At 61.7% G+C, this 111704-nt stretch carries 118 protein-coding genes and 4 tRNA genes (1 of these 122 running past the window's edge); 89 read left to right on the forward strand and 33 right to left on the reverse strand.

Annotated elements, in window-relative coordinates:
* Positions 1-416, forward strand: a 416-nt coding sequence (locus JT360_RS15065) for a DUF2155 domain-containing protein (RefSeq protein ID WP_214472460.1), incomplete at its 5' end; no start/stop codon positions are given.
* Positions 417-491: 75 nt separating this feature from the next.
* Positions 492-875 (forward strand): hypothetical protein, encoded by a 384-nt coding sequence (locus tag JT360_RS15070; RefSeq protein ID WP_214472461.1) that lies wholly within the window; start codon positions 492-494, stop codon positions 873-875.
* Between the two features lie 10 nt (positions 876-885).
* Here JT360_RS15070 and aat read toward each other — a convergent pair whose 3' ends face one another.
* From aat to JT360_RS15100, 6 genes are all read right to left on the reverse strand, one after another.
* Complete coding sequence (gene aat, locus JT360_RS15075) at positions 886-1503, reverse strand: leucyl/phenylalanyl-tRNA--protein transferase (RefSeq protein WP_214472462.1); 618 nt, start codon at positions 1501-1503, stop codon at positions 886-888.
* A 12-nt stretch (positions 1504-1515) separates the two neighbouring features.
* On the reverse strand, positions 1516-2859 hold the full coding sequence (gene accC / locus JT360_RS15080) for an acetyl-CoA carboxylase biotin carboxylase subunit (RefSeq protein ID WP_214472463.1): 1344 nt from the start codon (positions 2857-2859) through the stop codon (positions 1516-1518).
* A gap of 10 nt (positions 2860-2869) precedes the next feature.
* The gene (gene accB, locus JT360_RS15085; RefSeq protein WP_214472464.1) at positions 2870-3331 is read right to left on the reverse strand and encodes an acetyl-CoA carboxylase biotin carboxyl carrier protein; all 462 of its coding nucleotides are present in this window, start codon (positions 3329-3331) and stop codon (positions 2870-2872) included.
* A gap of 26 nt (positions 3332-3357) precedes the next feature.
* The gene (aroQ, locus tag JT360_RS15090; protein ID WP_214472465.1) at positions 3358-3792 is read right to left on the reverse strand and encodes a type II 3-dehydroquinate dehydratase; all 435 of its coding nucleotides are present in this window, start codon (positions 3790-3792) and stop codon (positions 3358-3360) included.
* A 145-nt stretch (positions 3793-3937) separates the two neighbouring features.
* Positions 3938-4741, reverse strand: a complete 804-nt coding sequence (locus JT360_RS15095; protein WP_214472466.1) for a DsbA family protein — start codon at positions 4739-4741, stop codon at positions 3938-3940.
* Positions 4742-4805: 64 nt separating this feature from the next.
* Positions 4806-6197, reverse strand: coding sequence for a tetratricopeptide repeat protein (locus tag JT360_RS15100; protein ID WP_214472467.1), 1392 nt, complete (start codon positions 6195-6197; stop codon positions 4806-4808).
* A 148-nt stretch (positions 6198-6345) separates the two neighbouring features.
* On the opposite strand from JT360_RS15100, the gene JT360_RS15105 reads away from it, so the two are divergent.
* Together JT360_RS15105 and JT360_RS15110 are read left to right on the forward strand one after the other, a co-directional pair.
* Positions 6346-7494, forward strand: coding sequence for a pyridoxal phosphate-dependent aminotransferase (locus JT360_RS15105; RefSeq protein WP_214472468.1), 1149 nt, complete (start codon positions 6346-6348; stop codon positions 7492-7494).
* 4 nt (positions 7495-7498) lie between these two features.
* Entirely contained in the window at positions 7499-8428 is a 930-nt protein-coding gene (locus JT360_RS15110) for a glutaminase (RefSeq protein ID WP_214472469.1), read from the forward strand.
* A gap of 106 nt (positions 8429-8534) precedes the next feature.
* Here JT360_RS15110 and JT360_RS15115 read toward each other — a convergent pair whose 3' ends face one another.
* Complete coding sequence (locus JT360_RS15115) at positions 8535-11510, reverse strand: Rne/Rng family ribonuclease (protein ID WP_214472470.1); 2976 nt, start codon at positions 11508-11510, stop codon at positions 8535-8537.
* A gap of 652 nt (positions 11511-12162) precedes the next feature.
* Between JT360_RS15115 and JT360_RS15120 the strand changes: the two genes are divergently transcribed.
* The 7 genes from JT360_RS15120 to JT360_RS15150 all read left to right on the forward strand — a co-directional run bounded on the left by JT360_RS15120 (position 12163) and on the right by JT360_RS15150 (position 20300).
* Complete coding sequence (locus JT360_RS15120) at positions 12163-13422, forward strand: N-acetylmuramoyl-L-alanine amidase (RefSeq protein ID WP_214472471.1); 1260 nt, start codon at positions 12163-12165, stop codon at positions 13420-13422.
* A gap of 213 nt (positions 13423-13635) precedes the next feature.
* Entirely contained in the window at positions 13636-16092 is a 2457-nt protein-coding gene (locus JT360_RS15125; protein ID WP_214472472.1) for a penicillin-binding protein 1A, read from the forward strand.
* A gap of 124 nt (positions 16093-16216) precedes the next feature.
* Positions 16217-17348 (forward strand): peptide chain release factor 2 gene (gene prfB / locus JT360_RS15130; RefSeq protein WP_214472473.1). Its coding sequence is split into 2 segments (ribosomal slippage): positions 16217-16282 and positions 16284-17348, totalling 1131 coding nucleotides; the frame shifts between segments, so codons are not numbered across the junction.
* 431 nt (positions 17349-17779) lie between these two features.
* Positions 17780-18157 carry a hypothetical protein gene (locus JT360_RS15135; protein ID WP_214472474.1) on the forward strand — a complete coding sequence of 126 codons (378 nt, stop codon included), beginning with the start codon at positions 17780-17782 and terminating at the stop codon, positions 18155-18157.
* 119 nt (positions 18158-18276) lie between these two features.
* Entirely contained in the window at positions 18277-18645 is a 369-nt protein-coding gene (locus tag JT360_RS15140; protein ID WP_214472596.1) for a GFA family protein, read from the forward strand.
* A gap of 149 nt (positions 18646-18794) precedes the next feature.
* Entirely contained in the window at positions 18795-19445 is a 651-nt protein-coding gene (locus tag JT360_RS15145; RefSeq protein WP_214472475.1) for a YiaD family glycine zipper/OmpA-like lipoprotein, read from the forward strand.
* Between the two features lie 249 nt (positions 19446-19694).
* On the forward strand, positions 19695-20300 hold the full coding sequence (locus JT360_RS15150; RefSeq protein ID WP_214472476.1) for a hypothetical protein: 606 nt from the start codon (positions 19695-19697) through the stop codon (positions 20298-20300).
* Positions 20301-20382: 82 nt separating this feature from the next.
* On the opposite strand, the gene JT360_RS15155 is transcribed toward JT360_RS15150, so the two are convergent.
* Both JT360_RS15155 and JT360_RS15160 read right to left on the reverse strand, forming a co-directional pair.
* The gene (locus JT360_RS15155; RefSeq protein WP_214472477.1) at positions 20383-21984 is read right to left on the reverse strand and encodes a DEAD/DEAH box helicase; all 1602 of its coding nucleotides are present in this window, start codon (positions 21982-21984) and stop codon (positions 20383-20385) included.
* Between the two features lie 192 nt (positions 21985-22176).
* Positions 22177-22950, reverse strand: a complete 774-nt coding sequence (locus tag JT360_RS15160; protein ID WP_214472478.1) for an NAD kinase — start codon at positions 22948-22950, stop codon at positions 22177-22179.
* 329 nt (positions 22951-23279) lie between these two features.
* Between JT360_RS15160 and JT360_RS15165 the strand changes: the two genes are divergently transcribed.
* The 4 genes from JT360_RS15165 (at position 23280) to JT360_RS15180 (ending at position 27161) form a co-directional block, all read left to right on the forward strand.
* Positions 23280-23483: a hypothetical protein gene (locus tag JT360_RS15165; RefSeq protein ID WP_214472479.1), complete on the forward strand. Its 204-nt coding sequence runs from the start codon at positions 23280-23282 to the stop codon at positions 23481-23483.
* 334 nt (positions 23484-23817) lie between these two features.
* On the forward strand, positions 23818-24852 hold the full coding sequence (locus tag JT360_RS15170; RefSeq protein ID WP_214472480.1) for an extracellular solute-binding protein: 1035 nt from the start codon (positions 23818-23820) through the stop codon (positions 24850-24852).
* 95 nt (positions 24853-24947) lie between these two features.
* Positions 24948-26375 carry an amidase gene (locus tag JT360_RS15175; RefSeq protein WP_214472481.1) on the forward strand — a complete coding sequence of 476 codons (1428 nt, stop codon included), beginning with the start codon at positions 24948-24950 and terminating at the stop codon, positions 26373-26375.
* 87 nt (positions 26376-26462) lie between these two features.
* On the forward strand, positions 26463-27161 hold the full coding sequence (locus JT360_RS15180) for a TetR/AcrR family transcriptional regulator (RefSeq protein WP_214472482.1): 699 nt from the start codon (positions 26463-26465) through the stop codon (positions 27159-27161).
* Positions 27162-27166: 5 nt separating this feature from the next.
* On the opposite strand, the gene JT360_RS15185 is transcribed toward JT360_RS15180, so the two are convergent.
* The 5 genes from JT360_RS15185 to JT360_RS15205 are packed head-to-tail and all read right to left on the reverse strand — an operon-like array spanning position 27167 to position 31747.
* Positions 27167-27928, reverse strand: a complete 762-nt coding sequence (locus tag JT360_RS15185) for an MBL fold metallo-hydrolase (protein ID WP_214472483.1) — start codon at positions 27926-27928, stop codon at positions 27167-27169.
* Complete coding sequence (locus JT360_RS15190) at positions 27925-28995, reverse strand: ABC transporter ATP-binding protein (protein WP_214472484.1); 1071 nt, start codon at positions 28993-28995, stop codon at positions 27925-27927. The genes JT360_RS15185 and JT360_RS15190 overlap by 4 nt, the downstream gene beginning before the upstream one ends.
* Positions 28992-29774, reverse strand: coding sequence for an ABC transporter permease (locus JT360_RS15195; RefSeq protein ID WP_214472485.1), 783 nt, complete (start codon positions 29772-29774; stop codon positions 28992-28994). Before JT360_RS15195 ends, JT360_RS15190 begins: the two co-directional genes overlap by 4 nt.
* A gap of 2 nt (positions 29775-29776) precedes the next feature.
* A complete protein-coding gene (locus JT360_RS15200; RefSeq protein ID WP_214472486.1) occupies positions 29777-30643 on the reverse strand; it encodes an ABC transporter permease in 867 nt (288 codons plus the stop codon).
* A 12-nt stretch (positions 30644-30655) separates the two neighbouring features.
* Positions 30656-31747, reverse strand: a complete 1092-nt coding sequence (locus JT360_RS15205) for a polyamine ABC transporter substrate-binding protein (RefSeq protein WP_214472487.1) — start codon at positions 31745-31747, stop codon at positions 30656-30658.
* A 92-nt stretch (positions 31748-31839) separates the two neighbouring features.
* On the opposite strand from JT360_RS15205, the gene JT360_RS15210 reads away from it, so the two are divergent.
* The 3 genes from JT360_RS15210 (at position 31840) to JT360_RS15220 (ending at position 33718) form a co-directional block, all read left to right on the forward strand.
* Positions 31840-32454, forward strand: coding sequence for a TetR/AcrR family transcriptional regulator (locus tag JT360_RS15210; protein WP_214472488.1), 615 nt, complete (start codon positions 31840-31842; stop codon positions 32452-32454).
* A 288-nt stretch (positions 32455-32742) separates the two neighbouring features.
* Entirely contained in the window at positions 32743-33099 is a 357-nt protein-coding gene (locus JT360_RS15215; protein WP_214472489.1) for a hypothetical protein, read from the forward strand.
* Positions 33100-33148: 49 nt separating this feature from the next.
* Complete coding sequence (locus tag JT360_RS15220; RefSeq protein ID WP_214472490.1) at positions 33149-33718, forward strand: DUF2569 family protein; 570 nt, start codon at positions 33149-33151, stop codon at positions 33716-33718.
* A 61-nt stretch (positions 33719-33779) separates the two neighbouring features.
* Here the strand turns inward: JT360_RS15220 and JT360_RS15225 are convergent.
* A tRNA-Thr gene (locus JT360_RS15225) sits at positions 33780-33855 on the reverse strand.
* A gap of 157 nt (positions 33856-34012) precedes the next feature.
* Here JT360_RS15225 and JT360_RS15230 point away from each other — a divergent pair.
* The 4 genes from JT360_RS15230 to JT360_RS15245 all read left to right on the forward strand — a co-directional run bounded on the left by JT360_RS15230 (position 34013) and on the right by JT360_RS15245 (position 35469).
* Positions 34013-34183: a hypothetical protein gene (locus JT360_RS15230; protein WP_214472491.1), complete on the forward strand. Its 171-nt coding sequence runs from the start codon at positions 34013-34015 to the stop codon at positions 34181-34183.
* Positions 34184-34398: 215 nt separating this feature from the next.
* Entirely contained in the window at positions 34399-34611 is a 213-nt protein-coding gene (locus JT360_RS15235; protein WP_214472492.1) for a hypothetical protein, read from the forward strand.
* A gap of 187 nt (positions 34612-34798) precedes the next feature.
* On the forward strand, positions 34799-35104 hold the full coding sequence (locus JT360_RS15240; protein WP_214472493.1) for a BA14K family protein: 306 nt from the start codon (positions 34799-34801) through the stop codon (positions 35102-35104).
* An 86-nt stretch (positions 35105-35190) separates the two neighbouring features.
* On the forward strand, positions 35191-35469 hold the full coding sequence (locus tag JT360_RS15245) for a hypothetical protein (protein ID WP_214472494.1): 279 nt from the start codon (positions 35191-35193) through the stop codon (positions 35467-35469).
* 16 nt (positions 35470-35485) lie between these two features.
* On the opposite strand, the gene bhcR is transcribed toward JT360_RS15245, so the two are convergent.
* Positions 35486-36307 (reverse strand): HTH-type transcriptional regulator BhcR, encoded by an 822-nt coding sequence (gene bhcR, locus JT360_RS15250; protein ID WP_214472495.1) that lies wholly within the window; start codon positions 36305-36307, stop codon positions 35486-35488.
* 214 nt (positions 36308-36521) lie between these two features.
* Between bhcR and gcl the strand changes: the two genes are divergently transcribed.
* The 3 genes from gcl (at position 36522) to JT360_RS15265 (ending at position 40223) form a co-directional block, all read left to right on the forward strand.
* Positions 36522-38303 (forward strand): glyoxylate carboligase, encoded by a 1782-nt coding sequence (gene gcl, locus JT360_RS15255; RefSeq protein WP_214472496.1) that lies wholly within the window; start codon positions 36522-36524, stop codon positions 38301-38303.
* Positions 38304-38313: 10 nt separating this feature from the next.
* Positions 38314-39111, forward strand: a complete 798-nt coding sequence (otnI, locus tag JT360_RS15260) for a 2-oxo-tetronate isomerase (protein ID WP_214472497.1) — start codon at positions 38314-38316, stop codon at positions 39109-39111.
* Between the two features lie 104 nt (positions 39112-39215).
* The gene (locus JT360_RS15265) at positions 39216-40223 is read left to right on the forward strand and encodes a 2-hydroxy-3-oxopropionate reductase (protein ID WP_284731713.1); all 1008 of its coding nucleotides are present in this window, start codon (positions 39216-39218) and stop codon (positions 40221-40223) included.
* Positions 40224-40317: 94 nt separating this feature from the next.
* Here the strand turns inward: JT360_RS15265 and JT360_RS15270 are convergent, their stop codons facing one another.
* On the reverse strand, positions 40318-41169 hold the full coding sequence (locus JT360_RS15270; RefSeq protein WP_214472499.1) for a TrmH family RNA methyltransferase: 852 nt from the start codon (positions 41167-41169) through the stop codon (positions 40318-40320).
* 201 nt (positions 41170-41370) lie between these two features.
* Between JT360_RS15270 and JT360_RS15275 the strand changes: the two genes are divergently transcribed.
* Positions 41371-41455: transfer RNA gene (locus tag JT360_RS15275), tRNA-Tyr, on the forward strand.
* 92 nt (positions 41456-41547) lie between these two features.
* A tRNA-Gly gene (locus JT360_RS15280) sits at positions 41548-41621 on the forward strand.
* A gap of 73 nt (positions 41622-41694) precedes the next feature.
* On the opposite strand, the gene JT360_RS15285 is transcribed toward JT360_RS15280, so the two are convergent.
* Positions 41695-42153, reverse strand: a complete 459-nt coding sequence (locus JT360_RS15285; RefSeq protein ID WP_214472500.1) for a YidB family protein — start codon at positions 42151-42153, stop codon at positions 41695-41697.
* Between the two features lie 129 nt (positions 42154-42282).
* Here JT360_RS15285 and JT360_RS15290 point away from each other — a divergent pair, with 129 nt between their 5' ends.
* Positions 42283-42540 carry a GlsB/YeaQ/YmgE family stress response membrane protein gene (locus tag JT360_RS15290; protein ID WP_214472501.1) on the forward strand — a complete coding sequence of 86 codons (258 nt, stop codon included), beginning with the start codon at positions 42283-42285 and terminating at the stop codon, positions 42538-42540.
* Positions 42541-42627: 87 nt separating this feature from the next.
* On the opposite strand, the gene JT360_RS15295 is transcribed toward JT360_RS15290, so the two are convergent.
* Entirely contained in the window at positions 42628-43515 is an 888-nt protein-coding gene (locus tag JT360_RS15295) for a DMT family transporter (RefSeq protein ID WP_214472502.1), read from the reverse strand.
* Positions 43516-43808: 293 nt separating this feature from the next.
* Between JT360_RS15295 and tuf (JT360_RS15300) the strand changes: the two genes are divergently transcribed.
* The 12 genes from tuf (JT360_RS15300) to rpoC all read left to right on the forward strand — a co-directional run bounded on the left by tuf (JT360_RS15300) (position 43809) and on the right by rpoC (position 60181).
* Entirely contained in the window at positions 43809-44984 is a 1176-nt protein-coding gene (gene tuf / locus JT360_RS15300) for an elongation factor Tu (protein WP_214472503.1), read from the forward strand.
* A gap of 165 nt (positions 44985-45149) precedes the next feature.
* Positions 45150-46802, forward strand: coding sequence for a hypothetical protein (locus JT360_RS15305; protein WP_214472504.1), 1653 nt, complete (start codon positions 45150-45152; stop codon positions 46800-46802).
* 93 nt (positions 46803-46895) lie between these two features.
* Complete coding sequence (locus tag JT360_RS15310) at positions 46896-47378, forward strand: group II truncated hemoglobin (RefSeq protein ID WP_214472505.1); 483 nt, start codon at positions 46896-46898, stop codon at positions 47376-47378.
* 230 nt (positions 47379-47608) lie between these two features.
* Positions 47609-47684: transfer RNA gene (locus tag JT360_RS15315), tRNA-Trp, on the forward strand.
* A 361-nt stretch (positions 47685-48045) separates the two neighbouring features.
* Positions 48046-48249 (forward strand): preprotein translocase subunit SecE, encoded by a 204-nt coding sequence (secE, locus tag JT360_RS15320; RefSeq protein ID WP_027146633.1) that lies wholly within the window; start codon positions 48046-48048, stop codon positions 48247-48249.
* Between the two features lie 27 nt (positions 48250-48276).
* The gene (nusG, locus tag JT360_RS15325) at positions 48277-48804 is read left to right on the forward strand and encodes a transcription termination/antitermination protein NusG (protein WP_013895710.1); all 528 of its coding nucleotides are present in this window, start codon (positions 48277-48279) and stop codon (positions 48802-48804) included.
* 189 nt (positions 48805-48993) lie between these two features.
* Positions 48994-49422, forward strand: a complete 429-nt coding sequence (gene rplK, locus JT360_RS15330) for a 50S ribosomal protein L11 (RefSeq protein WP_006333334.1) — start codon at positions 48994-48996, stop codon at positions 49420-49422.
* Between the two features lie 4 nt (positions 49423-49426).
* A complete protein-coding gene (gene rplA / locus JT360_RS15335; protein WP_214472506.1) occupies positions 49427-50125 on the forward strand; it encodes a 50S ribosomal protein L1 in 699 nt (232 codons plus the stop codon).
* Positions 50126-50518: 393 nt separating this feature from the next.
* Positions 50519-51037 carry a 50S ribosomal protein L10 gene (rplJ, locus tag JT360_RS15340; RefSeq protein ID WP_027146631.1) on the forward strand — a complete coding sequence of 173 codons (519 nt, stop codon included), beginning with the start codon at positions 50519-50521 and terminating at the stop codon, positions 51035-51037.
* A gap of 54 nt (positions 51038-51091) precedes the next feature.
* Positions 51092-51469, forward strand: a complete 378-nt coding sequence (gene rplL, locus JT360_RS15345) for a 50S ribosomal protein L7/L12 (RefSeq protein WP_214472507.1) — start codon at positions 51092-51094, stop codon at positions 51467-51469.
* A 250-nt stretch (positions 51470-51719) separates the two neighbouring features.
* On the forward strand, positions 51720-55856 hold the full coding sequence (gene rpoB / locus JT360_RS15350; protein ID WP_214472508.1) for a DNA-directed RNA polymerase subunit beta: 4137 nt from the start codon (positions 51720-51722) through the stop codon (positions 55854-55856).
* 128 nt (positions 55857-55984) lie between these two features.
* The gene (gene rpoC, locus JT360_RS15355) at positions 55985-60181 is read left to right on the forward strand and encodes a DNA-directed RNA polymerase subunit beta' (RefSeq protein WP_214472509.1); all 4197 of its coding nucleotides are present in this window, start codon (positions 55985-55987) and stop codon (positions 60179-60181) included.
* Positions 60182-60242: 61 nt separating this feature from the next.
* Here rpoC and JT360_RS15360 read toward each other — a convergent pair whose 3' ends face one another.
* Positions 60243-60455: a helix-turn-helix domain-containing protein gene (locus tag JT360_RS15360; RefSeq protein ID WP_214472510.1), complete on the reverse strand. Its 213-nt coding sequence runs from the start codon at positions 60453-60455 to the stop codon at positions 60243-60245.
* A 13-nt stretch (positions 60456-60468) separates the two neighbouring features.
* The gene (locus JT360_RS15365; RefSeq protein ID WP_214472511.1) at positions 60469-61035 is read right to left on the reverse strand and encodes a DUF2975 domain-containing protein; all 567 of its coding nucleotides are present in this window, start codon (positions 61033-61035) and stop codon (positions 60469-60471) included.
* Between the two features lie 75 nt (positions 61036-61110).
* Here JT360_RS15365 and JT360_RS15370 point away from each other — a divergent pair, with 75 nt between their 5' ends.
* Positions 61111-61533, forward strand: coding sequence for a chlorophyllide reductase (locus JT360_RS15370; RefSeq protein WP_250888832.1), 423 nt, complete (start codon positions 61111-61113; stop codon positions 61531-61533).
* 54 nt (positions 61534-61587) lie between these two features.
* On the opposite strand, the gene JT360_RS15375 is transcribed toward JT360_RS15370, so the two are convergent.
* Both JT360_RS15375 and JT360_RS15380 read right to left on the reverse strand, forming a co-directional pair.
* A complete protein-coding gene (locus tag JT360_RS15375; RefSeq protein WP_214472512.1) occupies positions 61588-62514 on the reverse strand; it encodes a Gfo/Idh/MocA family protein in 927 nt (308 codons plus the stop codon).
* Positions 62515-62680: 166 nt separating this feature from the next.
* Positions 62681-62962 (reverse strand): transcriptional regulator, encoded by a 282-nt coding sequence (locus JT360_RS15380; protein WP_214472513.1) that lies wholly within the window; start codon positions 62960-62962, stop codon positions 62681-62683.
* Positions 62963-63434: 472 nt separating this feature from the next.
* Here JT360_RS15380 and rpsL point away from each other — a divergent pair, with 472 nt between their 5' ends.
* The 42 genes from rpsL (at position 63435) to JT360_RS15590 (ending at position 94051) form a co-directional block, all read left to right on the forward strand.
* Positions 63435-63806, forward strand: coding sequence for a 30S ribosomal protein S12 (rpsL, locus tag JT360_RS15385; RefSeq protein ID WP_006333356.1), 372 nt, complete (start codon positions 63435-63437; stop codon positions 63804-63806).
* Between the two features lie 63 nt (positions 63807-63869).
* Positions 63870-64340 carry a 30S ribosomal protein S7 gene (gene rpsG, locus JT360_RS15390; protein ID WP_008875664.1) on the forward strand — a complete coding sequence of 157 codons (471 nt, stop codon included), beginning with the start codon at positions 63870-63872 and terminating at the stop codon, positions 64338-64340.
* A 29-nt stretch (positions 64341-64369) separates the two neighbouring features.
* Entirely contained in the window at positions 64370-66460 is a 2091-nt protein-coding gene (gene fusA / locus JT360_RS15395; RefSeq protein ID WP_214472514.1) for an elongation factor G, read from the forward strand.
* A 67-nt stretch (positions 66461-66527) separates the two neighbouring features.
* On the forward strand, positions 66528-67703 hold the full coding sequence (gene tuf / locus JT360_RS15400; protein WP_214472503.1) for an elongation factor Tu: 1176 nt from the start codon (positions 66528-66530) through the stop codon (positions 67701-67703).
* Positions 67704-67773: 70 nt separating this feature from the next.
* Positions 67774-68082 (forward strand): 30S ribosomal protein S10, encoded by a 309-nt coding sequence (gene rpsJ / locus JT360_RS15405; protein WP_010909272.1) that lies wholly within the window; start codon positions 67774-67776, stop codon positions 68080-68082.
* 61 nt (positions 68083-68143) lie between these two features.
* Complete coding sequence (gene rplC / locus JT360_RS15410; RefSeq protein WP_027026957.1) at positions 68144-68857, forward strand: 50S ribosomal protein L3; 714 nt, start codon at positions 68144-68146, stop codon at positions 68855-68857.
* A complete protein-coding gene (gene rplD, locus JT360_RS15415; RefSeq protein ID WP_214472515.1) occupies positions 68857-69477 on the forward strand; it encodes a 50S ribosomal protein L4 in 621 nt (206 codons plus the stop codon). Before rplC ends, rplD begins: the two co-directional genes overlap by 1 nt.
* Entirely contained in the window at positions 69474-69767 is a 294-nt protein-coding gene (locus JT360_RS15420; protein WP_006205465.1) for a 50S ribosomal protein L23, read from the forward strand. Before rplD ends, JT360_RS15420 begins: the two co-directional genes overlap by 4 nt.
* Before the next feature lie 23 nt (positions 69768-69790).
* Positions 69791-70624, forward strand: a complete 834-nt coding sequence (gene rplB / locus JT360_RS15425; RefSeq protein WP_010909276.1) for a 50S ribosomal protein L2 — start codon at positions 69791-69793, stop codon at positions 70622-70624.
* Between the two features lie 16 nt (positions 70625-70640).
* Positions 70641-70919 carry a 30S ribosomal protein S19 gene (gene rpsS, locus JT360_RS15430; protein WP_006205463.1) on the forward strand — a complete coding sequence of 93 codons (279 nt, stop codon included), beginning with the start codon at positions 70641-70643 and terminating at the stop codon, positions 70917-70919.
* 2 nt (positions 70920-70921) lie between these two features.
* Positions 70922-71311: a 50S ribosomal protein L22 gene (rplV, locus tag JT360_RS15435; protein ID WP_006205462.1), complete on the forward strand. Its 390-nt coding sequence runs from the start codon at positions 70922-70924 to the stop codon at positions 71309-71311.
* Positions 71311-72036, forward strand: coding sequence for a 30S ribosomal protein S3 (gene rpsC, locus JT360_RS15440; protein ID WP_027028840.1), 726 nt, complete (start codon positions 71311-71313; stop codon positions 72034-72036). Before rplV ends, rpsC begins: the two co-directional genes overlap by 1 nt.
* 27 nt (positions 72037-72063) lie before the next feature.
* Positions 72064-72477, forward strand: coding sequence for a 50S ribosomal protein L16 (gene rplP / locus JT360_RS15445; RefSeq protein ID WP_027026963.1), 414 nt, complete (start codon positions 72064-72066; stop codon positions 72475-72477).
* A gap of 13 nt (positions 72478-72490) precedes the next feature.
* On the forward strand, positions 72491-72691 hold the full coding sequence (gene rpmC, locus JT360_RS15450) for a 50S ribosomal protein L29 (protein WP_006205459.1): 201 nt from the start codon (positions 72491-72493) through the stop codon (positions 72689-72691).
* A gap of 11 nt (positions 72692-72702) precedes the next feature.
* Positions 72703-72942 (forward strand): 30S ribosomal protein S17, encoded by a 240-nt coding sequence (rpsQ, locus tag JT360_RS15455; protein ID WP_010909280.1) that lies wholly within the window; start codon positions 72703-72705, stop codon positions 72940-72942.
* A gap of 73 nt (positions 72943-73015) precedes the next feature.
* A complete protein-coding gene (rplN, locus tag JT360_RS15460) occupies positions 73016-73384 on the forward strand; it encodes a 50S ribosomal protein L14 (protein WP_006205457.1) in 369 nt (122 codons plus the stop codon).
* 12 nt (positions 73385-73396) lie between these two features.
* A complete protein-coding gene (gene rplX / locus JT360_RS15465; RefSeq protein ID WP_006205456.1) occupies positions 73397-73711 on the forward strand; it encodes a 50S ribosomal protein L24 in 315 nt (104 codons plus the stop codon).
* Positions 73704-74282, forward strand: a complete 579-nt coding sequence (gene rplE / locus JT360_RS15470; RefSeq protein ID WP_135880289.1) for a 50S ribosomal protein L5 — start codon at positions 73704-73706, stop codon at positions 74280-74282. Before rplX ends, rplE begins: the two co-directional genes overlap by 8 nt.
* Before the next feature lie 27 nt (positions 74283-74309).
* The gene (rpsN, locus tag JT360_RS15475) at positions 74310-74615 is read left to right on the forward strand and encodes a 30S ribosomal protein S14 (RefSeq protein WP_010909282.1); all 306 of its coding nucleotides are present in this window, start codon (positions 74310-74312) and stop codon (positions 74613-74615) included.
* Positions 74616-74627: 12 nt separating this feature from the next.
* Positions 74628-75026 (forward strand): 30S ribosomal protein S8, encoded by a 399-nt coding sequence (gene rpsH, locus JT360_RS15480; protein ID WP_006205453.1) that lies wholly within the window; start codon positions 74628-74630, stop codon positions 75024-75026.
* An 89-nt stretch (positions 75027-75115) separates the two neighbouring features.
* Complete coding sequence (gene rplF / locus JT360_RS15485; RefSeq protein WP_027051776.1) at positions 75116-75649, forward strand: 50S ribosomal protein L6; 534 nt, start codon at positions 75116-75118, stop codon at positions 75647-75649.
* A gap of 140 nt (positions 75650-75789) precedes the next feature.
* Positions 75790-76149, forward strand: coding sequence for a 50S ribosomal protein L18 (gene rplR / locus JT360_RS15490; RefSeq protein ID WP_123167957.1), 360 nt, complete (start codon positions 75790-75792; stop codon positions 76147-76149).
* A gap of 87 nt (positions 76150-76236) precedes the next feature.
* Positions 76237-76800, forward strand: coding sequence for a 30S ribosomal protein S5 (gene rpsE, locus JT360_RS15495; RefSeq protein ID WP_036260404.1), 564 nt, complete (start codon positions 76237-76239; stop codon positions 76798-76800).
* 24 nt (positions 76801-76824) lie between these two features.
* On the forward strand, positions 76825-77022 hold the full coding sequence (gene rpmD, locus JT360_RS15500) for a 50S ribosomal protein L30 (protein ID WP_006205449.1): 198 nt from the start codon (positions 76825-76827) through the stop codon (positions 77020-77022).
* 22 nt (positions 77023-77044) lie between these two features.
* Positions 77045-77518: a 50S ribosomal protein L15 gene (gene rplO, locus JT360_RS15505; protein ID WP_214472516.1), complete on the forward strand. Its 474-nt coding sequence runs from the start codon at positions 77045-77047 to the stop codon at positions 77516-77518.
* Positions 77519-77712: 194 nt separating this feature from the next.
* Complete coding sequence (gene secY / locus JT360_RS15510) at positions 77713-79053, forward strand: preprotein translocase subunit SecY (protein WP_214472517.1); 1341 nt, start codon at positions 77713-77715, stop codon at positions 79051-79053.
* Positions 79050-79646, forward strand: a complete 597-nt coding sequence (locus JT360_RS15515; RefSeq protein ID WP_214472518.1) for an adenylate kinase — start codon at positions 79050-79052, stop codon at positions 79644-79646. Before secY ends, JT360_RS15515 begins: the two co-directional genes overlap by 4 nt.
* Before the next feature lie 219 nt (positions 79647-79865).
* Complete coding sequence (rpsM, locus tag JT360_RS15520; RefSeq protein WP_006205445.1) at positions 79866-80234, forward strand: 30S ribosomal protein S13; 369 nt, start codon at positions 79866-79868, stop codon at positions 80232-80234.
* 127 nt (positions 80235-80361) lie between these two features.
* The gene (rpsK, locus tag JT360_RS15525) at positions 80362-80751 is read left to right on the forward strand and encodes a 30S ribosomal protein S11 (RefSeq protein ID WP_006205444.1); all 390 of its coding nucleotides are present in this window, start codon (positions 80362-80364) and stop codon (positions 80749-80751) included.
* Between the two features lie 99 nt (positions 80752-80850).
* Entirely contained in the window at positions 80851-81861 is a 1011-nt protein-coding gene (locus JT360_RS15530; protein WP_006205443.1) for a DNA-directed RNA polymerase subunit alpha, read from the forward strand.
* 144 nt (positions 81862-82005) lie between these two features.
* A complete protein-coding gene (rplQ, locus tag JT360_RS15535) occupies positions 82006-82437 on the forward strand; it encodes a 50S ribosomal protein L17 (RefSeq protein WP_214472519.1) in 432 nt (143 codons plus the stop codon).
* Between the two features lie 177 nt (positions 82438-82614).
* A complete protein-coding gene (locus JT360_RS15540) occupies positions 82615-84108 on the forward strand; it encodes a DegQ family serine endoprotease (RefSeq protein WP_214472520.1) in 1494 nt (497 codons plus the stop codon).
* A gap of 39 nt (positions 84109-84147) precedes the next feature.
* On the forward strand, positions 84148-85455 hold the full coding sequence (locus tag JT360_RS15545; protein WP_214472521.1) for a replication-associated recombination protein A: 1308 nt from the start codon (positions 84148-84150) through the stop codon (positions 85453-85455).
* Between the two features lie 5 nt (positions 85456-85460).
* Positions 85461-85631 (forward strand): hypothetical protein, encoded by a 171-nt coding sequence (locus tag JT360_RS15550; RefSeq protein WP_214472522.1) that lies wholly within the window; start codon positions 85461-85463, stop codon positions 85629-85631.
* Positions 85632-85784: 153 nt separating this feature from the next.
* Entirely contained in the window at positions 85785-86615 is an 831-nt protein-coding gene (locus JT360_RS15555) for an aspartyl/asparaginyl beta-hydroxylase domain-containing protein (protein WP_214472523.1), read from the forward strand.
* Between the two features lie 268 nt (positions 86616-86883).
* The gene (locus tag JT360_RS15560; protein WP_214472524.1) at positions 86884-88542 is read left to right on the forward strand and encodes a hypothetical protein; all 1659 of its coding nucleotides are present in this window, start codon (positions 86884-86886) and stop codon (positions 88540-88542) included.
* A gap of 110 nt (positions 88543-88652) precedes the next feature.
* Positions 88653-89027, forward strand: a complete 375-nt coding sequence (crcB, locus tag JT360_RS15565; protein WP_214472525.1) for a fluoride efflux transporter CrcB — start codon at positions 88653-88655, stop codon at positions 89025-89027.
* Between the two features lie 60 nt (positions 89028-89087).
* A complete protein-coding gene (locus JT360_RS15570; protein WP_214472526.1) occupies positions 89088-90068 on the forward strand; it encodes an RluA family pseudouridine synthase in 981 nt (326 codons plus the stop codon).
* A complete protein-coding gene (locus JT360_RS15575) occupies positions 90069-90269 on the forward strand; it encodes a hypothetical protein (protein WP_214472527.1) in 201 nt (66 codons plus the stop codon).
* On the forward strand, positions 90266-91177 hold the full coding sequence (locus JT360_RS15580) for a DMT family transporter (RefSeq protein ID WP_214472528.1): 912 nt from the start codon (positions 90266-90268) through the stop codon (positions 91175-91177). Before JT360_RS15575 ends, JT360_RS15580 begins: the two co-directional genes overlap by 4 nt.
* Before the next feature lie 12 nt (positions 91178-91189).
* Entirely contained in the window at positions 91190-91981 is a 792-nt protein-coding gene (locus JT360_RS15585) for an ATP12 family chaperone protein (protein ID WP_214472529.1), read from the forward strand.
* A 180-nt stretch (positions 91982-92161) separates the two neighbouring features.
* Positions 92162-94051, forward strand: a complete 1890-nt coding sequence (locus tag JT360_RS15590) for an MFS transporter (RefSeq protein WP_214472530.1) — start codon at positions 92162-92164, stop codon at positions 94049-94051.
* Positions 94052-94130: 79 nt separating this feature from the next.
* Here the strand turns inward: JT360_RS15590 and JT360_RS15595 are convergent, their stop codons facing one another.
* The gene (locus tag JT360_RS15595; protein ID WP_214472531.1) at positions 94131-94322 is read right to left on the reverse strand and encodes a DUF2735 domain-containing protein; all 192 of its coding nucleotides are present in this window, start codon (positions 94320-94322) and stop codon (positions 94131-94133) included.
* Positions 94323-94638: 316 nt separating this feature from the next.
* On the opposite strand from JT360_RS15595, the gene JT360_RS15600 reads away from it, so the two are divergent.
* Positions 94639-95679: a glutamine synthetase beta-grasp domain-containing protein gene (locus JT360_RS15600; protein WP_214472532.1), complete on the forward strand. Its 1041-nt coding sequence runs from the start codon at positions 94639-94641 to the stop codon at positions 95677-95679.
* Positions 95680-95823: 144 nt separating this feature from the next.
* On the opposite strand, the gene JT360_RS15605 is transcribed toward JT360_RS15600, so the two are convergent.
* The 3 genes from JT360_RS15605 to JT360_RS15615 form a co-directional block, all read right to left on the reverse strand.
* Positions 95824-95970: a hypothetical protein gene (locus JT360_RS15605; protein WP_214472533.1), complete on the reverse strand. Its 147-nt coding sequence runs from the start codon at positions 95968-95970 to the stop codon at positions 95824-95826.
* A gap of 648 nt (positions 95971-96618) precedes the next feature.
* Positions 96619-98028, reverse strand: coding sequence for a type I glutamate--ammonia ligase (glnA, locus tag JT360_RS15610; protein ID WP_006205431.1), 1410 nt, complete (start codon positions 98026-98028; stop codon positions 96619-96621).
* 61 nt (positions 98029-98089) lie between these two features.
* Positions 98090-98428, reverse strand: a complete 339-nt coding sequence (locus JT360_RS15615) for a P-II family nitrogen regulator (protein WP_006205430.1) — start codon at positions 98426-98428, stop codon at positions 98090-98092.
* A gap of 357 nt (positions 98429-98785) precedes the next feature.
* Between JT360_RS15615 and JT360_RS15620 the strand changes: the two genes are divergently transcribed.
* Entirely contained in the window at positions 98786-100315 is a 1530-nt protein-coding gene (locus tag JT360_RS15620) for an NAD(P)H-hydrate dehydratase (protein WP_214472534.1), read from the forward strand.
* Between the two features lie 13 nt (positions 100316-100328).
* Here JT360_RS15620 and JT360_RS15625 read toward each other — a convergent pair whose 3' ends face one another.
* Complete coding sequence (locus JT360_RS15625) at positions 100329-101861, reverse strand: acyl-CoA carboxylase subunit beta (RefSeq protein ID WP_214472535.1); 1533 nt, start codon at positions 101859-101861, stop codon at positions 100329-100331.
* Positions 101862-102265: 404 nt separating this feature from the next.
* Here JT360_RS15625 and JT360_RS15630 point away from each other — a divergent pair, with 404 nt between their 5' ends.
* On the forward strand, positions 102266-103690 hold the full coding sequence (locus JT360_RS15630) for a DEAD/DEAH box helicase (RefSeq protein WP_214472536.1): 1425 nt from the start codon (positions 102266-102268) through the stop codon (positions 103688-103690).
* 105 nt (positions 103691-103795) lie between these two features.
* Here the strand turns inward: JT360_RS15630 and JT360_RS15635 are convergent, their stop codons facing one another.
* Complete coding sequence (locus JT360_RS15635) at positions 103796-104770, reverse strand: alpha/beta hydrolase (RefSeq protein ID WP_214472537.1); 975 nt, start codon at positions 104768-104770, stop codon at positions 103796-103798.
* Positions 104771-104863: 93 nt separating this feature from the next.
* On the reverse strand, positions 104864-105685 hold the full coding sequence (locus JT360_RS15640) for an SDR family oxidoreductase (RefSeq protein WP_214472538.1): 822 nt from the start codon (positions 105683-105685) through the stop codon (positions 104864-104866).
* Between the two features lie 222 nt (positions 105686-105907).
* Between JT360_RS15640 and JT360_RS15645 the strand changes: the two genes are divergently transcribed.
* Positions 105908-106942, forward strand: a complete 1035-nt coding sequence (locus JT360_RS15645) for a cysteine synthase A (RefSeq protein WP_214472539.1) — start codon at positions 105908-105910, stop codon at positions 106940-106942.
* A complete protein-coding gene (locus JT360_RS15650) occupies positions 106942-107685 on the forward strand; it encodes an alanyl-tRNA editing protein (RefSeq protein ID WP_214472540.1) in 744 nt (247 codons plus the stop codon). Before JT360_RS15645 ends, JT360_RS15650 begins: the two co-directional genes overlap by 1 nt.
* 65 nt (positions 107686-107750) lie before the next feature.
* Here the strand turns inward: JT360_RS15650 and JT360_RS15655 are convergent, their stop codons facing one another.
* A complete protein-coding gene (locus tag JT360_RS15655; protein ID WP_214472541.1) occupies positions 107751-108551 on the reverse strand; it encodes an alpha/beta fold hydrolase in 801 nt (266 codons plus the stop codon).
* 70 nt (positions 108552-108621) lie between these two features.
* On the reverse strand, positions 108622-109521 hold the full coding sequence (locus JT360_RS15660) for an Lpg1974 family pore-forming outer membrane protein (protein WP_214472542.1): 900 nt from the start codon (positions 109519-109521) through the stop codon (positions 108622-108624).
* 218 nt (positions 109522-109739) lie between these two features.
* Here JT360_RS15660 and JT360_RS34080 point away from each other — a divergent pair, with 218 nt between their 5' ends.
* Complete coding sequence (locus tag JT360_RS34080; RefSeq protein ID WP_214472543.1) at positions 109740-110942, forward strand: cytochrome P450; 1203 nt, start codon at positions 109740-109742, stop codon at positions 110940-110942.
* Positions 110943-110951: 9 nt separating this feature from the next.
* On the opposite strand, the gene JT360_RS15670 is transcribed toward JT360_RS34080, so the two are convergent.
* On the reverse strand, positions 110952-111704 hold the 3' portion of the coding sequence (locus tag JT360_RS15670; protein ID WP_214472544.1) for a Stf0 family sulfotransferase. It continues 36 nt past the right edge of the window; the window shows 753 of its 789 coding nt (coding positions 37-789); the start codon falls outside the window, past its right edge — the gene reads right to left on this strand; its stop codon occupies positions 110952-110954.

Genomic DNA, 111704 nt, shown 5'->3' on the forward strand with positions numbered 1-111704 from the left:
GCCGCATCATCACCTTCGATGTCTATATCGATGAAACGGTGCAGTTCGGCGCTTTGCAGGTGACGCCGCGCGTCTGCTATTCACGGCCGCAGAACGAGGAGCCGAAGACCGATTCTTTCGTCGAAGTCGACGAGATCACGCTCGACCGCAAGATCCGCCGCATCTTCACCGGCTGGATGTTTGCCGAAAGCCCTGGTCTCAACGCTGTCGAACATGCCGTCTATGACGTCTGGCTGAAGGAATGCAAGCAGAAGTCCGATGTGCCGGCCCCCGGCGCCAGCAAGGCTGACGCAACCAAGGCCGACGCTTCGGAGCCGGCCGCGACCAAGCCCACCGCTGCCAAGCCGAACGCTGCAGCCAGCCCCGATGTGGAACAATCCGACCCCACAGAACCCGACGCCACCGACGCCAACTGATCCCTGGGAACCGTTGCAGCCATCATGCGTTGGGCCACTGACGGCCGCCCCTCGATGCGCAGGGAGGATTTGCCGATGTCGGACAGTAAGCGGATCACGGCCAACAAGGAGGAACTTCTGGAACTCGAAAAAGGGTTCTGGACCGGCGACGCGGCATACTACGCGGCCAATGCCGACACTGAATGCCTAGTCGCTTTCCCGCAAATGGCACAGGCGATGGACAATGCCGATCTCGCCAAGACCGCGACCAAGCCCAACCGCTGGCGCGACCTGAAGATCGACCTCAAGGGAATAATCGAACCGGGCAGCGACATCATCATGCTGACCTACGAGGCGCATGCGACGCGCGAGAATGGTGAACCCTATGCCGCGCTGGTCAGCACCGGCTATGTCCATCGCGTCAACGGCTGGAAGATGATGTTCCATTCGCAGACGCCGATAGGGACTGAGGCCCAATAGGGCTTGATTCCTAGGGAAAAAAGACCGCTTCGCCTTTCAGCGCGTCCGCCAGCATCTTCTCATATTTGCCCCGCGGCACGTCGACAGCCCCAAAGCGCTTGAGGTGCTCAGTGGTGAATTGCGTATCAAGGAGAGCGAAGCCGCGCACCTTCAGGCGCTCGACGAGATGCACGAGGCAGATCTTCGACGCATCCTTCTCCTTGGAAAACATGCTTTCGCCGAAGAACACCCGTCCGAGCGACACACCATAGAGGCCGCCGACCAGCCGGCCCTCGCGCCAGGCCTCGACAGAATGGCAATGGCCCATGCGGTGCAATTGCACATAGGCCTCGCGGATCGGTGCGTTGATCCAGGTCGAGCGGCGCTCCTCGCGCTTTTCGGCGCAGCCGTCGATCGTCGCCTCGAAATCGAAATCGAAACGGATGTCGAACAGGTTTTTGCGGATCGTCTTCCTCAGGCTTTTCGGCGTGTGGAAGCGGTCGAGCGGGATGATGCCTCGCGTCTCCGGCCGCACCCAGAACACCTCCGGGTCACCGGCACTTTCGGCCATCGGGAAGACGCCCGAGGCATAGGCCTTGAGCAGAAGGTCGGTGGGGATGCGATAGCCAGGCGCGTAAGGGCGGGTCATCGCGTCCCCGGACTACTCTTCCTTGGCCAGGTATTTTTCCAGCCAGTGGATGTCATAATCGCCATTGGCGATGTCGGCATTGCCGACCAGATCGCGAAACAGCGGCAGTGTCGTTTTGATGCCGTCGACAACGAACTCATCCAGCGCCCGGCGCAGCCGCATCATGCACTCGACGCGGTTGCGTCCATGCACGATCAGCTTGCCGATCAGGCTATCGTAATATGGCGGGATCTTATAGCCGGAATAGACGCCGGAATCGACACGGATACCGAGACCGCCCGGCGTGTGAAAATGCGTGATGGTGCCGGGCGAGGGCGTAAAGGTGCGCGGATCCTCGGCATTGATGCGGCACTCGATGGCGTGGCCATTGAACTTGATGTCTTCCTGCTTGACCGAAAGGCCGCCGCCGGAAGCGACGCGGATCTGCTCGTGCACCAGATCGATGCCGGTGATCGCTTCCGTCACCGGATGCTCGACCTGCAGGCGCGTGTTCATCTCGATGAAATAGAACTCGCCGTTCTCGTACAAGAACTCGATCGTGCCGGCACCCGAATAGCCGAGATCGGCAATGGCCTTGGCGCAGATGCCGCCGATGCGTGACCGCTCCTCGGCGTTGAGCGCCGGCGAATTGGCCTCTTCCCAGACCTTCTGGTGGCGCCGTTGCAGCGAGCAGTCGCGCTCGCCGAAATGCACGCCGCGGCCAAAGCCGTCGCCGAACACCTGCACCTCGATATGGCGCGGCTTCTGCAGGAACTTTTCGATATAGACGGCGTCGTCCCCGAACGCGGCGCCCGCTTCCGAGCGCGCTGTCTGCAGGGCGACCTCAAGATCGGCCTCGCTACGCGCGACCTTCATGCCGCGCCCACCACCGCCGGCCGATGCCTTGATGATCACGGGATAGCCGATCTCGGCGGCGATCCGCTTGGCTTCCTTTTCCTCGGTCACCGCGCCGTCGGAACCGGGCACCACTGGGATGCCGAGCCGCTTGGCGGTGCGCTTGGCCTCGATCTTGTCGCCCATGATGCGGATATGGTCGCCGGTCGGGCCGATGAAGGTGATGTTGTGCGCGGCGAGGATGTCGGCGAACTTGGCGTTCTCCGACAGGAAGCCGTAGCCCGGATGCACGGCGTCGGCACCGGTGATCTCGCAGGCCGCGACAATCTGGTGGATGTTGAGATAGCTGTCGCGCGACGGCGGCGGGCCGATGCACACGCTCTCGTCGGCAAGCCGCACATGCATGGCGTCGGCGTCGGCGGTCGAATGCACCACCACCGTCTGGATGCCGAGTTCCTTGCAGGCGCGCAGCACCCGAAGCGCGATTTCGCCGCGATTGGCGATGAGGATCTTCTGGAACATCCGGCCCGCTCTACTCGATCACGACGAGCGGCATGCCGTATTCGACCGGCGTCGCATCCTCGAACAGGATCGCCGTCACGGTGCCGGCGCGCGGGGAGGGAATCTGGTTCATCGTCTTCATCGCTTCGATGATCAGCAGGGTCTGGCCTTCCTTGACCTTCTGGCCGATCTCGATGAACGGCTTGGCGTCGGGCGAGGGCGCCAGATAGGCGGTGCCGACCATAGGCGAAGCCACCGCGTTCTTCGACACGTCGGCCGCTGCCGGGGCGGATGCCGCCGCCGCCTGGGCGGCTGCCGCCGGCGCATAGGCCGGTTGCTGCGCCGCGATCGCATGCACCGCCGGTGCATGCCGCGACACGCGCACCTTCAGGTCACCCAGTTCAACCTCGATCTCGGTGAGGTTGGTGTCGTTCAGTATGCCCGCGAGATCGCGGATCAGCTGCTGGTCAACACCGTTCTTCTTTATCGACATTTTCGAGCCTTCTGTTTGTTGGCCGGTCATAGGCGTGCGGCCAGCGCCTGCAGCGCCAGCGTATAGCCGAGCGGCCCAAAGCCACAGATCATGCCGACGGCGACCGGCGCGACCATGGAGACGTGGCGGAACGGTTCCCGCGCATGGATGTTGGAAAGATGAACTTCGGCGACCGGCAGCGGCGCGACCGAACGGATGGCGTCGTGGATCGCGATCGAGGTGTGGCTGTAGGCGCCTGGATTGATGACGATGCCGGCAGCCTTGTCGCCGGCTTCCTGGATCCAGTCGACAAGATCGCCCTCGTGGTTCGACTGGCGGAAGTCGATCTCGAGCCCGAGCGCCTTGCCGGCCTGCTTGCAGTCGTCGGCGATGGCGGCGAGCGTCTTGCCGCCATAGATGCCCGGCTCACGCTTGCCAAGCGCGTTGAGATTGGGACCGTTCAGGACGAAAACCGTTTTCAAAAAAGTCGACCTTTTCCGGCGCCGGTATCAAACCGGCGCGCTGGGCCTCTATACCGGGCATAGACGCCCGCGAAAAGAGCGCAAGTGCGATCTTTCACTGTCCACAACAGGCCGAAATGCGCCCGTGAGGAAAAGCCCCGTCGGATCAAAGCGCGGCTTTCGCCGCCTCGATCTTTTCGGCAAGCACGTCCTGCCCGAGCGCCCCGAACACGACCTCATTGCCGACGACGTAGGACGGCGTTCCGGTGATCGCCAGCTTGTTGGCAAGATCATAGGTCTTGGAGAAGGCCTCGGGGATCGACGGATCCTTCATCTTCTCGCGCAGCGTCGCCTCGTCGGCGCCCAGCGAAAGCGCGATCTTGATCGCGGCCGCCTCGGTGGCGCGTCCCTGGCCACCGAGCAGCGCATTGTGGAATTCGCCGTACTTTTCCGGCTTCATCAGATGGAAGGCCATCGAGACGACACTCGCCTTCTGCGAATCCGGGCCGAGGATCGGAAATTCCTTGAGCACGAAGCGCAGGTCCGGATCGGACTTGGTCAGCGCCCGCATGTCCTCGATGGCGCGTTTGCAGAAGCCGCAATTGTAGTCGTAGAACTCGACGATCGTCACTTTGCCGTTGGGGTTGCCGACGACGCCGTCAAAGGCGGAGTTGAAGATCTGGTCCTTGGCGTTCTTGATGACGCCGAGATGGGCAATGCGCTGCTCTTCCTTCTGTTTGGCCTCGAGCGCGTCCTGCACTTCAAGCAGCACTTCCGGGTTCTTCAAGAGATAATCGCGGATGATGCCTTCGACCTCGGTGCGGTCGATCTTGGTATCGGCCGCCGCCATCTGGACAGGCTGAGCGGTACCGGCCTTCGCAACCTGTGGGTTGCCGGCCACGAAACCGACAGCCAGCATGGCAAGGGCTACAGCGATCCCCGTGGTGCCCAGCAGCAGTGCCTTTTTCATCGTTCTCGTTCCTTTTGCCTGTTTCCCGGTCCGGCTGTGTCGCAGCCCATGGCCGGGAGGTTCACTAGATCTTGCCTGACGATTTGTAGTTTATGATATCCTGGGCGCGTATCCAGCGCGGCTCGCCGCGCTTCATCTGCTGCTGCGCCCGCATGGCGAAAATTTTCGCATCCTTGTAGCTGCCGGAATAGAAATGACCTTCGGCCGTGGCAAGTTCCGCGCCCGGTATGTCTCCCAATTCGCCGTAGGCCTGCGCCAGGTAGCGATACCCGACGGCATTCTCCTTGTCGCGGCTCAGACCATTGTTGATCTGCACGACAGCCTTCTTAAGCGAGTCAGGCGTGCCGACCGCCATCAGCGCCTGACCAAGCGAGACAGGAAGGAGGCCGGACCGCGCCGGATCGAGGCTGACCGCCTTGGCGTAGGCTTCGGCTGCATCGCCAGGCTTGTTCGCTTTCATCAATATGTCGCCGCGCAGCTCCTGGAAGTAGGCATTCTTGGGCTGCGCTTTGATCAGGGCGTTGGTCTTGGCGAGCCCCGCGGCAATGTTGCCGTACAGGTAGGTCGACTGGGCATCGCCATACAGCGCGGCAAGGCTGCCCCGCATCTTCTGCATCAGCCGCGCCGCGGTGGCCTGACCTTCCATATAAACGGCAATCTTCACCCGCATCATGTCATGGCGCTGCTGCAACGCCGGCGGGTCGACCTTGTCGACATTGGGGCTCTGCTTGACCAGCACTTCGAGATTGGCGATGCGCTCCTGCGGCATCGGATGGCTGATCCGATAGGGATCGACCTGCGTGCCGGACAGGGACAGCGCGCTTTGGAAACGGGCGAAAGTCTTCAGCATGCCCATGCCGGACTGGCCGGTGGCATTGAGATAGGTGATCGCCGAGCGGTCGGCGGTCGTCTCTTCGGTGCGCTGATAGGCAAGGATGCTGCGCTGTGCCATCTCGCCGCCACCGGCGGCCACGCCCATGCCGGCGCCGGCAAGGCCGCGGCTGTTGGTGGTCGCACCGGCAACGATCGCGCCGGCGCCAAGCAAAGTGGCGATGACGGCCATCGTCTTGGCGCGCTCGAGCTGCTCGCGCAGTTTCTGCTGGTGGCCGCCGGCGATATGGCCGGCCTCGTGCGCGATGACGCCGATGATCTCGTTGGGCGTCTCGGCCGTCATCAGCGCGCCGGTGTTGATGAACAGCCGGCGCCCGGTGACGAAAGCGTTGAAGCTGGAATCGTTGACCAGCACGATGTCGATGCCGTCATTCGCCAGCCCTGCCGCCTTGAAGATCGGCCGCGCGTAGTCGCGCACCAGAGCTTCGATCTCGGCATCGCGTATGACCGGCACGTTTTGGGCAAAGGCGGTGACCGAACTCGCCACGGCAACCGCGAAGCCAAGCGCAAGCGTCGTGAAGACGCGCGCAACCTGGGCTATCGTCGATCTGGGTCGGCTCAACATGATGGGTCCACTGGTAGACGAGCGGGCGAAAGATGAAAAGTCGGCACAGGAAAAACTTCCTCAACTTGTGATCCTCACATCAATCGGGCATTTGTGCGGCGCATGCACCAAGGGCACGGGCGTGCTCAACTGTTGGGATAAGGATAAAATGGTCGTTTCGCTCTCACGCCGTGGCAATGTCGAGCCGTTCCACGCTATGGATGTGCTGGCCGAAGCCAACCGGCTGAAGGCCCAGGGCGTGCCGGTGATCTCCATGGCGGTCGGCCAGCCGTCCGATCCGGCGCCCGCACGGGTCCGCGCCGCCGCGGCCAAAGCACTGGAGCATGGCCGCATTGGCTACACCGATACGCTGGGGCTGGCGGATTTGCGCAAGGCTATCGCCGCGCACTACGCGGATCATTATGGGCTTGAAGTCGAGCCCGGGCGGATCGCGGTGACCACGGGATCCTCGGCTGCCTTCAATCTCGCTTTCCTGGCGATGTTCGACCCAGGCGACCGCGTTGCCATCGCCGCGCCCGGCTACCCGGCCTATCGCAACATCATGACGGCGCTCGGCATCGATGTGGTCGAGATCGAACTCGGCGACGCGGCTTACCTGCATGCCGGACATCTGGAGGCGGCGCATCGCGAGAAGCCGCTGAAAGGTGTTCTTTTCGCAAGCCCGGCCAATCCGACCGGCGCGGTCATACCAGCCGATGAACTGTCGGTGCTGGTCAATACGGCGGAGACGCTCGGCATCGCCGTGATTTCCGACGAGATCTACCACCGGCTGGCCTATGGCGCTCCCGACACCACGGCACTCGCCTTCGGGAGCAGCGTGACGGTGATCAATTCCTTCTCGAAATACTACTGCATGACGGGCTGGCGCATCGGCTGGATGGTGCTGCCGGAAGAGTTGGTGCGACCGATCGAGCGCATCGCCCAGAGCCTCTATATCTCACCGCCGGAGCTGTCGCAGATCGCCGCGATCGAAGCCTTTGACGCCACCGAAGAGCTGGAAGTTGTGAAGGGCCGCTACGCCTGGAATCGCGAGCTTTTGATGAAACGTCTGCCGGAACTCGGCTTCCCGCTTGCCGCGCCCATGGATGGCGCCTTCTACGCCTTTTGCGATGTCACCCGGCACACCAATGACAGCATGGCCTTTGCGCGCAGGATGCTGGCCGAAGCCCATGTGGCGGCGACGCCCGGCCGCGACTTCGACACCCAGGCCGGGCACCGCACGATGCGGTTTTCATACGCCGGCAGCCACGACGACATGGTCGAGGCGATAGCGCGCATCGAACGCTGGTTGAGGTAGCATCATGCCGGAACTCGAACAGGCGCTGGCCGAAGTTGCGGCCGAAATGGCCGAGCGCACCGATCGCGGTGATGTCGCGACCTACATTCCTCAACTGGGCAAGGTCGATCCAAGGAAATTCGGCATCGCCGCCGTCACCAATGACGGCCGCGCGCTGATGGCCGGCGATGCCGATCAGCCCTTCTCCATCCAGAGCATCTCGAAGGTGTTCACCTTGACCCTGGCGCTCGGCAATGTCGGCGATGCGCTGTGGCAAAGGGTTGGGCGCGAGCCGTCGGGCAATCCGTTCAATTCGATCGTGCAGCTCGAGCATGAGAACGGCATTCCGCGCAATCCCTTCATCAATGCCGGCGCCATCGTCATTTCCGATATCCTGCTTGCCGGCCACCAGCCGCGCGAGGCGATCGGCGAGATCCTGCGCTTCATCCAGTTCCTGGCCGACGACGAGACAATTATCATCGACCGCGAGGTGGCGGCGTCCGAGCGCGCCACCGGCTATCGCAACTTCGCGCTGGCCAATTACATGAAATCATTCGGCAATCTTCATCATGCGCCGGAGCTGGCGCTTGGCGTCTACTTCCACCATTGCGCCATCGCCATGAATTGCCGGCAACTGGCGATGGCGGGCCGCTTCCTTGCCAATGGCGGCAAGAACCCGGCGACCGGACATTCCGTGGTGTCGGCGGAGCGGGCGCGCCGCATCGGCGCCATGATGCTGACCTGCGGCCACTATGACGGCTCGGGCGATTTCGCCTTCCGCGTCGGCATTCCCGGCAAGAGCGGCGTCGGCGGCGGTATATTGGGCATCGTGCCGGGCGTCGCGTCGCTTGCCGTCTGGTCGCCCGGTCTCAACGCCAACGGCAATTCCAAGCTAGGTTCGATCGCACTGGAAAAGCTCGCCAGGATGATGAACTGGTCGATTTTCGCGCCATAGCATTTCCCGCCCTGTCGGAAAGCTGGGTATGAAAAATCCCGCGCCGTCTTTCAGGACAGCGCGGGATTCTTTTTGTCAGGAAATCAGTTCAACTAGCCGAAAAGGCTTAGAAAAAGCCTTTCCGTTGCCACCAGCCGGCACGCTTCGGCTTTTCTTCGGTCTTGGCTTCCGGTTCGTCAGCGACTGTCGAAGACACCACCGGCACGACCGGTGCATCGACGGCCGCCGGCTTGCGCCGGGATGGCCGGGCCTTCGACGGTTCTTTCGCAACGGCCGCAATCGCCGTTTCTTCCGTGGCCGCTGCCGGAGCCTCAGCGGGCGTTTCCGGTGCCGCTTCGGCAACCGTCGTTTCGGCGACGGCCTCTGCGGCAGCCTTCTTCGGCTTGGTCACACGCCGCGGCTTCTTGGGCTTCTCGGCGACCGCCGGCTCGTCGCTCACTGGAGCCGCCGTTTCTTCCACCGCAGCAACAGCTACAGGCTCGGTCGGCGCGGGCTCGCTTTCCGAGGCATCAGCCTCGGCAGGCTCGGTCGCTTCGCCGGCACTTGCCTCAGTCTCGCCTTCGCCATCTTCGCGACGGTTACGCTTGCCGCCGCGCTTGCCGCGCCGGCGTTTCTTGCCCTGGCCGTCATCCGAGGCCTGTACCGCCTCGTCAGATGCGCTTGCAGCGATCGGAGCCGTATCGTCGGTTTCGGTCTCGTCATCGTCTGCCGCGTTTGCCGGTTCGGCGAAATCGCCGGCCGGAGCGGAGATGGATGAGCCGTCCGTCGGTGCGCCATGTTCGCGGTCGCGATCCTTGCCGCCGCGACGCCTGCGGCGCTTGCGACGCTTGCGGTCGCGGCCTTCGCCGTCCTCGCCACCGGCAACAGGCCGCGGCTGTTGGTGCTGCTGCGGCTGTTGGCGCGGCTGCTCGGCCTGGACCGCCGGTGCCTCATCGTCTTCCTCGACGACGACAATCTCGTCCTCGGGCTCTTCCGGCTCGACATAGGCCGGCAGGCTGCGCAACTCGACAAAGCCTTCGGGCTTTTCGGCCAGAGCGCCGCGGAAGATCGCGTAGTGCTGGGCGCCAACCGTATCGTCGGCCTCGATGGTGATGGTCAGGCCGAAGCGGCTTTCGAGCTCCACCAGTGTACCGCGCTTGTGGTTGAGCACATAAAGCGCGGTCGCCGCCGGCGTGCGCACCGTGATGTGGCTGCGCGAATCCTTGAGCAGGAATTCCTCGATCGCCCGCACCACCATCAGCGCGACCGACGAATCGGAGCGCACATGCCCGGTGCCGCCGCAATGCGGGCAGGGCTTCATAGTCGATTCCAGCACGCTGGCGCGGATGCGCTGGCGCGACATCTCCATCAGGCCGAAATGCGAGATGCGACCGACCTGGATGCGCGCACGGTCGTTCTTGAGGTGATCCTTCAGCCGCTTTTCGACGGAGCGGTTGTTGCGGTTCTCCTCCATGTCGATGAAGTCGATGACGATCAGGCCGGCAAGATCGCGCAGCCGGAGCTGACGCGCGACTTCCTCCGCTGCTTCCAGATTGGTGTGAAGCGCGGTGTCCTCGATCGAGTGCTCCTTGGTGGAACGGCCCGAATTGACGTCGATGGCGACCAGCGCCTCGGTCTGGTTGATGATGATGTAGCCGCCGCTCTTCAGCGTCACCTGCGGCTGCAGCATGCGGTCGAGCTGCGCCTCGATGCCGTTGCGCACGAAGATCGGCGTCGTGTCGCGGAACGGCTGAACCACCTTGGCGTGGCTCGGCATCAGCATGCGCATGAAGTCCTTGGCCTCGCGGTAGCCTTCCTCGCCGGAGACCAGGATCTCGTCGATATCCTTGTTGTAGAGGTCGCGCACCGAACGCTTGATCAGGCTGCCTTCCTCATAGACGAGGGCAGGGGCGGTGGACTGGAGCGTGAGACTGCGCACGTTCTCCCAAAGCCGCATCAGGTATTCATAGTCGCGCTTGATCTCGGCCTTGGTGCGGCTTTCGCCGGCGGTGCGCAGGATGACGCCCATGCCTTGCGGCACTTCGAGATCGGCAACCACCTCCTTGAGGCGCTTGCGGTCGACGGCGCTGGTGATCTTGCGGGAAATGCCGCCGCCGCGCGCGGTGTTCGGCATCAGCACGGAATAGCGGCCGGCAAGCGACAGATAGGTGGTGAGTGCGGCGCCCTTGTTGCCGCGCTCTTCCTTGACGACCTGCACCAGCAGGATCTGCCGGCGCTTGATCACTTCCTGGATCTTGTACTGGCGGCGCACTGGCTTGCGGCGGTTGCGCACTTCCTCGAGCGCATCCTCGGCGCCAACCGATTCGACCTCGTGATCATCGGGATGCGAGGACTGTACTTCCTCGAGCATGCCGCGATCATTGTCGCCGGACGTTGCTTCGCTGCCGTGTTCCGCCTGCGGAGCGGCTTCGGAAATCACATCGGCTTCGACGGAGGCAGCGATCGACGTTGGACCGCCTTCGCGGCTCTCTGTTTCATCCTGGTCCGTCGAACCGCCATCGTGCTCAGGCGCTTCGGAATGCTCCGATGCTTCGGAATGTTCCGACGTATCGGCCGCTTGCTCGAAGTTTTCAGAAGTGTGCATGGCGTCTTCGGCAACTGCATCGGTGCCGTGATCGTCGCCTTCGCTTGCCTCATCGGCAGCTTCGCTTGCCTCGCCGGTATCGGCCGCGCCGGCATCGCGCCTGTTTTCACCGCGGTCGCGGCTCTTGCCGCCGCGCCGGCGCCCGCGCCGTCCACGATCGCGGCTCTGGCGATCATCGCCGTCGCCGTCCTCGTCTTCCTCGTCTTCGGCCTCCTGCGCTTCCGCGCGCAGCAAGGCCTGACGGTCGGCGACCGGGATCTGGTAGTAGTCGGGGTGTATTTCACTGAAGGCGAGGAAACCGTGACGGTTGCCGCCATATTCGACAAAGGCTGCCTGAAGGGAAGGTTCGACGCGCGTTACGCGGGCGAGATAGATATTTCCTTTGAGCTGCTTCTTGTCCTGGGATTCAAAGTCGAATTCTTCGATACGGTTACCGCGTATGACGACAACGCGTGTTTCCTCCGGGTGGGAGGCGTCTATCAGCATTTTGTTGGGCATTATTTCGTTTCCCCCCGGCAGCCGTCAGCCGCAGCTGGCGGGGCAAAGCCCGCTGCTGTGTGTCTGGATGAATGTGGGTGCCGGATAATTGAACGTCCGCCGGACGCTGCCTGCGTGTCATGGCGGTGCCGCCCGCAGCCATATTGGCGCGGTTTGATGCGGACCTTTCCATGATTGCGCTTGAAGCCATCGTCACCAGCAGAACCTTTTGAACCAAAGCCCGGAAACCGGACCAGCTTGTTTGCTCATACAGAGCCGGCGCGGGAACAAACCCGGCCGTTTTCCTCACGCAGGCGATTCCCCCGCCACGGGCGCACACCTGCGAAATTCGTCGCGATCACCTAGGCCTTATCGCATGAAGCGAAAGGAGCCGCCTTTCATCTGACCCTGTAGCAGGAAGCTGCGGAGGAGGGCGGTTCCAGGATTGCAGTGATCCACTATCGCTTTTATGATTTGGCGGGGTGGAAGGCAACCCCGATTTCCGATGCCGGCAAAAAGCAGTTCCGTAGCGTAAGCCTGGGTTCCGAGCCTTGCATGAAAAGGCTTGGTTAACCTTCTCTGGATACCAATCGTTAATCGAGTTCGCGCCTAACCGGCACTTCGACGAAACGAGCGGGCGCCTGGCGCCAAACCGGGAGCGACTGGAAGAGAGATGGGACTGGCGGACTTCACAGACAAGGGATGTCGTGTTGGCGGCCGGATTCTCGGTGCCCTCTGTCTCTTGCTGCTGGTGGTTTCTTCAGGCCTTTCCCCTGTTGCCAATGCCGCCGACGCGCCGCTGGTGGCGAAAGGCTACAAAATGGCGGGCGATGCCACCAAGATGCGCATCGTCATGGATTTCGATCGCGAACCTGACATCAAATGGTTCCTTCTGCGCGGCCCCAATCGTCTGGTCATCGATCTGGCGAACACCAGGCTGGCCATCGATGCCAAGGATTTGAAGCCGCGCGGGCTGGTCAGGGGCGTGCGCCTGGGCGAACTCGGCGAAGGTGTTTCGCGGCTGATTCTCACCGGCAAGGGCCCGTTCGCCGTCGACAAGCTCGATGTGCTCAAGAACGAGGACGGAACCGGCTACCGCATTGCCATCGACATGTCGGCGGCCTCCGAACGTGAGTTCGACGCAGCCCTTGCCAATCAGGCGCTGACCACCGGCTCCACGGTTTCGACCGACAAGGGCGGGCGGGTCGGCACCGGGCCGGTCTCCAATCCGGGCCACCGCTTCACCGTCGTCATCGATCCCGGCCATGGCGGCATCGACGGCGGCGCCGAGGGGCTGAACGGCACGATCGAGAAGAACGTCACGCTCGCCTTCGCCACGGAGTTGCGCGACAAGCTCGCAGCCATCGGCAAATACGATGTCTTCATGACCCGCGACACCGATGAATATCTGCGCCTGGACGACCGCGTGCGCATTGCCCGCCAGCATGAGGCCGATCTGCTGATTTCGATCCACGCCGACACCATCAGCGTCAAAGGCATTCGCGGCGCCACCGTCTACACCGTCTCCGACAAGGCGTCGGATCCCGAGGCGCAGGCGCTTGCCGACCGCGAAAATCTCTCCGATCAGTTCGCCGGCATGGTCATCAAGGACGATAACAAGGAAGTGACCGACATCCTGATCGACCTGATCCGCCGCGAGACGCATACCTTCTCGATGAGTTTCGCCCACACGCTCGTCGGTCAGCTTTCGACCAGCGTCGGCCTCATCAACAATCCGCAGCGCTCCGCCGGATTCAAGGTGCTGAAAGCGCCAGACGTGCCATCGGTGCTGGTCGAACTCGGCTATCTCTCGAATGCCAAGGACGAGGCGCAGCTGCTCAACGCCGAATGGCGCGGCAAGGCGGCGCAAAGCATCACCAATGCCGTTGCGCTGTTTGCTTCCGCCCGTTCCGGAACAGGAACCGGAGGCTGACATGCCCGGCGGCGCCTGCAACCAGAGGCGGCGTTGCGCGGCGACAACACCCGGTGCCTTTATTTCCGGCACGCGGTCGCGAAATCGGGCCTTGCCGTATTTTGTCCACATGGTGGCGACATGGGTTCTCGATCACGGATTGGGACCGGCTCGAAAGCTTGCGTGGAAGGCGGCTTCGTTTAGGAAATTCCCGAACCAAGGACTGGAGCGGGTATGATTCGTCTCATTGGCTATTTCTTCGGCATCGGCACGACGCTGGCCCTTCTGGTCGCGGCGGGCGTTGCGATTTACATCAGCCATCTGTCGAAAGACCTGCCCGACTACGAGGTGCTGGCCAAGTACGAGCCGCCGGTGACCACCCGCATCCATGCCTCGGACGGCTCGCTGATGGCCGAGTACGCGCGCGAGCGGCGCCTGTATCTGCCGATCCAGGCCATCCCCGATCGCGTCAAGGCGGCCTTCCTGTCCGCCGAGGACAAGAACTTCTACAACCACCCCGGCATCGACGTGACCGGTCTTGGCCGCGCCATCATCGTCAATCTGCAGAATTTCGGCTCGGGCCGGCGTCAGGTCGGCGCCTCGACGATCACCCAGCAGGTGGCCAAGAACTTCCTGTTGACCGCGGACCAGACCTACGAGCGCAAGATCAAGGAAATGATCCTGGCCTTCCGCATCGAGCAGGCCTATCCCAAGGATCGCATTCTCGAACTCTACCTCAACGAAATCTTCTTCGGCTTCGGCGCCTATGGTGTCGCCGGTGCAGCATTGACCTATTTCGACAAGTCGGTGAACGAGCTGACCGTGGCCGAGGCGGCTTACCTGGCTTCGCTGCCGAAGGGACCGAACAATTACCATCCCTTCAAGCATGCCGATCGCGCGATTGAGCGCCGCAACTGGGTGATCGACCAGATGGTCGAGAATGGCTACGTCACGCGTGAGGAAGGCAACAAGGCCAAGGCCGAGCCGCTCGGCGTGACGCCGCGCCGCACCGGCACCTATCTGTTCGCCGGTGAATACTTCACCGAGGAGGTGCGCCGCCAGATCATTGCCCGCTACGGCGAGAACGCTCTCTACGAAGGCGGCCTGTCCGTCCGCACCACGCTCGACCCGAAGATCCAGCTCATCGCCCGCAAGGCGATGCAGAACGGCTTGATCAAATACGATACGCTGCGCGGCTACCGCGGGCCGGTGACGACGATCGACGCGTCCGGCGACTGGGGCATCCCGTTGGGCGCCGTCAAGGGATTGGAAGACGTTCCCGAATGGTCGCTCGCGGTCGTGCTCGACAGTTCGGCGTCCGGTCTGTCGATAGGCCTGCAGCCCGCGCGCCAGGCGTCGGGCGACATCGTCAAGGAACGCGTCGAAGGCACCGTCGGCAAGGACGACATGGGCTTCGCCATGCGCCATGTGGTTGGCGGCAAGACCGTCAAGGCCAAATCGCCTGCCGACGTGCTGAAGCCAGGCGACGTCATCTTCGTGCAGAAGAACGAAGGCTCCGACAACACCTACAGCCTGCGTCAGGTTCCCGAGGTGGAAGGCGGCCTGATCGCCATGGATCCGCACACCGGCCGCGTTCTGGCCATGGTCGGTGGCTTCTCCTATGCCCAGTCCGAGTTCAACCGCGCCACCCAGGCGATGCGCCAGCCGGGCTCCTCGTTCAAGCCGATCGTCTATTCGGCGGCGCTCGACAATGGCTACACGCCGGCCTCCGTGATCATGGACGGGCCGATCACCATCCAGAGCGGCAACACGACCTGGACGCCGAAGAACTATGACGGCACGGTCGCCGGCCCGGCGACCCTTCGCTCCGGTATCGAGAAGTCGCGCAACCTAATGACGGTGCGGCTCGCCAACGACATGGGCATGAAGCTGGTCGTCGAATATGCCGAGCGCTTCGGTGTCTATGACCATCTTGCGCCCTATTTGCCGATGGCGCTGGGCTCCGGCGAGACGACCGTGATGCGCATGGTGTCGGCCTATTCGATCATGGCCAATGGCGGCAAGTCGATCAAACCATCGCTGATCGACCGCATCCAGGACCGCTACGGCAAAACCGTGTTCAAGCAGGACGAGCGCGGCTGCGAAGGCTGCAACGCGCCTGAATGGAAGAACCAGCAGGAGCCGGAACTGGTCGACAATTCCGAGCAGGTGCTCGATCCGATGACCGCCTACCAGATCACGTCGATGATGGAAGGCGTCGTCCAGCGCGGCACCGGCGCCACCATCGGTGAACTCGGCCGCCACATCGCCGGCAAGACCGGCACCACCAATGACGAAAAGGACGCCTGGTTCATCGGCTTCACGCCGAACCTCGTGGTCGGCCTCTATATGGGCTACGACACGCCGCGCGGCCTTGGCCATGGCGCCACCGGTGGTGGTCTCGCCGCCCCGATCTTCAAGGATTTCATGCGCGTGGCGCTGGACGGCACGCCCAATGTCGACTTCAAGGTGCCGGATGGCATGAACCTGATCGCCATCAACCGCAAGACCGGCATGCGTGCCACGGCGGGCGATCCGGGCACCATCATCGAGGCCTTCAAGCCGGGTACCGGTCCGGCCGACAGCTATTGGGTGATCGGCATGGGCGCCGACGGTTCCAATGCTTCCGGCGGCGCGCTGTCGCCGCAGGCCAACCAGGCCATCCAGGACGGTGGCGGCGGCCTCTACTGACCGGGTGATGTGCCAGTCATGGGCCAGCCTTAGGCTGGCCATTTCGCTTTACACGCGGCGGCGCCGTCCCTATGTATCGCGCCGACCAGGCGTCACTTTCAGCAACAGGATAAGTCAACAGGCCATGCGCGCGGAAACGCAGAATATTGTCGACGAGATCAGGCAGGCGATAACCCTGCTGAGGAGGCATCTTTGACTGGGATCAGGCCATAAAACGGCTTGAATACCTGAATGTGCGGGCCGAGGACGCCAGTCTCTGGAACGAACCGCTGGAAGCGCAGAAGCTGATGCGCGAACGCCAGGGCCTCGAGGAAGGCATCGCGGCGGTCAAGGGCCTGACCCAGGCGCTGGAAGACAATATCGGCCTGATCGAGCTCGGCGAGGAGGAGGGCGACGAAGGCGTCATCGCCGAGGCGGAGGCCGCGATCCGCTCGATGCAGGGCGAGGCGAAGGCCCGCCAGGTCGAAACGCTGCTGTCGGGCGAAGCCGACGCCAACGACACCTATCTCGAAATCCACGCAGGCGCCGGCGGTACCGAAAGCCAGGACTGGGCCTCGATGCTTTTGCGCATGTACACGCGCTGGGCCGAGCGCCGCCGCTTCAAGGTCGAAGTGCTGGAAGTGCATGACGGCGAAGAGGCCGGAATCAAGTCCGCGACGCTGACGATCAAGGGCCACAATGCCTATGGCTGGCTGAAGACCGAATCCGGCGTCCACCGCCTGGTGCGCATTTCGCCCTATGACAGCAATGCGCGAAGGCACACGTCCTTCGCCAGTGTCTGGGTCTATCCCGTCATCGACGATACGATCGAGATCGACGTCTCGGAATCGGATGTGCGCATCGACACCTATCGCTCGTCCGGCTCGGGCGGCCAGCACGTCAACACCACTGATTCGGCCGTGCGCATCACCCACATCGCCACGGGCATTGCGGTTGCTTGCCAGGCCGAGCGTTCGCAGCACAAGAACAAGGCCAAGGCCTGGGAGATGCTGCGCTCGCGCCTCTACGAGGAAGAGCTGAAGAAGCGTGAAGCCGTGGCAAACGCCACGGAAGCCTCGAAGAGCGACATCGGCTGGGGGCACCAGATCCGCTCCTATGTGCTGCAGCCCTATCAGCTGGTCAAGGATCTGCGCACCGGCGTTGAAAGCACCAGCCCGTCGAGCGTGCTCGATGGCGACCTCGACGATTTCATGGAAGCCTCGCTGTCGCAGCGCATCGAGGGCGGTGCGGGTGAGGCGGTGGCGGACCTCGATTAGGCCGCCTCCTCATGGGAGCGATCAGCGAAGATCCCTCCATTCGCGCGGCTGTTCTTGGTGGGTCCCAAGCCGTGCTGGTTCACCAGCCCGACGATCCGCACGCGATATCAAGAGCGCGTGATCGCCGCAACTGACCACCGATGGGCTGGAACCACCCGGGATCGATCTCGTTATCTGCATGCCCGTCTGCCGGGAGTGAACCCAGCCTGATCTCGTCAGCGGTCGCGGTTAGCATGCGTCTGCGTTAGTCTCGTAGGCGCACAATTTCTTGCGCCGACCAAGGAATCAGCTCAGCATCCAAGCGCTGGGAGACAAAAAGCATTTATGGCCGGACGCGGCATATCTGCGACCTCACGATCCGGCCACTGGGAAGACACGTTCTGGGAACGGGCAAGCGAAACGCTTGATGCTCGTTTGAAAGGAACGCGTCCATGTCTGCTGCCACATTCAGATCGGCCAGAGCCGTTCAACCGGCTGGCCGACTTATGTTTTCTCTGTTCGCCGTCGGCATGATCGCGATACTTACGCCAGCTGCCTTCGCTCATGACGCCAAGCCCACTGCGGGAAAGCCGCAAGGCTGGAGTTATCCATTCGCCTGTTGCGCCAACTATGATTGTCGAGCCACACACACCGGCGAAGTTCTGGAGAAACCCGAGGGCTATGTGATCGCCGGCACCGGCGAGGTTGTTCCGATGACCGACAAGCGTGTCAAGGACAGCCCTGACGGCGAGTTTCACTGGTGCGCTCATCAGGCCGGTCTCGATGCCGGCAAGACGATCTGCCTGTTCGTCCCGCCGCGCTCTTTTTGACGACTGCGCCGGCGGCTTTGACGCCTTCTCGGCAAACAGCTTCCTGACGGACGTTGTCAGGATCGCTTCTTTATGGTGCCCTGCCGCGTGGGCGGCGGGACAATGGAGAGGTGATGTTGATGACCATCAAGGGAAGCTGCCACTGCAAGGCGACCACATTCGAGGTTTCAGAGGCACCGCGGACGGTGACGCAATGCACCTGTTCGTTCTGCTCGAAACGCGGCTCGCTGTGGGCCTATTACACGCCATCGCAGTTCAAGCTCGTCACGCCGCCGAAAAACGTCTCCTTCTACCAGTGGGGCTCGAAAACCGTGAAGCATGGTTTTTGCGCCACCTGCGGCTGCGGTACATTCACAGAAACACCGGATTGGTCGACCGGCGAGCCGGATTTCGACAACCCGAAGATCAGCGTCAATTCTCGGCTGTTCGATGATTTCGATCTCGACCACGTCGAAGTGGTGGTCATCGACGGCAAGAATCTCTGGTAGCCAGCCAAGACGCTCGTCATGCAACTGGCCATGGGAAAAGCCGTCGCGGTCGCTTTTCCCGTTCCGTTTTTCGCCGCAATTCGTGGTACAAGTCGCGGCAAGGGCTGATTTGGCGCCGTTGAAAGGCGCGACTTGGAGAGGGACCATCTATGAAGAAGACCGTGCTCGTCGCCGTGGCGACGGCTTTGCTCGTGAGCGCCTGCACCACCACAGATCCGTATACGGGCGACCAGAAGATTTCCAACACGGCCGCGGGTGCCGGTCTTGGTGCCCTTGCAGGCGCCAGCCTCGGTCTGCTTGCCGGCGGCAATGACCGCCGCAACGCGCTGATTGGCGCCGGCATCGGTGCGCTGGCCGGCGGCGCCATCGGCGCCACCATGGATCAGAACGAAGCTGAACTGCGCCGGCAGCTCGAGGGAACCGGTGTCAGCGTCACCCGCAGTGGCGACCAGATCATCCTCAACATGCCGTCCGATATCACCTTCAACACGGATCAGGATGCGGTGAAGCCCGGCTTCTACCAGGTGCTGAACTCGGTTGCGCTGGTGCTGAAGAAGTTCAAGCAGACCACGGTCGACGTTTTCGGCCACACCGATTCGACGGGTGGCGACCAGCACAATTTCGATCTGTCGCAGCGTCGCGCGCTGGCGGTCGCCAATTATCTGTCTGGCCAGGGCGTCGATCAGCGCCGCTTCGCCGTCACCGGTTTCGGCAAGACGCGTCCGGTGGCGTCCAACGCTACCGCCGAAGGCCGCGCCCAGAACCGTCGCGTCGAGATCCAGCTGTCGCCGCTCACCTGATCGGTTCGGCAAACGAATGTGGAAACGGCCCCCATCGGGGCCGTTTCTGTTTGTGCGGAAGTCGGTCTCTTCAGATGGAGCAACGAGGAATTAGTTTAGCAAGTTCTAATTAACTGCTTTCCCGCAACCATGGAAAGGAATAGCATCGTTTCTGTTCCGGAGGGGATGAGGCGGTACAACTGGCCGCGCAATCAGCATTTTTTTCGCCTCGGTCTTGCACGGCCAGATCAGAAAATCTGGGAGGAATGCATGACAAGAACAGCCAGTCTTGGGCGCTGCGGCGTCCTCGCTTTGACAAGCGTTGTAACTGTATGGGTGGGCCTCGCCGCCGCGCGGGCCGAGGACGCCAACAAGGCCGACATCGATGCCTTGAAAAAGTCGCTCGCCAAATATGAGGACTACACTGTCGCCGTCCGCGACCTCTATCTGTCGACGGTCGGCTGCGTCTACTACAGCGGAGAAAAGATACCGGGGTCGATGGACTACCCAAAGGGCGCCATGGGTATCCATTTCGTCAACGTCCCGAGTGTCGGCCAGAAGCTCGATCCGATGCACCCCAATGTGCTGATCTACGAACCGACCAAGAAAGGCTTGAAGTTGGTCGGTGTGGAATGGCTGGTGCCGCTGACGCCGGACATCAAGGCGCCGCCGAAGCTGTTTGGCCAGACCTTCATGGGCCCGATGGAGGGGCACTACCCGCTCATCCCGAGGGAGTTCGTCCACTACGACCTTCACGCCTGGCTGACGGACAATCCGAACGGCATGTTCAGTCCGACGAACCCGAACGTGAAATGCAACAACGCCGAGTTTCCGATGCTGGAGAAACCGACCAAGATGATGCCTGGGCCAATGTAACAGGCGCGCCAAGCCAAGCCTTGTCGTTTGATCTGTGCATTTACCGAGGGCAAGCCGGATGGCTGGCTTGCCCGCTCGGGAATCAGACCTTAGCGACGATCCGCATGAAGGCCGGCATGTCATCGCCAAAGCCGACGGTGGTGTCGTTGTCTTCCTGGTGGCGTTGACGGGCGGGGCGGTTGCCATCGCGCTGCGGCCTGGTATCACCGCGCTCCGGTGCACGCTCATTGCGATCGGACGATTTGCGCTCGGAGTTTTCCGAACGGATCGCATCCTTGCGCGCGCGTCGCTCGCCGATATCGGCGACAGCCGTTTCAGCGACATCGGGTTGTTCCTGCGCCACCACGGGCGAGGCGTCTTCCTCGCCATGTCGCGCGCGACGTTCGCCGCCCTTCTTGCGTTCGCCGCCCTTTTCCCTGCGATCATGGTCCTTGCGGTCGTCGTCCTTGCGGCCGGCGCGGCGCGGTGCGCCTTTGCCGCGGCGCGGAGCATCGTCTTCACTCTCGCTGGCGACCACTGTCGACAGATCGCCGTCATGCCACTCGATCTTGGTGCCGATCAGCCGTTCGATGGCGTCGATGTACTTGGTGTCGGACTTGGTCGCTATGGTGAAGGATTTGCCAGAGCGCCCGGCGCGGCCGGTGCGGCCGATGCGGTGGACATAATCCTCGGCATGGATCGGCACGTCGTAGTTGAAGACATGGCTGACATCGGGGATGTCGAGGCCGCGCGCGGCGACGTCCGAAGCCACGAGATAGCGCAGCTTACCGTCACGGAAATTGGCCAGCATCTGCATGCGAGCGCGCTGGTCCATGTCGCCATGCAGGGCGCCGGCATCGAAATCATACTTCAGCAGCGATCGGAACAGTTCCGACACCTCGACCTTGCGGTTGCAGAAGATGATGGCGTTCTTCAGCTCCGCGTCTTCGGCCTTGATCAGGTTGCGCAGCGTCTCGCGCTTGTCCCACGGCTTGGAGCCGGATTTGACCAGCCGCTGGATGATGTTGGTCGCGGCCGATGCGGCCTTGGAGACCTCGACACGCACGGGCGCGTGCAGGAATTTTTCCGTCAGCTTGGTGATCTCAGGCGGCATGGTCGCCGAGAAGAACAGCGTTTGTCGGGTGAACGGGATCATCTCGCAGATGCGCTCGATATCGGGAATGAAGCCCATGTCGAGCATGCGGTCGGCCTCGTCGATGACGAGGATCTCGACGCCATTAAGCAGCAGCTTGCCGCGCTCGCGGTGGTCGAGCAGGCGGCCGGGCGTCGCGATCAGCACGTCGGCGCCGCGCTCCAGCTTCTTGTCCTGTTCGTCGAACGACACGCCGCCGATCAAGAGCGCGATGTTGAGCTTGTGGTTCTTGCCGTATTTGACGAAGTTTTCCTCAACCTGCGCGGCAAGCTCACGCGTCGGCTCCAGGATCAGCGTACGCGGCATACGGGCGCGAGCGCGGCCCTTTTCCAGCCGGGTCAGCATCGGCAGCACGAAGGAGGCCGTCTTGCCCGTGCCGGTCTGGGCTATGCCCAGCACGTCCTTGCCGAGCAAGGCGTGCGGGATGGCGCCGGCCTGGATCGGAGTCGGCTGCGTGTAGCCGGCATCGGTGACTGCGGAAAGCACCTTCGGCGATAGGCCGAGGTCTGAAAAGGTCAACGCTTCTTGAGCGGTCGTGGTGTCTGAGGACAAGTGTTGCTGTCTTTGGCTGGTTTGGGGAAGCGCAACGCTATTCGTCGCGGCAAGCGCCACGCGCTTGCAAGATTGGTATTGCGATTAGGCGCAAGCCCGCGATTTGTCAACAGAAACGGGCGGGATTGGCGCGATTGTGAAGTCGTAACCTTAATCGCGATGCTTAATCCGGCCGCTTGTCTCGGTGCCGGCTCAGTAACGGAACTGTTCAGCCAGGATGCGCTCGTTCCAGGAGTGATTGGGATCGAACAGCAAGGTCGCCGTTGCTGTGGGTGATTCCCGGACCGTTACCGAGGCCACCGCCTTGACCTCCGTGTGGTCGGCGGCGGCATTCACCGGCCGCTTTTCCGCCTCGAGAATGTCGAACCGCACGGTCGCCTTGTTGGAGAGCAATGCGCCACGCCAGCGGCGCGGGCGAAACGGACTGACCGGCGTAAGTGCCAGCAAGGGGGCGTCGAGCGGCAGGATCGGGCCGTGCGCGGAAAGATTATAGGCAGTGGATCCGGCCGGCGTCGCGATCATGACGCCATCGCAATTCAGCTCTTCGAGCCGTGTCTGCTCATCGATGCTGATGCGGATCTTGGCCGTCTGATAAGATTGGCGCCAAAGCGCAACTTCGTTGATTGCCAATGCCGAGACGGTTTCGCCCTCCGAGGTGACGGCTTGCATTTCCAGCGGGCGGATGGTTTCGGCGACCGCTGCCGCGATCCGCTCGGTGAGACCTCCGGACCGGTACTCATTCATCAGGAACCCGATGGTGCCACGGTTCATGCCGTAGACCTTCTTTCCCGTTCCCATCGTATCCCGCAAGGTCTGCAGCAGGAAGCCGTCGCCGCCCAGGGCGACCACAACCGTGGCCTCCGCGACCGGACGTTGGCCATAACGCGCCGACAGGCTTTCCAGCGCCGCTTTGGCATCTGAAGTGTCGGACGAGACGAAGGCGATGCTGTTGGCGGCTGTGCTCATGGCTCCCCGATCGCGACCGATTGGCGGCGGCGGGTCTGGCCGCGCCAGCGCCGGGGTAGCATGGGGCGGGCAGGTCTGCAAAGAGAGCCGTCGTGTCGGCCAGTCAATCACGCAGCGCCAGCGTGGCCCAGACAGGCGGATCGCGCTTCATGACAGGGCATGAGCGAATGTGATGGTTAAGGCGGGGCTTAAACTCTCGTAAAGGCGGATCGATCATGTTAGCCGGCATGGATGGCGTGGGGGCGCCCGCAGCACCGTTGTATCCTTGAGGATGCCAAAGGGACGCTGCGGCACTTTTGATTTGTGCGCATGATCCCGGGAAAATCCTGATGCTCGGGGGCACGCACCAGCCAGACGAGGCCGACATATTGCCGGTAGCACGCCTGATCATCGTCTTTATCATGCTGGGTAGCTTCGCGCTGGTCTTCGCCGCACTTGTGCGCCAATCGGAAGAAATGAGCACCAGGCCGCTGCCCACAGCGTCACGCTGCGGCGATGCGGCCGGAATGCCTTGCCCGCAAAGGGCGCTGTAGGCCGCAAAAATACACCGCCATCCGCACCACATTTCAACCTCCCGCCAGCAGGACGGCTGAGGTCCCGCGCGGCCGTCCGCCTGCTCACTGCGTAGAAAGTGCAGGGTACCCTAATGAAGCCACGGCAAAGCTGGTGAAAACATATTGACTGTATAGTTAGTTTAATTAATCCTAGCGCAGAAGTTGGCCAGCCGGCATGTGCCGGTGAATGGCCGCGAAGAGGGGAATATTTGACGGCCATCCGGCCCGCCATGGGCGGAAAGGCAAGCTTGTTCATCAGCAGAAGACGGACCGAGGCGGCGACGCGGCCGGTCCCAACAATGGGAGCACTAGCATGAACTGGAAACTGACCGCGACGGCCCTGGGCCTGTCGCTGCTCGCCATGACAGGCGTTGCCCGCGCCGATGGCGAACTCAACATCTACAACTGGGGCAATTACACCAGCCCGGACCTCATCAAGAAGTTCGAGGAGACCTACAAGATCAAGGTCACCGTCACCGACTACGACTCCAACGACACCGCATTGGCCAAGGTTCGCCAGGGCGCGTCCGGCTATGACATCGTCGTGCCTTCGGCCAGCGTCGTGCCGATCTGGATCAGCGAAGGTCTGCTGCTGGAGACTGACCCCAACAAGATGGAGAATTTCAAGAATGTCGATCCCAGATGGGTCGATGTTCCCTTCGATCCGGGCCGCAAATACACTGTTCCGTGGCAGTGGGGCACGACCGGGATTTCGGTGAACAAGTCGGTGTATGCCGGCGATCCGAACACATCGGCGATTTTCCTCGACCCGCCGCCCGAACTCGTCGGCAAGATCAATGTCGTGCCCGAAATGGGGGACATCATGTTCCTCACCATCACCTATGAAGGCGGCCAGTACTGCACCAACGACAGGCAGGTGCTGAAGAAGGTCCATGACAAGCTGGTCGAGGCCAAGGCAAAATGGCTTTCGCTCGATTACGCGGCCGTCGACGGCCTGGGCAGGGGCGACATCGCCGCTGGCGTCAATTGGAATGGCATATCGCTGCGCGAGCGGCTGCAGAACGACAAGATTGTCTACGGCTATCCCAAGGAAGGTTTTCCGATCTGGATGGACAACGTTGCCGTGCTCAAGGACGCCAAGAATGTCGAGAACGCCAAGCTTTTCCAGAATTTCATCATGGACCCGAAGAATGCCGCGCTGATCTCGGCTTTTGCCCGCTACGCCAACGGTATCAAGGGCTCCGAGGCTTTCATGCCGGACGACATGAAGACGGCGCCTGAAGTGGCAATTCCGGCTGAGTTCGCCGCCAAGGGCCAGTTCATGCCGGCCTGTCCGTCGGATGTGCAGGCGCTCTACACGAAAATCTGGACCGACCTCCAGAAATAGCGAGGGCAGACTCCACGAAATAGCCACCGGACCGCAACGCGCGGTCCGGCCACCCTTCATGCCAAGTGCGGTCTCGCGATCGCAGGAGACTTCCGATGTCCGATCTCGAGCTTTGCTACATGCCGGCCAATGAAGCGCTGCGGCTGTTCACGGCAAAGAAACTCTCGCCCGTCGAGTTGATGCGGGCCACCATCCGCCGCGCCGAAGCCACCAAACCGGCGATCAACTGCTTCACCTTCACGCATTTCGAGGAAGCGATGGGGCTGGCCGCGAAGGCGGAGGCGAAATACACCAAGGGCGCCAAAACCGGGGCGCTCGAAGGCCTGCCGATCGGGATCAAGGACGAGAGCTACATCAAGGGCAAGCCGACCTCGCACGGTTCGCTGCTGTCGAAGGATGCCATTGGCGGCCATACCTCGACGATGAACGAGCGCATCATCAAGGCCGGCGGCATCGTCCACGCCCGCACGGCGACACCCGAATTCAGCTGCGCCGGCTATACATGGTCGAAGCGATGGGGCGTCACCCGCAATCCGTGGAATCCGGACTTCACCCCGGGCGGTTCGTCGGGCGGTTCTGCGGCCACACTTGCCGCCGGCACATCGTCGATCGCCACCGGCTCGGACATCGCCGGATCGATCCGCATTCCTGCCTCGGCCTGCGGTCTTGTCGGGTTCAAACCGCCTTATGGCCGCAATCCCGACGAGCCGCCCTTCAATCTCGACTTCTATTGCCACACCGGGCCGCTGGCGCGAAACGTCAGGGATGCGATCCTGCTGCAGAACGTCATGGCTGGACCGAGCCCGCTCGACATCGCCACTTTGCGCCCCAAGCTGCGCCTGCCGCTCGACTACAAGCCGATCAAAGGCTGGAAGATCGCCTTCTCCATGGATCTCGGTTCGTTTGAAGTCGACCCCGACGTGCGCAAGAACACACTGGCTGCCTGCGACCTGTTCCGCTCGCTCGGCGCCATCGTCGAGGAAGTCGATCTGGGTTGGGGCGACGAAGTGCTCAAGGCCGGCATGGCCTATCTGGAGCACCTCTTCGGCGCCTCGCTGTCGCAACTGCTCGAGAAGCATGGCAAGGACATGACCAGCTATGCCAGGCAGTTTGCTGAGGATGGCCAGAAGTCCAAGGCCACGGACTTTGTCGCGACGCTCGACGTGGCGGCAAGGATGTACCAGACGTTAGGCCCGCTGCTGGAGACCTACGACGTGCTGATCTGTCCGACAAACGCGCTTCCCGCGGTGCCGGCGGAGTTCGACCAGACCAGGGACACGGTCGAGATCAACGGCAGGGAGGTGAACCCCTCGCTGGGTTGGGTGATGACGACGCCATTCAACATGCTGAGCCGCTGCCCGGTTCTGACCATCCCGTCGGGTCGCGCGGCCAGCGGAGTGCCGACAGGCATCCAGATTGTCGGCCGCACCTATAGCGACGCCGATGTGTTCCGGGCGGGGATGGCGTATGAGACGGCTCGGGGGCAGTGGTATGGAAACGCCGAGACACGCCCGTCGCTTTGAGTGATCGCCGAAGCGCGCCGGCGTGCCATATGTCGAAGTAACTTATGCGGCGGGACATCCGCTGTGGTTCCGAAAGGCCTGACGGAAATGGCGCAACGCAAGGCAGCCGCAAAGCCGGAAAACCGCAAGACCGTGACGACGAAGGGCGCGGCAAACGATGCCGCGCCCAAGGACCGTCGGCGTGAGCGCGGCGAAGCGAGCGTGCAGCGCATCATCGACGCCACCATCGAGCTTATCGCGGAGGAAGGTCTGGCGAGCGTCACCATGCAGCGCATCGCTGAACATGTCGGCTCGTCGAACGCGCTGGTCGTCTTTCATTTCCGCAGCAAGGAGAACCTGTTCCGGGCCGTACTTCAGTATCTCAGCGATCAATATGACGCGCTGTGGGTCACCCTGGTGCGGGCGCCCGGCCTGTCGCCGGTCGAAAGGCTGCTGGGCGCCGTCGACTGCGCGCAACGCTTTGCCCGGCAGCATCCGAAATGGGTTTCTGTCTTCGTCGTGTTCTCCAGTGACCGCAAGAGCATGCAGATCTACAATGAAATCGGCCTGCCGAGCGATCTCGCCTACACCGCCGAGGCGCGCGAGCTGCTCGTCGAGATCGCGGGCAGCGGCGGCTACACCGGCGTCGACATATATACCCTGTCAGAGAGCCTGAATTATCTGGTTCATGGTGCATGGTACTGGGACCATCTGAACCCTTCCAGCCGTGACACCGATGTTTTGCGCAAGACCATGCTGCTTCTGCTGCATCAGGCATTTCCGCGGCACTTTGAACTGATGCGCTAAGTTCGTCAGGGGCTCTGCCGCAGGTGGCAGCCGGCCTGGCGTTTCTGCGCCAGATACTCGTCGATCAGCTGGCGGTAGCGGACCTTGCCGAAGCTCGGGAAATGGCCGCCATGCACGACCGAGACGTCCAGATCGCGCATGGCGAGCAGTGTCTCGACATAGTCGGAAATATCCGAATGGTAGACGTCGTCGATCAGCGGGCCGTCATAGATGATGTCACCTGACAGCAGGATGCCGGTCTTTCTCTCGTAGAGCGCGATGCCACCGGGTGAATGGCCGGGTGTGTGTATCACCTCGAAGGCACGGTCACCGAGATCGACGACATCGCCATGTTCGAGCAGCCGGTCGGCCGGCGCGGGCAGGATCCGGTAGCGGGACGAGTCCCAGCCCTGGGGTAATCGATCGAACATATCGTCGGTCGCATAGCGGTCGGCCACCGTCCATTCGTTGCGCGGATCGGCGAGGATTTCCGCCTCGGTGCGGTGCACGCAGCGGTCGGGAAATTCGTGATGGCAGCCGATATGGTCGAAATGCGTGTGGCTGGCGACGCAAGTCAGCTTGCGCTCGCTCACCACAGGCACATGTGCGCGCAGGCTAAAATGCCCAAGACCCGTATCGAACAGGAGATCACGGTCGCGGCCGCGCACATGCCACATGTTGCAGCGGAAGAACGGTTTTATCCATGGCTCATGGATCAGCATGACGTCGTCAGCCATGCGGATGGTTTCGTACCATTCTGGTGCTTCGATGACCGGAAGGGTGCTCATCTCTCATTCGCCAGCAGGATCATATCGTCAGCCTTGCATGAAACCATCACCGTGTCGCCGGTCTGGACGGTGGCGGAAGCCGGAGCCTTGGCGATGAACTGCAGCGCCGCATCTATGGTCGAGGTGGCCAGCACCCGCTTGAAGCTACCCTGGAATACGACGTCGCTCACCTCAGCCGTGCCGAGCCCGACAGCGCCTTCATTCGTACCAAGGACGAGGTGTTCCGGCCGGATGGCGAGGGCGACGTTCGCTCCGGGTTGAACGGCTCCGGGCAGCAAAACCAGGCCGATCGAAGTTGCCACGGTTGCGATCCCGTTCGTTGTCTCGGCCACGGTTCCGGCAAGAATCGTGCTTTCGCCCATGAACGTTGCCGAAAAGCGCGTCGCCGGCCTGTGATAGACACGCTCGGGCGGTCCTTCGTCCTCGATGCGGCCGTCATTCATCACCACGCAATGGTCGGCGAGCGCCATCGCCTCTTCCTGGTCATGGGTGACATGGATGAAGGCGGTGCCGACACGCTTCTGGATCGCCTTCAACTCGTCCTGCATCTGCCGGCGCAGCTTCAGGTCGAGCGCGCCAAGCGGTTCGTCGAGCAAAAGCACGGCCGGCTCGATCACCAGCGCACGCGCCAGTGCCACGCGCTGCCGCTGGCCGCCGGAAAGCTGGTGCGGCTTCTTGTCGAAGGCGGAGGCCAATCCAACCAACGCCAGCGCCTCGCGAGCCCGTGCGGCGCGCGTCGCGCCGTCGACGCCTTGCATGCGGAGCCCGAAACCGACATTGCCGCCGACGCTCATATGCGGAAACAGCGCATAGTCCTGAAACACGGTCGTCGTCGGGCGTTTCGCCGGCGGCATCGCGGTGCAGTCCTCGCCGCGGATGAACACCTTGCCTTCGCTTGGAGTGACGAAGCCGCCCAGGATCGACAGCAGCGTCGTCTTGCCGGAACCCGACGGCCCGAGCAGGATCGTGTAACTGCCGGGCTCGATCTGCAGCGAAACGTTCTTCAGAACGGCCAGCTGCCCGAAACGGTGCGAGACGCTGCGGATGTCGACCAGGGGCACGCTCATGCCGGCTTTCTCCGCAGCAATGTCAGTTCGAACAGCACGACCAGCACGATGGATACAGCGAAGACCAGGGAACCGACGGCATTGGTCTTGGGGTTGAGGCCGGAGCGCAGCAGGTTCCAGATCTCGACCGGCAGCGTGGTGTCGAAGCGGGTGAGCAGGAAGGAGATGACGAATTCATCCCAGGAGAAGGTCATTGACAGGAAAAAGCCGGCGAAGATCGCCGGCGCCATGACCGGCACGGTGATGAGGAGCAGCACCTTCCATTCCGGCGCGCCGAGGTCGCGCGCGGCGCGCTCGATGTTGATCTGGTGGTCGCCCATCTGGCTGTAGATGATGGCAAAGCACAGCGGCAGGTTGATCACGACATGGCCGATGCCGGCGGCAAGCAGCGATTTTGGTACGCCGGCCCAGTTGAACAACACCAGCAGTCCCATGCCGATGATGAGATAGCTGACCGTCAATGGCAGCGTAATCAGTCCGCGCAGCAGGCCGGAGCCGGGCAGCACGAAGCGCGCGAAACCCCAGGCCGAGAGGAAACCGAGCGTGACGGCGGTGGCCGAGGAAAGCGCCGCGACCAGCAGCGAATTGACCAGCGCCGAGGTCAGCCTGACGTCGGAGAGCACCGCCTCGTACCAGCGCAACGACGGTCCGGTGAACGGTGGAATGGGGAAAGAAGTCGACTGCAGCGAAAACAGCACCAGCACCACCACGGGCAGGAAGATGAAGCCGTAGACGGCAAGCGCATAGACCCAGGAAGCGACGCGGACAAACTGTCGCATGATCAGGCCCGCTCGATCTTCAGCCACCGCGCGCAGGCGAGGTAGGCGATGGTGACGACCGCCATCAGGATGATCGACAGCGCCGAGGCCAACGGAAAATCGCCGCGCCGGCCGATCTGCATCATCACCAGTTGCGGCATCAGAAGCTCGTTGTTGCCGCCGAGGATCTGCGGCGTGATGTAGTCGCCGATGCACAGCACAAAGGTGAGGAAGGCGCCGACCATGATGCCGGGCAGAGTCAACGGCAGGACAACGTGCAGGAAGGTGCGCACCGGCCCGGCGCCGAGATCGGCGGCGGCCTTGCGGTAGCTCGGGCTGAGCTGTTTCAGATTGGCGAAGATGGTCAGCGTCAAAAGCATGACGAAGAAATGCACGAAGCCGGTGACCGTGGCGAAGCGTGTATTGGCGAGCTGCAGCGGCTCGGTGACGAGGCCGGAGCCGGTCAGCGCGCGGTTGATGACGCCGTTCTGCGCCAGCACCAGCAGCCAGGAGTAGGAGCGCACGACATAGGAGGTCCAGAACGGCAGTACGGCCAGCATCAGCGCCAGCCGCTGCCAGCGCTCCGGCACCTGTTCGGCGAGGATCCAGGCGAAGGGATAGGCAAGCAGCACCGAGACCACGGTGACGATTGCCGTCACCTCCAGCGAATTCACCATCGCCTGCCAGTAGGACGGGTTGGTGAAGAACTGGCTGTAGTTGGTGAGCGTGAAGCCGCCGCCCTCATGCGCCGTCAGGCTCGAAAGCCCCATGGCGATAAACGGCAGCACGAAGAACAGCAGCGTCCAGCCGAGCGCTGGCGTGACCAGCGCCCAAGGCAGGGCGCGGCCCGCCCGGGGCAGGGCACGTCCATCGTTTCCCGTCGGGTTCACGAGCGTATCATCTCATTTTGCCTGCAGCATTTCGGTCCACATGTCCTGCATCTTCTTGTCAAGATCGGCATTCGGCGCCGGATAGGATTGCGCGCGGGCGAGGAAGCCCGGCTGCTCGTCGAAGCGCAGGACCTTCTTCTGGTCGTCGGTCAGCGCAGCCTTGGTGTTCGACGGCATGCCCCAATAGCAGGACGAGGTGGCAAGCCGCGCCTGGCCTTCCGGGCTCATAATGTACTGGATGAATTTCAGCGCCATGTCCTTGTTCTTGGAATCCTTGAACATGGCCAACGATTGCGACCACAGCACCGCACCTTCTTTAGGGATCGAGAAATCCAGCGCCGGATTTTCCTTGGCCAATCCAGCCGTCACCCATTCGCCGCCGCCGACCAGTATATCGACCTCTCCGGTGGCGAGCGCCGTCTGGCTGGCGGTGACTTCGCCGACCAGCTTGGCATTGGCCTTCATCTTGAGAAGCTCGTCCTTGAGGGCGGGAAGGTCGGCTTCGGTCAGATCCGCCGTTTTCTTGCCGATGGCGAGTGCCGCCATGCCGATGACCGGCAGGTAATAGTCGTAGATGGCGACCTTGCCCTTGTACTTGTCGCTGGTCAGCGACGCCAATGACTGCATGTCGGCCGGATCGACCTTGGTCTTGTTGTAGCCGATCGTGTTGTAGCCGAACTTTTCGGTGATGCCGTAGCGCTTGCCGCCGACGACGGTGGAGCCGTCCATCTTCACTTGCGGAAACAGGTCGCCCATCGGCAGCTTGTCTTCCGGCAACGGCTCGAACAGGCCCTTTTCGACGCCGCGCGGCACGTCGATGCTGTCGATCACCATCACGTCCCAGTCGCCGGGCTGCGACTGCTCGACGATCGCCAGCCCAGCGCCGGTGCCTTCAAACTCCTTGACGTTGACCTTGACGTTGTTGGCCTCCTCGAAGGGCTGGAGCAGTGCCGGATCGGAATGGTCGCACCAGATCAGCGCGTTGAGATCGGCGGCCTCGGCGAGGCTGCCTGCTCCAAACAGCAGTGCCGTGGCTGCGCACGCGGCGTGCAGATGGACCTTCAGGGCGGAAAGCGGATTCCCGGATGCGGATTTGACGGACATCGAGTGTTCTCCCTTGCCTTTGTGGCTTCTTGCAAAAAATTGAACCAATTCTAAAATTGAGTCAATTCTGTTTTTATGGCAAGAGGCTTGATATGAGCGGATTGCGGGCAAGGCAAAAGGCGGACCGGCACAGGCGCATCATCGAGGCGGCGACCGCGCTTTTTCGCGAGTCCGGCTATGAGGGCGCCAAGATCGAGGTGATCGCCGCCCAAGCCGAGGTCTCGATCGGCACGATCTACAATTATTATCAGAACAAGGGCGACATCCTCGGCGCCATCGTCTCGCTGGAGGTCAACGAGGTGCTGAATGCTGGGCGCGGCGTCGTCGCCAGGCCGCCGGCCAATGTCGGCGATGCGCTGGACACGCTGATCGGCATCTATATCGAGCACTCGCTGCATTATCTCAGCAAGGAGATGTGGCGGCAGGCGATGGCGATCTCGACGCAGCTGCCCAACAGCCCGTTCGGCCAGGCCTACACCGCGCTCGACCGCTCGCTGACGGATCAGATCCGGGCCTTGATCGCTAGGCTGCAGGCGATCGGCCTGGTACGGGAGGACATTGACGGGGCAGCACTCGGCGAACTGATCTTCAACAACATGAACATGATGTTCATCGAATTCGTGAAGCGCGACGAAGCAAGGATACCGGAGCTGCGCACGGCAATACGGCGGCAGAACCGGATCTTGGTGGCCGCGATCGGGGTATGAGGGTGGAAGAGCGACGGCAGCATAAAACCAGCTTCCGCTGCCAGCGTGACTGACGATGAGATGCCAAAGGCGGCGCCCCTCTGTCTACACGGCAGGCCTCCCGAGCACGGGGCGGCCCAGCGGCTTGGGGTTGCGGGGACTTGGCAGCGTAGGCCGCTGGGCCTAACCAACGAGCCCTTCGGGGGAAGCGTCGCTGGCTGGCGAAAACAAAACGCCAATTCCAATGCAAGCGAAGCATTCGAACGAAGGAAAGCAGACGCACGGCCGGCGTGGCGCGCGTAAAAATCAGTGATCAGTTGGATCGATCTTCAGCAGGCGCTCTCGCGCTTCGGTCACGCGCCGCTGCGCGGCTCTTATCCTGCCGCAGAGCGCCAGATTGATACCTACGCCACGGTCCCCGTCCAACATTTCTTCCGCGCGTTTGAGGGCGAGTTCCGCTCGGCCAATTCGCTGCCTGGCTCTTGCCAATTCCATGTCCAAAAGTTCAATCATTGTTCCGCTACAGAGTTCGCGGTCCCTTCGATTGTTAACCGCCGCCGCCCGCATTTGGTTCCGGGTCGTCGGCTCGAGAGTCAGGAACAGGCAGGAGAAAGTCGCCGCTTTGGCATCGACCTCATTTCACGCAAGGTTCACCTCTTGAGTTGAGTTTTAAATCTGATACAACTTATAGGAGCAGTCCAAGGGGGAGAGGTAAATGGGGACGTTTTCAATCTGGCATTGGGTGATAGTGCTGCTGTTGATCGGCGTGCCTGTTTTCTTTGCCGTTCGATCAGCCGTGAAGCCATCACAGAATCCCGAGGCTCTTGTGGGCTTCGGCGGCTGGCTGATGCTGCTGGCGATTGGTCAGGCATTGTCCCCGTTGCGCACACTTGCCGAGTTCGGCAATTCGGTTGAGGGCTACCAGCAGCTCATCGCAGTCCCGAATGGCACCGTGGCGGTGTATGGCGAGATTGCCCTCAACCTCATATTTCTGGCGCTTCAGCTGGTTGTGCTTGTTTCGATGCTGCGGCGAAGCCACCGCTTCCCACAATTGTTTCTGTTCCAGTGGTTTGCGATTCCGGCCGTATTCATCCTCGACACGCTCTTGGTCGTATCAATTCTGGGCGTTCCGGTGAACCAGGTGCTCGCAGGCGATGCGCTGGTGTCACCCATAGCTTCGTTTGTGGGGACCGGCATCTGGGCCGCTTATGTCTACAAGTCGGTCAGGGTGAGGAATACGTTCACCAGGACGGACGCGTCTGCTCAAATCGCGAGCGCCTCATAAAAGATAGCGGCATTCGCAAACCGAATTTTCGGCCGGGCTTTCGGATCGTACAGGTTGAAACTGGTGCCCCCGGCAGGAATCGAACCCGCGACCTTCGGTTTACAAAACCGCTGCTCTACCAGCTGAGCTACAAGGGCACGGCGCTCCGGTAGCATATCTGGTGCGCCAGTAAAGACAAAACTCTGTTTTCGGTTACCCCAGCGGTGGATGGCGCCGGTGCCGGCGCATACTGAAATCCGCAAACGTGTTTCCTACATGTCTGGTAGGTGCAATCGCTTCGGACTGGAGTGTCGCATGATCAGACTTGTCATCATTCTCCCTATCGTCGTCATCGCCTGGATGCTGCTGGTGAAGCTCATTAGCGACGTGAAGAAAGCCAATGTCGACTGGACCGGCGTGACCACGATCATCGGCTTCATCGCGCTCGCCTTCTGGCTTCGCCACATCACTGGCATGGGTGGGTAGGGAGAAGTGAATAGTGAGTAGTGAGTGCGCACCACGGGCTGCGACTCCCTGCTGACTACTGACTACTCACTACTCACTACTCACTACTCACTACTCACTACTCGCCGTCCTCCCGCCCCCGAAAAATCTCCTGACGTTCGAACCTTTTGGCGGGCCCCGCCGACTGACGTACAGGGGCGAATGGTTCGCCTCGATCAAGGATCCAGGAGATCATCATGTTCAAGCGCACGCTCACTTCCGCTCTCGTAGCCATTTTCGTCGCTGCAGGCGCGCTGGCCGCCACAGTTCAGACGTCGTCAGCTTACGGCATGCATCACCATCATCACCACTACGACGACTACGACGACTACGACGGCTATGGCGACTACTGGTGGTATCACCATCATCATCGTCATCATCACCATGGCAGGGTGGTTATCATCCTTTGACGCCAAGGCCTGTCGCGTTCGAAGGGCGGCCTCGGCCGCCCTTTTGCATGTTTCGTGGCCCACAGCCAGGAACCGACCGCGTCTCCGCAAAAAAGATCAAAAAAGATTCGAACCTTTTTCTTCGCGGCAACGACAGATGATCAAGAGGCGGATGGATCGCCTCGGTCAACGAAGCAAGGAGATCACCATGTTCAAGCGCACACTCGTTTCTGGCCTCATCGCCACCACCGTTGCCGCCACCGCGTTGGTCGGCACCGTTCAGCCTTCGGCGGCGCATTCGCATCACCACGACCTCGGCATCGGCATCGCCGCCGGCGTCGGCGGGTTTGTCCTTGGCAGTCTGCTCGCCCAGCAGCCGCCGCGTGCCGTCTATGTCGATGAAGATGGCGGCTCCTGGCACGTTCGCCGCTGCTTCGATCGTTATTCGAGCTACGATCCTGACTCCGACACCTATATCGGCCACGACGGTTATCCCCACTACTGCCGGCTCTGAAGGGGAGGAGGAATTTTCAATCAGGCGTAAATTTTCAATCAGCCGTAAAGAGGGGCGCTCCAGCCGCCTCTCTTTCCGCTGTTTGCATGACCTTCAAGACAGTCCAGCCCGACAATGATGCGACGAGGAAAGCGGTCCACACCGTCCTTGCCATTGCCACCGGCGCCGGGGCCCTGTTGTCCACGCTGGCCTGGCATGGCCGCTATTGGCTGTGGCGGGACTGCTTCAACGAACTCGGCCGCTGCTATGACGCCGAGAGCGGCGAGGTCTTCCTCGAACAGGCCGGGCTGTTGTGGGGCATGTTCGCTGTTGGTTGTCTGCTGCTCAGCCTGGTCTTCGCCCGCCTGGCCTCGTCGAGGCGCTGAGCCTCGCAGGGATAAATCACGGTGAGGCAACCCCGCCGATCATCCTGGTCACCTCGGCCGCGGCGCTGCGCACCATCGGCCCGATCTCGGCCAGCCGCTCCGGCGTCACCCGCACGGTCGGCCCCGAAACCGAGACGCCGCCGATCGGCTCGCCGAATTCGTTGAAGATGGCCGCCGCCACGCAGCGCATGCCGGGATGCCGCTCCTCGTCATCGACCGACCAGCCGCGCTGCTTGATGACAGCCAGGTCATGGGCAAGCGCTGGGATCTCGGAAAGCGTCCTGTCGGTGAAGCGCTGCAGGCCGGCCTTGCGCAAAATGGTTCCGACCCGCTCCGGTTCGAGATGCGCCAGCACCGCCTTGCCGATGCCGGACGCATGGAAGGGGCTGCGTGTCCCCGGACGGAAGAAGGCGCGGATCGCCTGGTGTGTCTCGACCTGACTGACAAACACCACGCAATCATCCTCGGCGACGCCGAGATTGGCGGTCTCGCCGGTCTTTTCCATCAGCTCCTGCATGACGATGCGGGCGCGGTCGACCAGCTTGCGGCGGCGCAGGAACGCCGCGCCCATCCGATAAGTCTCGACGCCGATCGACCACAGCTGGTCGCTCGTGTCGAACTCGACCATGCCGTGGTTTTCGAGCGTCGTCAGCATGCGGTAGGCGGTGGAGGCGGCAAGACCGCTCTGCGCCGATATCTCGCTCAGCGACAGGCCGCTGCCCTCCGCGACAATGGCCAGGATGCGCAGCGCCCGGTCGAGCGACTGCACCGAATTGACATCGGACGGCCCATTGAAGCCGCGAGGTCGGCCGCGCTGGCGTTTTTCGGTTGTATCCATGGCGTCATTCTTGCCGATTCCAGCAAACAAGCAATGAAAAAGTTTTTCACTCCAATAGGTGAGGGAATTCGTGGAAAACGGAAAACCAAATAAATTCAAATAACAGGAGCTGTTTTTTAGAAATGAAAAAATATTCTGAAAAAATTGAAAAATAGCCGGCTTGCTGACATTCTCAGTCATCCACAATGACCAACCCCTGAGGGAGGGCCGGAAAATGGCCAGAATGCGCGCTGTCGATGCGGCGGTTCTCGTTCTCGAAAAGGAAGGCATCTCCTGCGCTTTCGGCGTGCCGGGCGCGGCGATCAATCCGCTCTATTCGGCACTGAAGGCGAGGGGCACCATCCGCCATGTCCTGGCCCGTCACGTCGAGGGCGCCTCGCATATGGCCGAAGGCTATACTCGCGCCAAATCGGGCAATATCGGGCTTTGCATCGGCACGTCGGGTCCGGCCGGCACCGACATGATCACCGGGCTTTACTCGGCCGCCGCCGATTCCATCCCGATCCTGTGCATCACCGGGCAGGCGCCGCGCGCACGGTTGAACAAGGAGGATTTCCAGGCGGTCGACATTGCCGCCATCGCGGCACCCCTCGCCAAATGGGCGGTCACCGTCATGGAGCCGTACCTGGTGCCGATGGCGCTGCAGAAGGCATTCCACCTCATGCGCTCGTCGCGGCCGGGGCCAGTGCTGATCGACCTGCCGGTCGACGTCCAACTGGCCGAGATCGAGTTCGATATCGACGCTTATGAGCCGCTTATCCCGTTCAAGCCGGCGATGACGCGCGTCCAGGCCGAAAAGGCGCTGACGATGCTCAACGCGGCCGACAAGCCGCTGATCGTCGCCGGCGGCGGCATCATCAACGCCGATGCATCCGATCTGCTGATCGAGTTCGCGGAAATATCGGGCGTGCCGGTCATCCCGACGCTGATGGGTTGGGGCGCGATCCCCGACGACCACCGGCTGATGGCCGGCATGTGCGGCCTGCAGACGTCGCACCGCTACGGCAATGCGACCATGCTCGAGGCCGACTTCGTCTTCGGCATCGGCAACCGCTGGGCCAACCGCCATACCGGCTCCGTCGACGTCTATACGAAGGGGAAGAAATTCATTCATGTCGACATCGAGCCGACGCAGATCGGTCGTGTCTTCGCGCCGGATCTCGGCGTCGTCTCGGATGCGGGTGCCGCGCTGAAGATGCTGCTCGACGTCGCAACCGAGTGGAAGACTGCCGGAAAGCTGCGCGACTGGTCGGCCTGGGCGAAGGAATGCCAGGGCCGCAAGAAGACGATGAAGCGCAAGACCCATTTCGACCAGGTGCCGTTGAAACCGCAACGCGTCTATGAAGAAATGAACAAGGCGTTCGGCCGCGATGTCACCTATGTCACCACGATTGGCCTGTCGCAGATCGCCGGCGCGCAGTTCCTGCATGTCTATAAGCCGCGCAACTGGATCAATTGCGGCCAGGCCGGCCCGCTCGGCTGGACGCTGCCGGCGGCTCTTGGTGTTCGCGCCGCCGATCCCGAGCGCACCATCGTGGCGCTGTCGGGCGACTATGATTTCCAGTTCATGATCGAGGAACTGGCGGTCGGCGCGCAGCACAAGCTGCCCTACATCCACGTCGTCGTGAACAACGCCTATCTGGGCCTGATCCGCCAGGCGCAGCGCGGCTTCTCGATGGATTACGAGGTCAGCCTCGCCTTCGAGAACGTCAACCGCGCTGATGATCCCGAGGCTGGCTACGGCGTCGACCATGTCGCTGTCGCCGAGGCGATGGGCTGCAAGGCGGTCAGGGTGCGCAAGCCGGAAGAGTTCGCCGGCGCCTTCAGGCAAGCGCAGCGGCTGATGCAGGAACACCAGGTTCCGGTCGTGCTCGAGTTCATCCTCGAACGCGTCACCAACATCTCGATGGGCACCGAGATCGACAAGATCACCGAATTCGAGGACCTTGCCGAACGTCAGGAAGACGCCCCGACCGCGATCGTGATGCTGGATTAGGAGAAAAAGAATGCCGCGTTTTTCAGCCAATCTGTCGATGCTCTTCGGCGAGCACGATTTCCTCGATCGTTTTGACGCAGCCGCCCGCGCGGGCTTCAAGGGCGTCGAATATATCGGCCCGTACGATCATGCCCCGGAGGTGGTGGCCGCAAGGCTGAAGAAGAACGGCCTGACGCAGGTGCTGTTCAACCTGCCCGCCGGCGACTGGGGCAAGGGCGATCGCGGCATCGCCGTGCTGCCGGACCGTGTGCCGGAATTCCGTCAGGGCATCGCCAAGGCGATCACCTATGCGCAGGCGCTCGGCTGCCAGCAGGTCAATTGCCTGGCCGGCATCGCGCCGGTGGGCGCGGACCGCAAGGTGCTCGAGGATCTTTTCTCCGAGAACCTCGCCTTCGCGGCGGAGAAGCTGGAGCAGGCCGGCATCAGGCTGCTGATCGAGCCGATCAACACGCGCGATATTCCCGGCTTCTTCCTCAATTATTCCGACCAGGCGCTAGCGCTCATCGACCGCGTCGGCTCGAAAAACCTGTTCCTGCAATACGACATCTATCACATGCAGATCATGGAGGGGGATCTCGCCCGTAAAATCGAGGCTAACCTTAGCCGCATCGCGCATATCCAGCTTGCGGACAATCCCGGCCGTCACGAGCCGGGGACGGGCGAGATCAACTATCCCTTCCTCTACGACCACATCGACCGCATCGGCTATTCCGGCTGGATCGGCGCGGAATACAAGCCGAAGGCCGGTACAGAGGCCGGGCTGGGCTGGTTCCGGGAATTGACGGGGCAGGGCAGTGCGGCGGCTTAGCGGCAATCGCAGTCGAAGTCGCGTTCCTTCACGCCCCCCTCTGGCCTGCCGGCCATCTCCCCCACAGGTGGGGAGATCGGCAGCTTCGGCGCCGGCTCGCAACTTTGGCAGCTTCAACAATTGGCGAAGCCAGCGATGACATCCAATCTCCCCCCTCGTGGGGGAGATGTCCGGCAGGACAGAGGGGGCGTGACAGAACGCGGCCTAATAAAAGACGGAGAACCACAATGGAAACCATCGGTTTCATCGGCCTCGGCATCATGGGCGCGCCGATGGCGGGGCATCTGCTGGATGCGGGCTATCACGTCATCGCCAGCGACCATCGCAGCAAACCCTCGGCCGATCTCGTTGCCAAGGGCCTGAAGTCAGTCACCGGCCATGCCGCCGTGGCCAAGGCGGCAGACATCATCATCACCATGGTGCCTGATACGCCGCAGGTCGCCGATGTGCTGTTCGGCGAGAACGGCGTCGCGTCCGGCCTGACCAAGGGCAAGCTGGTCATCGACATGAGCTCGATTTCGCCGATCGAGACAAAAACCTTCGCCCGCAAGATCAACGATCTCGGCTGCGATTATCTCGATGCCCCGGTCTCGGGCGGCGAGGTCGGCGCCAAGGCGGCATCCCTGACCATCATGGTCGGCGGAGAGGAAAAACCCTTTGAACGCGCAAAACCCATTTTCGAGAAGATGGGCAAGAACATCACTTTGGTCGGACCGAACGGTGTCGGCCAGACCACCAAGGTTGCGAACCAGATCGTCGTCGCGTTGACCATTGAAGCCGTCGCCGAAGCGCTTGTTTTCGCATCGAAAGCCGGCGCCGACCCGGCCAAGGTCAGGCAGGCGCTGATGGGCGGGCTGGCGGCCTCGCGCATTCTCGAAGTGCATGGCGAGCGCATGGTCAAGCGCACCTTCGCACCGGGCTTCCGCATCGAACTGCACCAGAAGGATCTCAACCTCGCACTGGAGGGCGCCAAGACGCTCGGCGTCTCATTGCCCAACACCTCGACGACGCAGCAGCTGTTCAACTCCTGCGCGGCCAATGGTGGTGCGAAGGAGGATCACTCGGCCCTGGTCAGGGCGCTGGAGCGGATGGCGGGGCACGAGGTGGCCTAGAAGCGAATAGCGAATAGGGAGTAGCGAATAGGGTTGCAGGCCAGCAGACCGCAGTGTTCGCGCTCGCTACTCGCTACTCGCTACTCGCTACTCGCTACTCGCTACTCGCTAGGAACTTCCGCGCCGCATAAAGGCTCACAGCCGCGGCATTCGACACGTTGAGCGAGCGGATGGCGCCGGGCATGTCGAGCCGTGCCAGCGTCGTCACCGTCTCGCGCGTCTTCTGGCGTAGGCCCTTGCCTTCGGCGCCGAGCACCAGCGCGAGCTTTTCGCCCGAAAAACTCTTTTCGAGTTCCGCCGGCCCGTCCGAATCAAGGCCGATGGTCTGGAAGCCGGCCTCGTGCAACTGCCCGAGTGCATCGGCGAGATTCTTCACCTCGATCTGGTCGATATGTTCCAGCGCGCCGGAAGCGGATTTTGCCAGCACGCCCGATTCCTGCGGGCTGTGGCGCGCGGTGGTGATCAGCGCGCCGGCGCCGAAGGCGACCGCCGAGCGCAGGATGGCGCCGACATTGTGCGGATCGGTGATCTGGTCGAGCACCAGCACCAGCCGTGTATCACCCAGCGCATCCAGGCGCTTGGGCTTCAGCGGCTCCGCCTCGATCAGAACGCCCTGATGCACGGCATCCGATCCGGTGATCTTGTCGATGTCCCTGGGCTCAACCAGTTCCGCCTTGAAGGGCAGGGCGGCGAGGTCGGCCAGCTCAAGGCGCTCGGCCGCGTTGCGCGTCACCAGCATTCTTTTGATCCGGCGGCGTGGATTGTCGAGCGCTGCCCGCACCGTGTGCAGGCCATAAAGCCGCACCAGGCCATCGGCGGCGTTCTCGCCGGGCGGAACAGGCTGGCGTGGCCGGAACGCCGGCGCGCCGCCGCTTTTCTCGTCGCGGTGCGCACGGCGCAGCTTGGCGTAATGGGTATCTTTCGGAGTATTGGTCTTGTTGCTCATGGCCGGCTTCTATAGCCGTCTCCCGAGGCCAAGGATATGGTCCGTCGCCGCAGCCGGCGAACAACATCGAAAAACCCTTCCTGCGCGGTTGACACCCACTGGCCTTGCCGCCATAAGGCGCTTCGCTGATTTCGGAGAAGACTGGATATCTCGGGTCCGGATCGGCGCGAATGCCTCGTTGCATGGCTCCGGCGGCAGACTGGAGAGGTGCCCGAGTGGTTAAAGGGGACGGACTGTAAATCCGTTGGCTTAGCCTACGTTGGTTCGAATCCAACCCTCTCCACCACTGCCGGCCCGGAAGCCCTGAAAACGAGAAAAGCATCGGAGGCGAAAAGCGCATGGCGCTTTTCGGGTGAATCCGGTACTTCAGTGCAGGGCGCGGGTATAGCTCAGTGGTAGAGCAGCAGCCTTCCAAGCTGAATATGCGGGTTCGATTCCCGCTACCCGCTCCAGATTTTCATCCCCGTTATCATCAGCCGAAACACTGCGCGGCAATGCGCGCAGCGCTTCAGGGTGCGTGCCGCGTCAGCTGTTGAACGCGGACGCAACCTGGTGCTGCTGCGGCACCTGGCCGTTCGGCGTCAGCTTGTCGACGATGCCTGGCAAGGCGGTCGACAATTGCTTGAGCAGCTCCTGCTCGTCCATTCCGGTCCGTTGCGCGATCTCCCGGATGACCTGGGGGCCAATCGCGGCACCGAGATCGTTGGCGTTGATCGACTGGTTCTGGCCCGTGCCGACCCAGGAATCGGCGACATTGCCATGGCCGGCATTCTTGAGCTTGTCGAGCAGGCCGCTCAGTCCACCGAGCAGGCCGCCGTCGCCGGCAGTGGTTCCGGCGGGGTCGGCTGGCGCGGGGGCTTGCGGCTGATCCGGCTGCTCGGCACCTCTGCCGCTCAGCATTTTTCCGACCAGCAGCGCGCCGAGCGCGATCATCAGCGGTTTGGTGATGTTGCCGCCGGGAACGGCGTTGTCAAAAAATCCCATGGTGGATCCTCCATCTCGACCAAGCCCGGCCCATTCCACAATGGCGCATTCGGGCGGAATTTCAAGCTGGCTTGAGCTTTTGACAATCATATGAAAATGTCGGGCTGGTGGGAGGATGGAGAGGAAAAAATGGGTATCATCAGCTGGATCATTCTCGGTGTCATCGCCGGCTTTATCGGCAGCAAGATCGTCAACAAGACCGGCCAGGGCATGATAATGGACATCGTGCTGGGCATTGTCGGCGCCATTGTCGGCGGTCTGATCTTCAGCGCTTTCGGTGCGTCGGGTGTCACCGGTCTCAACATCTACAGCCTGATCGTCGCCGTGGTTGGCGCGGTGGTCGTGCTGTGGGCCTACCATCAGTTCAGCGGACGCCGGGCGCTCTAGCCGGAACGCACGCGCCTTTTCCTTGCCGGTTGCCGGCCCGTGTCGTGGCCGGCGATCGGCGTTCTCGCATCGTCAAGCGAGCAATCGCTATGCGACCACGGTCAGCCGGCGCTTGCGCTGATCCAGCGACACGATGGTCAGCCCGCTGCCCACCACCAGCAGGATACCGCAGACCGCCAGCGTATTGGGGAACTGCCCGAACACCAGCAGGCCCGAAATGACCGCCCAGACGGTGAAGCAGTAATAGAACGGCGCCACCGCGCTGGTCGGCCCGACGCGGTAGGCCATGAAGATGAAGAAATGGCCGAAGATCAGGAAAAACCCGGCGCCGGCCATCAGCAGCAGGTGACGGGCCTCGGGCATGACCCAACGCTCCGACGCCAGATGCGCCGCGCCGGCGCCGATCAACACCACCACGACGGCGGAAATCGCAACGATCATCCCAGGCACCTCCGCCGGCACATGCCTGCCGGCAAGGTCGCGCGCCGCCGCCAGCGCCGCGTTGCCGAGCGCCAGCAGAGCGTAGACCGAAATGCCCTGCATGGTCGGCTGCGCCACCATCAGCGCGCCGATGAAGCCGAGCCCGATCAGCGCCATGCGCTGGCCGCCGATGCGCTCGCAGAACAGGATCGAGGAGCCGACCAGCATCAAAAGCGGCGTGATCTGTCCGAGCGCGGTGGAATCCGCGATCTGCATGTTGGCCAGCGCCACGACATAGCAAAGGATCGCCGCCAGCTCGAGCAGGTTCCGGCGCAGCACGCGCCGGTCGAAGATCAGCGGGATCTGTTTGCCGTAGCCGAGCAGGAACAACAGCGGGAAGCCCCAGAGCGTCGCGGCCGCGCCGCGCAGGAACAGCACTTCGTAGGACGGCAGCCCGGCGGTCGCGAGTTTCATCATCGTATCGTTGATGAGATACGACCCGGTCGAGATGATCATGAACAGCGGGCCGCGAACGGTCGTCGGAAGGAAATGCATCGTGTCAGGAGATCAGACCTTTCTGGCGACCGCAATGGGGCATCAACTGGCCGCGAACCAGACAAGGATTGGCGGGAAAGAAAGCGCGGAGGCGGCGTCGATCGACCGGCCACCAAGCCATTTCATTTCGTCCCGAGCCTACCTATATCAGCGCCACATCCCGCAATCGGATCCCAGGTTCGGACTGAGTGAGACGGCACCCGGCCAAAAGACGCTTGTGTTTTTTGGCCTTTGTCGCTAATCGCCCCGCATTCGACTGAACTGAAGGTCAAGGCCGTCCAAGGAAAGAGACTATGGCAAAAGGTAAATTCGAGCGCACTAAGCCTCATGTGAACATCGGCACGATTGGTCACGTTGACCATGGCAAGACGTCGCTGACGGCGGCGATCACGAAGTATTTTGGCGAATACAAGCGCTATGACCAGATCGACGCGGCACCTGAAGAGAAGGCGCGCGGCATCACGATCTCGACGGCGCACGTCGAATACGAGACGGCCAACCGCCACTATGCCCATGTCGACTGCCCCGGCCACGCCGACTATGTGAAGAACATGATCACCGGTGCCGCGCAGATGGACGGCGCGATCCTGGTCGTGTCGGCTGCCGACGGCCCGATGCCGCAGACCCGCGAGCACATCCTGCTGGCCCGTCAGGTCGGTGTGCCGTCGATCGTGGTGTTCTTGAACAAGGTCGACCAGGTCGACGACGCCGAGCTGCTCGAACTGGTCGAGCTCGAGGTTCGCGAGCTTCTGACCAAGAACGAGTTCCCCGGCGACGACATTCCGATCGTCAAGGGTTCGGCGCTGGCTGCTTTGGAAGATTCGAACAAGACGATCGGCGAGGACGCGATCCGCGAGCTGATGGCTCAGGTCGACGCCTACATCCCGACGCCGGTTCGTCCGCTCGACAAGCCGTTCCTGATGCCGATCGAAGACGTGTTCTCGATCTCGGGCCGTGGCACGGTCGTCACCGGCCGCGTCGAGCGCGGCGTGGTCAAGGTCGGCGAGGAGCTGGAAATCATCGGCATTCGTCCGACGACCAAGACGACCTGCACGGGTGTGGAAATGTTCCGCAAGCTGCTCGATCAGGGCCAGGCCGGCGACAACATCGGCGCGCTGCTGCGCGGCGTTGACCGTGAAGGTGTCGAGCGCGGCCAGGTTCTGGCCAAGCCCGGCACGGTGAAGCCGCACAAGAAGTTCGTGGCCGAAGCCTACATCCTGACCAAGGACGAAGGTGGCCGTCACACGCCGTTCTTCACCAACTACCGTCCGCAGTTCTACTTCCGCACCACCGACGTGACCGGCATCGTGTCGCTGCCGGAAGGCACCGAGATGGTGATGCCCGGCGACAACATCACGGTCGATGTCGAGCTGATCGTGCCGATCGCCATGGAAGAGAAGCTGCGCTTCGCCATCCGTGAAGGCGGCCGCACCGTCGGTGCCGGCATCGTCGTCACCATCAAGGAATAGTCGAGACCGGCATTAGCCGGATCGAGAAGAAAAGGGCGGTCTTCGGGCCGCCCTTTTTCGTCTCTGCCATGGCTGCAGGTCGGGCACATTTGCCGGCACCTGAAAGCTGTTGCAAGCGCCATCGCGGCAACTAGTATAGGTTGCACCGAGGGAGCTTTGCCAAGAGTGGTGCCGGGGCGCTGTTTCGACAAGAAAGCATGGTGGTTGCGGGCACTGGTCCGTCTTGTGCTGCTGGCCGCTCTTATGCTGCCTATCCCTGCGGTGCAGGCCCAGGAGCAGTCGCTGGACATCCCGCCGATGCGGTTCGCCGTCGTGCGCAGCAATGTGCCGGGCTGCGAGCCCAATTGTCCGGAATGGATATCGGCGGAAGGCACCATCGAGGCGGGTACGCCGCTGCTGCTCAAGCGCATGCTCAAGGCGCTCAAAGGCCGGCAATTGCCGGTGATCGTGAATTCCCCAGGCGGCAATGTTGATGCGGCCGTGGCGCTTGGCCAGATGATCCGCAAGAACAAGCTTGACATCGCCGTCGGCACGACGGTGTTTTCCGGCTGCGAGCCGGAGATGAAGAATTGCAGGGATAACAAGGGCAAGGGCGCCGACTATTTCGGCATGGCCTATGACAGCGGCGCCATGTGCAATTCTGCCTGCCCGCTGATGTTTTCCGGCGGAATTCGCCGTGTGGTTGGAGACTTCGCCTATCTCGGCGTCCACCAGATCACCACCACCTACCGGCGCGAGAAGCTGCTCTACCGGACCACCTACCGGATCCTGAACGGCAAAAAGAAGATCATCAGCACTACGGTCGTCAGCCGGAAGAACGCGGGCAGCTACAAGACCTATGAAATGAGCAAGGCGGTCGAAAAGAAGCTTTCGGCCTATTTGCAGGGGATGGGGATTGGCGAGGGCGTGTTCATAACCATGAAGAACACGCCGGCCAGCGAAATCCATCAGCTGGTTCTCCAAAACATGCTCCGGATGAACCTCGTCACGTCCCTGGACACCGTCGACCTTTTCACTGCCGGAACAGTCTGCAAGGCGAATCCGATGCCGGCGAATTGCCGGGAGATCCTGACGGACAAAGATACGAGGCCGGCCGATCTCCCGATCGCCCAGGCAAAACCCGCTCTCCCTGCGCCGACGGTAGCCGCGGCGCCAAAGGAGGCGGACATGCGCTTCGTGCTTGTGCGCGGCAGCAACCCGCTCTGCAATCCCGACTGTCCGGAATGGATCTCGGCGGAGGGTTCGATCTCCGCGCAGACGCCGGAAAAGCTGCGCCAGGCGCTCGATGCCATCGCCGGCCGGCGGTTGCCGATCGTGATCAACTCGCTGGGAGGCGACGTCGAGAGCGCGCTTGCCGCAGGCAGGCTGATCCGGGAACGCAAGCTCGACATTGTCGTCGCCCACACGGATCTCGCGGATTGCGATCCCTCGGCGGATTGCCTGGCCAATGGCGGCGTCCACACCGGGCTCGCCATCGAATCGGAGGCTGAATGTGCTTCGGCCTGTCCGATCATGGTTGCCGGTGGCGTCAGACGCTTCATCGGCCCGGCCGTGCGCCTCAGCGTCGGCTCCCTTGGCTTGGAAGACAAGGTCAAGGCGTATCTCGAGGAGATGGCGATCAAGCCTGGACTGTTCTCCATCTCCTCGTCTCAACAAAAGATCGATCGGGAAACGATGCTGAAATTCGGATTGGCGACGGGGCGTCACTCTGCCGACGAACTGACAGGCGCCACCATATGCAGGTCAGTTCCGAGGCCGGACAATTGCCGGGTCGTGCCGTCAGCCAACGCCGAGGCCGACACGCCGGCCAAACTATAGCGCCGCCGCGTCTGTCGGACTGGCCATCGAGGCAGGTTGAGGCGGGCGAGCCGCTCCGTTACCGTCAGCGGCGATCGAGGACAGGTGATCGTCATGGGCAAGGACATTCCGACACTTTACGAATGGGCTGGCGGCAGCGAGGCGCTGAACCGGCTGACACAGACCTTCTATGACAAGGTGGCGCGGGACCCGATTGTCGGCCCGGTGTTCAAGACCATGTCGCCGGACCATCCCGCTCATGTCGCAGCCTTCATCGGCGAGGTCTTCGGCGGACCCAAGACCTACAGCGAACATTTTGGCGGTCACCGCGAGATGGTCATGCATCATCTGGGCAAGCATCTGACCGAAGAGCAGCGCCGCCGCTGGATCAATCTCCTGGCCGATGCTGCAGATGCCGTCGGCCTGCCCGACGATCCGGAGTTCCGTTCGGCTTTCATGGGCTATGTCGAATGGGGATCGCGGCTGGCCGAGATGAACTCCAATCTCGGCGAAACCTGCGATCCGGAGACCGAGCCGATGCCGGCCTGGGGCTGGGGCGTGCCTGGCGGGCCGTACCGGCCGCCGGACGCAAAGTGAGCTTCCATCTGCGGGGAGGTGTCGGGCTGATGCCCTGAAGAGGGCAGCCGGCGTCTCCATGAACCGCGCCAGCGCCTTCAATCATGAACTCGAGATCGACCGTGATGGGCTGGTCGTCGGCTATCCCGATTCCCGGCGAAGGGGATGAAGGCGCGTTTGCGTGCAAACCACTCTTTACAGAGGGCGCGGAAGCTTTTAGGAAGCCACTGCTGCGCCGAGGCGCGCACGATACGGGCATAGCTCAGTTGGTAGAGCGGCGGTCTCCAAAACCGCAGGTCGTAGGTTCGAGCCCTGCTGCCCGTGCCATTTCCTAAATGGCCATCACAAACGATATTTTACGGGCTGGCCTTTGAAAATCGGCGACCCGCTTGCCATATTAGGACGATTGGGGCATAAGAGCGCGATAGCCGGGACGGAACGACTGGATGGTTCCGAGGCGGCGTTTGGTCATAAAGCGGACACTTGCCACTTGCGTGGATCAAGAATCGGTTTTATGTAGACGAAACAGACACGCGACGCGTGGAGCTGGGAAGCCGGCTTTACGCGTCTGATTTGCATGGGCGAAATGATTGCGCTGATTCGGCGCGAGATTGGGCTCAGGCGGCACGTCCCGGCCAGCGGGATCATCCAGGGGGCCCGGCCAACGGGTCTTGAAGACAGGCGGCATATGGCTTCGAAAACCACAAATCCTTTCGTCTTTCTCCAGCAGGTCCGCGCGGAGACAGCCAAGGTGACTTGGCCGTCGCGTCGCGAGACGATGATCTCGACCATCATGGTTCTGGCCTTTGCTGTGATTGCGATGATCTTTTTCTTCACCGCCGATCAGCTCATGGGCCTTGCCGTCGAACAGATTCTGGGCATTGGACGTTAAGTCCGGCGATTACGGAGAAGTCGAAAAATGACTGCGCGCTGGTACATCGTCCACGCCTATTCGAACTTTGAAAAGAAGGTCGCCGAGGACATCGAGAACAAGGCCAAGCAGAAGGGCCTGTCCGCCGATATCGAGCAGATCGTGGTGCCGACCGAGAAGGTCGTCGAGGTTCGTCGCGGCCGCAAGGTCGATGCGGAGCGCAAATTCTTCCCAGGCTATGTGCTGTTGAAGGCGAATTTGACCGATGCCGTGTTCTCGCTGGTGAAGAACACGCCGAAGGTCACCGGCTTTCTAGGCGACTCCAAGCCGGTGCCGATCACCGAGGCGGAAGCGCAGCGCATCCTGAACCAGGTGCAAGAAGGCGTCGAGCGGCCGAAGCCGTCGGTCACCTTCGAGATCGGCGAGGCGATCCGCGTCTCGGACGGTCCTTTCGCGTCGTTCAACGGTTTCGTCCAGGAAGTGGACGAGGAGCGGGCGCGGCTCAAGGTGGAAGTTTCGATCTTCGGGCGCGCCGTGCCCGTCGATCTGGAATTCGGACAAGTCGAGAAGGGCTGATCCGAAATCCCCGATGTTGGGCCGGCGACGCCGGTCTGGCGATCAGGGAAGGCGGCGCGGAGGCGCGCGGCCTGAGAACGGTGGGAGGCGAATGTGGCTTTAGCCGGCCGCGCGAACCGCACCACCAGACTGCAACCGCCGGGGTTTCCCAGATAGTGGGCACCGGCACAGACAAAGGCAGGAAAAGAGATGGCTAAGAAAATTGCAGGCCAGCTCAAGCTCCAGGTGAAAGCGGGATCGGCGACGCCGTCTCCTCCGATCGGCCCGGCGCTTGGTCAGCGTGGCATCAACATCATGGAGTTCTGCAAGGCGTTCAACGCGCAGACCCAGGAGATGGAAAAGGGATCGCCTATACCGGTCGTCATCACCTACTACCAGGACAAGTCCTTCACCTTCGTCATGAAGACGCCGCCGGTGAGCTACTTCCTGAAGAAGGCGGCGAACCTGACGTCGGGCTCGAAGGAGCCGGGCAAGATCAAGGCCGGCACGATCGGCCGCGACAAGGTGCGCGCCATCGCCGAGCAGAAGATGAAGGATCTGAACGCAAACGACGTCGAGGCGGCCATGCGCATGGTCGAGGGCTCCGCCCGCTCGATGGGTCTGGAAGTGGTGGGCTAAGATCATGGCAAAGATTGCAAAGCGTGTATCGAAGACCCGTGAAGGCATCGATCCCAACAAGGCTTACGCCTTGGGTGAGGCGCTGAAGCTGCTCAAGGACCGTTCCTCGGTCAAGTTCGACGAGACTGTCGAAGTCGCCATGAACCTGGGCGTCGACCCGCGCCATGCCGACCAGATGGTCCGCGGCGTGGTCAACCTGCCGAACGGCACTGGCCGCTCGGTTCGCGTCGCCGTGTTCGCCCGTGGCGACAAGGCGGAAGAGGCCAAGGCCGCCGGCGCCGACATCGTCGGTGCGGAGGATCTGGTCGACATCGTCCAGAAGGGTACGATCGATTTCGATCGCTGCATCGCCACGCCGGACATGATGCCGCTGGTCGGCCGTCTCGGCAAGGTGCTCGGCCCGCGCGGCATGATGCCAAACCCGAAGGTTGGCACCGTCACCACCGACGTCGCCGCTGCCGTCAAGGCATCGAAGGGCGGTGCGGTCGAGTTCCGCGTCGAGAAGGCCGGCATCGTTCACGCCGGCGTCGGCAAGGTCTCGTTCGACGTCAAGGCGCTGGAAGAGAACGTCCGCGCCTTCGCCGACGCCGTGACCAAGGCTAAGCCGGCTGGCGCCAAGGGCAACTACGTCAAGAAGGTGTCGGTCACCTCGACGATGGGCCCGGGCCTCAAGCTCGACGTCTCGGCGCTTGCAGCGTCTTGATTAAGACCATCTGGATCGGCTGTTGAACAGCTGATCCGCGAAGAATTCCGGGCCTCGGATTTATCCTGGGCCCGGTGCCGGAAGCCGAAAGGCTTCCGGACATCCTGTCCGAGATTGCAGGCGGCCCAAAAGCCTTAATTCATGTGGGCCTGCATGAGACGGGTGAAGACCGGACAACGGAGCGACTGCTCCAATGAAAGGTTCGAACCGTGTTTGCCTTTTGTCTGCGCATCGCCGGCTTGGCCGTAGATGTGGCGAAAGGGGGCAGGATCCTCGAGCGTCGTTCGGGAGATCCGTTACTGGATGGCCCGGCCGGCAAAAGGCAACCCGACGCCTGTCCTCGTCAATGGGAATGTTCCCGTTGGCAGGATTGGGGTCAACTGGAGATAGGCAGTGGACAGAGCGGAAAAACGCGAACTCGTCACGGGCCTGAATGATGCGTTTTCGGGCGCAGGTTCAGTGGTCGTGGCCCACTATGCCGGTATCACCGTCGCGCAAATGAACGACCTTCGGTCGAAAATGCGCGCCGCCGGTGGCACCGTTAAAGTCGCGAAGAACCGTCTCGCCAAAATCGCTCTTCAGGGCACGGACTCCGCATCGATCATCGACCTGTTCAAGGGGCAGACGCTGATCGCTTATTCGGAGGATCCGATTGCGGCGCCGAAGGTCGCGTCCGATTTCGCCAAGGGAAATGACAAGCTTGTCATTCTCGGCGGCGCAATGGGCACCACCTCGCTCAATGCCGACGGTGTGAAGGCACTCGCCACACTTCCGTCGCTCGATGAGCTGCGCGCCAGGCTGGTTGGCATGATCGCCACGCCGGCAACCCGGATCGCCCAGATCGTCAATGCGCCAGCGGCCTCGGTCGCGCGCGTCATCGGCGCTTACGCCCGGAAGGACGAGGCGGCATGAGGCCGTTCCTCGCTATCAAAAACACACGTTCGAACCTAACGAAGGAATACAACAATGGCTGATCTCGCAAAGATCGTAGACGACCTTTCGAAGCTGACTGTCCTCGAGGCGGCCGAGCTGTCGAAGCTTCTGGAAGAAAAGTGGGGCGTTTCCGCCGCTGCTCCGGTGGCTGTTGCCGCCGCTGGCGGTGGTGCGGCCGCTGCTGCTCCGGTTGAAGAGAAGACCGAATTCGACGTCGTCCTCACCGACGCCGGCGCTCAGAAGATCAACGTCATCAAGGAAGTCCGCGCCATCACCGGTCTTGGCCTCAAGGAAGCCAAGGACCTGGTCGAAGCGGCTCCGAAGCCGGTCAAGGAAGCCGTTTCCAAGGCCGACGCCGACAAGTTCAAGGCCCAGCTGGAAGCAGCCGGCGCCAAGGTCGACCTGAAGTAAGCGTAAAAGCGGCGGGCGGCCTCGCGCCGTCCGCCACTCCCTTCGCCTGGAGGGAGGACGCGTAGCGCGAGATGTACGAGAACCTCTTTCCTGAGGGCCGGAACCGGCCTTCAGGAAACGGGTTTTCTCCCGTTTTAGCCGGCCGCCGAATGGCTGCCGGAGAACAGACAGAGAGCCGCCGCCGAGGTGGCTCAGTATGCAAGGCGGGCCGCGGCGAGGCTTGTCCCGAGTTTAGAGCTAAGGAGCGACGATGGCCCAGACCCAGACTTTCAATGGCCGCAGACGCGTACGCAAGTTCTTCGGAAAGATTCCGGAAGTTGCGGAGATGCCGAACCTGATCGAGGTTCAGAAGGCATCCTATGACCAGTTCCTGATGGTGGACGAGCCCAAGGGCGGGCGTCCTGACGAGGGACTGCAGGCTGTTTTCAAGTCGGTCTTCCCGATCTCCGATTTTTCCGGCTCCTCTATGCTGGAGTTCGTGAAGTACGAGTTCGAAGGACCGAAATTCGACGTTGACGAATGCCGTCAGCGCGACCTGACCTATGCCGCGCCGCTGAAGGTGACGCTGCGCCTCATCGTGTTCGATATCGACGAGGATACCGGCGCCAAGTCGATCAAGGACATCAAGGAGCAGGACGTCTACATGGGCGACATGCCGCTCATGACCTTGAACGGCACCTTCATCGTCAACGGCACCGAGCGCGTCATCGTCTCGCAGATGCACCGTTCGCCGGGCGTTTTCTTCGACCACGACAAGGGCAAGTCGCACTCGTCGGGCAAGCTTCTGTTTGCCGCGCGCGTCATTCCCTATCGCGGCTCGTGGCTCGACATCGAGTTCGATTCCAAGGACGTCGTGCACGCCCGCATCGACCGCCGCCGCAAGATTCCGGTGACGTCGCTGCTGATGGCGCTCGGCATGGACGGCGAAGAGATCCTGTCGACCTTCTACAACAAGATCACCTACAAGCGCGCCGGCGACCACTGGCGCATCCCGTTCAACGTCGAGCGTTTCCGCGGCCTCAAGGCCGTCGGCGACCTGGTCGACGCCGACACGGGTGAGATCGTTGTCGAAGCCGGCAAGAAGATCACCGCCCGTCAGGCGCGCCAGCTCGGCGAAAAGGGCCTGAAGGCGATCAAGGCGACCGACGAGGATCTGCTCGGCAATTACCTCGCCGAGGACATCGTCAACTACGCCACCGGCGAGATCTTCCTCGAAGCTGGCGACGAGATCGACGAAAAGACGCTGAAAGTGTTGCTCGGCACCGGCGAGCAGGAGATCAAGGTACTCGACATCGATCACGTCAATGTCGGCGCCTATATCCGCAATACGCTCAACGTTGACAAGAACGAGAGCCGCCAGGACGCACTGTTCGACATCTATCGTGTCATGCGCCCGGGCGAGCCGCCGACGCTCGAGACCGCCGAAGCCATGTTCAACTCGCTGTTCTTCGACAGCGAGCGCTATGACCTGTCGGCAGTCGGCCGCGTCAAGATGAACATGCGCCTCGAACTCAAGGCCGAGGACACCGTGCGCGTGCTGCGCAAGGAAGACATCCTGGCCGTGGTCAAGACGCTGGTCGAGCTGCGCGACGGCAAGGGCGAGATCGACGACATCGACAATCTCGGCAACCGCCGCGTGCGTTCGGTCGGCGAATTGATGGAGAACCAGTACCGCGTCGGCCTGCTGCGCATGGAGCGCGCGATCAAGGAGCGTATGTCCTCGATCGAGATCGACACGGTGATGCCGCAGGACCTGATCAACGCCAAGCCGGCGGCCGCCGCCGTGCGCGAGTTCTTCGGTTCCTCGCAGCTGTCGCAGTTCATGGACCAGACCAATCCGCTGTCGGAGATCACCCACAAGCGCCGCCTGTCGGCGCTTGGACCGGGCGGTCTGACCCGCGAGCGTGCCGGCTTCGAGGTGCGCGACGTGCACCCGACGCACTACGGCCGCATCTGCCCGATCGAGACGCCGGAAGGCCCGAATATCGGTCTGATCAACTCGCTGGCCACTTTCGCGCGCGTCAACAAGTACGGTTTCATCGAGAGCCCGTACCGCAAGATCGTCGACGGCAAGCTGACCAATGACGTCGTCTATCTCTCGGCGATGGAAGAAGCCAAGCACCATGTCGCGCAGGCCAACGCCGAGCTCGACAAGAATGGCGGCTTCGTCGACGAGTTCGTCATTTGCCGCAGTGCCGGCGAAGTGATGATGGCGCCGCGCGAAAACGTCGACCTGATGGACGTCTCGCCCAAGCAGATGGTGTCGGTGGCCGCGGCCCTGATCCCGTTCCTGGAGAACGACGACGCCAACCGCGCTCTGATGGGCTCGAACATGCAGCGTCAGGCCGTGCCGCTGGTGCGCGCCGAGGCTCCGTTCGTCGGCACCGGCATGGAGCCGATCGTCGCCCGTGACTCGGGCGCCGCCATCGGCGCCCGCCGCGGCGGCATCGTCGACCAGGTGGACGCGACGCGTATCGTTATCCGCGCCACCGAGGATCTCGATCCGGGCAAGTCCGGCGTCGACATCTACCGGCTGATGAAGTTCCAGCGTTCGAACCAGAACACCTGCATCAACCAGCGTCCGCTGGTGCGCATGGGTGACCGGGTCAACAAGGGCGACATCATCGCCGATGGTCCCTCGACGGAGCTCGGCGATCTGGCGCTCGGCCGCAACGTGCTGGTCGCGTTCATGCCGTGGAACGGCTACAACTACGAGGACTCGATCCTCCTGTCCGAGCGCATCGTCGCCGACGACGTCTTCACCTCGATCCATATCGAGGAGTTCGAGGTCATGGCGCGCGATACCAAGCTTGGTCCGGAAGAAATCACGCGCGACATTCCGAACGTTTCGGAAGAAGCGCTGAAGAACCTCGACGAAGCTGGCATCGTCTATATCGGTGCGGAAGTTCAGCCGGGCGATATCCTGGTCGGCAAGATCACGCCGAAGGGCGAAAGTCCGATGACGCCGGAAGAGAAGCTTCTGCGCGCCATCTTCGGCGAAAAGGCTTCCGATGTGCGCGACACGTCGATGCGCATGCCTCCGGGCACTTTCGGCACCGTCGTCGAGGTGCGCGTGTTCAATCGCCACGGTGTGGAGAAGGACGAGCGCGCCATGGCAATCGAGCGCGAGGAGATCGAACGCCTCGCCAAGGACCGTGACGACGAGCAGGCCATCCTGGACCGCAACGTCTACGCGCGTCTTTCGGACGTGCTCGTCGGCAAGGAAGCGATCGCCGGACCGAAGGGCTTCAAGAAGGGCTCGAAGCTGTCCAAGGACACGCTCGACGAGTATCCGCGTTCGCAGTGGTGGCAGTTTGCAGTGGAGAACGAAAAGCTCCAGAGCGAACTGGAAGCCCTGCGTGGCCAGTATGACGATTCCAAGAAGGCGCTCGAGCAGCGTTTCATGGACAAGGTCGAGAAGGTCCAGCGCGGCGACGAAATGCCTCCGGGCGTCATGAAGATGGTCAAGGTCTTCGTAGCGGTGAAGCGCAAGATGCAGCCTGGCGACAAGATGGCCGGCCGTCACGGCAACAAGGGTGTCGTGTCGCGTATCGTTCCGGTCGAGGATATGCCTTTCCTCGAGGACGGCACACATGCCGATATCGTGCTCAACCCGCTGGGTGTGCCGAGCCGCATGAATGTCGGCCAGATCCTGGAAACGCATCTGGGCTGGGCTTGCGCCGGCATGGGTCGCAAGATCGGCGAGCTGATCGACGCCTACAAGACGGGCGGCGACATCAAGCCGCTGCGCAAGACGTTGGAAAGCTTCATGCCCTCCAACGACCGCAACGAGCCGGTCCGCGAGTATGACGACGAGAGCATCGTGCGCCTCAGCGAGCAGATGCGCCGCGGCGTCTCGATCGCGACCCCGGTGTTCGACGGCGCGCACGAGGCTGACATCAACATCATGCTGGAGCAGGCGGGCCTGCACACCAGCGGTCAGTCGCAGCTCTACGACGGACGCACCGGCGAGCCGTTCGATCGCAAGGTGACAATGGGCTATATCTACATGCTCAAGCTTCACCACCTAGTGGACGACAAGATCCACGCGCGTTCGATCGGCCCGTACTCGCTCGTTACCCAGCAGCCGCTGGGCGGCAAGGCGCAGTTCGGTGGCCAGCGCTTCGGCGAAATGGAGGTCTGGGCGCTGGAAGCCTACGGCGCCGCCTACACGCTGCAGGAAATGCTGACGGTGAAGTCGGACGACGTCGCCGGCCGTACCAAGGTCTACGAGGCGATCGTCAGAGGCGACGACACCTTCGAGGCCGGCATTCCGGAGAGCTTCAACGTGCTCGTCAAGGAAATGCGGTCGCTTGGCCTCAATGTCGAGCTGGAGAACACCAAGCTCGACGAAGCCCCGGTTCGACTGCCCGACGCAGCCGAGTAAGGCTACGGCGCGCCGCACAAGTTGCGGCGCGCCAAACGAATTCGACGGCCAGTGGCCGATAAAGACGGCGGGCATTCGGCCCGCGTTAGATGCAAGGGGTTTTCGAGGACCCCGAAAAGGAGAACGGCATGAACCAAGAGGTCATGAATCTCTTCAATCCCCAGGCGCCGGCGCAGGTGTTCGATTCCATCCGGATATCGCTCGCCAGCCCTGAGAAGATTCTGTCCTGGTCGTTCGGCGAGATCAAGAAGCCGGAGACCATCAACTACCGCACCTTCAAGCCGGAGCGTGACGGTCTGTTCTGCGCGCGCATTTTTGGCCCGATCAAGGACTATGAATGCCTGTGCGGCAAGTACAAGCGCATGAAGTACAAGGGCGTCATCTGCGAGAAGTGCGGCGTCGAGGTCACGCTGTCGCGCGTCCGTCGCGAGCGCATGGGCCATATCGAGCTCGCCGCCCCGGTCGCCCATATCTGGTTCCTGAAGTCGCTGCCCTCGCGCATCGGCACGCTGCTCGACATGACCCTGAAGGACATCGAGCGCGTCCTCTACTTCGAGAACTACATCGTCACCGAGCCTGGCCTCACCGCGCTGAAGGAGCACCAGCTGCTCAGCGAGGAAGAGTACATGATCGCCGTCGACGAATATGGCGAGGATTCCTTCACCGCCATGATCGGCGCCGAGGCCATTCATGACCTTTTGGCCGGCATGGACCTGGAAAAGATCGCCGGCGACCTGCGTTCGGAACTGGCTTCGACCACGTCAGAGCTGAAGCAGAAGAAGTATCTGAAGCGGCTCAAGGTCGTCGAGAACTTCATGGAATCCGGCAACCGTCCGGAATGGATGATCATGAAGGTGGTTCCGGTGATCCCGCCGGACCTGCGCCCGCTCGTCCCGCTGGACGGCGGCCGTTTCGCCACGTCCGATCTGAACGACCTCTATCGCCGCGTCATCAACCGCAACAACCGTCTGAAGCGGCTGATCGAGCTGCGCGCCCCCGGCATCATCGTGCGCAATGAAAAGCGCATGCTGCAGGAAGCCGTCGATGCGCTGTTCGACAATGGCCGTCGCGGCCGCGTCATCACCGGCGCCAACAAGCGTCCGCTGAAGTCGCTGTCCGATATGCTCAAGGGCAAGCAGGGCCGGTTCCGTCAGAACTTGCTCGGCAAGCGCGTCGACTATTCCGGCCGCTCGGTCATCGTGACCGGTCCGGAGCTCAAGCTTCACCAGTGCGGCCTGCCGAAGAAGATGGCGCTCGAGCTGTTCAAGCCCTTCATCTACGCCCGTCTCGACGCCAAGGGTTACTCCTCGACCGTCAAGCAGGCGAAGAAGCTGGTCGAGAAGGAGCGTCCGGAAGTCTGGGATATCCTCGACGAGGTCATCCGCGAACATCCGGTGCTGTTGAATCGCGCGCCGACGCTCCACCGCCTCGGCATCCAGGCGTTCGAGCCGATCCTGATCGAAGGCAAGGCGATCCAGCTGCATCCGCTGGTCTGCACGGCCTTCAACGCCGACTTCGATGGCGACCAGATGGCCGTCCACGTGCCGCTGTCCCTGGAAGCGCAGCTTGAAGCCCGCGTGCTGATGATGTCGACCAACAACATCCTGCACCCGGCTTCCGGCGCGCCGATCATCGTGCCGTCGCAGGACATGGTTCTCGGTCTCTACTATCTCTCGATCGTCAACCAGAACGAGCCGGGCGAGGGCATGGTGTTTGCCGACATGGGCGAACTCCAGCATGCGCTCGAGACCAAGGCGGTGACCCTGCACGCCAAGATCAAGGGTCGCTTCCGCACGGTCGACGCCGAAGGCAAGGTCGTGTCGAAGATCCATGACACCACGCCTGGCCGCATGATCATCGGCGAGCTTCTGCCGAAGAACGTCAACGTGCCTTACGAGACCGCCAACCAGGAGATGACGAAGAAGAACATCTCCAAGATGATCGACACCGTCTACCGCCATTGCGGTCAGAAGGAGACGGTCATTTTCTGCGACCGCATCATGGCGCTCGGTTTCGCCCATGCCTGCCGTGCCGGCATTTCGTTCGGCAAGGACGACATGCTGATCCCGGACACCAAGATCAAGCTGGTGTCCGACACCGAGGCTTTGGCCAAGGAATACGAGCAGCAGTACAATGACGGCCTGATCACGCAGGGCGAGAAGTACAACAAGGTCGTCGACGCCTGGGCCAAGTGCTCGGAAAAGGTCGCCGACGAGATGATGGCCCGCATCAAGGCGGTCGAGTTCGAGGACAATGGCCGTCAGAAGCCGATGAACTCGATCTACATGATGTCGCACTCCGGTGCGCGTGGCTCGCCCACCCAGATGCGCCAGCTCGCCGGCATGCGCGGCCTGATGGCCAAGCCCTCGGGTGAAATCATCGAGACGCCGATCATCTCGAACTTCAAGGAAGGCCTGACCGTGCTCGAGTACTTCAACTCGACCCACGGCGCCCGCAAGGGTCTGGCCGACACCGCCTTGAAGACGGCGAACTCGGGCTACCTCACCCGTCGTCTGGTCGACGTGGCGCAGGACTGCATCGTCAACTCCGTGGATTGCGGCACCGACAAGGGCCTCACCATGCAGCCGATCGTCGATGCCGGTCAGGTCGTCGCTTCGGTCGGCCAGCGCGTGCTGGGCCGTACCTCGCTCGACGACATCACCCATCCGGTGTCGGGCGATGTTCTGGTCAAGGCCGGAACGCTGATGGACGAGCGTGATGTGGAGCTGATCGAAAAGGCCGGCGTCCAGTCGGTCCGCATCCGTTCGGCACTGACCTGCGAGGTCAGGGTTGGCGTGTGCGCGGTCTGCTACGGACGCGATCTGGCCCGCGGCACCCCGGTCAACCAGGGTGAAGCCGTCGGCGTCATCGCGGCGCAGTCGATCGGCGAGCCGGGCACCCAGCTCACCATGCGTACCTTCCACATGGGCGGTACGGCGCAGGTGGTGGACTCTTCGTTCCTTGAAGCCTCTTATGAGGGCAAGGTCGAGATCCGCAACCGCAACGTGGTGCGCAACTCCGACGGCCAGCAGATGGTCATGGGCCGCAACATGGCGGTGCTGATCCTCGACGAAGCCGGCAAGGAACGCGCCACGCACCGTGTCACCTATGGTTCGCGCATCTTCGTGGACGATGGCGACAAGGTGAAGCGCGGTCAGCGCATCGCCGAGTGGGATCCCTACACCCGCCCGGTCCTCACCGAAATCGAGGGCAAGGTGTCGTACGAGGATCTGGTCGACGGCATTTCCGTGCAGGAAACGGCCGACGAATCGACCGGCATCACCAAGCGTGAGGTCATCGACTGGCGTTCGACGCCACGCGGCAACGACCTCAAGCCGGCGATTGCCATCCAGGACGCCAAGGGCAAGGTCGGCAAGCTGTCGAAGGGCGGCGATGCCCGCTTCCTGCTCTCGGTCGAGGCCATTCTCTCGGTCGAGCCGGGTGCGCAGGTCCGTCCCGGCGACGTGCTGGCGCGTATCCCGATGGAAAGCGCCAAGACCAAGGACATCACCGGCGGTCTGCCGCGTGTTGCCGAACTGTTCGAGGCACGTCGTCCGAAGGATCACGCCATCATCGCCGAGATCGATGGTACGATCCGCTTCGGCCGCGACTACAAGAACAAGCGCCGCATCATCATCGAGCCGCACGACTCGACGCTTGAGCCGGTCGAGTACCTGATCCCGAAGGGCAAGCCGTTCCATCTTCAGGACGGCGACGTCATCGAGAAGGGCGACTACATCCTCGACGGCAATCCGGCGCCGCATGACATCCTGGCGATCAAGGGCGTGGAGGCACTTGCGTCCTACCTCGTCAACGAGATCCAGGAAGTCTACCGCCTGCAGGGCGTGTCGATCAACGACAAGCACATCGAGGTGATCGTTCGCCAGATGCTGCAGAAGGTCGAGATCACCACGCAGGGCGACTCGACCTACATTCCGGGCGACCACGTCGACGTGATCGAACTGGAAGAGGTCAACGAGCGCCTGATCGAGGACGGCAAGAAGCCGGCCGAAGGTCAGCCGGTGCTCTTGGGCATCACCAAGGCATCGCTGCAGACGCCGTCCTTCATCTCGGCCGCCTCCTTCCAGGAGACGACCAGGGTGCTGACGGAAGCCGCGGTTGCCGGCAAGACCGACATGCTGCAGGGCTTGAAGGAAAACGTCATCGTCGGCCGGCTGATCCCGGCCGGTACCGGCGGCACGATGAGCCAGATCCGGCGCATCGCCACCTCGCGCGACGAACTGATCATCGATGAGCGCCGCAAGGCCTCCGGTGTGGAAGTCGCCGAGCCGATGCTGGCCGATCTGACAAACGCCGCGCAGTAAGCGCGGCGGCAAGAGATCTCAGGCAACAAGGCCGTCGGGGCAACCCGGCGGCCTTTTTTCTTTATTCGGGCAGCGCCTCGAAGCGGAGCAGGTCACCCGGCTGACAGTGAAGATATTCGCAGATGCGTTCCAGCGTGTCGAACCGGATGCCTTTGACCTTTCCCTGTTTCAGAAGGGAAAGGTTGGCTTCGGTGATGCCGACATGTTCGGCGAGGTCCTTCGACTTCACGTTTCGTTCGGCGAGGACGACATTGAGCCTAACCCTTATGGGCATGAGCTGATCCTTATCAGATGAACTGCGCGTTTTCGTCGGCGAGCACGGATGCTTCCGATATGACCCAGGTAATCACCGCGATGATACCGGCGCTCAGCAAGGTCAGCAGCGTGTCGCTGTCGATACCAAGCGCCAGCCGGTGTTGGCCGGCAGGTGCGTCCAAACTCAACAGAACGGACAACACTGCCCCTGAAACTGGTTTCAGCAAGGCGGACGCCAACAGCCCGAGGCCGAAATACCGCAGACTCCTGACGGCGTTCTGGCCGAAGAAGTCTCCGGTCGCGAAGGCCTGGAAGGAACGTCGGGCTGCCATCAGCGCGAAAACGAGACAGGTGAGCGGCACGAACGAGATCGCGAACCCCGCCAGTCTTCGACCGAGGCCGAATTCATTCAGCCACGCCTGAGGGATGTCTGCATCTGCGGCGATCGAGGCACCAGAGGCGGTGAGCCAGTAGAACAGCAGACCGAGGCTCAGCAGTATTGCCAACGCAACGAAGCATCTTGCCAGCACAAGGCTGAGAAGGCGGATGCGTCTCAATCTCATCTGACGATCTGGGTCCGTGATAGCGGGGTCAATCATCACTGTCTCGCTTTCAGAAAGAAATTATCGTTTTACAATAATAAATTTATGCATAATAATGATTGATGTCAACATTTGATTCAACAGGAGCTACCAATGCCTTCCGTTAAACGCGAGATTGCCGTTGCCGCCATCGGGTTCATGGTGGCGCTCGTGACGCCCTTTTCGGCCCATGCTCTGCCGTCGACAGCGACAGGTCGGATATCGGTGGGGCAGGTGATGGAGATGATCGAAAAAGCCAACTCCAGTCCAATCGCCAGGCAAACGCTCGTCGCCTATGTCGCTGGGGTTGGTGAAGCCGCCGGCGCGATTGTCGATACGATCGGCAACGCTTCACGCACAGTGTCCTGCCGGAGATCTTTCAGTCTGGACACGGGCTCGGTGCGCGCCGCCCTTGAAGCAGGCGCACCCCGTCAGGACAACTGGTCGCAAACGCCGGCGACCCCGCTGATCATTGCCGACATGATCAAGCGCGCAGGTTGCCGAGCCAGGGATTGATTGTTGCAGCCAGCTATCGTTGCGTGATCATCGGATCACGCAACGATAGGAGAATCAGTCGAAAAACGCGTCGACCACATTGCGCTTGCCGAGCATGAAGGCGTCGGCGACATGCTGCAGCGGCGCGAGGTCGACGTCGGAGGTTCCGGCGCGCACGATCTCGGCGAAGCGCTTATAAAGCATCGGGTATTCGGCTTCCGGTTCCTCATGGACGACCTGGCCGTCGATGGCGAGCTTCGAGCCGCCGCCTGAAAGTACCATCTTTCCCGCGTCGGTGTCGGCAAGGATGTCCCAGCTTTGCGGGCCGGTTTGCAGCCAGTCGAGCTCCATCGTCACTGGCAATCCGTTCGAGGTGCGGAAGGCGACTTGCGCCGCGACCGGGGCGGCGCGGTTTTCGGGAAAGTCGAGCACGGCCGAGGTGATGAACATCGCCGGCAGGATGTGGGTCGCGATCGACAGCGCGTTGATGCCGGGATCGAAGACCCCGAAGCCGCCTGGCGCCCAGATCCAGTCCTGGTTCGGATGCCAGCGGCGCACGTCTTCTTTCCAGACGATCGCCGCCAAGCGGATCCGGGTCGATGCGAGGAACCCGCGTGCGGCCTCCACCGCCGGCGCATACCGCGAGTGCCAACTGGCGAACAGCGAGACGCCTTGTCTTGCCGCGAGCGCCTTTAGATCCTCGACCTCGCTGACGGTGGCGCCAGGGGGCTTCTCCAGGAAAACATGCTTCTTTGCCTCGAGCGCGGTGCGCGCGGCGTCGTAACGGAACTGCGGCGGCATGCAGAGCGATACGGCCTCAAGCTCGGGCACCGCGTCGAGCATAGCTTCGATGGTGGGAAAATTCGGAATACCTTCGACCTTGCCGTGGCGGCTGGCGGCGGCGACGAGGCGATAGTCCTGGTCTTTCGCCAGGGCCGGAAGGTGCTGGTCGCGGACGATCTTGCCGACGCCGACGATGCCTATCTTTATGGGCTGGGACACGGTCGCTCCGTCCGTTGGGTGGTGATCAGCGCTTCTTATCAGAACACTTGCCCCGAACAAGCCAGAGCTGGACGGTCAGCCAGCTTTGCCGAAACTGCAGCGTCCAACTTTTTCTTCCGCCGGAAGGGGGCTGGCGCCGATTCGAAAGGCGAGGGGTGCCTGATTCTCAGATCGGCTCGTCGAAAGTGACGATCGACACTTCGCCTTCGAGCGCACCCTGGTAGGCCGACAGGTGCGGCTCGTCGTCGGGCACGCCGTCCATGTCGCCGATCTGGTCGAGTTCGGCCTCGGCGTAACCTTCCGCCGCAAGCGATTCGAGTGCGCGGCGCACTGCCGAATCGTCGTCAGGGGCGACAAGCATGACATGCACGCCTTCCACTTTGCCGCCCTTCCGCTTCCACACCCGGCCGGTGATGATGGTGACTGGACGTTCGTCATTGTCGTTCACGAGCTGATTCCTCTTGGTGAAGGGATGACGAGGGGGCTTCGGCCGCTCATGGCGCCTTTTCGCATGAAGCGAGGGCGCGCAAAAGCCGAAAGCCGGTCACTTTCTTCCTCGGCCTTGCAAATTGGCGAAAGAAAATTACATGCGGATTTCGCATGGCTGCCAAGCCCGGCTTCGATGCAATATTTGCCACTGCGGGGTTGACGGTTCGCGGGCTTACGAGTAGAAGCCGCCCAGTCAGAACCGATGTGAGGCTCTCCTTTCCGAAGCGACACGCTTTGGAGTTTGCCTCAAACAGGGTTCGTTTTACGAGCGAAAAGACATTTCCGGCGTGCACGAAGCGGTTTCCGCTTCCTCTGCCATTTGTTCGGGCAAGACCGCGAGGCGCGGTTTGTGGCCCGAATTTGCGTATGGAAATGACGCTTTGAGCGGCCCTGACCGGGCGAGACACGGAATTGAGAGACAAGAGGGTTTAATGCCTACCGTCAACCAGCTGATCCGCAAGCCGCGCATAGCGCCGGTGAAGCGCAACAAGGTCCCGGCCATGCAGCAGAACCCGCAGAAGCGGGGCGTCTGCACGCGCGTCTACACGACGACGCCGAAGAAGCCGAACTCGGCGCTGCGCAAGGTGGCCAAGATCCGCCTGACCAATGGTTTTGAGGTGATCGGTTACATCCCCGGCGAAGGTCACAACCTTCAGGAGCACTCCGTGGTCATGATCCGCGGCGGCCGCGTCAAGGACCTTCCGGGCGTCCGCTACCACATCATCCGCGGCGTGCTCGACACGCAGGGTGTGAAGAACCGCAAGCAGCGCCGTTCGAAATACGGTGCGAAGCGTCCGAAGTAAGGTTTTCCGGCTTTGGCGCTTTTTTGACTGCGCCGGGCTATGAGAGATTGAGAGACAAAAGCCATGTCCCGTCGTCACAGTGCAGAAAAGCGTGAGATCAATCCGGACCCGAAGTTCGGCGATCTGATCGTTACCAAGTTCATGAACGCCGTCATGTATGACGGCAAGAAGTCGGTCGCCGAGACCATCGTCTATGGCGCGCTCGACCAGGTCCAGTCGAAGACCAAGCAGGAGCCGGTCACCGTCTTCCATCAGGCGCTCGACAATGTCGCGCCGCATGTGGAAGTGCGTTCGCGTCGCGTCGGCGGCGCCACCTACCAGGTTCCGGTCGACGTGCGCCCCGAGCGCCGCCAGGCATTGGCCATCCGTTGGCTGATCGCTGCCGCTCGCAACCGCAACGAGACCACCATGGTGGACCGCCTTTCCGGCGAGCTGATGGACGCGGCCAACAACCGCGGCACGGCCGTCAAGAAGCGTGAAGACACCCACAAGATGGCTGAAGCCAACCGCGCTTTCGCACACTACCGCTGGTAAAGCGCGAACAGGACTGAGAGGCAGCTACGATGGCCCGCGAATACAAAATCGAAGACTACCGCAATTTCGGTATCATGGCGCATATCGACGCCGGCAAGACGACGACCACCGAGCGCGTCCTCTATTACACGGGCAAGTCGCACAAGATCGGCGAAGTCCACGACGGCGCTGCCACCATGGACTGGATGGAGCAGGAGCAGGAACGCGGCATCACCATCACGTCCGCCGCCACCACGACCTTCTGGAAGGGCCGTGACGGCAAGATGCACCGCTTCAACATCATCGACACTCCCGGACACGTCGACTTCACCATCGAAGTCGAGCGTTCGCTGCGCGTGCTCGACGGCGCCATTGCGCTGCTCGATGCCAACGCCGGTGTCGAGCCGCAGACGGAAACCGTCTGGCGCCAGGCCGACAAGTACCGTGTGCCGCGCATGATCTTCTGCAACAAGATGGACAAGATCGGCGCCGACTTCTACCGCTCGGTCGAGATGATCGGCTCGCGCCTTGGTGCGCAGGCCGTCGTCATGCAGCTGCCGATCGGCGCCGAGACCGAATTCAAGGGCGTCGTCGACCTCGTCGAGATGAACGCGCTTGTCTGGCGCGACGAGACGCTGGGCGCTGCCTGGGACGTCGTCGAGATTCCGGCCGACCTTCAGGCGCGTGCCGAAGAGTACCGCGAGAAGATGATCGAAGCCGCCGTCGAAATGGACGAGACGGCGCTCGAGAACTACCTCGAAGGCAAGATGCCGTCGAACGACGAGATCCGTTCGCTGATCCGCAAGGGCACGATCGCGGTCAAGTTCTACCCGATGTTCTGCGGCTCGGCCTTCAAGAACAAGGGCGTGCAGCCGCTGCTCGACGCCGTTGTCGAATACCTGCCGTCGCCGGCCGACGTTCCGGCCATCAAGGGTGTCGATGCCAAGACCGACGCCGAGATCGAGCGTCACGCAGACGACAACGAGCCGCTGTCGATGCTCGCCTTCAAGATCATGAACGATCCGTTCGTCGGTTCGCTGACCTTTGCCCGCATCTATTCGGGCAAGCTCACCAAGGGCGTCTCGGTCGACAACACCGTCAAGGGCAAGAAGGAGCGCATCGGCCGCATGCTGCAGATGCATGCGAATTCGCGCGCCGACGTCGAGGAAGCTTTTGCCGGCGACATCGTCGCCCTGGCTGGCCTCAAGGACACGACCACCGGCGACACGCTGTGCGATCCGCTGCACCCGGTCATCCTGGAGCGCATGGAATTCCCCGATCCGGTCATCCAGATCGCCATCGAGCCGAAGACCAAGAACGACCAGGAAAAGATGGGCCTCGCCCTTCACCGCCTGGCTGCCGAGGATCCGTCCTTCCGCGTCAAGACCGACGAGGAAAGCGGCCAGACCATCATCTCCGGCATGGGCGAACTGCATCTCGACATCATCGTCGACCGTATGCGCCGCGAGTTCAAGGTGGAAGCCAATGTCGGCGCGCCGCAGGTGGCTTATCGCGAGACGATCACCCGCAAGCACGAGCAGGACTATACGCACAAGAAGCAGACCGGCGGTACCGGCCAGTTCGCCCGCGTCAAGGTCGTGTTCGAGCCGAATTCGGAGAGCGAAGACTTCGTGTTCGAGTCCAAGATCGTCGGCGGCGCGGTGCCGAAGGAATACATTCCCGGCGTCGAAAAGGGTATCCAGAGCGTCATGGGCGCTGGCCCGTTCGCTGGCTTCCCGATGATCGGCGTCAGGGCGACGCTGATCGACGGTGCCTACCACGACGTCGACTCCTCGGTGCTGGCCTTCGAAATCGCGTCCCGCGCCTGCTTCCGTGAAGCAGCCCCCAAGCTTGGCGTGCAGCTGCTCGAGCCGATCATGAAGGTCGAGGTGGTGACGCCGGAAGACTATGTCGGCAGCGTCATCGGCGATCTGAACGGCCGTCGTGGCCAGATCCAGGGTCAGGAAGCGCGTGGCGTGGCCGTCGTCATCAACGCGATGGTGCCGCTCGCCAATATGTTCAAGTACGTCGACAACCTGCGCTCGATGAGCCAGGGCCGCGCGGCCTACACGATGCAGTTCGATCACTACGAGCCGGTCCCGACCGCGGTCGCTCAGGAAGTCCAGAAAAAGTACGCGTAACTCGAAAGAGCTGCCGCGGTAACGCAATTCAAAGCCCGCATGGGCGAGCAGGAAATGGAGACATCACATGGCAAAAGGTAAATTCGAGCGCACTAAGCCTCATGTGAACATCGGCACGATTGGTCACGTTGACCATGGCAAGACGTCGCTGACGGCGGCGATCACGAAGTATTTTGGCGAATACAAGCGCTATGACCAGATCGACGCGGCACCTGAAGAGAAGGCGCGCGGCATCACGATCTCGACGGCGCACGTCGAATACGAGACGGCCAACCGCCACTACGCCCATGTCGACTGCCCCGGCCACGCCGACTATGTGAAGAACATGATCACCGGTGCCGCGCAGATGGACGGCGCGATCCTGGTCGTGTCGGCCGCCGACGGTCCGATGCCGCAGACCCGCGAGCACATCCTGCTGGCCCGTCAGGTCGGTGTGCCGTCGATCGTGGTGTTCTTGAACAAGGTCGACCAGGTCGACGACGCCGAGCTGCTCGAACTGGTCGAGCTCGAGGTTCGCGAGCTTCTGACCAAGAACGAGTTCCCCGGCGACGACATTCCGATCGTCAAGGGTTCGGCGCTGGCTGCTTTGGAAGATTCGAACAAGACGATCGGCGAGGACGCGATCCGCGAGCTGATGGCTCAGGTCGACGCCTACATCCCGACGCCGGTTCGCCCCCTCGACAAGCCGTTCCTGATGCCGATCGAAGACGTGTTCTCGATCTCGGGCCGTGGCACGGTCGTCACCGGCCGCGTCGAGCGCGGCGTGGTCAAGGTCGGCGAGGAGCTGGAAATCATCGGCATCCGTCCGACGACCAAGACGACCTGCACGGGTGTGGAAATGTTCCGCAAGCTGCTCGACCAGGGCCAGGCCGGCGACAACATCGGCGCGCTGCTGCGCGGCGTTGACCGTGAAGGTGTCGAGCGCGGCCAGGTTCTGGCCAAGCCCGGCACGGTGAAGCCGCACAAGAAGTTCGTGGCCGAAGCCTACATCCTGACCAAGGACGAAGGTGGCCGTCACACGCCGTTCTTCACCAACTACCGTCCGCAGTTCTACTTCCGTACCACCGACGTGACCGGCATCGTGTCGCTGCCGGAAGGCACCGAGATGGTGATGCCCGGCGACAACATCACGGTCGATGTCGAGCTGATCGTGCCGATCGCCATGGAAGAGAAGCTGCGCTTCGCCATCCGTGAAGGCGGCCGCACCGTCGGTGCCGGCATCGTCGTCACCATCAAAGAATAATTTTGGACTTAAACCGATCTGTCGCGGGCGCGGAAGTTGCCCGCGCCGCGCCAGAACAAGGAAGTGACGCATGAACGGACAGAATATCCGCATCCGCCTGAAGGCGTTTGACCACCGCGTGCTCGACGCCTCGACGAAGGAAATCGTGTCGACGGCCAAGCGCACCGGGGCAAACGTCCGCGGCCCCATTCCGCTGCCGACGCGGATCGAAAAATTCACGGTCAACCGGTCGCCTCACGTCGACAAGAAGAGCCGCGAGCAGTTCGAGATGCGCACGCACAAGCGTCTGCTCGACATCGTCGATCCGACCCCGCAGACCGTCGATGCTTTGATGAAGCTCGATCTGGCCGCCGGCGTCGACGTCGAGATCAAGCTCTAAGGGAATGAGAGCGCGGTAAGGGGCGGTGCCCCTGGCCCGGAACTCTAAAGGAATTGAACCGATGCGTTCAGGTGTGATTGCAAAGAAGGTGGGAATGACCCGCATCTACAACGATGCCGGGGAACATGTTCCCGTCACCGTTCTCCAGATGGAGAACTGCCAGGTCGTGGCGCAGCGCACGCAGGAGAAGAATGGCTACACCGCCGTTCAGCTCGGCGTTGGCCTCGCCAAGGTGAAGAACACGTCGAAGGCGATGCGCGGCCATTTCGCGACCGCTTCCGTCGAGCCGAAGGCGAAGGTCGCCGAGTTCCGCGTCTCCGCCGACAACATGATCGATGTCGGCGCCGAGATCACGGTCGAGCACTTCGTCGCCGGCCAGAAGGTCGATGTGACGGGCACGACGATCGGCAAGGGTTTCCAGGGCGTCATCAAGCGTCACCACATGGGTGGTGGCCGCGCGACCCACGGTAACTCGGTCTCGCACCGTACGCACGGTTCGACCGGCCAGCGCCAGGACCCCGGCAAGGTGTTCAAGGGCAAGCATATGGCTGGTCACATGGGCGACACCCGCGTGACGACGCAGAACGTCGAGATTGTCTCGACCGATGCCGACCGCGGTTTGATCCTGATCCGCGGAGCGGTTCCCGGATCGAAGGGCGCCTGGATCCTGGTCCGCGACGCGGCCAAGGTAGCACTGCCGGCCAATGCGCCGAAGCCTGCCGCGATCCGCGCTGTTGCTAAGAACGAGGCTCCGGCCACAGAGGGAGCGGAATAATGGATCTCAAGATCACAACGCTCGGCGGCAAGGACGCCGGCAAGGTGGAACTCTCTGACGGGATTTTCGGCCTTGATCCGCGCGAGGACATCCTGCAGCGCGTCGTGCGCTGGCAGCTTGCCAAGAAGCAGCAGGGCACGCACAAGACCAAGGGCCGCGCCGAAATCGCGCGCACCGGCGCTAAGATGTACAAGCAGAAGGGTACGGGCCGCGCCCGTCACCATTCGGCACGCGCTCCGCAGTTCCGCGGCGGCGGCAAGGCCCACGGCCCGGTCGTTCGCAGCCATGAGCATGAACTGCCGAAGAAGGTGCGCGCTTTGGGCTTGAAGCATGCTCTCTCGGCCAAGGCCAAGAGCGCGTCGATCATCATCATCGACGAGCTGAAGCTGACCGAGGCCAAGACCAAGGCGCTGATCGCGAATTTCGCGACGCTGGGCCTGACCAACGCCCTGGTGATTGGTGGCGCCGAGCTTGACAAGAACTTCAAGCTGGCCGCGACCAACATCCCCAACATCGACGTGCTGCCCATCCAGGGCATCAACGTCTACGACATTCTGCGCCGCGGCACGCTGGTCCTTTCGAAGGCCGCCGTCGAGGCTCTCGAGGAGCGCTTTAAATGACCGACCTTCGTCACTACGACGTGATCGTCAGCCCGGCGATCACTGAAAAGTCGACCATGGCTTCCGAGCAAAACCAGGTCGTCTTCAACGTCGCCAAGAAGGCGTCGAAGCCGGAAATCAAGGCCGCCGTCGAAGCGCTGTTCGGCGTCAAGGTGATGGCCGTGAACACGCTTGTCCGCAAGGGCAAGATCAAGCGCTTCCGCGGCACGATCGGCCGCCAGAGCGACGTCAAGAAGGCGGTTGTGACGCTGGCCGACGGCCAGTCGATCGACGTCGCGACGGGTCTCTGAGCAAGGCCGCGAGGACAACAACAATGGCACTGAAAAAATTCAACCCGGTAACGCCGAGCACCCGCCAGCTGGTCATCGTCGACCGCTCGGGCCTCTACAAGGGCAAGCCTGTAAAGGGCCTGACCGAGGGCCTGACCAAGTCGGGCGGCCGCAACAATTACGGCCGCATCACCGCCCGATTCATCGGCGGTGGTCACAAGCGTTCGTACCGCATCATCGACTTCAAGCGCCGCAAGTTCGACGTCGTCGGTACGGTCGAGCGCATTGAATATGATCCGAACCGCACCGCCTTCATCGCGCTGATCAAGTATGACGATGGCGAGCTGTCCTACATCATCGCCCCGCAGCGCCTTGCCGCCGGCGACAAGATCGTGGCTGGCGAAGCGGTCGACGTGAAGCCGGGCAATGCGATGCCGCTGGCATCGATGCCGGTCGGCACGATCGTCCACAACATCGAGCTGAAGCCGGGCAAGGGCGGCCAGGTCGCTCGTTCGGCTGGCGGTTACGCCCAGCTGGTCGGTCGCGACCAGGGCATGGCGATCCTGCGCCTTAACTCGGGCGAGCAGCGTGTCGTTCACGGCTCCTGCATGGCCACCGTCGGTGCCGTGTCGAACCCCGACCACGGCAACATCAACGACGGCAAGGCCGGCCGCACGGTTTGGCGCGGCAAGCGTCCGCACAATCGCGGCGTGACCATGAACCCGGTCGACCATCCGCATGGCGGTGGTGAAGGCCGCACCTCCGGTGGCCGTCATCCGGTCAGCCCGTGGGGCAAGCCGACCAAGGGCAAGAAGACGCGGTCCAACAAGGCGACCGACAAGTTCATCCTGCGCTCGCGCCATCAGCGCAAGAGCTAAGAAGAGGTAACGCCAAGTGACTCGTTCTATTTGGAAAGGCCCCTTCATCGACGGCTACCTTCTCAAGAAGGTGGACAAGGTTCGTGAAGGTGGTCGCAATGAGGTGATCAAGATGTGGAGCCGTCGCTCCACCATCCTGCCGCAGTTCGTCGGCTTCACCTTCGGTGTCTACAACGGCCAGAAGCATGTTCCCGTCTCGGTGAACGAGGACATGGTCGGTCATAAGTTCGGTGAATTCGCTCCGACGCGGACCTATTACGGTCACGGCGCGGATAAGAAGGCGAAGAGGAAATAATCATGGGCAAGGCCAAAGCTCCGCGCAGGCTTGCTGACAACGAAGCGCGCGCCGTGTTGCGCACGATCCGTATCAGCCCGCAGAAGCTGAACCTGGTTGCCGCGCTGATCCGCGGCAAGAAGGTCGCGACAGCGCTTTCCGATCTCGAATTCTCGGCCAAGCGGATTTCCGGCACGGTCAAGAAGACGTTGGAATCGGCGATTGCCAACGCTGAAAACAACCACGACCTGGATGTCGATGCGCTGATCGTGGCGGAAGCCTATGTCGGCAAGTCGATCGTCATGAAGCGGTTCCACGCTCGTGGCCGTGGTCGCGCCAGCCGCATCGAGAAGCCGTTCTCGCACCTCACGATCGTCGTTCGTGAAGTCGAAGAAAAAGGGGAGGCCGCATAATGGGCCAGAAAGTTAATCCGATCGGTCTTCGCCTCGGCATCAACCGCACCTGGGATTCGCGCTGGTTCGCGAACACCGGCGAGTACGGCAAGCTGCTGCATGAGGACATCAAGATCCGCAAGTATCTTGAGAAGGAACTCAAGCAGGCCGCGATCTCGAAGGTCGTGATCGAGCGCCCGCATAAGAAGTGCCGCGTCACCATCCATGCGGCGCGCCCGGGTCTGATCATCGGCAAGAAGGGCGCCGACATCGAGAAGCTCCGCAAGAAGCTGATGGAGATGACGAAGTCCGAGACGCACCTCAACATCGTCGAAGTGCGCAAGCCGGAAATCGACGCGACCCTGGTCGCCCAGTCGATCGCCCAGCAGCTCGAGCGCCGTATCGCGTTCCGCCGCGCCATGAAGCGCGCCGTGCAGTCGGCGATGCGCCTCGGTGCCGAAGGCATCCGCATCAACTGCTCCGGCCGTCTCGGCGGCGCCGAGATCGCGCGCATGGAATGGTACCGCGAAGGTCGCGTGCCGCTGCACACGCTGCGCGCCGATGTCGACTACGGCACGGCCGAGGCTCACACGGCGTATGGCATCTGCGGCGTCAAGGTCTGGGTGTTCAAGGGCGAGATCCTCGAGCACGACCCGATGGCTTCGGAGCGTCGTGCGACCGAGGGCGATGCTGCACATGGCGGTGGTGGTGATCGCGAGCGCGGTCGTCGTCGCGAAAACGCCTGAGACATTTAGGAATTTGGAGTTAGAACGATGCTGCAGCCAAAGCGCACAAAGTTCCGCAAGCAGTTCAAGGGCCGTATCCATGGTACCGCAAAGGGCGGTACCAACCTGGATTTCGGTGGTTTCGGGCTGAAGGCGCTTGAGCCGAACCGCGTCACCGCGCGTGAGATCGAGGCGGCCCGCCGCGCGATCACTCGCGAAATGAAGCGCGCTGGCCGCGTCTGGATCCGCATTTTCCCGGATCTGCCGGTCACGTCGAAGCCGACCGAAGTCCGCATGGGCAAGGGCAAGGGTGCGGTCGATTACTGGGCGGCGCGCGTCAAGCCGGGCCGCATCATGTTCGAGATCGACGGCGTCAATGAAGAAACCGCCCGTGAGGCGCTGCGTCTCGGCGCGGCCAAGCTCTCGGTCAGGACGCGCTTCGTACAGCGCATCGCAGAATAAGGACGGGCTGATCATGAAAGCCGAAGACATCCGGACCAAGACCCAGGACCAGCTGACCGACGACCTGGCCAGCCTGAAGAAGGAGCAGTTCAACCTGCGCTTCCAGAAGGCCACCGGCCAGCTCGAGAAGACCGCGCGCGTGAGGCAGGTCCGCAAGGACATTGCGCGTATCAAGACCATCGCTGCGGAAAAGTCCGCGGCCAAGAAGGCTTAAGGACGAAAACCATGCCAAAGCGCATTCTGCAGGGCACCGTCGTCAGCGACAAGAACGAGAAGACGGTTGTCGTCAAGGTCGAACGGCGCTTCACGCATCCCGTGATGAAGAAGACCGTGCGCATGACCAAGAAGTACAAGGCGCACGACGAGAACAACGCCCACAAGGTTGGCGATCAGGTGTTCATCCAGGAATCGAAGCCGATTTCCAAGGATAAGCGCTGGATCGTCGTGTCTTCGGACCAGGCGTAAAACAAACGAATTTTGGACAGACCGGGGAGGGGTGAAGAACCCGTCCCGTTAGAAAAGAAGAAGGCGGCCAGTCATGATTCAGATGCAAACAAACCTCGACGTCGCGGATAATTCCGGCGCCCGTCGTGTCATGTGCATCAAGGTGCTGGGCGGCTCGAAGCGGAAATACGCTTCCGTGGGCGACATCATCGTGGTGTCGATCAAGGAAGCCATTCCGCGCGGCCGCGTAAAGAAGGGCGATGTGATGAAGGCGGTCGTGGTTCGCACGGCCAAGGACATCCGCCGCCCGGACGGCAGCGTGATCCGTTTCGACAAGAACGCGGCCGTTCTCGTCGATAACAAGAAAGAGCCGATCGGCACGCGTATCTTCGGACCGGTTCCGCGCGAACTCCGCGCCAAGAACCACATGAAGATCATCTCGCTCGCGCCTGAAGTGCTGTAAGGAGCCGGACCAATGCAGAAGATTAGAAAAGGCGACAAGGTCGTCGTGCTGGCCGGCAAGGACAAGGGCCGTTCGGGCGAAGTCCTCTCGGTTCAGCCGAAGGATGACACCGCGCTGGTGCGCGGCGTCAACATGATCCGTCGTCACCAGAAGCAGTCCCAGTCCCAAGAGGGCGGGATCATCACCAAGGAAGCGCCGATCCAGCTGTCGAACATCGCGCTGGCCGACCCCAAGGATGGCAAGCCGACCCGCGTCGGTTTCATCTTCCAGAAGGACGGCAAGAAGGTGCGCGTCGCCAAGCGCTCGGGAGAAGTCATCAATGGCTAAGGCTCAAACCAAGCAGGCGACTGCAACCAACACGCCGCGCCTCAAGCAGGTCTACAACGAGACCATCCGCAAGGCGCTGCAGGAGCAGTTCGGCTACGACAACGACATGCAGGTTCCGCGCCTCGACAAGATCGTGCTGAACATGGGTGTCGGCGAAGCGACCGCCGATTCGAAGAAGCCCTCGGTTGCGGCCGAAGACCTGGCGATGATCGCCGGCCAGAAGGCCGTCGTCACCCGCGCCCGCAATTCGATCGCCGGCTTCAAGGTCCGCGAGAACATGCCGATCGGCGCCAAGGTCACGCTGCGCAAGGAACGTATGTACGAGTTCCTCGACCGCCTCGTGAACATCGCACTGCCGCGCGTCCGCGACTTCCGCGGACTGAACCCCAAGAGCTTCGATGGCCGTGGCAACTACGCCATGGGCATCAAGGAGCACATCGTGTTCCCGGAGATCAACTACGACAAGGTTGATCAGATCTGGGGCATGGACGTCATCGTTTGTACGACTGCGAAGACGGACGACGAAGCCAGGGCATTGCTCAAGGCTTTCAACTTCCCCTTCCGCCAGTAACGGCAGCGAGAAAAGGAAAAATCTGAAATGGCAAAGACCAGCTCAGTCGAGAAGAACAACAGGCGCCGCAAGCTTGCCGACCAATACGGTCCCAAGCGCGCTGCGCTGAAGGCGATCATCATGGATCAGTCCAAGCCGATGGAAGAGCGCTTCCGCGCTCAGCTCAAGCTTGCTGCCCTGCCGCGCAACTCGGCCAAGATCCGCATCCGCAACCGCTGCGAAGTCACCGGCCGCCCGCGTGCCTACTATCGCAAGCTCAAAGTATCGCGCATCGCGCTTCGTGATCTCGGCAACAACGGCCAGATCCCGGGCCTGGTCAAGTCGAGCTGGTAAGGAGGACATAACATGTCATTGAGCGATCCTCTCGGCGATATGCTGACCCGCATCCGCAACGCCTACGGCCGCAAGAAGTCGAGTGTCTCGACGCCCGCCTCGCGTCTGCGCACCCGCGTCCTCGACGTGCTGAAGGCTGAAGGCTACATCCGCGACTACAGCCAGACCGACTTCGACAACGGCAAGTCCGAAATCGAAATCGAGCTGAAGTATTTCGACGGTGCGCCGGTCGTGCGCGAAATCGCCCGCGTCTCGAAGCCGGGCCGTCGCGTTTACGTTTCGGCCAAGTCGATCCCGCACGTCGCCAACGGCCTCGGCATCGCCATCCTTTCGACACCGAAGGGCGTGATGGCCGACCACGAAGCACGCGAACAGAATGTCGGCGGCGAGATCCTCTGCCAGATCTTCTGATCTGGCAGCTGACCGCAAAGTGGAATCCGGTCTTCGGATCGCTCCCGAAGACCGAGACCTGAAACAAGAGAAGTGACGAGGACAACAAAATGTCTCGTATTGGAAAGAAACCCGTTTCGCTGCCGCAGGGCGTGACCGCGACCGTCAACGGCCAGACCGTGACGGCGAAGGGCCCCAAGGGCGAGCTGAAGTTCGTGGTGAACGACGAAGTCCTGGTCAAGATGGAAGGCAGCGAGATCGCTGTCCAGCCGCGCGACCAGACCAAGACCGCCCGCTCCAAATGGGGCATGTCGCGCACGCAGATCGTCAACATCCTGCATGGCGTCAAGGACGGGTTCGAGAAGAAGCTCGAGATCACCGGCGTCGGCTATCGTGCCGCACTTCAGGGCAAGAACTTGCAGCTGGCACTTGGCTTCAGTCATGACGTCGTCTACGAGACGCCGGCTGGCATCACCATCACGGTGCCGAAGCCGACGGAGATCACCGTAGCCGGCATCGACAAGCAGCAGGTTGGCCAGGTTGCCGCGGAGATCCGCGAGTACCGTGGCCCCGAGCCTTACAAAGGCAAGGGCGTCCGCTACGCCGGCGAGAAGATCGTCCGCAAGGAAGGCAAGAAGAAGTAGTGGGCTTGGCCCTGAAAAGTTGAAGACTTTTCGGAAAGGGCCAAGCTAAAGAAGTGTAACGCCGCGGGGAGCGGTCGCGGGAGGCGCTTTCGCCTACCGCACATGGCGGCCCCCGTTTTTTGAAGGCAAGGAAGACCATCATGGGTACCAAGGAATCCACGCAGCGTCGTGCGCAGCGCGTTCGTCGTCAGATCAGGAAGGTCGCGGGCGAGCGTCCGCGTCTGTCGGTACACCGCACCTCGAAGAACATCTATGTTCAGGTGATCGACGACGCCAAGGGCCACACCATCGCTGCCGCTTCGACGCTGGAGAAGGACCTCAAGGGTTCGCTCAAGACCGGCGCCGATACCGCCGCCGCCGCCGCGATCGGCAAGCTGATCGCCGAGCGTGCCACCAAGGCTGGCGTCAAGGAAGTCGTCTTCGACCGTGGCGCCTACATCTATCACGGCCGCGTCAAGGCGCTGGCGGAAGCTGCTCGCGAAGGCGGCTTGAGCTTCTAATTCTAAGAAACTTTCGCCCCCGGTGACCCAAAGAGGCGCCGGATCTTATCAGCAACCGTGCTTCCGGAAAAAAACAAGGAACAGGATATGGCACAGGAACGTAGGGACGGCGGCCGCGGCCGCGAGCGTGAAGAGCGCGACGACGGCATGGTGGACAAGCTGGTCCACATCAACCGCGTCGCCAAGGTCGTCAAGGGTGGCCGCCGCTTCGGCTTCGCCGCACTCGTCGTCGTCGGCGACCAGAAGGGCCGCGTCGGCTTTGGTCATGGCAAGGCGCGCGAAGTGCCGGAAGCCATCCGCAAGGCGACCGAATCGGCAAAGCGCGACATGATCTTCGTGCCGCTGCGCTCGGGCCGCACGCTGCACCACGACGTCGAAGGACGCTGGGGCGCCGGACGCGTGCTGCTGCGCGCCGCCAAGCAGGGTACCGGCATCATCGCCGGCGGTCCGATGCGCGCTGTCTTCGAGACGCTCGGCATGCATGACGTGGTCGCCAAGTCGATGGGTTCGTCGAACCCCTACAACATGGTTCGCGCCACCTTCGACGCGCTGAAGAGCCAGATGCATCCCAAGGATGTGGCTGCCGCGCGCGGCATCAAGTATTCGACCCTTCAGGCCCGCCGCGGCACCGCCGTTGCGGCTGAAGAATAGTCGATCTGACCAGGGATTTTGACCATGGCCAAGAAAGCAACCAAGACCATCACCGTTGAGCAGATCGGTTCGCCGATCCGCCGTCCGAAGGAGCAGCGCGCGACGCTGGTCGGCCTCGGCCTCAACAAGATGCACAAGCAGCGCACCCTGGAAGATACGCCATCCGTGCGCGGCATGATCGCCGCCGTTCAGCATCTCGTCCGCGTCGTGGACGAGGGCTGAGCCAAAGCGCAGGAGAACCCAGATGAAACTCAACGATCTGCGTGACAAGGACGGCGCGACGCATTCCAAGAAGCGTCTCGGCCGCGGCATCGGCTCCGGCTCGGGCAAGACCGCCGGTCGCGGCGTCAAGGGCCAGAAGGCACGCTCCGGCGTCGCCATCAACGGCTTCGAGGGTGGCCAGATGCCGCTCTATCGGCGTCTGCCGAAGCGTGGCTTCAACAACATCTTCGCCAAGAGCTTTGTCGTCGTCTCGCTGGCCCGCATCCAGGCCGCCATCGACGCCAAGAAGCTCGACGCCAAGGCGACCGTGACGGCCGAGGCGCTTGTCGCCGCCGGCGTCATCCGCCGCGTCAAGGACGGCGTGCGCGTCCTGTCCGATGGCGATCTGAAGGCAAAGCTTGCCTTCGACGTGGCCGGCGCTTCCAAGGCCGCGATCGAGAAGATCGAAAAGGCCGGCGGCTCGGTCAAGTTGCCGGAAAAGGCAGCCGCCGAGTAACGGCGATTTGAAGCGCGATCGGCAAGAGTGGGATCTGTTTTTTGCTCACGATTGCGCTTTGATCTGCTCAATTAGGCGGCCGCGTCAACGCGGCCGCTTGCATGTTTACAGCCCGGAGCTTATCTCGTGAGCTTCGGTGAAACGCACCGCCTGACCTCACGGGCCATCAAGCGTTACCAAGCGGAGAATCAGGCATGGCTTCGGCTGCTGAACAACTAGCCTCGAATCTGAATTTCTCGGCCTTCGCCAAGGCGGAGGACCTGAAGAAACGCATCTGGTTCACCATCGGCGCGTTGCTCGTCTACCGCCTCGGCACCTACATCCCGCTTCCCGGTATCAATCCGGATGCCTTTGCCCAGGCCTTCTCCTCGCAGAGCAAGGGCGTGCTCGGCATGTTCAACATGTTCGCCGGCGGCGCCGTGCAGCGCATGGCGATCTTCGCGCTCGGCATCATGCCCTACATTTCCGCCTCCATTATCATGCAGCTGATGACCTCGGTCATCCCGTCGCTGGAATCGCTGAAGAAGGAAGGCGAGCAGGGCCGCAAGGTCATCAACCAGTACACGCGCTACGGCACCGTGCTGCTCGCACTCGTTCAGGCCTATGGCATTTCGGTGGGGCTGGAGAACGGCAACGGCATCGTCAGCGATCCCGGCATGTTCTTCCGTATTTCGACCGTCGTCACGCTGGTCGGCGGCACCATGTTCCTGATGTGGCTCGGTGAGCAGATCACCGCGCGCGGCATCGGCAACGGCATTTCGCTGATCATCTTCTCCGGCATCGTCGCCGGCCTGCCGCATGCCATTTCCGGCACGCTGGAACTCGGCCGCACCGGCGCCCTGTCGACCGGCCTGATCCTGGCGATCATCGTTCTGGCCATCGTTGTCATCGCGCTCATCGTGTTCTTTGAGCGCGCCCAGCGCCGCCTGTTGATCCAGTATCCGAAGCGCCAGGTCGGCAATCGCATGTTCCAGGGCGACACTTCGCACCTGCCGCTGAAGCTCAACACGTCGGGCGTCATTCCGCCGATCTTCGCCTCGTCGCTGCTCCTGCTGCCGGCCACCGTTGCCGGTTTCTCGCAGACGACCAACATGCCGGCCTGGGCGAGCGCCATCCTTGCCTCGCTCGGTCACGGTCAGCCGCTTTATATGGCTTTCTACGCGGCGATGATCGTGTTCTTCGCCTTCTTCTACACAGCGATTGTCTTCAATCCGAAGGACACCGCCGACCAGCTCAAGAAGCATTCGGGCTTCATCCCGGGCTATCGTCCTGGCGAGCGGACCGCCGATTACATCGATTACGTTCTCACCCGCATCACCGTCGTCGGCGCCATCTATCTGGTGCTGGTGTGCCTGCTGCCGGAGTTCCTGATCTCGGCGACTGGCGTACCATTCTACCTTGGTGGCACATCGCTTCTGATCGTGGTCAGTGTCACGCTCGATACGGTTGCGCAGATTCAGGGCCACCTGATCGCGCACCAGTATGAAGGCCTGATCAAGAAGTCGAAGCTGCGCGGGGGGAAGAAAGCCAGATGAGGTTGATTTTGCTTGGGCCGCCAGGAGCGGGCAAGGGGACACAAGCACAAAGATTGGTAGAAAAATACGGCATACCTCAGCTTTCGACGGGCGACATGCTGCGTGCCGCCGTTCAGGCCGGTACCGAAGTCGGCAAGCGGGCCAAGGCCGTGATGGATGCTGGTGAGCTGGTGTCCGACGCCATCGTCAACGCCATCGTTGCCGAGCGCATTGATCAGCCCGATTGCGCCAGGGGTTTTATCCTCGACGGCTATCCGCGCACGCTGGTGCAGGCCGATGCGGTTGAATCGATGCTTTCGGATCGTGGCATCAGCCTCGACACGGTCATCGAACTGGTCGTTGACGACAGGGCTCTGGTCGGCCGCATCGTCAAACGCGCCGAGGATGCCAAGGCGGCCGGCCTGCCGGTCCGCAAGGACGACAATCCCGCGGTGTTCGAAGAGCGCCTGCGCGAGTACTACAAGAAGACCGCTCCGCTGACCGGCTACTATTACGCCAAGGGCAGGCTCCGGACTGTCGACGGCATGGCCAGCATCGACGCGGTGACCGCCGAGATCGAAGCGGTGCTCGCGGCCGCTGCCAGGGCGCGGTAGAGGAAAATAACGATTACGCTTGACGGAAGCGGTTCGCTGCGGTATGGCGGCCCGTCTTCCTATCAGGTGCGCACTTTGCTTGTCCGCAAGGGCAAGGCAGTCGCTTTGAACTGGAAACTCCCGCAAGGGCCGGTCTCCACCGGACGCGGGGCAACTTTGACAGCGCCGGGCCTACCTTGTTTTTGAGGGTTGGCCGGCCCACATGGAGAAGAGAAGAACATGGCTCGTATAGCCGGCGTCAACATTCCGACCAACAAGCGCGTCGTCATCGCGCTTCAGTACATTCACGGCATCGGCAAGAAGTTCGCCCAGGAGATCGTCGACAAGGTCGGCATCCCCGCCGAACGCCGCGTCAACCAGCTGACCGACGCGGAAGTCTTGCAGATCCGCGAGACCATCGACCGCGATTACCAGGTCGAAGGCGACCTGCGCCGCGAAGTCTCGATGAATATCAAGCGGCTCATGGACCTCGGCTGCTACCGCGGCCTGCGTCACCGCCGCTCGCTGCCGGTTCGCGGTCAGCGCACGCACACCAACGCACGTACCCGCAAGGGCCCGGCCAAGTCGATCGCCGGCAAGAAGAAGTAATTTGAGCGAATAGCGAGTAGCCATTAGCGAGTAGGGGTCCCTATTCGCTATTCCCTACTCACAACTCGCTTTCAAAGGTGGAGCCGCTGGCATTACGGCGGTGTAGAGATCAACTGAAAGGACTATCATGGCCAAGGAAGCCGCTCGTGTTCGCCGTCGCGAACGCAAGAATATCTCGTCGGGCGTTGCCCACGTCAATTCGACCTTCAACAACACGATGATCACCATCACCGACGCGCAGGGCAATTCGATCGCCTGGTCGTCGGCCGGTGCCCAGGGCTTCAAGGGTTCGCGCAAGTCGACCCCGTTCGCCGCCCAGATGGCGGCCGAGGACGTTGCCAAGAAGGCCCAGGAACACGGCATGCGCATGCTCGAAGTCGAGGTCTGCGGACCTGGCTCGGGCCGCGAATCCGCGCTGCGCGCACTGCAGGCGGCCGGCTTCACCATCACCTCGATCCGTGATGTGACGCCGATCCCGCACAATGGCTGCCGCCCGCGCAAGAAGCGCCGCGTCTAACATTATCGAACGCCGCGCGAACGCCAAAGGCGTTCCTCCGCGGTATTCCAGGTCGCCCGCCACGATTGGATGGTGGCGGGTCAACGGAAGGAAAGCATCATGATCCAGAAAAATTGGCAGGAACTGATCAAGCCGAACAAGATCGAGTTCTCGTCGAAGAAGAAGACGCTGACCACGCTGGTCGCCGAGCCGCTCGAGCGCGGCTTTGGCCTCACCCTCGGCAACGCGCTGCGCCGCGTGCTTCTGTCTTCGCTGCGCGGTGCGGCTGTCACCGCCGTGCAGATCGACGGTGTTCTGCATGAATTCTCGTCCATCGCCGGCGTGCGCGAGGACGTGACCGATATCGTCCTCAACATCAAGGAAATCGCCATCCGCATGGAAGGCGATGGCCCCAAGCGGATGGTCGTTCGCAAGCAGGGACCGGGTGCGGTTCTCGCCGGCGACATCCAGACGGTTGGCGATGTCGAGATCCTCAACCCCGACCACGTCATCTGCACGCTTGACGAAGGCGCTGAGATCCGCATGGAGTTCACCGTCGATACCGGCAAGGGTTATGTGCCGGCCGAGCGCAACCGCGCCGAGGATGCACCGATCGGCCTGATCCCGGTCGACAGCCTGTATTCGCCGGTCAAGAAGGTCTCCTACAAAGTCGAGAACACCCGTGAGGGCCAGGTTCTCGACTATGATAAGCTGACCATGACCATCGAGACCGACGGTTCGATCTCCGGCGAGGACGCGGTGGCTTTCGCCGCCCGCATCCTGCAGGACCAGCTCGGCCTGTTCGTCAACTTCGACGAGCCGCAGAAGGAAGTCGCAGCGGAAGCCGTCACCGAACTTGCCTTCAATCCGGCACTGCTTAAGAAGGTCGACGAACTCGAGCTTTCGGTGCGTTCGGCCAACTGCCTGAAGAACGACAACATCGTCTATATCGGCGATCTCATCCAGAAGACCGAAGCCGAGATGCTGCGCACCCCGAACTTCGGCCGCAAATCGCTGAACGAGATCAAGGAAGTCCTGGCGGCAATGGGCCTGCATCTCGGTATGGAAGTGCCGGACTGGCCGCCGGAAAACATCGAAGACCTCGCCAAGCGTTACGAAGATCAATACTGACTGGTGAATTGAGAATGGTGAAATGGTGAATGGTCGCTGGTCGGCGACTTCGGAGAGCTAGGGCCCTTCCATTCACTATTCACTATTGACCATTCACGAAACGAAACAGCCGGGCCAACCGCCCACAACACCAGGAGAAGAGCCATGCGCCATGGATTTAAAGGCCGCCGGTTCGCCCGCAGCATAAGCCATCGCAAGTCGATGTTTGCCAATCTTGCCGTGTCGCTGCTCGAGCACGAGCAGATCGTCACCACCCTGCCGAAGGCGAAGGACCTGCGTCCGATCGTCGAGAAGCTGGTGACCCTCGGCAAGCGCGGCGACCTGCACGCCCGCCGCCAGGTGATCGCGCAGATCGGCAATGAAGGCGTCGTCAAGCGCCTGTTCGACACCATCGCTCCGCGCTACGCCACCCGCAACGGCGGCTATTTGCGCATCATGAAGGCGGGCTTCCGTCACGGCGACAATGCCGCCATGGCCGTCATCGAGTTCGTCGATCGCGACACCTCGGCCAAGGGCGCCGGCGACCGCGCCCGCATCGAAGCCGAAGGCACCGACGCGGAAGCCGCTGCCGCATAACGCTTCGTCTTGCCAGAGAGAATTAAAGGGGCCTGCGGGCCCCTTTTTCATATTCCGGGCGCCAAGGCGTGCCCTAAACGATCGGCTGGCGCGAAAATAATCGGATTTCGGCGGCCTAGCCTTTCATTTTGCACATTCGTCGGGACAATGCGCCCGAACTCGCTTGGAGGATTCGCAATGCGCGCCAAAAGACTGTCCCTTGTTCTGCTTTGCGCCTTCATGGCGTTCGCAGCCGCGCCGACGGTCAGGCACGCTCTTGCCGAGGGTACCGCACCCAAGGCGGATCCCGGTCTCTCCGATGTGCTGACAGACCTGCTGCACGGCGTCGAAGGCGAGAACGCCACCTCCGGTCCGGACAAGCGGGTGCCGTTCGGCCGCGAGGAGGTGCAACTGTCGTTCGCGCCGCTGGTCAAGCAGACGGCGCCCGCCGTGGTCAATGTCTATGCCTCGCAGACGGCCAAGGTCACGTCGCCTTTCGAGGGCGATCCTTTCTTCGAGGAGTTTTTCGGCCGCGCTCAGCCGCGCGCGCAGTCCTCGCTCGGCTCGGGCGTTCTTGTCGATCCGAGCGGTGTCATCGTCACCAATTTCCACGTCATCAAAGACGCCGACGAGGTCAAGGTGGCGACCGCCGACGGGCGCGAATTCACCAGCAAGGTGATGCTGAAGGACGAGACGCTCGATCTTGCCGTGCTCAAGATCGAATCCGACAAGCCATTCCCGGTCATCGCCATCGGCGATTCCGACGCGCTCGAGGTCGGCGATCTGGTGCTGGCCATCGGCAATCCCTTCGGCGTCGGCCAGACCACCACCAGCGGCATCGTTTCAGCACTTGCCCGCAGCCATATCGGCGTCTCGGATTCGGGCTACTTCATCCAGACCGACGCCGCCATCAATCCCGGTAATTCCGGTGGCGCGCTGATCAACATGGGTGGCCAGCTGGTCGGCATCAACACGGCCATCTATAGCCGCAGCGGTGGCTCGATCGGCATCGGCTTTGCCATCCCGGCCAATATGGTGCGGGCGTTTGCGGATGCCGCCAAGGCCGGCCTCGACTTCTTCGAGCGCCCTTACATCGGCGCCGAGTTCGAGGCGGTGACGCCGCAGATCGCCGAATCGCTTGGCATGGAAAAGCCGAACGGGGCCCTGGTCTCTTCGGTCGATGCCGCAGGCCCGGCGGGCAAGGCAGGGCTGAAGCCCGGCGATGTCGTGCTGCAGGTCAATGGCAAGCCCGTCGAGAGCATCGAGGCGCTGGACTATCGCATGGCGACGCTGTCGATCGGCACCAAGGCGAATTTCGCGATCCTGACCAAGGGCCAGCAGGCGGCGATGGACGTCGCGCTGGAGCGCGCGCCGGAGGGGGCGAAAGCCTCGGAAGTGACGCTGCATGGCCGCAGCCCGTTCTCGGGCGCCAAGGTCGCGGAACTGTCGCCACGGCTGGCCCAGAAGCTCGGCCTGCGCACCGATCTCAAGGGCGTGACGGTGATCGATATCAATCGCGATTCGCCTGCCGCCGACTTCGGCTTCCTGCCGGGCGACATCGTGCGCGAGGTCAACGGCACCACCATCGACACGGCAGCGGTGCTGGCTCAGGTCGCCCAGCAGGATACGCGCTGGTGGCGCTTTACCGTCGAGCGCGGCGGGCAGATACTGCGCCAGGTGTTGCGCTATTGAGCTCGATCCGGAAGGGCCGTGCTCCAACCTGAGACATAGATGGCCGATCTGTTCAGCGTTGACGAACCGGAAAAGGCGCCGACCGGGCGGCCGCTGGCCGACAGGTTGCGTCCGAAGAATCTCGGCCGGGTCGTTGGCCAGGAACATCTGACTGGACCCGATGGCGCGCTGACCCGGCTGATCGGTTCCGGTTCGCTCGGCTCGATGATCTTCTGGGGGCCGCCCGGTACCGGCAAGACCACGGTGGCAAGATTGCTTGCCGGCGAGACCAGGCTTGCCTTCGAGCAGATATCGGCGGTGTTTTCCGGTGTCGCCGATCTGAAGAAGGTCTTTGAGGCCGCCAAGCTGCGCCGCGCCAACGGTCGCCAGACCCTGCTTTTCGTCGATGAGATTCATCGCTTCAACCGCACCCAACAGGATTCCTTCCTCCCCGTCATGGAGGATGGGACGGTGGTTCTGGTCGGTGCCACGACCGAAAACCCCTCCTTCGAACTCAACGCGGCGCTGTTGTCCCGCGCGCGGGTCATGGTCTTCCATTCGCTCGGCGAGGAGAGCATCGCCAAGCTGATGACGCGGGCGGAGGAGGCGGAGGGCAGGGCGCTGCCGCTCGACGACGAGGCGCGGGCGATGTTGATCCGCATGAGCGATGGCGACGGGCGCGCATCGCTGACGCTCGCCGAGGAAGTCTGGCGTGCCGCCAAGCCTGGCGAGATCTTCGATCCCGAAGGCCTGCAGCGCATCGTCCAGCGCCGTGCGCCGATCTATGACAAGGGCCAGGATGGCCACTACAATCTGATCTCGGCGCTGCACAAATCCGTGCGCGGCTCGGATCCCGATGCCGCACTCTACTACCTCGCGCGCATGTTCGACGCCGGCGAGGATCCGCTCTATCTCGGGCGCCGGCTGGTGCGCATGGCGATGGAGGACATCGGTCTTGCCGATCCGCAGGCGCTGGTCGTCGCCAATGCCGCCAAGGACGCGTATGATTATCTCGGCTCCCCGGAGGGCGAACTCGCTTTCGCCGAGGCCACCGTCTATCTCGCCACCGCGCCCAAATCCAATGCCGTCTACACCGCCTTCAAGGCGGCCACACAGGCAGCTAAGCAGCATGGCTCGCTGCTGCCGCCAAAGCATATTCTGAACGCGCCGACCAAGCTGATGAAGGAAGAGGATTACGGCGCGGGCTATCGCTACGACCATGATGAGCCGGACGCTTTTTCGGGCCAGGACTATTTTCCGGAGAAGATGGGCCGCCAGACCTTCTATGATCCGCCTGAGCGCGGTTTCGAGCGCGATATCCGCAAGCGGCTAGATTATTGGGCAAAGCTGCGCAAAGAGCGGGAATAACCGGCTTGCGCGGCCCGGTGGTCGTCACGTTTCCAAGCGAGGCCTCGCCATGGGACACCTCAACCGCAATTGTTCTCCACGCGCTGCTGGCCGCAATGCTGGTGCTTATGCCATGGCCGAAGCGGCTGGAAGAGGAGCGGGTTTCGGTCGACCTCGGCTTGCCAGCGGTGCATTGACCGAAATCTGGCACATTCCATCAGGCAGCCGCCGGGCCACGAGGCGTTGTGCGGTGACCCAAAAAACCTTATCAAGGCGCACGGCCGGGCGGTGGTCGTTGCCGTGATTTGGCACACTCATTCGCAACAGGATCGCGCTCCGCGCGTGGAAAAATGACAAAAACCCTTCGCAAATCCCTTCGCAAATTTGCCATCGCCATCCCGCTTCTCGCCCTTGGCTTCTATTTCATCCCTATCCTCACGACGATCTTCATCGTCTGCGGCCTGATCGATGTGCTGCGCAACGACAGGAAGGACCTGTCGCTGTTCAGCGGTTACTTCCTTGGCAACGGCCTGTTCACATGGCTGCTGTCGCCGTTCAATCTGCTGGTCGATCTGCTCTGCTACAGGAATCCCGGCGTGTGGAAACTGGAACAGTTTCCCGCCGACTATCAGCGCGAGGTCAATGAGGTCCTGGACATTTTCAAGGCGCGCAAGGACGAGATCATCGCCGATATCGACGCCAATTTCGGCGTCGGCCGGCGCGGCATGTATGTCTACCAATGGTACGGCAAGCACAGGATCGATAACGTCGCCGAGTTCAACAAGGACTTCAAATACATCAAGACCATCGCCGTTTCCGTCTTCAGCAAGCGCGAATCGACCTCCTGGCACTTCGGCCCGCTGCGGCTCAGCCTGCGCATCCTCTACAATCTGGTGCCGGTGAAGTCGGAGATCTTCGTCGAATGCGGCAACGTCAAGAATTACTGGTACGACAATCCGCTGTTCATTTTCGACGACACGTTGCTGCATCGCTCGGTCAATGAGTTTGATGGCCGCCGCTATTGCGTGTTCATGGACATTATCAGGCCGTCCCCGGTTCCCGGGCTAATCGCCGGCATGCTCGCGGTTGTCTCGGTCAGCGTCGAACGCATCAATTCCATGTTCTACAAGAACTGGAAGATGATCGGCTCGACCAAACCGAAGAAGGCAGGGACGACCTGAGCTTAAATTTCTCAATGCCGCCGGCTTCGCTGGCGGCATTAAGCATATTTCTCATATCAGGCCTGACTACTTTAGCGCACGCGCGGAGTGAGGGGCGTTTTGAACGCTTGCGGTGGTCGCCGGTTCAAGTATACATCTCCCTCAAGCTCTTAGTAGTTCTTGTTCCGAATCGCGTGGACTCCTGCTGACCGGAACGCTCCTCGCTGCATCGGCAGGAGTTCCGGTTTGGCCTCGACAGCCCTGCTCTTGCTTTCTTTGGCGGCCTCAAGTGACGAAGAACGAAACTTTCGGATTCTGGATAAAAACTTATCTATGTACAATTTTACTCGGCGTTGCGTTTGTAGCCATATATGTAAGCCTTGAAGAGCCGATATATTATTGGGATTTCGCTGCCTATTTCGATGTATTCGACCAGCAGGGTGCGCTCTTGGTTGATGGCCCTGTTCAGTGGTTGCGCCAACTGAGGACCTCCATAGCGACGGATGATTACAGTACGGCAATTTTGGCCCCCCTGATGCCGTTTTACATACTCTTTGGCGGTTCGAGGCTTTCATACGTCGCCGGAACAGTCGCGGTTTACCTGATACCGACCGCCCTTTTCATAGGAAGAATGAGCTACCTGGAGGCGGTCTCCGAGACATCGCCCTCCCGAAGCTGGCTCATCGTATGGATCGCAGCCTTTCTCTACACGCCATTCTGGGCGGCGACGCTTCGTGGATGGCCGGATATTGCCGGCTGTCTCGCACTTTCCGCGGCAACCTATCGTCTTTGGAAATCAAGGTTCCTGATCCGCGAACCGGTGATCAATGGAATAAGCGTCGGCATATGCCTGTGGTTGGCGTTCGTGCTTCGCCGCTGGTATGCATATTCTGTCATAGGCATCGCTCTTTCCGCGGCAATCTTTTGTTTTTTGCAGGTCGCCAAGGACCGGGATTTTCCGGTGCTCCGCAAGGCTGCGCTGGGAGGCGTGTGTGCGATCTTGGTTATTGCCGGAGCCGCGTTGGCCTTCCAGCAACCTCTGATCCTCAGGATTCTGGGGACCAGCTATGGTGACCTTTACAGCGGCTACAAAACAGACTTCTTTTCGCAGATTGGCAAGGTGGGGTCGCGGCTCAGCTATGTAAACTGGCTGTTGATCGTATTGGGCATTTATATCTCTGCTATGCGCCGCAACAGCTTTTCATTGTTCTGTGCCCTTGCCTCGGTATTAACCTTTCTTCTATTCACCCGGACGCAAGATCCGGACCTCCATCATTCAATGCCAATGTTTCTTTGGCTCTTCCCCGCATATGCCCAGGCAATCGTTGCGATCGTTTCGATGCCGGCGCTGAGACCGCGATTATCGGCCGCCATCATAGTCGTTGCCGCCGGACTCGCTTTTTTGGGCACCTTTTTTCCGATCGGCCGTCAGTTGCTGTCTCCGATCAACTATGTTTATGCGAGGGAAGACACGCTTCCTCTTCACCTTGACAATCTTTCTGAATACAGACGCCTTACCGATGACCTCATTAGGGAAATGCGACCGGAGGACCGTTTTTCGGTATTTGCTTCAGGCTCTGTCATGAACAGCTGGCTGTTGTTCGCCCTGAGAAGAGACCTGCACCCTCACATCGAGTGGTCCTGCCAAGTGGATAGTCGCGACCAATTCGTCCCGAACACATTGAAGTCGAGATATGTCGTCGTAACCGACCCTCCCGTCACCCATTTGCGATTGGATGCGCAGATCTGCGTTACGATGCCGAACCAGGATATTGTGGAAGGGAAAAGCATCGGTGCCGCCTATAAGCGCATTGCGGAATATCAGCTGTCCGGCAACGTCAAGGGTTACCTCTATGAACAGGAGCGCCCGGTCAGCAAAGCGGAAATAGACGCCCTATACCGCGAGTTCAGAGAAAAATATCCGGGCTGGACAACACCTGAGTGGTGACGATCAGGTTTAGCAAGGGAGGGCGCCTCCAGACGTGTTCGGCTATCTGAGCTATGCCTGCACGCACCCAGGGATTGACCTGACCGCCCTCGCAAGGGCCGTAAACGGTCATGTTCAACCTGCTTCTTGTTGTCATCGGCGGCGGCATCGGCGCCGGCATCCGCCATCTGGCCAGTATGGCCGCGCTGTGCCTCGTCGGCCCCAACTATCCCTGGGGCACGATGGCGATCAACCTCGTCGGCTCCTTTGCCATGGGCCTGTTCATCGCCATCCTGGCGCGCCGTGGCGGATCGACCGAAGTCAGGCTGTTGGTCGCCACCGGCATCCTTGGCGGCTTCACCACTTTTTCCGCCTTTTCGCTCGATTTCGCGACGCTGTGGGAACGGGGCGCCACGCTGCCGGCGTTTGGCTATGCGCTGGCCAGCGTCATTGGCGCCATCATCGCGCTGTTTTTGGGTCTTTGGCTCGCAAGAAGCCTGCCTTAATGCTATTGCCGCGCCGAGAGCAGGCCCGGACCTGCTAAGAAACGGACAAGCGAAGACAAAATGGCAGGCGTTGAACAGATCACGGTGGAGGCCGGCGAGGCGGGCATGCGGCTCGATCGCTGGTTCAAGACCCATTTCCCGGGCCTTGGTTTCGGCCACCTGCAGAAGCTGCTGCGCTCCGGCCAAATCCGCGTCGACGGCGGCCGGGTCAAGGCGGACAGCCGTGTCGAGCCCGGCCAGGTGGTGCGTGTTCCACCGCTCGAGGTGGACAAGAAGGGCGAGAGTCCGCTCACCGGCCATTCAATCCGCAACCAGGGCGATGCCGACGTTCTGGCCAAAATGCTGATTCATGAGGACCCGAAGGTTTTCGTCTTCAACAAGCCGGCGGGCTTGGCGGTGCAGGGCGGTTCGGGCGTCACCCGCAATGTCGACGACATGCTGGAAGCCTGGCGCAACCAGAAGGGCGAGAAGCCGCGGCTCGTCCATCGGCTCGACCGCGACACGTCGGGTGTGCTGGTCGTCGCCCGCACGAGACTGGCCGCCATGAAGCTGTCGGAAGCGTTTCGCGCCCGCGAAACGAAGAAGACCTACTGGGCGCTGGTCAAGGGCGTGCCACCCAAGCGCGAGGACAAGATCTCGACATGGTTGATCAAGGAGCCGACCGCCGACGGGGACCGCGTGCGCATCGCGGCCCATGGTGAAAAAGGCGCCGACCACGCCGTATCCTACTACCGCATCATCGAGCAGGCGGCGCAGACGATGACCTGGCTGGAGATGGAGCCTTATACGGGCCGCACCCACCAACTTCGCGTTCATGCCGCCTATATCGGCTGTCCGATCATCGGCGATCCAAAATATTTCGAGGCCGACACCAATTGGGATTTTCCGGGCGGCATTCAAAATCGCCTGCATCTGCACGCGCGCCGCATCATCATTCCGCATCCCGACAAGGGCGTCATCGATGTCACGGCACCCATGCCGCCGCATATGCGGCAGAGCTGGAATCTGATCGGCTTCGACGACGCCAGCGCGGAGGACTAGATGAGAGAGTTTGTTGGCCAACTGGTATATTGGCTGCCACTCCTCGTGATCTTTATCATCTGGCTCGCCTCTATGCGCGGCGCTGCCAGTCGGCAGAGGTCGACGGCCGAGATCGGTCGTGAGAACACCGAAGCGGTTAAGCAAAATACCGAGGCGCTGAAAGCTCTGCTGGCAAAGCTGGAAAGTCAATCGAGGCAATGACCGCGGCAACCGAAATGGATCGGCGCGACACAGTCGATATGGCCGCCGCCGCCATCATGGTCGGCCTGACCTTTTCCTGGGGCCTGAACTACGTTGCCGCCAAGATCTCCTACGCCGGCTACGACCCCGTCTTCCTGTCGATCGCACGCTCGGTCATCGGCGGCTTTTGCGTCTTTCTCTGGTGCCGCTGGCGCGCCATCGCGCTGTTCACGCGCGATGGCACATTGCTCGCCGGCATTGCCGTCGGCGTGCTGTTCGGTATCGAGTTCCTCTGCCTCTATGTCGGCCTGGAACATACGACGGTTGCCCGCAACACGCTGCTGGTCAACACAATGCCGTTCTGGATGCTGGTTGGCGGCCACTTCTTGCTTGGCGAGCAGATCACCATACGCAAGTTCCTTGGCCTGCTCTTGGCCTTCGCGGGCCTTGCCGCCGTCTTTTCCGACAAACTTGGCGGCGGGGATATGCTGTTCGGCGACCTGCTCAGTCTTGGCTCCGGGTTTTTCTGGGCCCTGACCAACATCCTCATCAAGCGCTCGAAGCTGGTTGAGGCGAGCGCCGAGAAACTGCTGCTCTATCAACTCGCCGGCGCGGCGGTCGTGGGCATATTGGTGCTGCCGCTCGCCGGCCCGCCGGTGCGCGATCCCTCGTTGCTGCCGACATTGGCGCTGCTTTTCCAGGCGATCTACATCGTCGCCTTCACCTATGTCCTGTGGTTCTGGCTGCTGCGCCGCTATCCGGCCTCGGGCCTGTCCAGCTTTACCTTCCTGTCGCCGGTTTTCGGTGTTTTGTGCGGTGCGATCATCTTGAACGAGCCGCTGACCATTCGCATTTTTCTGGCACTTGGCTTGATTGCGGCGGGCCTGATTATCGTCAACCGGCCGGCACGCAAGCTGACACCGGTGTGAGAGAGATTTTTCATGCGTGATATCCTCAACGACCTCGAAGCGGGCAAGTATCTTTCCGATCCGGATCCGGTGCGTCGCGCTCAGATTCAGATGAAGACACCGCTGCCCAAGCGCTTCTACAAGACCGTTTCGGTTGCGCCGATAGAGGGAGGCTTTGCCGTGCATCTCGACGGCAGGCCGGTGCGCACGCCGGGCAAGGCGTTGCTGGCGCTGCCGACCGAGGCTGCCGCGGCGCTGGTTGCCAATGAGTTCGCTGAGCAGGGCGAGACCATCAATCCGGTAACGATGCCGGTAATGCGCCTGGTCAACACCGCCATCGATGGCGTTGCCAGCGATCCTCAGGCGGTGCTGGAAGATATACTGCGCTTTGCCTCATCGGACCTGCTCTGTTACCGCGCCGACGCGCCGCAAGGGCTGGTTGATCGGCAGAACTCGCAGTGGGACCCGGTCATCGACTGGGCGCGCGCCGCACTCGGGGCTCGCTTCAACGTTGCAGAGGGCATCATCCATGTCGAGCAGCCGCGCGAGACGATCGCCGTTCTGGGCAGCCATCTTGCTCAGCGCGCAGAGCCGCTGCGGCTGGCCGCTATCCACCTCATGACCTCGCTGACCGGCTCGGCGCTGCTGGCGCTGGCCGTCGACTTCGGCGAACTCGACAGTGAGGCGGCCTGGGCTGCCGGCCATGTCGACGAGGACTGGCAGATCGAGCACTGGGGGCAGGACGCCGAAGCGGTTGCGCGCCGCTCCGCCCGCAAACGCGACATGATGGCTGCCGTCAGCCTTCTCGAAGCGCTCAAGGCCTGACCGGCCAATATTGCCGCACTGCACCTAATACCAAAGTCATAATCCCAAAGGCGCTCTGCCGTTGGCGGGCGCTTTCTGTCATTTTTTCGGTGATGGCTTGGCATTTCCGAGTCCGCGTTCGGAGGAGAGCGCGGACATGGCGCTCAGCATCGAGGACAGGTCTCACGGGAGGAGAACTCAATGGCAATTGCATCGACCGCCGGCGGAACGAGCCGCGGCATGACGCGGGAAGAGAAGAAGGTCATCTTCGCTTCCTCGCTCGGCACTGTTTTCGAATGGTACGACTTTTATCTCTACGGCTCGCTGGCGGCCTTCATAGGCTCGACCTTTTTCAGCCCGACCATTCCCGAAGCTACGCGTAACATTTTCGCATTGCTGGCCTTTGCCGCCGGCTTCCTGGTGCGCCCGTTCGGCGCGCTGCTGTTTGGCCGCATCGGCGACCTCGTCGGCCGCAAATACACGTTCCTCGTCACCATGACGATCATGGGCCTGTCGACCTTCCTGGTCGGTCTGCTCCCTGGCTATGCGACGTTGGGTATCGCGGCTCCCATGATCCTGATCATCCTGCGCATGCTGCAGGGCCTGGCGCTCGGCGGCGAATATGGCGGCGCGGCGACCTATGTCGCCGAGCACGCGCCTGACGACCGCCGCGGCTTCTACACGTCATGGATCCAGACGACGGCGACGCTCGGCCTGTTCCTGTCGCTGATCGTCATCCTGATCGTTCAAGGATCGTTGAGCAAGGAAAGCTACGCTGCCTGGGGCTGGCGCATTCCGTTTATCGTCTCCTTCCTGCTGCTCGCCGTTTCGATCTGGATCCGCTTGTCTCTCTCTGAATCTCCGACCTTCAGGAAGATGAAGGAAGAAGGAAAGGGCTCCAAGGCGCCGCTCTCGGAAGCCTTCGGTCAGTGGAAGAACGCCAAGATCGCACTGCTGGCGCTGCTTGGCCTCACCGCCGGCCAAGCCGTGGTCTGGTACAACGGCCAATTCTACGCACTGTTCTTCCTGCAGAACGTGCTGAAGGTCGATGCACAGTCGGTCAACATCATGATCGCGATTGCGCTGGCTATCGGCTCGATCTTCTTCGTCGTGTTCGGCTGGCTGTCCGACAAGATCGGCCGCAAGCCGATCATCATGGCGGGTCTCGCACTCGCCATCGTTTGCACTTTCCCGCTGTTCAAGGCACTGACCTGGGCCGCCAATCCTGCGCTCGCCAAGGCACAGCTGAGCACGCGGGCAACGGTAACGGCAGCGCCGGGCGACTGCAGGTTCCAGTTCAATCCGGTCGGCACCGCCAAGTTCACGACGTCTTGTGACATCGCGACTTCGTTCCTGACCAAGAACTCGGTTCCCTATGATGTTGTGTCGACCGCTCCGGCCGGAACGGCTGCGTCCGTCAAGATCGGCAACGAGACGGTGGAATCCTACGACGCCGTTGCCGTCGGCGACCAAGCCAAGGCCAAGGACGCCGCCTTCGTCAAGGCCGTCAATATGTCGCTGCAGGACGGCGGTTATCCGCTGAAGCGCGCGGCGATCAAGGTCGCGGACCAGAAGCTCGATGCCTTCGTCGCGGCCAATCCGGAACTGAAGCTCGACGCGGCCGCTATCCGCGACGGCGAGAAGGCCACGGTTGCGACCGATAAGGCGGTCGCCGACAAGCTGTTGACCAAGGACGAGGCCGCAGGCGCGCCCGAAGTCACCGTCTACAACATACCGGGCGGCGGCCCCTTCGCCATGTTCGCCGATCCGGCGGCTGTAAACTGGCCGATGACGATTGGCATCCTGTTCATCCTGGTGCTGTTCGTGACCATGGTCTATGGCCCAATCGCGGCGATCCTGGTCGAGATGTTCCCGACCCGCATCCGCTACACTGGCATGTCTCTGCCCTATCACATCGGCAATGGCTGGTTCGGCGGTTTGCTGCCGGCGACGGTGTTCGCGCTTAGTGCCTATAAGGGCGACATCTACTACGGTCTCTGGTATCCGGTGGTGATCGCCGCCATCACGCTCGTCATCGGCATGATCTTCGTCAAGGATACGCTTGGCACCGATCTGCACGCCAAGGAGTAGCCGACGAACATCGGCCAACAGAAAGCCCGGCGTGAGCGATCACGCCGGGCTTTTCATGTCTGAGACCTGAAGAAGCGGATCAGCTCTTGCGCTGGTTTTCTTCCTCGATGGCCACTTCGTGGTACCAGCCGTCAAAATCGGCGTGCGTGTCACGCAACGACGCAAGCTCTGCCGCGAATTTGGCCTTCGCGCCTAAATTTGAGGCAGACTTGCGTGCTGCCAGAGGGAACATCAGAATTTTTGCCGACGGACGGGAGTGGACGATTTCCATGGGCGATCTCCTTTCTTCTTCAGGAGCTTGTCGATTCAGCTTCTTCAGAAGATAAGCCCTGCGATTCCTTTAGGCAATATGCCCACGAAAAGATCAGTATTTGCATAATATTTGTGCATGATGTGCGTTTGACTGGTCCGTATCCAATGATGAGGCGGCTCAGCAAATTCAACGCGACGTCCCCGCCATTTTGCCGCACCTGCCAAGACCCGAGTGGCACACGAATTGCATTTTAGTAATCGGCAGCGCCGGCTGCCGACGGCGGACGCATGTCGACGCCGTTTGGTGTTCGGTGATCAAGCAACGAGAGGCTAGAATGACGAAATACAAGCTCGAGTACATTTGGCTCGATGGATACACTCCGGTCCCCAACCTTCGCGGCAAGACGCAGATCAAGGAATTCGCCGAATTCCCGACGCTCGAACAGCTGCCGCTGTGGGGCTTCGACGGTTCCTCGACCATGCAGGCCGAGGGGCGCAGCTCCGATTGCGTGTTGAAGCCGGTGGCGCTTTACCCGGATCCGGCCCGCACCAATGGCATTCTGGTCATGTGCGAGGTCATGATGCCCGATGGCGTCACGCCCCATGCCTCCAACAGCCGTGCGACCATTCTCGATGATGAGGATGCCTGGTTCGGCTTCGAGCAGGAGTATTTCTTCTACAAGGACGGCCGTCCGCTCGGCTTCCCGGAGAGCGGTTATCCCGCGCCGCAGGGCCCGTACTACACCGGCGTCGGCTACAAGAATGTCGGCGACGTCGCGCGCAAGATCGTCGAAGAGCATCTCGACCAATGCCTTGCGGCCGGCATCAACCATGAGGGCATCAACGCCGAAGTGGCCAAGGGTCAGTGGGAATTCCAGATTTTCGGCAAGGGCTCCAAAAAGGCCGCCGACCAGATCTGGATGGCGCGTTACCTGCTTCTGCGCCTGACCGAGACATACGGCATCGACATCGAGTTCCACTGCAAGCCGCTTGGCGACACCGACTGGAACGGCTCGGGCATGCACTGCAATTTCTCGACCAAGTTCATGCGCGAAGTCGGCGGCAAGGCCTATTTCGAGGCTCTGATGGCACAGTTCGACAAGAACCTGATGGACCACATCGCCGTCTACGGCCCGGACAATGACAAGCGCCTGACCGGCAAGCACGAGACCGCGCCATGGAACAAGTTCAGCTATGGCGTCGCCGATCGTGGCGCGTCGATCCGCGTGCCGCACTCCTTCGTCAAGAATGACTACAAGGGCTATCTCGAAGACCGTCGCCCGAACTCCCAGGGCGACCCCTACCAGATCGCCTCCCAGGTGCTGAAGACGATCTCGGAGGTTGCGACCGACGCATCGGTTTCAGCTGCTGCCTGATTGTTTTCGCGAGGCGGGCCATCAATGTCCCGCAACCGGAGAGTTCGGTAACAAAAAGCCCCGGCGGGGAAAAACGCCGGGGCTTTTTTGTTATGTGCCCTCTGAATGCGCCAGTCGCCGTCAGCCGGCGACAGCTCCGCGCGTTCAGCGCGGCAACCACCTTCGCGTGGGGCAAAGCAGGCGTACGTTGCCGTCGCGGCCGATCATGTCGCTGTTGGCGACGAGCGCGTTGAGCACCGCCTCCTCGGCTGCATAGAAATCGTCCATATGGCTGCGTGGGATGAAGTCCATATGGCCGTGCCGAACGGCGGCGATTTGAATACCCCCAAAAAAAGTCAGGTTGAAAAGGATCGAGCAAGTTCGCCGGACGGAGGGGCTTTTGGCTGACGCCCTTTGCCACCTCTGGTGCCATGCGTTCCCAAGTTCGTTGGAAAAGCCCGGAAAACAGCCTGTTCCCGCTCATCCGTACACCAACAATCCCAATATAAGCCTCTGTTCATGCATCGAAATCGGCGATCCATGCGTCCGGCTGGCGGCGTTGACAGATCACACTGCGGCATGCGTATTCGGGGGCTTGGGGTTACGCTAAAGCGATGCTGTTCGAACGGGGCGGGGGTTTCTGAACGACGGCATTGGCGGGGGCGCCGGACGAGCGGGCATTGCAGCCTGAGGCAGTGTGCCGCTCGCTCCTGGCGATTGATTGCGCCCTGGAGCCGTCCGTCAACGTGCCCGCAATGGCTGAATGCTGCGACCCCTGAGTTGCGCCTTCCGATGACGGCCACAATTCAGGCAAGACCAAACGATCCCTAACCAAAAGCAATCGACCCCCTGGCGCGTGGCTGATCACACGCGATCCATCGATGAAGTATTATGGGCAGCAAAAAGGCCCTTGAAGGCGGAAATCCTTCAAGGGCCTCGCAACGCTATGCGACCAGGTTCTTACACCGAGTAATACATGTCGTACTCGACCGGATGCGGGGTCATTTCGAAGCGCATCACTTCGGCCATTTTCAGTTCGATGTAGCTGTCGATCTGGTCGTCGTCGAAGACACCACCGGCCTTCAGGAAGCCGCGGTCCTTGTCGAGGCTCTGCAGCGCTTCACGCAGCGAGCCGCAGACGGTCGGGATCTTCTTCAGCTCCTTCGGCGGCAGGTCGTAGAGATCCTTGTCCATCGGCTGGCCGGGGTGGATCTTGTTCTTGATGCCATCGAGGCCGGCCATCAGCATGGCGGCGAAGGCGAGATAGGGGTTCGCGCCCGGATCGGGGAAGCGGACCTCGACGCGCTTGGCCTTCGGCGACGAGCCGAACGGGATGCGGCAGGAGGCCGAGCGGTTGCGCGCCGAATAGGCGAGCAGCACCGGCGCTTCATAGCCTGGCACCAGACGCTTGTAGGAGTTGGTCAGCGGGTTGGTGAAGGCATTGATCGCCTTGGCGTGCTTGATGATGCCGCCGATGTAGAACAGGCAGCTCTCCGAAAGGCCGGCATATTCATTGCCGGCGAAGGTCGGCTTGCCACCCTTCCAGATCGACTGGTGGACATGCATGCCCGAGCCATTGTCGCCGAAGATCGGCTTTGGCATGAAGGTGGCCGTCTTGCCGTAGGCGTTGGCCACCTGGTGCACGACATACTTGTAGATCAGCATCTTGTCGGCGTTCCGGACCAGCGTGTCGAACTTGATGCCGAGTTCGTGCTGCGCGGCGGCGACCTCATGGTGGTGCTTTTCGACGCGCACGCCCATTTCGGCAAGCACGGTCAGCATCTCGGAGCGCATGTCCTGCGCGGAATCGATCGGCGGCACCGGGAAATAGCCGCCCTTGATGCGCGGGCGGTGGCCGAGATTGCCGGTCTCGTAGTCGGTGTCGTCATTCGACGGCAATTCGGTGGAATCGAGCCTGAAGCCGGTGTTGTAGGGATCGGCCTTGTACTTGACGTCGTCGAACACGAAGAACTCGGCTTCCGGGCCGACATAGATGGTGTCGCCGATGCCTTCCGACTTCATGTAGGCCTCGGCCTTCTTGGCCGTGCCGCGCGGATCGCGGTTGTAGGATTCGCCCGAAACCGGATCCAGGATGTCGCACAGGATGACCATGGTCGACTGCGCGAAGAACGGATCCATGTGGACCGTGTCCGGATCGGGCATCAGCACCATGTCGGACTCGTTGATCGCCTTCCAGCCGGCAATAGAGGAGCCGTCAAACATCACGCCATCGGCGAACATGTCTTCTTCGACCTCGACGACATCCATCGTCACGTGCTGCAGCTTGCCCTTCGGGTCGGTGAAGCGCAGGTCGACGAATTTCACGTCGTTGTCCTTGATCTGCTTCATGATGTCTTTGGCAGTCGTCATGTCATGTATCCCTGTGTGATGACGTTTTTTGATGGATGACGTTTTGAGGGGGATGGTCGCGTCAGACGGCATCCATTCCGGTTTCGCCGGTGCGGATGCGCACGACTTCCTCGATATTGGAGACGAAGATCTTGCCGTCGCCGATACGGCCGGTCTGGGCCGCCTTGCGGATGGCCTCGATCGCGCCTTCGACCGCATCGTCGCCGAGCACGACCTCGATCTTCACCTTGGGCAGGAAATCAACGACATATTCGGCGCCGCGGTAGAGTTCGGTATGGCCTTTCTGGCGTCCGAAGCCTTTGGCTTCCGTCACGGTGATGCCTTGCAGTCCGGCCTCCTGAAGCGCTTCCTTCACTTCGTCCAGCTTGAATGGCTTGATGATCGCTTCGATCTTTTTCATGTAAAATGTGGCCTCCACTGCCAAAAAAACGGGTTGTGAGCCCCCGCTTGCGCCTCCATCAAGCACGAACTGTGCCAATTCGAGGGATTCGAAGCGGTCTCATACGATTTCAAAGCCCCATCGTGCCGGGATGCAAATTCGCGTCATCCACTGCGCCGGATGCGGCACCGGCCATCGGAGCCTATACAGTGCCAATGGGTGTGACGGCACAATAATTGGGCATATCGCCTAAACGACAGGCATTTTTCGCCTGCAATGCCTCCCATCCGGGGCAATACGATCGCCGTCGCGCCAACTCCTTTGTTTGCTTCGGATCGAAAACTGGACAATGCTTGATCGAATGCGGATCGGCAATCCATGAGCGAAGAACTTCTTACTTCCGCCGAAATGGGCGAAGCGGACCGGCTGACGATTGCCGCCGGTCCAGTCGACGGTATCGGCCTGATGCGCCGTGCCGGCGAGGCGGTGACGGCAGAGATTCTCAAACGCTATCCGGCGGCAACGCACGTCCATGTGCTCTGCGGGCCCGGCAACAATGGCGGCGACGGCTATGTCGCCGCCCGTATCCTGGCCGGCAGCGGCGTCGACACGACGATCTGGGCGTCGGGTGCGCCGAGGCCGCGAAGCGACGCTGCACTCGCCGCCGCGGAGTGCCCGATCCAGCCTCGGCCGCTGTCCGGATTTGAAGCCGAGCCCGGCGCGATCGTGGTCGACGCTCTCTACGGGGCAGGGCTGTCCAAGCCGCTGTCCGGCGATGTCGCTAGGGCTGTCGATCTCGCTGCCGATCGGCATTTGCAGGTTGTCGCGGTCGATCTGCCCTCCGGCGTTTCCGGCGACAGTGGCAAGGTGCTTGGCAAGGCATTTGACGCCGAAATCACAGTGACCTTCGCTCGCAAGAAGCCTGGCCATCTGCTCCTGCCGGGCCGAGAGCGATGCGGCGAGATCGTGCTCGCCAATATCGGCATTGGCGACGACATCATTGCGCGGCTCCAGCTTCAGACGTTCGAGAATACGCCGGCACACTGGCTGCGCGATTTCCCGGTGCCGGCTGTCGATGCGCATAAATATAAACGCGGCCATGCCGGGGTCTTTTCCGGTGGGCCGAGCGCCACCGGGGCGGCGCGGCTGTCGGCGCTCGCCGCGGCCCGAAGCGGGGCAGGGGCGGTGACCGTGCTGTCGCCGGGGAATGCCATGCAGGTCAATGCTGCCCATCTGACCTCGATCATGCTGCGCAAGACCGATGACGTCTCTGACATCGAGGAGTTTGTCGCCGAACGCCGGCCGTCGGTCTTTGTCCTCGGGCCTGGCTTTGGCGTCGGCGAAAAGACGCGGACCTTTGGGCTAACACTCCTCGCCTCCGGCCAGTCACAGGATGCTGCCGCACCGGTCGACGGCCTTGTGTTCGACGCCGACGCGATCACGTCGTTTCGTCAGGCGCCGGACGTGTTGTTCGAAGCCGCGCGCCGGCAAAACGCGCCAGCGTTGGTGATGACGCCGCATGAAGGAGAATTCGCGAGACTATTTCCCGACATCGCCGGCGACAATGCCTCGTCCAAGTTGGACAAGGCGCGAGCGGCGGCCGCACGTGCCAATGTCATTATTGTCTACAAGGGCGCCGATACGGTAATCGCCGCGCCCGATGGCCGAGCGGCGATCAACAGCAACGGCGCGCCGTGGCTGGCCACCGCAGGGTCGGGCGACGTGTTGGCCGGCATCCTCGCCGGGCTGCTGGCGCAAGGTATGCCGGCGTTCGAAGCCGCCTGTGCGGCGGTGTGGATCCATGCCGAGGCCGGCAGCCGGTTCGGACCCGGGCTGATCGCAGAGGACTTGCCGCTGGCGATGGTGCCGGTGCTGCGCGAACTGGTTGCGGCTCAAGGCGAACGCTGACCCGTCAGGCGCCTCACAGCGGGATGTTGTCGTGCTTCTTCCAGGGGTTTTGCATGTCCTTGTTGCGCAGCATCCTGAGCGCCCGCGCGATGCGGCGGCGGGTCGAGTGCGGCATGATCACCTCGTCGATATAACCGCGCTCGGCGGCGACGAATGGTGACAGGAAGCGATCCTCGTAAGTCTTTGTATAGGCTGCGATCTTTTCCGCGTCGCCAATGTCCTTGCGGTAGATGATCTCGACCGCGCCCCGGGCGCCCATCACCGCGATCTGCGCCGTTGGCCAGGCATAATTCATGTCGCCGCGCAGATGTTTCGACGCCATCACGTCATAGGCGCCGCCATAGGCTTTTCGGGTGATGACGGTGATCTTCGGCACGGTCGCTTCGGCGTAGGCGAACAGGAGTTTGGCGCCGTGCTTGATGAGCCCGCCATACTCCTGCGCCGTGCCGGGCAGGAAACCAGGAACATCGACGAAGGTGACGATCGGAATGGAAAAACAGTCGCAGAAGCGCACGAAGCGCGCCGCCTTGCGGCTGGCATCGGAATCGAGCACGCCCGCCAGCACCATCGGCTGGTTGGCGACGAAGCCGACCGTGCGGCCCTCGACGCGGCCGAACCCGGTGACGATGTTCTTCGCGAAATTCTGCTGGATCTCGAAGAAGTCGCCCTCGTCGGCGACCTTCAAGATCAATTCCTTGATATCGTAAGGCTTGTTGGCATTGTCGGGGATCAGCCGGTCGAGCGACAAATCATGGTCGGTGACCGACTGGTAGCATTCGATCTCGGGAATCTCCGATGTGTTGGACGCGGGCAAAAGATCGACCAGTCGGCGCATCTGCAACAGCGCCTCGACGTCATTGTCATAGGCGCCGTCGGCGATCGAGGATTTCGTCGTGTGGACGGAGGCGCCACCGAGGCTCTCGGCGGTGACCGTTTCGTTGGTGACGGTCTTCACCACATCCGGTCCGGTGACGAACATGTAGGAGGTATCGCGCACCATGAAGATGAAATCGGTCATGGCGGGCGAATAGACGTCGCCACCGGCGCACGGACCCATGATGACGGAAATCTGCGGAATGACGCCCGAGGCAAGCACGTTGCGCTGGAAGATCTCGGCATAGCCGCCAAGTGCCGCAACGCCCTCCTGGATGCGCGCGCCGCCGGCATCGTAGAGGCCGATGATCGGCGCGCGGTTGCGCAGCGCCATCTCCTGCACCTTGATGACCTTCTCGGCATGGGCTTCCGACAGCGAGCCGCCGAACACGGTGAAATCCTTGGCGAAAAGGTAGACCGGGCGGCCGTTGACAGTACCCCAGCCGGTGACGACGCCATCGCCGGCGATCTTGGTCTTCTCCATGCCGAAATCGGTCGAGCGGTGCTCGACATACATGTCGAATTCCTCGAACGAGCCCTCGTCGAGAAACACCTCGATGCGTTCGCGCGCGGTGAGCTTGCCCTTCTTGTGCTGTGCATCGATGCGGGCCTGACCACCACCCATGCGGGCAATGTCGCGCCGGCGCTCGAGTTCCTTCAGCACGTCCTTCATTGCTTGGTCCCCAAAAACGAAAAGCTCCGTTTGTGGTAATGATGCCCTTCGGTCAGCGCAAGCGTCGCACGACTTTTGCTGCGCTGCAACATGGCGCCCCTTGCATTCCAGGGTAAACTCAGCCATATGCAACCCATAGGCGCTTGGGCCGGGAGATTCCGGCCTTCTCGACAAATGAGACTGGTTGCGTCTGTTTTCCCTCTTTCCGGTATATCGGCCCTCTTTCCGGTACACCACAAGCGGCGAAAAAGCCCCGTGGCATGATGCCTGCGGGCACGACAGCGCAGCCGAGTGGACGTTTACGTCCGCCCGCCTTGTCGTTTCATATCAAATTTTTCGACGGCAGGTTGCGCCCTGCCGCCATTGACGTTTGCGGCCAAGAGGCCGCGTGAAAGAAGATTATTTTGACCAACGAAAACACTTTGCCCGGCAACGACACCGCGGAACTCTCCGGTTTCGCAGCGCTGGGAATTACAGGTGCGCTGCTCAAGGCCACCCACAATGCCGGTTTCACCGAACCGAAGCCGATCCAGATGCAGGCGATCCCGCCGCAGCTGGAAGGCCGTGACATCTTCGGCATTGCTCAGACGGGCTCCGGCAAGACCGCTGCCTTTGCGCTGCCGATCCTGTCGAAGATCATCGCGCTCGGCACGAAGCGGCGCGCCAAGACGACCCGCGCGCTCATCCTGGCGCCGACCCGCGAACTCGCGGTGCAGATCGAGGACACCATCAAGATCCTTGCCAAGGGCGCGCATGTCTCCACGGCACTCGTGCTGGGCGGCGTGTCCCGCTTCAGCCAGGTGAAGAAGGTTGCCCCCGGCGTCGATATCCTCATTGCCACGCCCGGCCGCTTGACCGACCTGGTGCGCGAGGGTGACCTCATCCTCTCCGACACCAAATGGCTGGTGCTGGACGAGGGTGACCGCATGCTGGACATGGGCTTCATCAACGACGTCAAGCGCATCGCCAAGGCGACCGCGCCTGATCGTCAGACGGCCCTGTTCTCGGCCACCATGCCGGATGAGATCGCCGAGCTCGCCAAGGGCCTGCTGAAAAACCCGGTTCGCATCGAAGTTTCGCCGCAAAGCACCGCCGCCGCCGAGATCGTGCAGGGTGTCGTCTTCGCCCGCACCAAGCAGAAGCGCCAGGTGCTGTCGACGATGCTCGCCGACGAGGCGATGAGGTCCGTGATCATCTTTTCGCGCACCAAGCATGGCGCCGACCGCGTGACCAAGGATCTCGAGCGCGACGGCTTCAAGGCCTCCGTCATTCATGGCAACAAGTCGCAGAATGCCCGTCAGAAGGCGCTGAACGATTTTCGCGATGGATCGGTGCGCATCCTGGTCGCGACCGATATCGCGGCGCGCGGCATCGACGTGCCGGGCATCAGCCATGTCGTGAATTTCGACCTGCCGGATGAAGCCGAAAGCTACGTCCACCGCATCGGCCGCACCGGCCGCAACGGCATGGACGGCATCGCGATCACTCTTTGCGATCCTTCGGAAAACAGCAAGCTGCGCCAGGTCGAGCGCATCATCCGCACCAAGCTGCCAATCGTTGCCGACCATCTCGGAAGCCCCGATCCGCAGCGCAATCCGGCTGAAAAGAACGAGCGCTTCGAACCCGCCAACGATCGCAATGATCGCAATGGCCGTCGCGACGGCCGTCGGCCGGGCGGTGAGAAGAAGCAGAACCACGGCTTCGGCAAGAAGCGCTTCGGCGACAAGCCGGTCTTCGCCGGTGAACGCAAGCCGGAAGGCGCCAAACCCTTCAAGGGCAACAACAAGCGCCGCTTCGGCGGCAAGCGGCCGGCGGCGCGGGCCGCGTAAGCCGCACCGCGTCGTAATCGGCCAGGCTCAGGGCTGACCGACCGCTGCCAATGACAAAGAAGGGCGGCTGAAGCGTTGCTTCGGCCGCCCTTTGTCGTTTGCGCCTTACTTCACCACCGCTTCGATCCAGACGGCGATTCTCTGTGCGAGAAACGCCGTGGTCGATGGCGACAGTGCATTGCCGGCAATGACATGATTGTCTGGGTCGCCGGTGTCGTCGACCGGAACCAGTTCGTGCGGTGCGCCCCAGCGCCTGGCGATTTCGCGGGTGCGGTCGGGTCGCACCACCCTGTCCGAATCCGAGAAGATGAACAAAGCAGGGATGGTCGCCTTCTCCACCGGAGCGTCATAGGCAAGTTCCGTCAGTGCCTGCATCGGCATCGTCGCCGCGATCGGATATTTGGTGGTCCAGAATTTCTCGTGCAGCGCGTTGCGCGGCACGAAGCTGCGCTCCTTGCCGGCGACGAGTTCGGCGATCTGTTTGCCCCATGGCATGGTCAGGATCTCCGCGCCGGATGCCTTCACGCCGAAATTGGGCGAAATGAATGCGATCGCCGCCACCCCGTCCGATGCGCCGGGCTGCGTCGCCGCCCATGCCGCCAGCGAGCCGCCGGTCGAGGTCGAGATGACGATCACCTTGTCGCCGATCGCCCGGCCGACGGCGAGCGCCTCCTCATAGTCGTTGATCCAGGCATTGACGCTGCCTTGCGTCATCGTCGCGCCGTCCTGGCCGTGCCCGGTGAGGCGGGTGTAGAACAGGTTGGCGTCGAGCTGGTCGGCTACGTCATCGGGCAGGGGGCGAACCTCGCCCTTTGAAGCCGAGAAGCCGTGGATATAGACGATCGACAGCGGCGTCTTGGCATGCACCATCGGGTTGGCCCAGACGATCTCCTTCTCCAGCCCGTCACGGATTCCCGGCACCGTGGCTTCCACCTTCGCCACATAGGCCTGCGGATCGTCACCGATGACGGAAGGATCGAAACGGATCGTGGTGTCGACGGGGACGCGTGGACCAAATACGAAGGCGAGTGCAACGGCGGCGATCAAGCCCAGCACAGCAAGCACGATCCGTCGCCCCATCGCAGACTCCACGCAACACCGCTCAACCTATGGCGGTGGCGGTGAACAGGCAACGGCCGTTCAGGCAGCCAAACCACCAATCCTGTGGGCATACTATTGATTGGGCGGTTTGCGCTCGTAATGCAGCGGCCGTGCCTTCCAGCTGGTCGTCAAGCTGATCACCCATCGGCATATCGGCCTCGGCAGCAGGCCGAGAAATTTCAACGGCCAGCTCGTCCGGTACGGAAAGGTGACTTCAAAGCCGCCGGACTTGATGCCCCGCACCATGCGGCGCGTCGCCCGGCTGACCGGCATCAGCCCCGGCATCGGCAGCATGTTCTTTTCGGTCAGCGGCGTGTCGACAAAACCGGGGTTTATCACCTGGACGCGGATATTCATCTTGTCGAAATCGTACTTCAGCGACTCGGCCAGGATGTTGATCGCCGCCTTCGTGCCGCCATAAGCGGCCGTGGTCGGCCAGCCGAAATAGGCGGTGACCGATCCGACGAGCACGACATGGCCGCGCGCCCGCACCCGCATGTGTTCCACGACTGGCACCAGCCCATTGATGATGCCGAAATAATTGACCTCGAAGGACCGGCGAAAGTCCTTGACGACGAGAGCCTCTCCAGGCGTCGAAATGTAGTTTCCCGCATTGAAGACGGCGAGGACGATGGGGCCAAGCTCCTTCTCGATCGCGGCAACCGTTCTTGCCATGCGCGCCTCGTCGGTGACGTCGCACGGAAACGCCGTGACGCTGCCCGGCATCTGCGCGGTCTCGACGATGAGCGTGTCGATAGGATCATCGTCCAGTGCCGTTACCGCCACCGCGTAGCCCTGGGACGCCAGATCCCTGGCCAGCGAGCGGCCGATACCACTGCTGCCGCCCGTGACCCAGGCGACGCCGTGTTTCGGATCGGCCCGATAGAGTGTCATGCTGCGCCCCGTCGAGTTGTTGGTGCTCTGCTCTAGCGGTCAAGAAATCGAATGGAAAGAGTGCTTCCGACTACAGGTGCAAATGAGCTATGCGATTCAAGCCGGGTTTTGAGCGCAGATGCGCAGCAGTGCCGGAAATGCGACTGGACCAGACGAATTCTTGCCTTGAAACCGAAGCTTCGGGTTTCTAGGGTTTCGGCGCACGCACACAAGGAATCCTGAATGCCCCGTTCTGTGATCGACGCGATCGGCAACACGCCTCTGATCCGCCTCAACAAGGCTTCCGAAGAAACCGGCTGCGAGATCCTGGGCAAGGCCGAATTCATGAATCCGGGGCAATCGGTCAAGGATCGCGCCGGCCTGTTCATCATCCGCGACGCCGAACAGCGCGGCCTGTTGAAGCCGGGCGGTGTCATCGTCGAGGGGACGGCCGGCAATACGGGCATCGGGTTGACGCTGGTTGCCAAGGCGCTGGGATACCGCACCGTAATCGTCATCCCGGACACGCAGAGCCAGGAAAAGAAGGACACGATCAGGCTGCTCGGCGCCGAACTGATCGAAGTGCCGGCCGTGCCTTACAAGAACCCCAACAATTACGTGAAACTGTCGGGCCGGCTGGCTGAGCAGATGGCCAGGACCGAGCCGAACGGCGCCATCTGGGCCAACCAGTTCGACAATGTCGCTAACCGCGACGGACATATCCGCACCACGGCGCAGGAAATCTGGGCTCAGACCGGCGGCAAGGTCGACGGCTTTGTCTCGGCGGTCGGTACGGGCGGCACGCTTGCCGGTGTCGCTTTCGGGCTGAAGGCCAAGCGCAAGGACGTCAAAATCGCACTCGCCGATCCGCTGGGGGCCGCGCTCTACAGTTTCTACACCAGCGGCGAATTGAAGTCCGAGGGCAGCTCGATCACCGAAGGCATCGGGCAAGGGCGCATCACCGCCAATCTCGAAGGGTTTACGCCGGACTTCTCCTTCCAGATCAAGGACGAGGACGCACTGCCGATCGTCTTCGATCTCATCCAGGAGGAAGGTCTTTGTGTCGGCGGCTCGACCGGCATCAACATTGCCGGCGCGATCCGGCTGGCCAGGGAATTGGGACCCGGCCACACCATCGTCACCATGCTTTGCGACTACGGCACACGCTATCAGTCGAAACTGTTCAATCCGGAATTCCTGCGCGAGAAGAACCTGCCGATACCGGGCTGGATGGAACTGCAGAGCAAGATTTCGGTGCCGTTCGAAAAGGTCGCGTGATGGCGCACAAGACGGAAGCGCTGTTTCGCGACGATGCCTATCTCAGCACGGCGGATGCGACGATCGTTGATGTCAACGACCGTGGCGGCATCATTCTCGACCGGACGATCTTCTACGCCACCTCGGGCGGCCAGCCGGGAGACACTGGTATGTTGGAGTGCGCCGACGGCAGCCGCATTGCCATTGCCTCCACCATATCAGGTGAAACCAAGGACGAGATCATCCATGTGCCGGCGCCGGAACAGGCTGCCCTGGCGGTTGGCGAGCGGGTGAAACTCGCCATCGATTGGCAACGGCGGCATCTTTTGATGCGCATGCACGCGGCTTGCCATTTGCTTACCGTCGTCTGTCCCTTTCCAATCACGGGTGCGTCGGTTTCCGAGGAGGACAGCCGGGTCGATTTTGACATTCCGGATGCCAGCTTCACCAGGGAAGACGTGACCGCGAGCCTGATGGATCTGGTGCGTGCCGATCATCCCATTTTCACCAGGCTGATCAGCGATGAGGAACTCGCCGCCAACCCTGGCCTGGTGAAGTCCAAGAATGTGCGGCCGCCGGTTGGCACCGGCAAGATCCGCCTGGTCTGCATTGGTGAGAATGGCGCGGTGGATAGCCAGCCCTGCGGCGGCACGCATGTGAAAAGCACCGGCGAGATCGGCGAAATCCACATCGGCAAGATCGAGAAGAAGGGCCGCGAGAACAGGCGCTTCCGCATCCGTTTCGGTTCGATGCCAGCGAACTGAGGTGCGTTAGCGCAGACCTTTTCGTGCTCTCCTAAGGGATTGCGAGCATCTGACGTTGCGAGAATCTAACCAAAGTGACGGAAACTGGAAGGCGCTCGCCCTACCCACGCTTCGATCTGCTCTGTTACGAACTTGGCTGCCTTATGGTGGATGAAGTGGCCGGCGCCAGGCAATGCCACCAGCGCAGTCACGTTGTCGACCTCGCGGAATGTGCCATCGAAAGCGCTGGCCGGAACATAGGGATCGTCGGTGCCGAACAGCACAAGGGTTGGCGCCTTGACGAGAGGCAGTTGGCCAATATCAGGCACTCTGCCAAGCGGTATGTTGGCCCTGTAATAGCCCAGCATCGCCTCCGGATCGGATCGTTTGAGCGAGTCCACCAGAGACTGCCTGTCCTGTGGATCGGTAACCCAGGTGGCGAGATCGTCAATGTCCAGCATCTGGGCTGCGCCCGGTACCTGGAAACGGCGTATGTATCCGGTGATCTCGGCATTGGCCGGGTCGGCAATGGCGCGCAGATGGTTGCGCGGGTGCGGCGTCGACAACAGGACGAGATGGCGCACGACCTGCGGCACTCGTATGGCCAGCCACCATGCGATGATACCGCCCCAGTCGTGGCCGACAATGGCAGCCTGGTTCAGCTTTTCAGCCGCGAGAACAGCTAGCACGTCGTTGATGAGGTTCGTCAGCACATAGTTGCCGTAGCCCTGTGGAGCATCGCTTTTTCCGAAGCCCCGCAGGTCCGGCGCGATCACGCGATAGCGGCCGCAAAGCGCTTCCATCTGCCGGCGCCAGCCCATCCCGTGATCGGGAAAGCCGTGCAGAAAAACGATCGGCGGGCCAGAGCCCGCCGCCGTGTAGTGCAATCTGACGTTGCCGTTGACCGCGATCCTGGACTCGAACACTGCCCCCGAGCTCACCGAATGCCGGTCGCCGTCACATCTTGACTTCAAGGCGAAGGAACGGGCCGTGGAAGGTCTGGCTGCTGCTGTCCGAGTTGACAAGCAGATTGTGCCACTGCTCGATCTTGTAGCCGGCGGTAAACGTGGCGCCGGCGAGGGGCATCCAGCTCAAACCGGCCGAGGCGTCGACGTTGGTGACTGTCTGGCTGGAGGAATGGCTCGCCAGTGTAAAGGACTCTTGCCCATCCGGGTTGGTACCCGTGATATTTGCGCCGACACGGTCGTTGCGCCGACCCCACATGACGGAGCCGGAAACCGCGCCTGTCAGACCCCAGGTTTCGCCAAGCGGATAATAAGCCTCGGCGCCGACACGCGGGCCGACGCCCCAATATTCCGACGATCCGACCTTATCGGCTGAGAGCCCCTTGTCGGCCGGATCGTCCGGGGTGAAGCTTTCGGAGATGTCAGCTCTTTCATCCGAATGCACCAGGCGCAGACCGCCAAAGAAGCGGATATCGGCAGCCTGAACCTTGACGTGCTTGCCAACGTCGAAATCGAACGCCTGGAAATTGTAATCGTCACCGAAACCTATAGTCGTTGTGCCCGGATTGCCGAACTCGGTGTCCGGGCCGCTGAGATCGTACGACCGCTTCTTCCCAATGTGAAACGCGCCTGCAAGGCGCCAGTCCATGTCCGAAGAAATCTGCTTGGTCAGCGCGACCGAGCCTGAGAAGTCACCGTTGCTGTTTCCAAGCTTGTCGGTGCCGCCGGTCTTGTCGTCCTGGTGGACGTTGTTTTGAAAGAACGCGCCCTCGAAGGCGATCTTGACTCGTGAATCGATAACCGACTGGTCCGCGACCTTCGCATCCTCCGCGTGCGCGACAGCTACGCCCGCCGAAGTTACCGAAGCAGCGGAGGCCGCGACAGTCGCCAACAATTTACCAGGTGCCCGAGCCCGCATACTTAACCCCCGTGTAGAATCTTGCCCCAAATCCAACATTGCAGACATAACCTAACGGCACATTACAGCAAGTCCGGCCGCAACTTTATAGAGTTGTGTTGCGGCTTTGCCACATTGCCTCGGTGGCGCCGTTGGACAGATGTGGTAAGCGTCGCGCTGGGCTGGCCGAGCTTCGGCTGACAGGGGGTTTGGTGGACAATCCAGCGCAAATCGAAAGCGTGCTCAACAATCTTGTCTATGCGCTTTTCGCCCAGAGCGGGCAGGTGGGGTTGAACGGGAAGGCCCGAGATCTCGGCAATCTCACTGTCTTCGACGATCCCGAGGCCGTTGATGTCATCGTCAAGGCGCCGGAGCTCTTCCGAAAGAACTTCTCCCTGATCTCGGCCCTCGGCTTCAGCCGTTTCAATACCAATGACGACGACTGGTCCGTCCGGCGCGCTCTCACCCAGGAAATCTACCTGGCGGCCGCCAGGCCAGCGCAGCAGCAACCCGTGGCGGAAATCTATGCCGCCAGTCTTTCCGGCAGCGACGCTACGCTGCCGGCGATTCAGCAAGCACTGTTTGCTGCATCGATGACGATATTTTACCGGGCTTTCGGCCTTGTGCCCGACATAGCGGCTACGCTCTTGCTGCTCGACAGGGTGCGCAATGTGTTGAGGCGTCTTCAATATTATTCCTGGGTGACCCCGACGAACGCCGAACGCGCGAATGCAATCCAGGATGCCCGCATGGTGATTGCCGATTTTGCATCGCTGCTGATGGCGGATCGTCGGGCGGCCGCCGAGATGGATCGCTTTAGACGTGAGGCCCGCGACGTTGAAGGCTTTTCGCCGGTGGAAGAGTTTGTCATGAACTTCTTCGCCGGCGTTGAGACAACGGTGACAACAGCACTTTGGGTGATTGACCGTCTTGGAGCCAACCAGCAGGTGCAGGAGCGCATCCACGCTGAGCTTCTCTCAGGCCAGGCGCAGACACCGTACACCGATTGCTTGATCAACGAGACGATGCGTTACTTCCCTCCCATACCTTTTCTGACACGCGAAGTCGGCGCCGACATCTCGCTTGACGGCCGGGACCTGCGCGCCGGGCAGTTGATCATGGTTTCGATCATCGGCGTCCATCAGCATCCCGCCTTCTGGGAAAACCCGCGCACCTTCGACGCAAGCCGCAAGGAATTCATCGAGAACAGCTTCGACCGACGGGCGTTCATTCCGTTTCTCACCGGACCCCGCATGTGCGGTGGCGCGCGTCTCGGCCGGCTGGAAGTCAAGGAGGCGGTTCTGGCGTTGGCCCGCCAGTTCGTCTTCAGCCGTGCCGACGATGTGATTCGATTCGACTATGCGTTGGCGCTGCGTCCATCGGAGGGGTCTTCGGTCAGTGTTTCCCGGCGATGACGCGCAAGGTCAGGTATGTTCCCGCCAGAACCGTCGGATAAACTCCCCGAATTGTCTTCCGATCATGGTTTTGAACTCGACATCATGCGCGTAGCGCTTGCCTGTCGATATTGCTTTCGACTTAAAATCGAAGCCCCCGAACCAGTTGCCCATCGTGGCTGATGCGTTTTCCTGCTGGTTCGCGATGAAGTCCTCGTAGCAGACGTGAGCCACTCTGCGGCCATCAAGAGTGTTCAGATAATTTTTCCATCTGATCTCGCTGTCGAAAATATGCTGCGCGGTAGCCCTGACGACCTTCTCGCTCAAACTTGGCACCGTGGGAATTCCAGGCAACGTCACCTGACTGTCGAACGGCTGTCCCGTATGCAGCACCGAGAGCAGACTTATGGTCTGATCCACCTTGTTTTTCCTTGAGAGGAAAACATAGAACGAATGGCTGTCATCATCGCCGATTGAATTGCGCGCGAATGGCAGGTTTTCAAAAAAAATCTTGGCGCCAAATACACCGTTCCGTGTTCTTTTCTCCAGGAGATGGCGGCCGTAAGCCGGCGCCTGCCGATCGAGTTTTTCAAGGTCCATTGCGTCGTCGGCCGACCAACGCCTCATTAATGGCAAGGCGTACTGCCACTGAAAATACTCAGTGGGTATTCCCAGGCCGAACTGCTGTAAGACCTGGCAATAGGCATGCCCGGCCGTTCGCGGGGTCGTGCAAACCAGGATCTTCGCGGGATTTTCGATTGAGCTTTGGCGATCATGGGTTGC

The sequence above is a fragment of the Mesorhizobium sp. dw_380 genome, assembly GCF_018588885.1.
Classification (GTDB): Bacteria; Pseudomonadota; Alphaproteobacteria; order Rhizobiales; family Rhizobiaceae; genus Mesorhizobium.

Coding starts and splice junctions, on each gene's coding strand:
- secE (WP_027146633.1), top strand. CDS start 48,046: ATGGCTTCGAAAACCACAAATCCTTTCGTCTTTCTCCAGCAGGTCCGC.
- JT360_RS15580 (WP_214472528.1), top strand. CDS start 90,266: ATGACCGCGGCAACCGAAATGGATCGGCGCGACACAGTCGATATGGCC.
- rplL (WP_214472507.1), top strand. CDS start 51,092: ATGGCTGATCTCGCAAAGATCGTAGACGACCTTTCGAAGCTGACTGTC.
- rpsN (WP_010909282.1), top strand. CDS start 74,310: ATGGCAAAGACCAGCTCAGTCGAGAAGAACAACAGGCGCCGCAAGCTT.
- JT360_RS15100 (WP_214472467.1), bottom strand. CDS start 6,197: ATGTTGAGCCGACCCAGATCGACGATAGCCCAGGTTGCGCGCGTCTTC.
- rplO (WP_214472516.1), top strand. CDS start 77,045: ATGAAACTCAACGATCTGCGTGACAAGGACGGCGCGACGCATTCCAAG.
- rpoB (WP_214472508.1), top strand. CDS start 51,720: ATGGCCCAGACCCAGACTTTCAATGGCCGCAGACGCGTACGCAAGTTC.
- accC (WP_214472463.1), bottom strand. CDS start 2,859: ATGTTCCAGAAGATCCTCATCGCCAATCGCGGCGAAATCGCGCTTCGG.
- JT360_RS15545 (WP_214472521.1), top strand. CDS start 84,148: ATGGCCGATCTGTTCAGCGTTGACGAACCGGAAAAGGCGCCGACCGGG.
- JT360_RS15195 (WP_214472485.1), bottom strand. CDS start 29,774: ATGCGACAGTTTGTCCGCGTCGCTTCCTGGGTCTATGCGCTTGCCGTC.
- rplR (WP_123167957.1), top strand. CDS start 75,790: ATGGGTACCAAGGAATCCACGCAGCGTCGTGCGCAGCGCGTTCGTCGT.
- JT360_RS15120 (WP_214472471.1), top strand. CDS start 12,163: ATGGGACTGGCGGACTTCACAGACAAGGGATGTCGTGTTGGCGGCCGG.
- JT360_RS15135 (WP_214472474.1), top strand. CDS start 17,780: ATGTCTGCTGCCACATTCAGATCGGCCAGAGCCGTTCAACCGGCTGGC.
- rplC (WP_027026957.1), top strand. CDS start 68,144: ATGCGTTCAGGTGTGATTGCAAAGAAGGTGGGAATGACCCGCATCTAC.
- accB (WP_214472464.1), bottom strand. CDS start 3,331: ATGTCGATAAAGAAGAACGGTGTTGACCAGCAGCTGATCCGCGATCTC.
- JT360_RS15160 (WP_214472478.1), bottom strand. CDS start 22,950: ATGAGCACAGCCGCCAACAGCATCGCCTTCGTCTCGTCCGACACTTCA.
- JT360_RS15285 (WP_214472500.1), bottom strand. CDS start 42,153: ATGGGATTTTTTGACAACGCCGTTCCCGGCGGCAACATCACCAAACCG.
- JT360_RS15165 (WP_214472479.1), top strand. CDS start 23,280: ATGCTCGGGGGCACGCACCAGCCAGACGAGGCCGACATATTGCCGGTA.
- JT360_RS15190 (WP_214472484.1), bottom strand. CDS start 28,995: ATGAGCGTGCCCCTGGTCGACATCCGCAGCGTCTCGCACCGTTTCGGG.
- JT360_RS15095 (WP_214472466.1), bottom strand. CDS start 4,741: ATGAAAAAGGCACTGCTGCTGGGCACCACGGGGATCGCTGTAGCCCTT.
- JT360_RS15600 (WP_214472532.1), top strand. CDS start 94,639: ATGACGAAATACAAGCTCGAGTACATTTGGCTCGATGGATACACTCCG.
- rpsM (WP_006205445.1), top strand. CDS start 79,866: ATGGCTCGTATAGCCGGCGTCAACATTCCGACCAACAAGCGCGTCGTC.
- JT360_RS15635 (WP_214472537.1), bottom strand. CDS start 104,770: ATGGGGCGACGGATCGTGCTTGCTGTGCTGGGCTTGATCGCCGCCGTT.
- rplN (WP_006205457.1), top strand. CDS start 73,016: ATGATTCAGATGCAAACAAACCTCGACGTCGCGGATAATTCCGGCGCC.
- JT360_RS15220 (WP_214472490.1), top strand. CDS start 33,149: ATGGGGACGTTTTCAATCTGGCATTGGGTGATAGTGCTGCTGTTGATC.
- glnA (WP_006205431.1), bottom strand. CDS start 98,028: ATGACGACTGCCAAAGACATCATGAAGCAGATCAAGGACAACGACGTG.
- rpsL (WP_006333356.1), top strand. CDS start 63,435: ATGCCTACCGTCAACCAGCTGATCCGCAAGCCGCGCATAGCGCCGGTG.
- JT360_RS15515 (WP_214472518.1), top strand. CDS start 79,050: ATGAGGTTGATTTTGCTTGGGCCGCCAGGAGCGGGCAAGGGGACACAA.
- JT360_RS15365 (WP_214472511.1), bottom strand. CDS start 61,035: ATGATTGACCCCGCTATCACGGACCCAGATCGTCAGATGAGATTGAGA.
- JT360_RS15240 (WP_214472493.1), top strand. CDS start 34,799: ATGTTCAAGCGCACACTCGTTTCTGGCCTCATCGCCACCACCGTTGCC.
- JT360_RS15615 (WP_006205430.1), bottom strand. CDS start 98,428: ATGAAAAAGATCGAAGCGATCATCAAGCCATTCAAGCTGGACGAAGTG.
- JT360_RS15235 (WP_214472492.1), top strand. CDS start 34,399: ATGTTCAAGCGCACGCTCACTTCCGCTCTCGTAGCCATTTTCGTCGCT.
- JT360_RS15180 (WP_214472482.1), top strand. CDS start 26,463: ATGGCGCAACGCAAGGCAGCCGCAAAGCCGGAAAACCGCAAGACCGTG.
- JT360_RS15620 (WP_214472534.1), top strand. CDS start 98,786: ATGAGCGAAGAACTTCTTACTTCCGCCGAAATGGGCGAAGCGGACCGG.
- rpsJ (WP_010909272.1), top strand. CDS start 67,774: ATGAACGGACAGAATATCCGCATCCGCCTGAAGGCGTTTGACCACCGC.
- rplE (WP_135880289.1), top strand. CDS start 73,704: ATGGCTAAGGCTCAAACCAAGCAGGCGACTGCAACCAACACGCCGCGC.
- rplQ (WP_214472519.1), top strand. CDS start 82,006: ATGCGCCATGGATTTAAAGGCCGCCGGTTCGCCCGCAGCATAAGCCAT.
- JT360_RS15290 (WP_214472501.1), top strand. CDS start 42,283: ATGGGTATCATCAGCTGGATCATTCTCGGTGTCATCGCCGGCTTTATC.
- rplP (WP_027026963.1), top strand. CDS start 72,064: ATGCTGCAGCCAAAGCGCACAAAGTTCCGCAAGCAGTTCAAGGGCCGT.
- JT360_RS15070 (WP_214472461.1), top strand. CDS start 492: ATGTCGGACAGTAAGCGGATCACGGCCAACAAGGAGGAACTTCTGGAA.
- JT360_RS15640 (WP_214472538.1), bottom strand. CDS start 105,685: ATGACACTCTATCGGGCCGATCCGAAACACGGCGTCGCCTGGGTCACG.
- JT360_RS15115 (WP_214472470.1), bottom strand. CDS start 11,510: ATGCCCAACAAAATGCTGATAGACGCCTCCCACCCGGAGGAAACACGC.
- rpmD (WP_006205449.1), top strand. CDS start 76,825: ATGGCCAAGAAAGCAACCAAGACCATCACCGTTGAGCAGATCGGTTCG.
- JT360_RS15420 (WP_006205465.1), top strand. CDS start 69,474: ATGACCGACCTTCGTCACTACGACGTGATCGTCAGCCCGGCGATCACT.
- rplD (WP_214472515.1), top strand. CDS start 68,857: ATGGATCTCAAGATCACAACGCTCGGCGGCAAGGACGCCGGCAAGGTG.
- JT360_RS15110 (WP_214472469.1), top strand. CDS start 7,499: ATGCCGGAACTCGAACAGGCGCTGGCCGAAGTTGCGGCCGAAATGGCC.
- tuf (WP_214472503.1), top strand. CDS start 66,528: ATGGCAAAAGGTAAATTCGAGCGCACTAAGCCTCATGTGAACATCGGC.
- rplX (WP_006205456.1), top strand. CDS start 73,397: ATGCAGAAGATTAGAAAAGGCGACAAGGTCGTCGTGCTGGCCGGCAAG.
- rpsC (WP_027028840.1), top strand. CDS start 71,311: ATGGGCCAGAAAGTTAATCCGATCGGTCTTCGCCTCGGCATCAACCGC.
- rplK (WP_006333334.1), top strand. CDS start 48,994: ATGGCTAAGAAAATTGCAGGCCAGCTCAAGCTCCAGGTGAAAGCGGGA.
- JT360_RS15595 (WP_214472531.1), bottom strand. CDS start 94,322: ATGGAAATCGTCCACTCCCGTCCGTCGGCAAAAATTCTGATGTTCCCT.
- JT360_RS15175 (WP_214472481.1), top strand. CDS start 24,948: ATGTCCGATCTCGAGCTTTGCTACATGCCGGCCAATGAAGCGCTGCGG.
- fusA (WP_214472514.1), top strand. CDS start 64,370: ATGGCCCGCGAATACAAAATCGAAGACTACCGCAATTTCGGTATCATG.
- rplA (WP_214472506.1), top strand. CDS start 49,427: ATGGCAAAGATTGCAAAGCGTGTATCGAAGACCCGTGAAGGCATCGAT.
- nusG (WP_013895710.1), top strand. CDS start 48,277: ATGACTGCGCGCTGGTACATCGTCCACGCCTATTCGAACTTTGAAAAG.
- JT360_RS15570 (WP_214472526.1), top strand. CDS start 89,088: ATGGCAGGCGTTGAACAGATCACGGTGGAGGCCGGCGAGGCGGGCATG.
- JT360_RS15185 (WP_214472483.1), bottom strand. CDS start 27,928: ATGAGCACCCTTCCGGTCATCGAAGCACCAGAATGGTACGAAACCATC.
- JT360_RS15650 (WP_214472540.1), top strand. CDS start 106,942: ATGGCGCACAAGACGGAAGCGCTGTTTCGCGACGATGCCTATCTCAGC.
- rplF (WP_027051776.1), top strand. CDS start 75,116: ATGTCTCGTATTGGAAAGAAACCCGTTTCGCTGCCGCAGGGCGTGACC.
- rpoC (WP_214472509.1), top strand. CDS start 55,985: ATGAACCAAGAGGTCATGAATCTCTTCAATCCCCAGGCGCCGGCGCAG.
- crcB (WP_214472525.1), top strand. CDS start 88,653: ATGTTCAACCTGCTTCTTGTTGTCATCGGCGGCGGCATCGGCGCCGGC.
- JT360_RS15555 (WP_214472523.1), top strand. CDS start 85,785: ATGACAAAAACCCTTCGCAAATCCCTTCGCAAATTTGCCATCGCCATC.
- JT360_RS15145 (WP_214472475.1), top strand. CDS start 18,795: ATGAAGAAGACCGTGCTCGTCGCCGTGGCGACGGCTTTGCTCGTGAGC.
- JT360_RS15140 (WP_214472596.1), top strand. CDS start 18,277: ATGACCATCAAGGGAAGCTGCCACTGCAAGGCGACCACATTCGAGGTT.
- JT360_RS15625 (WP_214472535.1), bottom strand. CDS start 101,861: ATGAAGGACGTGCTGAAGGAACTCGAGCGCCGGCGCGACATTGCCCGC.
- rplB (WP_010909276.1), top strand. CDS start 69,791: ATGGCACTGAAAAAATTCAACCCGGTAACGCCGAGCACCCGCCAGCTG.
- JT360_RS15530 (WP_006205443.1), top strand. CDS start 80,851: ATGATCCAGAAAAATTGGCAGGAACTGATCAAGCCGAACAAGATCGAG.
- JT360_RS15245 (WP_214472494.1), top strand. CDS start 35,191: ATGACCTTCAAGACAGTCCAGCCCGACAATGATGCGACGAGGAAAGCG.
- JT360_RS15170 (WP_214472480.1), top strand. CDS start 23,818: ATGAACTGGAAACTGACCGCGACGGCCCTGGGCCTGTCGCTGCTCGCC.
- rpsK (WP_006205444.1), top strand. CDS start 80,362: ATGGCCAAGGAAGCCGCTCGTGTTCGCCGTCGCGAACGCAAGAATATC.
- JT360_RS15590 (WP_214472530.1), top strand. CDS start 92,162: ATGGCAATTGCATCGACCGCCGGCGGAACGAGCCGCGGCATGACGCGG.
- JT360_RS15585 (WP_214472529.1), top strand. CDS start 91,190: ATGCGTGATATCCTCAACGACCTCGAAGCGGGCAAGTATCTTTCCGAT.
- rplV (WP_006205462.1), top strand. CDS start 70,922: ATGGGCAAGGCCAAAGCTCCGCGCAGGCTTGCTGACAACGAAGCGCGC.
- JT360_RS15125 (WP_214472472.1), top strand. CDS start 13,636: ATGATTCGTCTCATTGGCTATTTCTTCGGCATCGGCACGACGCTGGCC.
- gcl (WP_214472496.1), top strand. CDS start 36,522: ATGGCCAGAATGCGCGCTGTCGATGCGGCGGTTCTCGTTCTCGAAAAG.
- rpsE (WP_036260404.1), top strand. CDS start 76,237: ATGGCACAGGAACGTAGGGACGGCGGCCGCGGCCGCGAGCGTGAAGAG.
- JT360_RS15270 (WP_214472499.1), bottom strand. CDS start 41,169: ATGAGCAACAAGACCAATACTCCGAAAGATACCCATTACGCCAAGCTG.
- bhcR (WP_214472495.1), bottom strand. CDS start 36,307: ATGGATACAACCGAAAAACGCCAGCGCGGCCGACCTCGCGGCTTCAAT.
- JT360_RS15230 (WP_214472491.1), top strand. CDS start 34,013: ATGATCAGACTTGTCATCATTCTCCCTATCGTCGTCATCGCCTGGATG.
- JT360_RS15105 (WP_214472468.1), top strand. CDS start 6,346: ATGGTCGTTTCGCTCTCACGCCGTGGCAATGTCGAGCCGTTCCACGCT.
- JT360_RS15210 (WP_214472488.1), top strand. CDS start 31,840: ATGAGCGGATTGCGGGCAAGGCAAAAGGCGGACCGGCACAGGCGCATC.
- rpsG (WP_008875664.1), top strand. CDS start 63,870: ATGTCCCGTCGTCACAGTGCAGAAAAGCGTGAGATCAATCCGGACCCG.
- rpmC (WP_006205459.1), top strand. CDS start 72,491: ATGAAAGCCGAAGACATCCGGACCAAGACCCAGGACCAGCTGACCGAC.
- JT360_RS15540 (WP_214472520.1), top strand. CDS start 82,615: ATGCGCGCCAAAAGACTGTCCCTTGTTCTGCTTTGCGCCTTCATGGCG.
- tuf (WP_214472503.1), top strand. CDS start 43,809: ATGGCAAAAGGTAAATTCGAGCGCACTAAGCCTCATGTGAACATCGGC.
- JT360_RS15205 (WP_214472487.1), bottom strand. CDS start 31,747: ATGTCCGTCAAATCCGCATCCGGGAATCCGCTTTCCGCCCTGAAGGTC.
- rpsH (WP_006205453.1), top strand. CDS start 74,628: ATGTCATTGAGCGATCCTCTCGGCGATATGCTGACCCGCATCCGCAAC.
- JT360_RS15310 (WP_214472505.1), top strand. CDS start 46,896: ATGGGCAAGGACATTCCGACACTTTACGAATGGGCTGGCGGCAGCGAG.
- JT360_RS15575 (WP_214472527.1), top strand. CDS start 90,069: ATGAGAGAGTTTGTTGGCCAACTGGTATATTGGCTGCCACTCCTCGTG.
- aat (WP_214472462.1), bottom strand. CDS start 1,503: ATGACCCGCCCTTACGCGCCTGGCTATCGCATCCCCACCGACCTTCTG.
- JT360_RS15295 (WP_214472502.1), bottom strand. CDS start 43,515: ATGCATTTCCTTCCGACGACCGTTCGCGGCCCGCTGTTCATGATCATC.
- JT360_RS15605 (WP_214472533.1), bottom strand. CDS start 95,970: ATGGACTTCATCCCACGCAGCCATATGGACGATTTCTATGCAGCCGAG.
- rpsQ (WP_010909280.1), top strand. CDS start 72,703: ATGCCAAAGCGCATTCTGCAGGGCACCGTCGTCAGCGACAAGAACGAG.
- secY (WP_214472517.1), top strand. CDS start 77,713: ATGGCTTCGGCTGCTGAACAACTAGCCTCGAATCTGAATTTCTCGGCC.
- JT360_RS15645 (WP_214472539.1), top strand. CDS start 105,908: ATGCCCCGTTCTGTGATCGACGCGATCGGCAACACGCCTCTGATCCGC.
- otnI (WP_214472497.1), top strand. CDS start 38,314: ATGCCGCGTTTTTCAGCCAATCTGTCGATGCTCTTCGGCGAGCACGAT.
- JT360_RS15150 (WP_214472476.1), top strand. CDS start 19,695: ATGACAAGAACAGCCAGTCTTGGGCGCTGCGGCGTCCTCGCTTTGACA.
- JT360_RS15360 (WP_214472510.1), bottom strand. CDS start 60,455: ATGCCCATAAGGGTTAGGCTCAATGTCGTCCTCGCCGAACGAAACGTG.